This window comes from Halorientalis pallida, from assembly GCF_049605515.1.
Lineage (GTDB): Archaea > Halobacteriota > Halobacteria > Halobacteriales > Haloarculaceae > Halorientalis > Halorientalis pallida_A.
In genome coordinates this window covers 431,727-539,369 of the sequence record NZ_CP187158.1, presented here as the reverse complement: position 1 = coordinate 539,369, position 107,643 = coordinate 431,727, and the positions used below count along the sequence as shown (strand labels likewise).

At 67.8% G+C, this 107,643-nt stretch carries 117 protein-coding genes and 1 tRNA gene (2 of these 118 running past the window's edge); 56 read left to right on the top strand and 62 right to left on the bottom strand.

All coding sequences use genetic code 11. From position 1 onward, the window contains the following. Positions 1–1,313, bottom strand: the 5' portion of a protein-coding gene (locus ACOZ4N_RS04370) for a carboxylesterase/lipase family protein (RefSeq protein ID WP_424018719.1). It extends 346 nt beyond the left edge of the window; only the first 1,313 of its 1,659 coding nucleotides appear in the window; the start codon lies at positions 1,311–1,313; the stop codon falls past the left edge of the window. 146 nt (positions 1,314–1,459) lie between these two features. Between ACOZ4N_RS04370 and ACOZ4N_RS04365 the strand changes: the two genes are divergently transcribed. Beyond that, positions 1,460–2,305 carry a DUF6544 family protein gene (locus ACOZ4N_RS04365; RefSeq protein WP_424018718.1) on the top strand — a complete coding sequence of 282 codons (846 nt, stop codon included), beginning with the start codon at positions 1,460–1,462 and terminating at the stop codon, positions 2,303–2,305. On the opposite strand, the gene ACOZ4N_RS04360 is transcribed toward ACOZ4N_RS04365, so the two are convergent. Beyond that, positions 2,306–2,596 (bottom strand): PadR family transcriptional regulator, encoded by a 291-nt coding sequence (locus ACOZ4N_RS04360; protein ID WP_424018717.1) that lies wholly within the window; start codon positions 2,594–2,596, stop codon positions 2,306–2,308. It abuts the gene before it with no gap. Positions 2,597–2,820: 224 nt separating this feature from the next. On the opposite strand from ACOZ4N_RS04360, the gene ACOZ4N_RS04355 reads away from it, so the two are divergent. Beyond that, a complete protein-coding gene (locus tag ACOZ4N_RS04355) occupies positions 2,821–3,237 on the top strand; it encodes a hypothetical protein (protein WP_424018716.1) in 417 nt (138 codons plus the stop codon). Continuing rightward, positions 3,237–3,548 carry a hypothetical protein gene (locus ACOZ4N_RS04350; RefSeq protein WP_424018715.1) on the top strand — a complete coding sequence of 104 codons (312 nt, stop codon included), beginning with the start codon at positions 3,237–3,239 and terminating at the stop codon, positions 3,546–3,548. The genes ACOZ4N_RS04355 and ACOZ4N_RS04350 overlap by 1 nt, the downstream gene beginning before the upstream one ends. Here ACOZ4N_RS04350 and ACOZ4N_RS04345 read toward each other — a convergent pair whose 3' ends face one another. Continuing rightward, positions 3,549–4,496, bottom strand: a complete 948-nt coding sequence (locus tag ACOZ4N_RS04345) for a zinc-dependent metalloprotease (RefSeq protein WP_424018714.1) — start codon at positions 4,494–4,496, stop codon at positions 3,549–3,551. It abuts the gene before it with no gap. A 40-nt stretch (positions 4,497–4,536) separates the two neighbouring features. Beyond that, positions 4,537–4,791: a hypothetical protein gene (locus ACOZ4N_RS04340; protein ID WP_424018713.1), complete on the bottom strand. Its 255-nt coding sequence runs from the start codon at positions 4,789–4,791 to the stop codon at positions 4,537–4,539. Positions 4,792–4,918: 127 nt separating this feature from the next. On the opposite strand from ACOZ4N_RS04340, the gene ACOZ4N_RS04335 reads away from it, so the two are divergent. The 4 genes from ACOZ4N_RS04335 (at position 4,919) to purF (ending at position 7,906) form a co-directional block, all read left to right on the top strand. Further along, positions 4,919–5,983: a M20/M25/M40 family metallo-hydrolase gene (locus ACOZ4N_RS04335; RefSeq protein WP_424018712.1), complete on the top strand. Its 1,065-nt coding sequence runs from the start codon at positions 4,919–4,921 to the stop codon at positions 5,981–5,983. A gap of 97 nt (positions 5,984–6,080) precedes the next feature. Further along, the gene (locus ACOZ4N_RS04330) at positions 6,081–6,266 is read left to right on the top strand and encodes an LSM domain-containing protein (protein WP_077204959.1); all 186 of its coding nucleotides are present in this window, start codon (positions 6,081–6,083) and stop codon (positions 6,264–6,266) included. Next, positions 6,263–6,436, top strand: a complete 174-nt coding sequence (locus ACOZ4N_RS04325) for a 50S ribosomal protein L37e (protein WP_077204960.1) — start codon at positions 6,263–6,265, stop codon at positions 6,434–6,436. Before ACOZ4N_RS04330 ends, ACOZ4N_RS04325 begins: the two co-directional genes overlap by 4 nt. Before the next feature lie 24 nt (positions 6,437–6,460). Then, positions 6,461–7,906 (top strand): amidophosphoribosyltransferase, encoded by a 1,446-nt coding sequence (gene purF, locus ACOZ4N_RS04320; protein WP_424018711.1) that lies wholly within the window; start codon positions 6,461–6,463, stop codon positions 7,904–7,906. A 55-nt stretch (positions 7,907–7,961) separates the two neighbouring features. On the opposite strand, the gene ACOZ4N_RS04315 is transcribed toward purF, so the two are convergent. Both ACOZ4N_RS04315 and ACOZ4N_RS04310 read right to left on the bottom strand, forming a co-directional pair. Further along, the gene (locus ACOZ4N_RS04315) at positions 7,962–8,522 is read right to left on the bottom strand and encodes a DUF420 domain-containing protein (protein WP_424018710.1); all 561 of its coding nucleotides are present in this window, start codon (positions 8,520–8,522) and stop codon (positions 7,962–7,964) included. Between the two features lie 63 nt (positions 8,523–8,585). Beyond that, the gene (locus ACOZ4N_RS04310) at positions 8,586–9,728 is read right to left on the bottom strand and encodes a S1C family serine protease (RefSeq protein ID WP_424018709.1); all 1,143 of its coding nucleotides are present in this window, start codon (positions 9,726–9,728) and stop codon (positions 8,586–8,588) included. A gap of 491 nt (positions 9,729–10,219) precedes the next feature. Here ACOZ4N_RS04310 and ACOZ4N_RS04305 point away from each other — a divergent pair, with 491 nt between their 5' ends. Beyond that, entirely contained in the window at positions 10,220–10,855 is a 636-nt protein-coding gene (locus ACOZ4N_RS04305; protein WP_424018708.1) for a response regulator, read from the top strand. Between the two features lie 6 nt (positions 10,856–10,861). Here ACOZ4N_RS04305 and ACOZ4N_RS04300 read toward each other — a convergent pair whose 3' ends face one another. Together ACOZ4N_RS04300 and ACOZ4N_RS04295 are read right to left on the bottom strand one after the other, a co-directional pair. Then, the gene (locus ACOZ4N_RS04300; protein ID WP_424018707.1) at positions 10,862–11,101 is read right to left on the bottom strand and encodes a hypothetical protein; all 240 of its coding nucleotides are present in this window, start codon (positions 11,099–11,101) and stop codon (positions 10,862–10,864) included. Positions 11,102–11,451: 350 nt separating this feature from the next. After that, positions 11,452–11,536 (bottom strand) — tRNA-Leu (locus ACOZ4N_RS04295). 164 nt (positions 11,537–11,700) lie between these two features. Between ACOZ4N_RS04295 and ACOZ4N_RS04290 the strand changes: the two genes are divergently transcribed. From ACOZ4N_RS04290 to ACOZ4N_RS04280, 3 genes are all read left to right on the top strand, one after another. Continuing rightward, positions 11,701–12,201, top strand: coding sequence for a helix-turn-helix domain-containing protein (locus tag ACOZ4N_RS04290; protein WP_424018706.1), 501 nt, complete (start codon positions 11,701–11,703; stop codon positions 12,199–12,201). A 55-nt stretch (positions 12,202–12,256) separates the two neighbouring features. Beyond that, a complete protein-coding gene (locus ACOZ4N_RS04285) occupies positions 12,257–13,381 on the top strand; it encodes an acyl-CoA dehydrogenase family protein (protein ID WP_424018705.1) in 1,125 nt (374 codons plus the stop codon). A gap of 115 nt (positions 13,382–13,496) precedes the next feature. Further along, positions 13,497–14,027, top strand: a complete 531-nt coding sequence (locus ACOZ4N_RS04280) for an HAD family hydrolase (RefSeq protein ID WP_424019931.1) — start codon at positions 13,497–13,499, stop codon at positions 14,025–14,027. Here the strand turns inward: ACOZ4N_RS04280 and ACOZ4N_RS04275 are convergent. After that, positions 14,024–14,203, bottom strand: coding sequence for a DUF5822 domain-containing protein (locus ACOZ4N_RS04275; RefSeq protein ID WP_424019930.1), 180 nt, complete (start codon positions 14,201–14,203; stop codon positions 14,024–14,026). The two genes, ACOZ4N_RS04280 and ACOZ4N_RS04275, sit on opposite strands and share 4 nt — an antisense overlap. Positions 14,204–14,362: 159 nt before the next feature. Here ACOZ4N_RS04275 and panB (ACOZ4N_RS04270) point away from each other — a divergent pair, with 159 nt between their 5' ends. Then, positions 14,363–15,169: a 3-methyl-2-oxobutanoate hydroxymethyltransferase gene (gene panB, locus ACOZ4N_RS04270; protein WP_424018704.1), complete on the top strand. Its 807-nt coding sequence runs from the start codon at positions 14,363–14,365 to the stop codon at positions 15,167–15,169. 8 nt (positions 15,170–15,177) lie between these two features. Here panB (ACOZ4N_RS04270) and ACOZ4N_RS04265 read toward each other — a convergent pair whose 3' ends face one another. Further along, complete coding sequence (locus ACOZ4N_RS04265; RefSeq protein WP_424018703.1) at positions 15,178–15,942, bottom strand: alpha/beta fold hydrolase; 765 nt, start codon at positions 15,940–15,942, stop codon at positions 15,178–15,180. Positions 15,943–16,101: 159 nt separating this feature from the next. Here ACOZ4N_RS04265 and ACOZ4N_RS04260 point away from each other — a divergent pair, with 159 nt between their 5' ends. The 3 genes from ACOZ4N_RS04260 (at position 16,102) to ACOZ4N_RS04250 (ending at position 19,048) form a co-directional block, all read left to right on the top strand. Next, positions 16,102–16,341 carry a DUF7127 family protein gene (locus tag ACOZ4N_RS04260; protein ID WP_424018702.1) on the top strand — a complete coding sequence of 80 codons (240 nt, stop codon included), beginning with the start codon at positions 16,102–16,104 and terminating at the stop codon, positions 16,339–16,341. Next, complete coding sequence (locus tag ACOZ4N_RS04255; RefSeq protein WP_424018701.1) at positions 16,338–18,614, top strand: CDC48 family AAA ATPase; 2,277 nt, start codon at positions 16,338–16,340, stop codon at positions 18,612–18,614. Before ACOZ4N_RS04260 ends, ACOZ4N_RS04255 begins: the two co-directional genes overlap by 4 nt. A 185-nt stretch (positions 18,615–18,799) precedes the next feature. Next, complete coding sequence (locus ACOZ4N_RS04250) at positions 18,800–19,048, top strand: hypothetical protein (RefSeq protein WP_424018700.1); 249 nt, start codon at positions 18,800–18,802, stop codon at positions 19,046–19,048. A 105-nt stretch (positions 19,049–19,153) separates the two neighbouring features. On the opposite strand, the gene ACOZ4N_RS04245 is transcribed toward ACOZ4N_RS04250, so the two are convergent. The 4 genes from ACOZ4N_RS04245 to ACOZ4N_RS04230 form a co-directional block, all read right to left on the bottom strand. Further along, positions 19,154–20,683 (bottom strand): bacterio-opsin activator domain-containing protein, encoded by a 1,530-nt coding sequence (locus ACOZ4N_RS04245; protein WP_424018699.1) that lies wholly within the window; start codon positions 20,681–20,683, stop codon positions 19,154–19,156. Between the two features lie 40 nt (positions 20,684–20,723). Continuing rightward, positions 20,724–21,758, bottom strand: coding sequence for a sensor histidine kinase (locus ACOZ4N_RS04240; RefSeq protein ID WP_424018698.1), 1,035 nt, complete (start codon positions 21,756–21,758; stop codon positions 20,724–20,726). 166 nt (positions 21,759–21,924) lie between these two features. Beyond that, positions 21,925–22,581 carry an AIM24 family protein gene (locus tag ACOZ4N_RS04235; RefSeq protein ID WP_424018697.1) on the bottom strand — a complete coding sequence of 219 codons (657 nt, stop codon included), beginning with the start codon at positions 22,579–22,581 and terminating at the stop codon, positions 21,925–21,927. A gap of 78 nt (positions 22,582–22,659) precedes the next feature. Continuing rightward, complete coding sequence (locus ACOZ4N_RS04230; RefSeq protein ID WP_424018696.1) at positions 22,660–23,250, bottom strand: response regulator; 591 nt, start codon at positions 23,248–23,250, stop codon at positions 22,660–22,662. A 149-nt stretch (positions 23,251–23,399) separates the two neighbouring features. On the opposite strand from ACOZ4N_RS04230, the gene ACOZ4N_RS04225 reads away from it, so the two are divergent. The 7 genes from ACOZ4N_RS04225 to panB (ACOZ4N_RS04195) all read left to right on the top strand — a co-directional run bounded on the left by ACOZ4N_RS04225 (position 23,400) and on the right by panB (ACOZ4N_RS04195) (position 30,722). Continuing rightward, complete coding sequence (locus tag ACOZ4N_RS04225) at positions 23,400–23,828, top strand: ArsR/SmtB family transcription factor (RefSeq protein WP_424018695.1); 429 nt, start codon at positions 23,400–23,402, stop codon at positions 23,826–23,828. A 72-nt stretch (positions 23,829–23,900) separates the two neighbouring features. Continuing rightward, a complete protein-coding gene (locus tag ACOZ4N_RS04220) occupies positions 23,901–25,520 on the top strand; it encodes a PAS domain S-box protein (protein WP_424018694.1) in 1,620 nt (539 codons plus the stop codon). Further along, entirely contained in the window at positions 25,514–27,178 is a 1,665-nt protein-coding gene (locus ACOZ4N_RS04215) for an ATP-binding protein (RefSeq protein WP_424018693.1), read from the top strand. Before ACOZ4N_RS04220 ends, ACOZ4N_RS04215 begins: the two co-directional genes overlap by 7 nt. Positions 27,179–27,234: 56 nt before the next feature. Then, the gene (locus ACOZ4N_RS04210; RefSeq protein WP_424018692.1) at positions 27,235–28,614 is read left to right on the top strand and encodes a hypothetical protein; all 1,380 of its coding nucleotides are present in this window, start codon (positions 27,235–27,237) and stop codon (positions 28,612–28,614) included. A gap of 75 nt (positions 28,615–28,689) precedes the next feature. Further along, a complete protein-coding gene (locus ACOZ4N_RS04205) occupies positions 28,690–29,145 on the top strand; it encodes an RDD family protein (RefSeq protein ID WP_424018691.1) in 456 nt (151 codons plus the stop codon). A 98-nt stretch (positions 29,146–29,243) separates the two neighbouring features. Continuing rightward, the gene (locus ACOZ4N_RS04200; protein ID WP_424018690.1) at positions 29,244–29,825 is read left to right on the top strand and encodes a hypothetical protein; all 582 of its coding nucleotides are present in this window, start codon (positions 29,244–29,246) and stop codon (positions 29,823–29,825) included. Positions 29,826–29,891: 66 nt separating this feature from the next. Beyond that, the gene (gene panB, locus ACOZ4N_RS04195) at positions 29,892–30,722 is read left to right on the top strand and encodes a 3-methyl-2-oxobutanoate hydroxymethyltransferase (protein WP_424018689.1); all 831 of its coding nucleotides are present in this window, start codon (positions 29,892–29,894) and stop codon (positions 30,720–30,722) included. Positions 30,723–30,742: 20 nt separating this feature from the next. Here panB (ACOZ4N_RS04195) and ACOZ4N_RS04190 read toward each other — a convergent pair whose 3' ends face one another. From ACOZ4N_RS04190 to ACOZ4N_RS04180, 3 genes are all read right to left on the bottom strand, one after another. Continuing rightward, positions 30,743–31,438 (bottom strand): cupin domain-containing protein, encoded by a 696-nt coding sequence (locus ACOZ4N_RS04190; RefSeq protein ID WP_424018688.1) that lies wholly within the window; start codon positions 31,436–31,438, stop codon positions 30,743–30,745. A gap of 61 nt (positions 31,439–31,499) precedes the next feature. Then, on the bottom strand, positions 31,500–32,756 hold the full coding sequence (locus tag ACOZ4N_RS04185; RefSeq protein ID WP_424018687.1) for an ABC transporter permease: 1,257 nt from the start codon (positions 32,754–32,756) through the stop codon (positions 31,500–31,502). Continuing rightward, the gene (locus tag ACOZ4N_RS04180) at positions 32,756–33,478 is read right to left on the bottom strand and encodes an ABC transporter ATP-binding protein (RefSeq protein WP_424018686.1); all 723 of its coding nucleotides are present in this window, start codon (positions 33,476–33,478) and stop codon (positions 32,756–32,758) included. Before ACOZ4N_RS04180 ends, ACOZ4N_RS04185 begins: the two co-directional genes overlap by 1 nt. Positions 33,479–33,560: 82 nt before the next feature. Between ACOZ4N_RS04180 and ACOZ4N_RS04175 the strand changes: the two genes are divergently transcribed. Then, entirely contained in the window at positions 33,561–34,721 is a 1,161-nt protein-coding gene (locus tag ACOZ4N_RS04175) for a DUF4367 domain-containing protein (RefSeq protein ID WP_424018685.1), read from the top strand. A gap of 11 nt (positions 34,722–34,732) precedes the next feature. Here ACOZ4N_RS04175 and ACOZ4N_RS04170 read toward each other — a convergent pair whose 3' ends face one another. The 6 genes from ACOZ4N_RS04170 to ACOZ4N_RS04145 form a co-directional block, all read right to left on the bottom strand. Further along, positions 34,733–35,503: a hypothetical protein gene (locus ACOZ4N_RS04170; protein WP_424018684.1), complete on the bottom strand. Its 771-nt coding sequence runs from the start codon at positions 35,501–35,503 to the stop codon at positions 34,733–34,735. A gap of 55 nt (positions 35,504–35,558) precedes the next feature. Then, positions 35,559–37,187, bottom strand: a complete 1,629-nt coding sequence (locus tag ACOZ4N_RS04165) for a hypothetical protein (protein WP_424018683.1) — start codon at positions 37,185–37,187, stop codon at positions 35,559–35,561. A 1-nt stretch (position 37,188) separates the two neighbouring features. Further along, entirely contained in the window at positions 37,189–37,950 is a 762-nt protein-coding gene (locus ACOZ4N_RS04160; RefSeq protein ID WP_424018682.1) for an ABC transporter ATP-binding protein, read from the bottom strand. Positions 37,951–38,030: 80 nt separating this feature from the next. Further along, positions 38,031–39,059 (bottom strand): hypothetical protein, encoded by a 1,029-nt coding sequence (locus ACOZ4N_RS04155; protein WP_424018681.1) that lies wholly within the window; start codon positions 39,057–39,059, stop codon positions 38,031–38,033. Between the two features lies 1 nt (position 39,060). Continuing rightward, on the bottom strand, positions 39,061–40,239 hold the full coding sequence (gene priS / locus ACOZ4N_RS04150) for a DNA primase small subunit PriS (RefSeq protein ID WP_424018680.1): 1,179 nt from the start codon (positions 40,237–40,239) through the stop codon (positions 39,061–39,063). A 69-nt stretch (positions 40,240–40,308) separates the two neighbouring features. Further along, positions 40,309–40,797, bottom strand: coding sequence for a GNAT family N-acetyltransferase (locus ACOZ4N_RS04145; protein WP_424018679.1), 489 nt, complete (start codon positions 40,795–40,797; stop codon positions 40,309–40,311). A 107-nt stretch (positions 40,798–40,904) separates the two neighbouring features. On the opposite strand from ACOZ4N_RS04145, the gene ACOZ4N_RS04140 reads away from it, so the two are divergent. Genes ACOZ4N_RS04140 through ACOZ4N_RS04125 form a run of 4 tightly spaced genes read left to right on the top strand, consistent with a single transcriptional unit; the run spans position 40,905 to position 44,695 of the window. Beyond that, on the top strand, positions 40,905–41,618 hold the full coding sequence (locus ACOZ4N_RS04140; RefSeq protein WP_424018678.1) for a DUF502 domain-containing protein: 714 nt from the start codon (positions 40,905–40,907) through the stop codon (positions 41,616–41,618). Further along, positions 41,618–42,028, top strand: coding sequence for an archease (locus tag ACOZ4N_RS04135; protein WP_424018677.1), 411 nt, complete (start codon positions 41,618–41,620; stop codon positions 42,026–42,028). Before ACOZ4N_RS04140 ends, ACOZ4N_RS04135 begins: the two co-directional genes overlap by 1 nt. Before the next feature lie 42 nt (positions 42,029–42,070). Then, positions 42,071–43,183 carry a DoxX family protein gene (locus ACOZ4N_RS04130; protein WP_424018676.1) on the top strand — a complete coding sequence of 371 codons (1,113 nt, stop codon included), beginning with the start codon at positions 42,071–42,073 and terminating at the stop codon, positions 43,181–43,183. Positions 43,184–43,231: 48 nt separating this feature from the next. Then, positions 43,232–44,695 (top strand): RtcB family protein, encoded by a 1,464-nt coding sequence (locus tag ACOZ4N_RS04125; protein WP_424018675.1) that lies wholly within the window; start codon positions 43,232–43,234, stop codon positions 44,693–44,695. Here ACOZ4N_RS04125 and ACOZ4N_RS04120 read toward each other — a convergent pair whose 3' ends face one another. Together ACOZ4N_RS04120 and ACOZ4N_RS04115 are read right to left on the bottom strand one after the other, a co-directional pair. Further along, the gene (locus tag ACOZ4N_RS04120) at positions 44,696–46,126 is read right to left on the bottom strand and encodes a PAS domain S-box protein (RefSeq protein WP_424018674.1); all 1,431 of its coding nucleotides are present in this window, start codon (positions 46,124–46,126) and stop codon (positions 44,696–44,698) included. A gap of 174 nt (positions 46,127–46,300) precedes the next feature. Next, positions 46,301–47,077 (bottom strand): PGF-CTERM sorting domain-containing protein, encoded by a 777-nt coding sequence (locus ACOZ4N_RS04115; RefSeq protein WP_424018673.1) that lies wholly within the window; start codon positions 47,075–47,077, stop codon positions 46,301–46,303. Between the two features lie 205 nt (positions 47,078–47,282). On the opposite strand from ACOZ4N_RS04115, the gene ACOZ4N_RS04110 reads away from it, so the two are divergent. Beyond that, positions 47,283–47,447 carry a hypothetical protein gene (locus ACOZ4N_RS04110; RefSeq protein WP_424018672.1) on the top strand — a complete coding sequence of 55 codons (165 nt, stop codon included), beginning with the start codon at positions 47,283–47,285 and terminating at the stop codon, positions 47,445–47,447. A 1-nt stretch (position 47,448) separates the two neighbouring features. Here ACOZ4N_RS04110 and ACOZ4N_RS04105 read toward each other — a convergent pair whose 3' ends face one another. Next, positions 47,449–47,994 (bottom strand): DUF1684 domain-containing protein, encoded by a 546-nt coding sequence (locus tag ACOZ4N_RS04105; protein ID WP_424018671.1) that lies wholly within the window; start codon positions 47,992–47,994, stop codon positions 47,449–47,451. Between the two features lie 70 nt (positions 47,995–48,064). Next, positions 48,065–48,466: a hypothetical protein gene (locus ACOZ4N_RS04100; protein WP_424018670.1), complete on the bottom strand. Its 402-nt coding sequence runs from the start codon at positions 48,464–48,466 to the stop codon at positions 48,065–48,067. Between the two features lie 98 nt (positions 48,467–48,564). On the opposite strand from ACOZ4N_RS04100, the gene ACOZ4N_RS04095 reads away from it, so the two are divergent. From ACOZ4N_RS04095 to ACOZ4N_RS04085, 3 genes are all read left to right on the top strand, one after another. Continuing rightward, a complete protein-coding gene (locus ACOZ4N_RS04095; protein ID WP_424018669.1) occupies positions 48,565–48,807 on the top strand; it encodes a hypothetical protein in 243 nt (80 codons plus the stop codon). Positions 48,808–48,822: 15 nt separating this feature from the next. Next, positions 48,823–48,978, top strand: a complete 156-nt coding sequence (locus tag ACOZ4N_RS04090; protein WP_424018668.1) for a hypothetical protein — start codon at positions 48,823–48,825, stop codon at positions 48,976–48,978. An 84-nt stretch (positions 48,979–49,062) separates the two neighbouring features. Then, complete coding sequence (locus tag ACOZ4N_RS04085) at positions 49,063–49,914, top strand: translation initiation factor eIF-2B (protein ID WP_424018667.1); 852 nt, start codon at positions 49,063–49,065, stop codon at positions 49,912–49,914. On the opposite strand, the gene ACOZ4N_RS04080 is transcribed toward ACOZ4N_RS04085, so the two are convergent. After that, positions 49,911–50,258, bottom strand: a complete 348-nt coding sequence (locus tag ACOZ4N_RS04080) for a hypothetical protein (protein WP_424018666.1) — start codon at positions 50,256–50,258, stop codon at positions 49,911–49,913. The two genes, ACOZ4N_RS04085 and ACOZ4N_RS04080, sit on opposite strands and share 4 nt — an antisense overlap. A 147-nt stretch (positions 50,259–50,405) precedes the next feature. Between ACOZ4N_RS04080 and ACOZ4N_RS04075 the strand changes: the two genes are divergently transcribed. Next, complete coding sequence (locus ACOZ4N_RS04075) at positions 50,406–51,542, top strand: mechanosensitive ion channel family protein (RefSeq protein ID WP_424018665.1); 1,137 nt, start codon at positions 50,406–50,408, stop codon at positions 51,540–51,542. Here ACOZ4N_RS04075 and ACOZ4N_RS04070 read toward each other — a convergent pair. Together ACOZ4N_RS04070 and ACOZ4N_RS04065 are read right to left on the bottom strand one after the other, a co-directional pair. After that, the gene (locus ACOZ4N_RS04070) at positions 51,539–51,934 is read right to left on the bottom strand and encodes a universal stress protein (RefSeq protein ID WP_424018664.1); all 396 of its coding nucleotides are present in this window, start codon (positions 51,932–51,934) and stop codon (positions 51,539–51,541) included. The genes ACOZ4N_RS04075 and ACOZ4N_RS04070 overlap by 4 nt on opposite strands. An 88-nt stretch (positions 51,935–52,022) precedes the next feature. Beyond that, a complete protein-coding gene (locus ACOZ4N_RS04065) occupies positions 52,023–53,414 on the bottom strand; it encodes a bifunctional metallophosphatase/5'-nucleotidase (RefSeq protein WP_424018663.1) in 1,392 nt (463 codons plus the stop codon). Between the two features lie 89 nt (positions 53,415–53,503). Here ACOZ4N_RS04065 and ACOZ4N_RS04060 point away from each other — a divergent pair, with 89 nt between their 5' ends. Continuing rightward, positions 53,504–53,743, top strand: a complete 240-nt coding sequence (locus tag ACOZ4N_RS04060; RefSeq protein WP_424018662.1) for a DUF5816 domain-containing protein — start codon at positions 53,504–53,506, stop codon at positions 53,741–53,743. A 123-nt stretch (positions 53,744–53,866) separates the two neighbouring features. Beyond that, positions 53,867–54,184 carry a DUF7116 family protein gene (locus tag ACOZ4N_RS04055; RefSeq protein WP_424018661.1) on the top strand — a complete coding sequence of 106 codons (318 nt, stop codon included), beginning with the start codon at positions 53,867–53,869 and terminating at the stop codon, positions 54,182–54,184. Here the strand turns inward: ACOZ4N_RS04055 and ACOZ4N_RS04050 are convergent. Then, complete coding sequence (locus ACOZ4N_RS04050) at positions 54,174–55,358, bottom strand: pyridoxal-phosphate-dependent aminotransferase family protein (RefSeq protein ID WP_424018660.1); 1,185 nt, start codon at positions 55,356–55,358, stop codon at positions 54,174–54,176. The two genes, ACOZ4N_RS04055 and ACOZ4N_RS04050, sit on opposite strands and share 11 nt — an antisense overlap. Before the next feature lie 160 nt (positions 55,359–55,518). Here ACOZ4N_RS04050 and ACOZ4N_RS04045 point away from each other — a divergent pair, with 160 nt between their 5' ends. From ACOZ4N_RS04045 to ACOZ4N_RS04035, 3 genes are read left to right on the top strand one after another with little or no spacing between them, the layout of a single operon-like run. Further along, positions 55,519–56,499, top strand: coding sequence for a metal-dependent hydrolase (locus ACOZ4N_RS04045; protein WP_424018659.1), 981 nt, complete (start codon positions 55,519–55,521; stop codon positions 56,497–56,499). Between the two features lie 40 nt (positions 56,500–56,539). Next, positions 56,540–57,148 carry a hypothetical protein gene (locus tag ACOZ4N_RS04040; protein WP_424018658.1) on the top strand — a complete coding sequence of 203 codons (609 nt, stop codon included), beginning with the start codon at positions 56,540–56,542 and terminating at the stop codon, positions 57,146–57,148. After that, positions 57,145–57,816 carry a hypothetical protein gene (locus tag ACOZ4N_RS04035; RefSeq protein WP_424018657.1) on the top strand — a complete coding sequence of 224 codons (672 nt, stop codon included), beginning with the start codon at positions 57,145–57,147 and terminating at the stop codon, positions 57,814–57,816. Before ACOZ4N_RS04040 ends, ACOZ4N_RS04035 begins: the two co-directional genes overlap by 4 nt. A gap of 12 nt (positions 57,817–57,828) precedes the next feature. Here ACOZ4N_RS04035 and ACOZ4N_RS04030 read toward each other — a convergent pair whose 3' ends face one another. The 3 genes from ACOZ4N_RS04030 to ACOZ4N_RS04020 all read right to left on the bottom strand — a co-directional run bounded on the left by ACOZ4N_RS04030 (position 57,829) and on the right by ACOZ4N_RS04020 (position 61,387). Beyond that, on the bottom strand, positions 57,829–58,752 hold the full coding sequence (locus ACOZ4N_RS04030) for a TSUP family transporter (RefSeq protein WP_424018656.1): 924 nt from the start codon (positions 58,750–58,752) through the stop codon (positions 57,829–57,831). Between the two features lie 646 nt (positions 58,753–59,398). Further along, on the bottom strand, positions 59,399–60,763 hold the full coding sequence (locus tag ACOZ4N_RS04025) for an NAD(P)/FAD-dependent oxidoreductase (protein ID WP_424018655.1): 1,365 nt from the start codon (positions 60,761–60,763) through the stop codon (positions 59,399–59,401). A gap of 36 nt (positions 60,764–60,799) precedes the next feature. Beyond that, complete coding sequence (locus tag ACOZ4N_RS04020) at positions 60,800–61,387, bottom strand: hypothetical protein (protein WP_424018654.1); 588 nt, start codon at positions 61,385–61,387, stop codon at positions 60,800–60,802. Positions 61,388–61,597: 210 nt separating this feature from the next. On the opposite strand from ACOZ4N_RS04020, the gene ACOZ4N_RS04015 reads away from it, so the two are divergent. Beyond that, a complete protein-coding gene (locus ACOZ4N_RS04015; RefSeq protein WP_424018653.1) occupies positions 61,598–62,575 on the top strand; it encodes a D-2-hydroxyacid dehydrogenase in 978 nt (325 codons plus the stop codon). Positions 62,576–62,580: 5 nt separating this feature from the next. Here the strand turns inward: ACOZ4N_RS04015 and ACOZ4N_RS04010 are convergent, their stop codons facing one another. Continuing rightward, positions 62,581–62,955 (bottom strand): VOC family protein, encoded by a 375-nt coding sequence (locus ACOZ4N_RS04010; protein WP_424018652.1) that lies wholly within the window; start codon positions 62,953–62,955, stop codon positions 62,581–62,583. A gap of 102 nt (positions 62,956–63,057) precedes the next feature. Here ACOZ4N_RS04010 and ACOZ4N_RS04005 point away from each other — a divergent pair, with 102 nt between their 5' ends. Together ACOZ4N_RS04005 and ACOZ4N_RS04000 are read left to right on the top strand one after the other, a co-directional pair. Further along, positions 63,058–63,765 (top strand): helix-turn-helix domain-containing protein, encoded by a 708-nt coding sequence (locus ACOZ4N_RS04005; RefSeq protein ID WP_424018651.1) that lies wholly within the window; start codon positions 63,058–63,060, stop codon positions 63,763–63,765. Between the two features lie 60 nt (positions 63,766–63,825). Next, positions 63,826–64,776 (top strand): ribonucleoside-diphosphate reductase, encoded by a 951-nt coding sequence (locus ACOZ4N_RS04000; protein WP_424018650.1) that lies wholly within the window; start codon positions 63,826–63,828, stop codon positions 64,774–64,776. A gap of 188 nt (positions 64,777–64,964) precedes the next feature. Here ACOZ4N_RS04000 and asd read toward each other — a convergent pair whose 3' ends face one another. The 8 genes from asd to ACOZ4N_RS03960 all read right to left on the bottom strand — a co-directional run bounded on the left by asd (position 64,965) and on the right by ACOZ4N_RS03960 (position 70,960). Further along, a complete protein-coding gene (gene asd, locus ACOZ4N_RS03995) occupies positions 64,965–66,002 on the bottom strand; it encodes an aspartate-semialdehyde dehydrogenase (protein WP_424018649.1) in 1,038 nt (345 codons plus the stop codon). A gap of 121 nt (positions 66,003–66,123) precedes the next feature. Then, on the bottom strand, positions 66,124–66,315 hold the full coding sequence (locus tag ACOZ4N_RS03990) for a 30S ribosomal protein S17e (protein WP_424018648.1): 192 nt from the start codon (positions 66,313–66,315) through the stop codon (positions 66,124–66,126). Between the two features lie 74 nt (positions 66,316–66,389). Further along, positions 66,390–66,983, bottom strand: a complete 594-nt coding sequence (locus ACOZ4N_RS03985; RefSeq protein WP_424018647.1) for a DUF447 domain-containing protein — start codon at positions 66,981–66,983, stop codon at positions 66,390–66,392. Next, positions 66,976–67,461, bottom strand: a complete 486-nt coding sequence (locus ACOZ4N_RS03980) for a hypothetical protein (RefSeq protein ID WP_424018646.1) — start codon at positions 67,459–67,461, stop codon at positions 66,976–66,978. The genes ACOZ4N_RS03985 and ACOZ4N_RS03980 overlap by 8 nt, the downstream gene beginning before the upstream one ends. Next, positions 67,458–68,327, bottom strand: a complete 870-nt coding sequence (locus tag ACOZ4N_RS03975; protein WP_424018645.1) for a triphosphoribosyl-dephospho-CoA synthase — start codon at positions 68,325–68,327, stop codon at positions 67,458–67,460. Before ACOZ4N_RS03975 ends, ACOZ4N_RS03980 begins: the two co-directional genes overlap by 4 nt. Then, complete coding sequence (locus tag ACOZ4N_RS03970; protein ID WP_424018644.1) at positions 68,324–69,109, bottom strand: tRNA-dihydrouridine synthase; 786 nt, start codon at positions 69,107–69,109, stop codon at positions 68,324–68,326. The genes ACOZ4N_RS03975 and ACOZ4N_RS03970 overlap by 4 nt, the downstream gene beginning before the upstream one ends. Further along, entirely contained in the window at positions 69,106–70,098 is a 993-nt protein-coding gene (gene cofD, locus ACOZ4N_RS03965) for a 2-phospho-L-lactate transferase (protein ID WP_424018643.1), read from the bottom strand. Before cofD ends, ACOZ4N_RS03970 begins: the two co-directional genes overlap by 4 nt. Before the next feature lie 55 nt (positions 70,099–70,153). Beyond that, entirely contained in the window at positions 70,154–70,960 is an 807-nt protein-coding gene (locus tag ACOZ4N_RS03960; RefSeq protein WP_424018642.1) for a DUF7537 family lipoprotein, read from the bottom strand. Between the two features lie 91 nt (positions 70,961–71,051). On the opposite strand from ACOZ4N_RS03960, the gene ACOZ4N_RS03955 reads away from it, so the two are divergent. The 3 genes from ACOZ4N_RS03955 to ACOZ4N_RS03945 all read left to right on the top strand — a co-directional run bounded on the left by ACOZ4N_RS03955 (position 71,052) and on the right by ACOZ4N_RS03945 (position 73,854). Next, on the top strand, positions 71,052–72,284 hold the full coding sequence (locus ACOZ4N_RS03955; protein ID WP_424018641.1) for an HD domain-containing protein: 1,233 nt from the start codon (positions 71,052–71,054) through the stop codon (positions 72,282–72,284). Next, positions 72,281–73,318 (top strand): amidohydrolase family protein, encoded by a 1,038-nt coding sequence (locus ACOZ4N_RS03950; protein WP_424018640.1) that lies wholly within the window; start codon positions 72,281–72,283, stop codon positions 73,316–73,318. Before ACOZ4N_RS03955 ends, ACOZ4N_RS03950 begins: the two co-directional genes overlap by 4 nt. Before the next feature lie 68 nt (positions 73,319–73,386). Then, a complete protein-coding gene (locus ACOZ4N_RS03945) occupies positions 73,387–73,854 on the top strand; it encodes a universal stress protein (RefSeq protein ID WP_424018639.1) in 468 nt (155 codons plus the stop codon). Here the strand turns inward: ACOZ4N_RS03945 and ACOZ4N_RS03940 are convergent. After that, a complete protein-coding gene (locus ACOZ4N_RS03940; RefSeq protein WP_424018638.1) occupies positions 73,851–74,783 on the bottom strand; it encodes a biotin--[acetyl-CoA-carboxylase] ligase in 933 nt (310 codons plus the stop codon). The genes ACOZ4N_RS03945 and ACOZ4N_RS03940 overlap by 4 nt on opposite strands. Positions 74,784–74,824: 41 nt before the next feature. Beyond that, the gene (locus ACOZ4N_RS03935) at positions 74,825–76,153 is read right to left on the bottom strand and encodes a methyl-accepting chemotaxis protein (RefSeq protein WP_424018637.1); all 1,329 of its coding nucleotides are present in this window, start codon (positions 76,151–76,153) and stop codon (positions 74,825–74,827) included. A 198-nt stretch (positions 76,154–76,351) separates the two neighbouring features. On the opposite strand from ACOZ4N_RS03935, the gene ACOZ4N_RS03930 reads away from it, so the two are divergent. Both ACOZ4N_RS03930 and ACOZ4N_RS03925 read left to right on the top strand, forming a co-directional pair. Then, a complete protein-coding gene (locus ACOZ4N_RS03930; protein ID WP_424018636.1) occupies positions 76,352–76,798 on the top strand; it encodes a MaoC/PaaZ C-terminal domain-containing protein in 447 nt (148 codons plus the stop codon). A 73-nt stretch (positions 76,799–76,871) separates the two neighbouring features. Next, positions 76,872–77,654 carry a hypothetical protein gene (locus ACOZ4N_RS03925; RefSeq protein WP_424018635.1) on the top strand — a complete coding sequence of 261 codons (783 nt, stop codon included), beginning with the start codon at positions 76,872–76,874 and terminating at the stop codon, positions 77,652–77,654. Positions 77,655–77,658: 4 nt separating this feature from the next. Here the strand turns inward: ACOZ4N_RS03925 and ACOZ4N_RS03920 are convergent, their stop codons facing one another. Continuing rightward, positions 77,659–79,515 (bottom strand): acetyl-CoA carboxylase biotin carboxylase subunit, encoded by a 1,857-nt coding sequence (locus ACOZ4N_RS03920; protein WP_424018634.1) that lies wholly within the window; start codon positions 79,513–79,515, stop codon positions 77,659–77,661. Between the two features lie 128 nt (positions 79,516–79,643). On the opposite strand from ACOZ4N_RS03920, the gene ACOZ4N_RS03915 reads away from it, so the two are divergent. Beyond that, a complete protein-coding gene (locus ACOZ4N_RS03915) occupies positions 79,644–80,120 on the top strand; it encodes a cupin domain-containing protein (protein ID WP_424018633.1) in 477 nt (158 codons plus the stop codon). A 62-nt stretch (positions 80,121–80,182) separates the two neighbouring features. Next, on the top strand, positions 80,183–80,431 hold the full coding sequence (locus ACOZ4N_RS03910; protein WP_424018632.1) for a hypothetical protein: 249 nt from the start codon (positions 80,183–80,185) through the stop codon (positions 80,429–80,431). A gap of 1 nt (position 80,432) precedes the next feature. On the opposite strand, the gene ACOZ4N_RS03905 is transcribed toward ACOZ4N_RS03910, so the two are convergent. Beyond that, a complete protein-coding gene (locus ACOZ4N_RS03905; RefSeq protein WP_424018631.1) occupies positions 80,433–80,759 on the bottom strand; it encodes an acc operon protein in 327 nt (108 codons plus the stop codon). Then, a complete protein-coding gene (locus tag ACOZ4N_RS03900) occupies positions 80,740–82,290 on the bottom strand; it encodes an acyl-CoA carboxylase subunit beta (protein ID WP_424018630.1) in 1,551 nt (516 codons plus the stop codon). The genes ACOZ4N_RS03905 and ACOZ4N_RS03900 overlap by 20 nt, the downstream gene beginning before the upstream one ends. A gap of 123 nt (positions 82,291–82,413) precedes the next feature. Here ACOZ4N_RS03900 and ACOZ4N_RS03895 point away from each other — a divergent pair, with 123 nt between their 5' ends. Both ACOZ4N_RS03895 and ACOZ4N_RS03890 read left to right on the top strand, forming a co-directional pair. After that, positions 82,414–83,292: an isocitrate lyase/PEP mutase family protein gene (locus tag ACOZ4N_RS03895; RefSeq protein WP_424018629.1), complete on the top strand. Its 879-nt coding sequence runs from the start codon at positions 82,414–82,416 to the stop codon at positions 83,290–83,292. Between the two features lie 96 nt (positions 83,293–83,388). Then, a complete protein-coding gene (locus tag ACOZ4N_RS03890; RefSeq protein WP_424018628.1) occupies positions 83,389–83,817 on the top strand; it encodes a universal stress protein in 429 nt (142 codons plus the stop codon). Between the two features lie 27 nt (positions 83,818–83,844). Here ACOZ4N_RS03890 and ACOZ4N_RS03885 read toward each other — a convergent pair whose 3' ends face one another. The 7 genes from ACOZ4N_RS03885 to acs (ACOZ4N_RS03855) form a co-directional block, all read right to left on the bottom strand. Continuing rightward, complete coding sequence (locus ACOZ4N_RS03885) at positions 83,845–84,060, bottom strand: hypothetical protein (protein ID WP_424018627.1); 216 nt, start codon at positions 84,058–84,060, stop codon at positions 83,845–83,847. Between the two features lie 64 nt (positions 84,061–84,124). Further along, on the bottom strand, positions 84,125–84,610 hold the full coding sequence (locus ACOZ4N_RS03880; RefSeq protein WP_424018626.1) for a universal stress protein: 486 nt from the start codon (positions 84,608–84,610) through the stop codon (positions 84,125–84,127). A 4-nt stretch (positions 84,611–84,614) separates the two neighbouring features. After that, the gene (locus tag ACOZ4N_RS03875; protein ID WP_424018625.1) at positions 84,615–86,294 is read right to left on the bottom strand and encodes a VC_2705 family sodium/solute symporter; all 1,680 of its coding nucleotides are present in this window, start codon (positions 86,292–86,294) and stop codon (positions 84,615–84,617) included. Further along, positions 86,291–86,752, bottom strand: coding sequence for a DUF4212 domain-containing protein (locus ACOZ4N_RS03870; RefSeq protein ID WP_424018624.1), 462 nt, complete (start codon positions 86,750–86,752; stop codon positions 86,291–86,293). The genes ACOZ4N_RS03875 and ACOZ4N_RS03870 overlap by 4 nt, the downstream gene beginning before the upstream one ends. 110 nt (positions 86,753–86,862) lie before the next feature. Further along, the gene (acs, locus tag ACOZ4N_RS03865) at positions 86,863–88,842 is read right to left on the bottom strand and encodes an acetate--CoA ligase (RefSeq protein WP_424018623.1); all 1,980 of its coding nucleotides are present in this window, start codon (positions 88,840–88,842) and stop codon (positions 86,863–86,865) included. A 242-nt stretch (positions 88,843–89,084) separates the two neighbouring features. Beyond that, entirely contained in the window at positions 89,085–90,908 is a 1,824-nt protein-coding gene (locus ACOZ4N_RS03860) for a bacterio-opsin activator domain-containing protein (RefSeq protein WP_424018622.1), read from the bottom strand. A 124-nt stretch (positions 90,909–91,032) separates the two neighbouring features. Next, positions 91,033–92,997 (bottom strand): acetate--CoA ligase, encoded by a 1,965-nt coding sequence (acs, locus tag ACOZ4N_RS03855; RefSeq protein WP_424018621.1) that lies wholly within the window; start codon positions 92,995–92,997, stop codon positions 91,033–91,035. Between the two features lie 107 nt (positions 92,998–93,104). Between acs (ACOZ4N_RS03855) and ACOZ4N_RS03850 the strand changes: the two genes are divergently transcribed. Next, positions 93,105–93,725, top strand: coding sequence for a uracil-DNA glycosylase family protein (locus tag ACOZ4N_RS03850; protein ID WP_424018620.1), 621 nt, complete (start codon positions 93,105–93,107; stop codon positions 93,723–93,725). Here ACOZ4N_RS03850 and ACOZ4N_RS03845 read toward each other — a convergent pair whose 3' ends face one another. The 3 genes from ACOZ4N_RS03845 to ACOZ4N_RS03835 form a co-directional block, all read right to left on the bottom strand. Then, positions 93,726–95,123 carry a sodium-dependent transporter gene (locus ACOZ4N_RS03845; protein ID WP_424018619.1) on the bottom strand — a complete coding sequence of 466 codons (1,398 nt, stop codon included), beginning with the start codon at positions 95,121–95,123 and terminating at the stop codon, positions 93,726–93,728. Between the two features lie 43 nt (positions 95,124–95,166). After that, positions 95,167–96,507, bottom strand: a complete 1,341-nt coding sequence (locus ACOZ4N_RS03840; RefSeq protein WP_424018618.1) for a sodium-dependent transporter — start codon at positions 96,505–96,507, stop codon at positions 95,167–95,169. 125 nt (positions 96,508–96,632) lie between these two features. After that, positions 96,633–97,331 (bottom strand): DUF7509 family protein, encoded by a 699-nt coding sequence (locus ACOZ4N_RS03835; protein WP_424018617.1) that lies wholly within the window; start codon positions 97,329–97,331, stop codon positions 96,633–96,635. A gap of 128 nt (positions 97,332–97,459) precedes the next feature. Here ACOZ4N_RS03835 and ACOZ4N_RS03830 point away from each other — a divergent pair, with 128 nt between their 5' ends. Next, complete coding sequence (locus ACOZ4N_RS03830) at positions 97,460–97,840, top strand: helix-turn-helix domain-containing protein (protein ID WP_424018616.1); 381 nt, start codon at positions 97,460–97,462, stop codon at positions 97,838–97,840. Positions 97,841–97,964: 124 nt separating this feature from the next. Here ACOZ4N_RS03830 and ACOZ4N_RS03825 read toward each other — a convergent pair whose 3' ends face one another. Continuing rightward, entirely contained in the window at positions 97,965–98,672 is a 708-nt protein-coding gene (locus ACOZ4N_RS03825; RefSeq protein WP_424018615.1) for an SDR family oxidoreductase, read from the bottom strand. A gap of 126 nt (positions 98,673–98,798) precedes the next feature. Between ACOZ4N_RS03825 and ACOZ4N_RS03820 the strand changes: the two genes are divergently transcribed. Then, entirely contained in the window at positions 98,799–99,461 is a 663-nt protein-coding gene (locus tag ACOZ4N_RS03820) for a glycerophosphodiester phosphodiesterase (protein ID WP_424018614.1), read from the top strand. 175 nt (positions 99,462–99,636) lie between these two features. On the opposite strand, the gene ACOZ4N_RS03815 is transcribed toward ACOZ4N_RS03820, so the two are convergent. Together ACOZ4N_RS03815 and ACOZ4N_RS03810 are read right to left on the bottom strand one after the other, a co-directional pair. Next, on the bottom strand, positions 99,637–100,392 hold the full coding sequence (locus ACOZ4N_RS03815; RefSeq protein ID WP_424018613.1) for a hypothetical protein: 756 nt from the start codon (positions 100,390–100,392) through the stop codon (positions 99,637–99,639). Next, complete coding sequence (locus tag ACOZ4N_RS03810; protein ID WP_424018612.1) at positions 100,389–101,912, bottom strand: serine/threonine-protein kinase; 1,524 nt, start codon at positions 101,910–101,912, stop codon at positions 100,389–100,391. Before ACOZ4N_RS03810 ends, ACOZ4N_RS03815 begins: the two co-directional genes overlap by 4 nt. A gap of 180 nt (positions 101,913–102,092) precedes the next feature. On the opposite strand from ACOZ4N_RS03810, the gene ACOZ4N_RS03805 reads away from it, so the two are divergent. Together ACOZ4N_RS03805 and ACOZ4N_RS03800 are read left to right on the top strand one after the other, a co-directional pair. Beyond that, on the top strand, positions 102,093–104,396 hold the full coding sequence (locus ACOZ4N_RS03805; protein ID WP_424018611.1) for a methyl-accepting chemotaxis protein: 2,304 nt from the start codon (positions 102,093–102,095) through the stop codon (positions 104,394–104,396). 2 nt (positions 104,397–104,398) lie between these two features. Then, positions 104,399–105,118 (top strand): bacteriorhodopsin, encoded by a 720-nt coding sequence (locus tag ACOZ4N_RS03800; RefSeq protein WP_424018610.1) that lies wholly within the window; start codon positions 104,399–104,401, stop codon positions 105,116–105,118. Between the two features lie 15 nt (positions 105,119–105,133). Here ACOZ4N_RS03800 and ACOZ4N_RS03795 read toward each other — a convergent pair whose 3' ends face one another. Further along, positions 105,134–106,102 (bottom strand): transcription initiation factor IIB, encoded by a 969-nt coding sequence (locus ACOZ4N_RS03795; protein ID WP_129067084.1) that lies wholly within the window; start codon positions 106,100–106,102, stop codon positions 105,134–105,136. 177 nt (positions 106,103–106,279) lie between these two features. Between ACOZ4N_RS03795 and ACOZ4N_RS03790 the strand changes: the two genes are divergently transcribed. Together ACOZ4N_RS03790 and sucC are read left to right on the top strand one after the other, a co-directional pair. After that, entirely contained in the window at positions 106,280–106,933 is a 654-nt protein-coding gene (locus tag ACOZ4N_RS03790) for a hypothetical protein (protein WP_424018609.1), read from the top strand. Between the two features lie 333 nt (positions 106,934–107,266). Continuing rightward, on the top strand, positions 107,267–107,643 hold the start of the coding sequence (sucC, locus tag ACOZ4N_RS03785) for an ADP-forming succinate--CoA ligase subunit beta (RefSeq protein ID WP_424018608.1). Its footprint extends 766 nt past the window's final position; 377 of the gene's 1,143 nt are visible here — the first part of the coding sequence; it begins with the start codon at positions 107,267–107,269; its stop codon lies beyond the right edge, outside the window.

Below are 107,643 nucleotides of genomic sequence, written 5' to 3'. Positions count from 1 at the left end.
TCGAACAGGTAGCGGTAGGCCGTCCCACCCTGTCGGGTGATGGCGTCGGTGACCGCCACGTCCGAACAGAGGAAGAAGTCGTCCGTGTTCACGTCGATGTAGGCCGCCTCGATGGAATCGTACTCGCTCACTGGGTAGGCGTCGACGATCCGGTCGCCGAAGTCGCCGTACACGCGCCGGAGGCGGTCGCGGTAGGCCGACTCCGATTCGGGCACGGTGTCGCCGGCGAATTCGAGGAAGAACTGGTACTCCTCGGCGTTGCCCCCGAGCAGGACCGGCACGTCGTGGAACTCGCCGTCCTCGATCAGCGAGGCGGGATGGTCCCGGACGACCTCGCCGTCGACGCCGAAGATCAGCCCCGGCAGTTCCACCCCGGGGGTCCCCCCTTCGGTGGCCTCACTGGCGAGCGCGCCCGCGACGCCGTAGGCCTCGGCTAGGTCCGCCGGCTTCGCGTCCCGGAGACAGGCGAGTGTGTCACCGCTCGCGCAGTCGAGTTTCCGGGCGGCTTCGGTCCCGCGGTTCTCCAGTTCCGCGAGCCCGTAGAGCGGGTCGTTGATCGGGCCACTCTGGCTGATCGCCCGATGAAAGAGGCCCTCGGCGTCGGGGTCGGTCAACAGCGTCAGCACGGCGTGGCCGCCGGCGGATTCCCCGAAGATGGTCACGTTGTCCGGGTCGCCGCCAAAGGCCGCGACGTTGCGCTGGACCCACTCCAGACCCGCGCGGATGTCCAGGTAGCCGAAGTTCGTCGGAGTGTCGGGCGTCGCGGCACTGATCTCGGGGTGGGCGAAAAAGCCCAGCGCGTTCAGCCGGTAGTTCACCGCGACGACGACCACGTCGCCGGCCTCGGCGAGCGCCCCGCCGGGGAACCGGTTGCTCCCGAAGTTGTACCCGCCGCCGTGAATCCAGTACATCACGGGTTTCTCGCCGGGGTCGGCGTCCTCGGGTGCCCAGACGTTCAGGTTGAGACAGCCGTCCTCGCTCCCGACGAATTTGCCCACGTCGAGGCCGAGAAAACCCGTCGCCAGGATCGGTTGCGGTGCCCGGGGCCCGTAGTCGTGGGCGTCGCGTGTGCCGTCCCACGACGGCGCGGGCGTCTCCGGCGGTCGGAATCGCCGCTCACCCACCGGCTGGTGGGCGTACGGAATCCCCCGGAACGCGTTCACGTCGCCCTCCTCGTCGCCCTCGACGGTGCCGCTCTCTGTCTCCACCTCCGGGTCCGAGAACCACCACGTGGTGTTCGCGCTGCCGATTCCGCTCCCTGCTCCCAGCGCAGTCACTCCCCCGAGTGCCTGCAGATAACGTCGTCTGTCCATGGATCGTGCTGAACTGCGAACACGGTGTTTCGGGAGCGACGACGTATAATTTCTGCTTCAAATATGTCGAATATAATCTGCTGTCGTGTCGGCCCGGCGACGGTCCGCGGGGGCACGCTTTAGACCGCGGCTTCCGACGCTAGGCCATGCGACTGGGCCGCGTTCTGACAGGTGTCGTCTGTGCCGCTGGCGCGCTCGGGGGAATCGCGCTCGCTGGGAGACGGTTGCGCGACCGCGAGACGGAGCGACAGGTTGCGAGTCTTCGTAACCGGGCCGAGACGGATCGCGGGAAGACGGTCTCGGCCGACGACTGGGCCGATCTGCCCGGACCAGTGCGGAGCTACTTCTCGGACGTCCTCGAACCCGGTCAGCCGTACGTCGACGGGGTACGGATCGAGCAGGTCGGTCGGTTGCGCCCGGGCGGCGCCGACTCGCCGTGGAAACCGTTCACTGCAACTCATCACGTCACGGTCGACCCGCCAGGGTTCTACTGGGACGCGACCGTCCGCTATCTGCCGTTCGTCTCGGTCGGTGTCCGGGACCGCTTCGCCGGCGACGAGAGCGGTGCGAGTGTCTCGCTGTTCGGCGTGGTGCCCGTCGACTCGGCCGGATCGAGTCCCGAACTCCTGGAGGCCGAACTGATCCGCTATCTCGCCGAAGCGGTCTGGTATCCCACAGCACTCCTTCCTGGCGAGGGGGTCGAGTGGGCCGCTATCGACGACGAGACGGCGCGGGCGACCGTCGAACACGGCGGCGTGACCGCGTCGCTCACGTTCACGTTCGAGGACGACGAGGTGAGACGTGTCCACGCCGACGAGCGGTATCGGAGCGTCGACGGTGGGTTCGAGCCGACGCCCTGGACCGGCCACTGGCACGATTACGCGACACACGACGGCGTGTCCGTCCCGATGGCGGGTGCGGTGACGTGGCACCCTCCGGACGGGGAATTCCAGGCCTGGCAGGGCCGCGTGATCGACATCGAATACCGGTGATCAGGCGCGGATCGTACTCTCTCCGAGGTACTGGTCCTCCCACTCGCGGCGCGCTTCGAGTTCGCGGCGACCCCGTTTGGTGACGTTGTAGACGTTCGTCCGGCGGTCTTTCTTCCCTTTCTCGACGAGCCCCTTCTCGACGAGGGTGTCGAGGTTCGGGTAGAGTCGGCCGTGGTGAATCTCCCCCTCGTAGTACTCTTCGAGGGCGTCCTTGATCGCGAGCCCGTGCGGTTCGTCGTACCCGGCGATGACGTACAGCAGATCACGCTGGAATCCAGTCAGATCGTACACACATCGTTGTACCTACCTGATTAAATTAAATCTATCGTCTGGTGGAAAGGTAGAGTTCGCGGGCCGGGCGCGGCGTCGGCGTTTCGCGGCACGCCGAGTGGACTCTCTCACCGGGTGTCGTGTTCGAAGACTGGGCAGTCGAGTCGGTCGTCGTGTCGCTTCGACGGGGATGGCAGCCAGCCCGAATCCTGCAACTGAAGTCCGGGCACGTCTACCACACTGCCATGGACGCCGCCGACACGATCCGGTCGTACTACGACGCGCTCCGGACCGGTGAGCCGCTGGGCCCGTTCTTCGCCGACGAGCAATCGGGCGACGACGCATCTGTCAAGTTCGGCATCTCCGAGCGACTGGTCGGGACCGAGGAGATCCGGGCGGGCTTGCGCGAACAGACCGCGACGACGGTCGACTGGGCCGTCGAGAGCCACGACCTTCGGACGACCGAACGGGAACGCCACGCCTGGTTCAGCGACGCCGTGGACATGGGCTGGACCGACACCGAACGCGGGATTCGCTACGAATTCGAAACGCGCTGGAGCGGGACGCTCGAACGCCGCGCCGCCGAGGGGGCACCGACGGACGACGCGGCCGGAGACTGGCAGTTCGTGGGGATGCACGTCAGCACGACGGGTGAGATCTGATGGTCGGCCCGGTCTCGAACGACGAGCGCGAATCGTTCACCCGGCGGCTGAAGATCGGGTTCGTCGTCCTCGTCGGCGTGTCGGCGGGGCTGATCACGCTCCAGGGCGACCCCAGTCCCGTCGTTCTCGCCGGCGCGGTCGTGGCCGGACTCGTGGCGGGCGCGTTACTCACGCGGTTCGCCATCCCGAGCAGCGACGGCTTCCGCGATCAGGAGGTGCCGGAGAGACTGTCAGAGTCGGAGGGGCACCTCGAACGGCGCTTCGAGAGCGAGGAGCGCGACGAGCGTCCGAAAGAGAAGCGAAACCGGTAGTCAGCGGACGCGGTCGAGCCACGCGCCCGGGTCGTCGAGTTCGGTGTCCGTCGGCAGGTTCTCGGGTCGGTCCCAGACCGCCGAGGCACCCTCGACGCCGCGCTCGTCGGCGACCGTCTCGAAGAACTGCTTGCCGCGCTCGTACTGGCGGCGCTTCATGCCCAGCCCCAGCAGGCGGCGCACGAGCTGTGAGACCGGGCCACGGCCCTGCCGTCGCTCGTCGAGTTTCCGCCGGAGGTCGGCGTACTCCCCGTCGAAGGCCCGATCCATCACGAGTTCCGCGTAGCCCTCGACGGCGGTCATCGTGGTGTCGAGACTGCCCAGTGCCTCCCGGTCGAGACTGCCCTCGCCGAGGGCGTCGACGGCGCGTTCGAGGTCGGCCTCCAGCTGGTCGGCCAGCCACGGAGCGGCCCCGAACTCGGCGGCGTGGGAGACCTCGTGGAACGCGATCCAGCGGCGGAATCGCGGTTCGGACACGTCGAGCATCGCCGCCACCTTGCTGATGTTGGGGTGGACGAAGTACAGCGAGTGGGCGTCGTTCTCGGCGAGCAAGAGCGGGTCGTACTGTCCGAGGACGTTGTTGCCGAGGAAGGCGAGCGCGATGGACATGGTGCCGGTGTTGACCATGCGGGCCAGGCCCGGAATCAACCCGACCTGCTCGCCCAGCGGCGCCATCACGCGCTGGAAGGTGTCGATGTTGGCGTCGATCCAGTGGTGGCGATTCTGTATCTCGATGGAGTCGGGCACGTCGAAGTCGATGGCGGCGACTTCGCGGATGCGGCCGCGCGCCTCGCGTACGTCGTCGGCGTACCCCTCCTGTTGCTCGGTCGAGAGTGCGATAGAGCCAGGCTCGGTCGAGGCCTTGGCCGCCTCGGCGACCGCGGTCCAGTCGACCGGACCCGTTCCCGAGGCACCCGTGACCGCCTGGACGCTACGAAAGAGACCCATAGGGCCGAAAAGAGGTGACCGGTAAAAAGGTCTTCTCCCGCTAGCTCGGCAGTTCGATCTCCTCGTCGATCTCGATCTCCTCGCCGACCTCGCTCCGCGAGACCAACCATGCCAGCCCGACGATGGCACCCAGCGCCAGCAGAACGAACAGCTTCCCCGCCGCACCGCTCCCGGACTCGTCGGCCTCGTCCGCCCCGGCCCGCTCCTCGCCGTCGCCCGCCCCGCCGAAGAACGGGGCGGAGTTGGAAAACGTTGCGTCGTCGAGGTGGAGCTCGAACAGTGTGATGTCGGCCATACTGAGTGTTCCACGCGAGCGGGCTTACGGTTTGGGGAGGCGGCGAAGGTACCTCGGTGTCGACGTGATGGAGCCGGATCTGCGGATCGGTCGCCGGGTTCTTGGTCCGGCCGGTGCAGGGGATGGTATGGACGGACGACGACGCGAATTCCTCTCCGAGTTGCTGGAGACGGGCGCACCGACGGGCTTCGAGACCGCGGCACAGCGGGTCTGGATCGACCACCTCTCGGACGTGGCCGACGACGTGCGAACCGACGCGTACGGCAACGCCGTCGCGGTCCACGAGGGCGACCCCGACGCACCGACCATCGTGGTGACCGGGCACGGCGACGAGATCGGGTTCGTCGTTCGCCGGATCGACGACGACGGCTTCCTCCACCTCTCGCGGGTCGGCGGCACGGACAAGACCGTCTCCCGCGGCCAGCACGTCACGATCCGCACCGACGACGGCCCGGTCTCGGGCGTGATCGGCCAGACCGCGATCCACCTCCGCGACGGCGACGACGACGAGGTGGCCGAGATCACCGAGCAGTACGTGGACATCGGGGCCGAAGACGGCGACGAAGCGCGCGATCTCGTCGACGTGGGCGATCCGCTCACGGTGGCGTCGGGCGTCGAGGAACTGCAGGGCAACCGTCTCTCGGGACGGGCGATGGACAACCGCGTCGGGACCTGGAGCGCCGCGGAGGTCCTCCGGTACGCCGTCGAGAACGACGTGGCCGCCACGGTGCAGGCGGTCAGCACGGTCCAGGAGGAAGTCGGCGGCAACGGCGCACAGATGATCGGGTTCGACCTCGATCCGGACGCCGCCGTCGTCGTGGACGTGACCCACGCGACGGACACGCCCGGGCTGGCCGCCAAACGCGACGTTGACGTGGCACTGGGCGAGGGGCCGTCGATCCGGCGCGGACTCCCGGACCATCCGAAACTGGTCGACGCGCTCCGGACCGTGGCGGCCGACGAGGAGATCGACGTGCAACTGGAGGCGGCGAGCAACACCACCAAGACCGACGCGAATTCGATCTTCGTCCAGCGCGGCGGCATCCCTTCGGTCAACGTCGGCATTCCGACCCGGTACATGCACACGCCGGTCGAGGTGATCGACACTGGCGACCTGACCGGTGCCGTGGACGTGATCGCGGCGGCGGTGGAACGGGCCGAGGCGTTCGCGCCCTTCGCGGTCGAGCCCTAGGCCGGGCCCCCGAGACCGGCACCGAGTGGCGACCTATCGACGGAGTGGCCGTTGGAATAGCGGTACGTTTATACGTGCGTCTGCACCCGGTTTCGGTATGAGTGGACGACCGCTGGATGTCCTCGAAGCGGCACTCGGTTCGAGTGTGACGGTCCAACTGAAAGGGGGCGAGATGTACGAGGGAGAACTCACCGGCTACGACCAGCACATGAACCTGGTCATCGAGGAAGGTGAAGACACAACGATTATACGCGGCGATAACGTGGTCTCGATCAACCCATGACTGGTGCCGGAACCCCGAGCCAGGGGAAGAAAAACACCACGACACACACGAAGTGTCGCCGGTGTGGCGAAAAGTCGTATCACACCAAAAAGAAAGTCTGTTCGTCCTGTGGGTTCGGCAAATCCGCCAAGCGTCGTGACTACGCCTGGCAGGAGAAGTCGGGCGAGTAACGGACGGACACCTCACCACCCACCATGCACGAGAAGTGCGGCGTCGTCGGCGTATCGCTAGAAGACCGAGACGCCGCCCGCCCGCTCTACTACTCTCTGTACGCCCTCCAGCACCGCGGCCAGGAGTCGGCCGGCATCGTCACCCACGACGGGTTTCAACAGCACTCCCACGTCGAGATGGGGCTCGTCGGCGACGCCTTCCAGCAGGGTGACCTCGAAGATCTCAACGGCTCACAGGGGATCGGTCACGTTCGCTACCCGACCGCAGGGAGCGTCAACGCCTCCTGTGCCCAGCCCTTTTCCGTCTCGTTCAAGAGCGGCTCGCTCGGCCTGAGCCACAACGGCAACCTCGTCAACGCCGACGAGGTGGGCGACCAGCTGGCCGACCTCGGCCACGCGTTCACCTCCGACGGCGACACGGAGGTCATCGCCCACGATCTGGCGCGGAACCTGCTCGAAGAAGATCTCGTGCGTGCCGTCAAGCGGACGATGAGCCGCATCCACGGGTCGTACTCGCTGACGATCATGCACGACGACACCGTGCTGGGCGTGCGCGACCCCGAAGGCAACCGGCCGCTCTGTATCGGCGAACTCGAAGACGGCTACGTGCTGGCTTCGGAGTCGGCGGCCATCGACACGCTGGACGGCGAGTTGATCCGTGACGTGCGGCCGGGCGAACTCGTCGTCCTCCACGCCGACGGGACGGGCTACGACACGTATCAGCTCGTCCAGCCCGAGAACACGGCCCACTGCTTCTTCGAACACGTCTACTTCGCGCGGCCGGACTCGGTGATCGACGACGAACTCGTCTACGAGGTGCGCCGGGACCTCGGGCGCGCCCTCTGGGACGAGAGCGGCATCGACTCCGACGTGGTGATGCCCGTCCCGGACTCCGGGCGGGCGTTCGCCTCCGGCTACGCCGAGGCGGCCAACGAGGACGACGACGCCGACGGCGTCGAGTTCGCGGAGGGGCTGATGAAGAACCGCTACGTCGGCCGGACGTTCATCATGCCGACCCAGGACGAGCGCGAGCGGGCGGTGCGGCTGAAGCTCAACCCGATCAAGTCGACGGTCGAGGGCAAGACCGTGACGCTGATCGACGACTCCATCGTCCGGGGGACGACCTCGAACCAGCTCGTCCAGTTGCTCTACGACGCCGGCGCGGAGGAGGTCCACGTCCGGATCGGCGCGCCGCCCATCGTCGCCCCGTGTTACATGGGGATCGACATGGCCTCCCGCGAGGAGTTGATCGCGGCCGACCAGTCGGTCGCGGACATCCGCGACGAGATCGGGGCCGACTCGCTTGCCTATCTCTCAATCGACTCGGTCGCCGGCGCGCTCTCGAAGTCCAAGGCCGACCTCTGTCTCGGCTGTGTCACCGGGGAGTACCCCTACGACATCGACGGCGAGGCCAAAGACCGCGAGGTCGACCGGCCCGCCATCGGGACGGCCGCGAGCGCGGACGATTAGCTCGCGGCTGGACCGTCACGGAGCGCGAGCGTCGCCAGTCGACTCCCGCCGTCTTTCAGTACAAGACGTACAACAGCAGGTAGACGACGGTCCCGAGGGCGAAGGAGACGAGCCACAGCGTCACGGCGACGCGGCCGACGCGGGGATGGTCGGTCGCCGGAATCTCGCCCGTCGAGCGGGTCAGGGCCAGCAGGAGAACGTAGAACAGCAGGGGGATACAGACGATGGCGAGCAGGATGTGGATGCCGAGGATCGGGAAGTAGACGAACCCCTCGACGGTGGCCGGGCCCGGGAAGTCGGTGGGGCCTTCGAGGCTCACGCGGTAGAGGTAGAGCACGAGGAAGGTGGCAAAGAGCGCGAGACCGGCCAGCATCGCGTTACGGTGGCGGGCCACCTGCCCGCGACGGATGGCGCGCCAGCCGGCGAGGATCACGACGATGGCGAGGACGCTCACGACGGCGTTGATGTGCGGAATCGCTGCGAGGAACCACTCGGGCGCCACGGGGAGCGCGGCCCGGGGGATCACGCCGAGGACGGCACCGAACACCAGCGCGAGCGCCACGACGGTCAACAGGCCGGTCAACTCGGGGACGCGGTCTCGCGCGCGCAGTTCCATGACGAGAAGTACGGCCCGGACAGGAATGTGCGTTTCCGTTCGCCTGCGAGAGGCGACGCGGACTCAGGCGTACGGCGCGGGTCGCTCGCCGAGCGTGAGCTGGACCGTAGTGCGGCGGTCGTCGCGGATGACTTCGACGGGGATGGTGTCGCCCGGACTGGTCACCAGCGCGAGGTAGGTCGAGAGTTCCTCCTGGCTCCGGATCGGCTGGCCACCCATGCTGACGATCACGTCGCCGCCGGTCGGGACTCGAACGCCGTCGATGGTCGTGTTTCCGCTCGACCCCTGGAGGACGCCGCTAGATGGGCTGTCCGGGCGCACGTCGGCGATGTAGACGCCGTCGGCGTCGGAGAGACCTTCGGCCTCGGCGATCAGCGGCGTGACGCTTGTGAGGCTGACGCCCATGAACGAGTGCTGGTAGTCGCCGGTCTCGATCAGCGACGGGACGACACGGCTCGTCAGCGCGGCCGAGATGGCGAAGCCGATGTTGTCACCGCCGCCGGAGTTGATGACGCCCGCGACTTCCCCGTCGAGGGTCACCAGCGGGCCGCCGCTGTTGCCGGGGTTGACCGGCGCGTCCGTCTGGATCGCGTCCGGGATGCGGAAGTTGTTGCGCGCGGGCAGAGAGCGGTCCACGCCGCTGACTACGCCCGTGGTCATCGACCCGGTGTAGCCGAGCGGATTTCCAATCGCGATAACTGGCTGGCCGATGGCGACTTCGCCGCCGATGAGCGATAGCGGTGTCGCCGAGGCCGGGACGTCCGGGACCTCGAGGACGGCGAGGTCGCTGTAGGCGTCGGTGCCGACGACCTCGGCGGTGCGCCACTGGCCGTCGGTGAACTGGACGCGAATATCGTCGAAGATGGTCCCCGGTTCGAGGATTGCGCCTCTCGTGTCGGTCACGACGTGTTCGTTCGTGACGATGTACCGGCCGTCGTCGTAGACGAATCCCGACCCTTCGCCCACTCGGCCCCGGGAGTCCGCGTAGACGCGGATCAGGACGACCGAGTCGATAGTCTGTCTGTACACGTCGGTGTAGACCGACTGCGATTCCGGCGTCGAGTTGAGCAACTCCGTCGCCTTCGGGTTCGAGACGTTTCCCGAATCCGGCGTCCCCGACCGCGGGGTGTTACAGCCAGCAACACCGGCGGCGACGCCGGTCGCCGCGGCCAGCAACCGCCGCCGTGTCAACTGCTCACTACCCATACAGAGCCGTTAGGAGCGGGGTGGATAAAGACCAGCGATACAATCAGCGAACGCGACGGCCGTAACTCGACGGGAGTGAAAGAGTGAGGGAGGGGATGTGTGGGGTGGGTGGGGGGACAAGGGGTGGGGTGAAAGTAGGGTGGGTGTGGGGTGGGTGGGGTGGGTAGGTGGTGGGATCAGTACGCCACCACTGTGCCAGCACATGCAATTCCGGGAAGGTCGGTAATAAACGTACCTGTGCTATTATCTATTCTGATAATTGCCTGTGCCAGAATCGGCTCGGGGTCGGATCGTAACGGGTCAGGAGGCGACCGCGGTAACGGAAACATCAGGGAGGATTCAGTGAAATTTACCGCTTCACCGAGACGAGCCCTTCTTCGGACCGCGTATTTCCCCCAATCTATTTCTTGACTTGCGGTCATACCACGAACAAGAATGGTTCGCGAATCCGTGGTGTTGTCGGGTGCCTGCCAGTACGGCGTGATTAACAGATGAGTCAGGGATCTCCAGTCGTCCTCGTCGTGGACGACAACAGGGCTATCGCGAACACCTATACGGCATTTCTCTCGGACGAGTACGACGTCCGGACCGCCTACAACGGGAAGGAGGCGCTCGACGAACTCGACGAGACCGTCGACGTGGTGCTGCTGGACCGCCGGATGCCGGAGGTGTCCGGTGACGCCGTCCTCGAAGAGATCGAGTCCCGCCAGCTCGACTGTCGGGTCGTCATGCTGACCGCGGTCGACCCCGACTTCGACATCATCGACATGGGCTTCGACGAGTACCTCGTCAAGCCCATCGAGCGCGAGGAACTCAACGAAGTCGTCAGCGAGATGCTGGAGCGGGCGACCTACGACGACGACTTCCGGCGCTTCCTGGCCCTGGTCTCGAAGAAGGCAACACTCGAAAAGGAGAAGTCCAGCGCGGAACTGGAGGCCAGCGACGAGTACGCGAAGATCAAGCAACGCCTCAACGACCGGCGCGAACAGGTCGGCGTCGACATGTCCGATCTCGAGGAGAACTTCTCGGACGTGTCTGGCACGATCAAGGTGACCGAGATGGACGCCTCGGGCGACCGCGACGTGCCGGACATCCCGGGCATCGACGAGGACGAGGCCGAGGAGTAGCGGGTTTCAGCCCTCGAACTGTTCGTCGGAGACCTCGTACGTTATCGTCAGCGTCCCCGGCCTGTGATCTCTCGCTGCATCCCGTAGCGATTTGAACTGAGCCATCAGTTCACGGGCCTCGTCCGATCCCTCCCGGACGGTCTTCGACTCCTCTCTGATCGTGTCGTGGACCCGTTCGAGGACGGTCCGCACGGCGTAGGCGTCCCGTTTCGAGTCGATTTCGAACGTCGCTTCGTGTCTGTCCATACCTGTGGGTCGGGGCCCAGTGGGTTAACGTTCCGCATGATGGGGCCAGTGAGGGCGGTTCGCTCGTGGCGGCGTTCGCGGTCGGCGAGCCGATGCTCGCGGGTCACCTCGTTCCCCGCTCGCGTACCGAGGTCTCACTGTGGTCGACCTCGCACCGCTCACCGGCGGACCCCTACGGGACAGCACCCGCAACGCTGCGCCGTCGGCGTCCCTGGCGACGGAGACACTCAGCCGTCGCTCACCGATTTACTCAGAGAGGAATTATGCGTGGATGCAGTCCCAAGGGGAGTGCACCCGCACTCGTTTCGGCGGCATCGCCGCCGAGGTTGCGGGCATCGCCCGCAGGTGAGTGCGTGGGACCGGATTTGAACCGGCGGACCCCTACGGGACAGCGCCCTCAACGCTGCGCCGTTGGCCTGGCTTGGCTACCCACGCACTGCGTGTCTGTCTGCACTCCATCGGTATCCGTGGCCGGATAAAAGGGCTTTCGTTTGCCGACGGCGAGCCGGTCCGACGAACCGCCGGGACGGGCTGACGCCGGAAGTGGCAGTGGTGTCGGAAACGGACCTTTCAAATACGGGGCAGCTATTACCGCTCGTATGGCCAAATACTCGACCGGCGGCGCGGGCGGAAACGCCGGCGGGAGCTGCGAACTCTGCGGCACGGAGGACGCCGACCTCCGGACGGCGAACGTCGCCGGAGCCCAGCTCGAAGTCTGTGCGGACTGCGCACAGCACGGCGACGACGCGACCGGTAGTTCCGACGACGACAGCAGAAGCGACAGCGACCGCAAGCGCCGCGCGGCACAGAACGCCGCCCGCATCGACGACGCACGCAAGGGCGACCCGAGCCACTGGGAGGAGGAAGGCACGGACTACGAGGACGACCAGTTGCCCTACCTCGTCACCGACTACGGCAAGCGGCTCACTACCGCACGCCAGGACGCCGGCCTCCAGCTCGAAGAACTCGCCGACGAACTCGGCATCGACCAGTCCGACCTGCTGGCCGTCGAACAGGGCCGTGCCACCCAGGCCGGGGTCGGCGGCTCCGTCATCACCAAACTCGAAGACAGGCTCGACGTGGAACTCGCCGAATCCTGACCGACTGGACGCAGCGGCCCCGTTCGTTTTTGTTCCGCGCCCACCAGATAGCCCTATGCACCTCTCGCCCGAACAGGAAGCGATCCGCGACACGGTCCAGGCGTTCGCCGAGGACGAGATCCGCCCGGTCGCCGGCGAGGCCGACGAGACCGGCGAGTTCCCCGAAGACGTGTGGGACGGGCTGGCCGACCTCGACCTGACCGGACTGACGGTGCCCGAGGAGTACGGCGGGTACGACGCCGACCGCGTGACCTACGCCCTCGTCAACGAGGCCGTCGCCTACGGCGCGCTCGCGGTCGCCACCGCGCTCTCGGTCCACTGTCTCGCGACCTCCTGCATCCGCGAGTTCGGCGACGAGTCGCTCCACGAGGCGTGGCTCCCCGAGATGGTCGACGGACGGCCCGTCGGCGCGTTCGCCCTCTCGGAACCGCAGGCCGGCTCGAATCCCGCCGAGATGACGACCGAGGCGCGCCGCGACGGCGACGAGTACGTCATCGACGGCACCAAACAGTGGATCACGAACGGCGAGCGCTCGGGGGTCGTCGTGCTGTTCGCCAAGACCGACCGCCAGAGTCCAGGAAGTGTCACGCAGTTTCTCGTCCCGAAAGACACCGACGGGCTGGAAGTCGGGAAGCGGGAGGACAAGCTGGGACTGCGAGCGAGCGACACGACGACGCTGGAGTTCGACGGCGCGCGGATTCCAGCGGAGTACCGACTGACCGAGGAGGGGCGCGGACTGTCGGCCGCGCTGTCGATCCTGACCGGCGGGCGCATCGGCATCGCCGCCCAGTCGGTCGGGCTCGCACAGGCCGCACTCGACGCCGCGGTCGACTACGCTCAGGAACGCGAACAGTTCGGCCAGCCCATCGGCGACTTTCAGGCGATCCAGCACAAACTCGCGGAGATGCACACGACCGTTCGGGCCGGTCGGCTGTTGACGCTAGACGCCGCACGGCGTGCGGACGCGGGCGAGAGCGTCCGCGGCGCGGCGAGCATGGCGAAGTACTTCGCCAGCGAGGGGGCCGTCGACGTGACCAACGAAGCCGTCCAGATCCACGGCGGGTACGGCTACACCAAAGACTTCGACGTGGAGCGGTTCTATCGGGACGCCAAGGTGACGACGATCTACGAGGGGACCACCGAGATCCAGAAGCGCGTCATCGCCGAGGAGTTGCGTTGATCCCGCGTTCGGTTGCGGACCGCGACGGACCTGAGCAGGCCGAAAGCGGTCTTGCGTGACAGGGTGACCGATCACCGAAGGGGCTATTTTCGGGCCGGTCGTACCGCAGGCCGTGATTCAGGAGTACGACGCGCTGGTCTACGACCTCGACGGGACGCTGGTCCACCTCGACGTGGACTGGGAGGAAGTGCGCCGGGAGGTCGCCGCGGTCTTGCGTCCCCGTGGCGTCGACGTGGACGGCGCGGACCTGTGGTCGATGCTCGAACTGTCCGAGGAGGCGGGGTATCGCCGGCTCGTCGACGAGACCATCGCCGAGTTCGAGCGCGAGGGGGCGCGCGCCTCGCGGCGACTCCCGCCGGCACAGACGGTCCCCGCCGACCAGCCGGTGGGCGTCTGTTCACTGAACGCCGAGTCGGCCTGCCGGATCGCCCTGGAGACCTACGGCCTCGACGGACGCGTCGACGTGATCGTCGGCCGCGACTCCGTGGCGACCGAGAAGCCCCACCCCGAACCGCTGTTGACGACTATCGAGGGTCTCGGTGCGACGCCGGAGCGAACGCTGTTCGTCGGCGACTCGGCGCGCGACGAGGAGACGGCAGAGCGTGCGGGCACGGATTACGTGTACGTCCGCGAATTCGAGTTCTAGGTCTGTTCGCGGCGCGCGTAGAGGTAGACGGCGACGGCGGTACAGAACCAGACGACGGCCCCCACCCGGATGGCGAAGTTCGCGCGGGCCGCCCAGGTCTGCAGTTCGACGACGACCGCGAGCAGGGCGACCAGTGGCGCACCGACGACGATGGTCGTGACGAAGGTCACCTGCATCACCCAGCCGTAGTCGATCCCCTCGGGATCGGTCGTCTCGGCCGGTTCGCGGTCGATCGGTGCCACATCACCCGCTGGGGACGGTCCGAATATGCCTCTGTCGGTCCCGCGTTGCCAGTATCGGACACGTTTAGGGGCTCGGCCGACCGACTCGAAGGTATGCGAGCGAAGGATATCCGGGAGAAAGCGGGCGAGGAGCCGATCACGATGCTGACCGCTTACGACGCCCCGACGGCCGAACTGGTCGACGCGGCCGGCGTCGATATGATCCTCGTGGGCGACTCCATCGGGAACCTCCGACTGGGTTACGAGTCGACGCTTCCCGTCACCGTCGACGAGATCGAGAGCGCCACCGCCGCCGTCGCACGGGCGACCGAGGACGCCATGGTACTCGCGGACATGCCGTTCCTCTCCTTCGGCGCCGACGAAGACGAGGCCGTCGAGAACTGCGGCCGGATGCTGAAGGCGGCCGACGCCGACGGTGTGAAACTCGAATCCGGCCCCCACACCGTCGAGTTGACGCGTCGGCTCACACAGATCGGCGTGCCCGTGCAGGCCCACCTCGGGTTGACGCCCCAGCGCGAGAACGAGACCGGCCTGTTCCGGCAGGGGACCGACGAGGAGGCGGCCCGGCGGATCGTGGACCTGGCCGAACGCCACGAGGACGCGGGCGCGTTCTCGCTCGTCCTCGAACACGTCCCGGCCAACGTCGGCGCGGCCGTCACCGAGGCCATCGACATCCCGACCATCGGCATCGGTGCCGGCCCGGAGTGTGACGGGCAGGTCCTCACCGTCGACGAGGTGATCGGCCTGAGCGAGGGCGTGGCCCCATTCTCGAAGGCCTTCGGCGACGTGCGCGAGGAGATGCGCGACGCCATCTCGGGGTACAAAGACGCCGTCGAATCCGGCGAGTTCCCGGCCGAGGAACACAGCCACTACGAAGAAGACGTCGACGACCTGTACTGAGTCGCCGATTACAGGTCGGCCAGAAACTCGTCCAGCCCGTCGTTGAACGCCGCGGAATTTTCGAGCATCGCCATGTGACTGGTGCCGGGGACCTCGGCATACTCGGCGTCCGGGAGGTTGTCCGCGAGATACTCCGAGAACGTCGGCGGCGTCAGCGAGTCGTTGTCGCCGACGATACAGAGCGCGGGGACGGAGATCTCGTCCAGTCGGTCCCGCACGTCGAAGGTGTCGCAGGTCGAGAGGTCCCGTCGCAACATCTCGATGCCGACCTCGCGCATGAGGTCGTCGGTCGGACCCGCGGCGGGGTGGTCGGTGTCCTCGAACAGGACGTTCGCCGACCGCATGAACTGGAGGATCGGTTCCACGTCGTCGCCCAGCAGTGCGCCCACGTCCTCGCCGATGCCGAGTTTGGCACCGGTCCCGGCGAGGACGACGGCCTCGGGGTCGTACGCGCCGTCGAGAACCAGCGTCTGGACGACCGCACCGCCCAGCGAGTGGCCGGCGATCACGTCGGCGTCGACCTCGCGGGCGACCGCTGCCACGTCCGCGACGTACGCGCTCATCGTCTCCGGGCCGGCCTCGGTGTCCACGTCCTCGGACTCACCGTGGCCGCTGAGATCCACGGTGACGGCGGTGTAACCGTCTCTGCCGGTCTGGTCGCGCCACACGTCGTGGCGCTGGCCACTGCCGTGGACGAACAGGACGACCGGCCCGTCCGTCGACTCGTCGCTCCAGTACGCCGTCTCGCGACCGTCGTGTGTCACCGTCGCCATGGCGACCGCTTCTCCCGACAGGGATTTAAACCCCGCCGAGAGGGTGTGACCCACTCTCCGGGTTGAACCGCAACACAGCCGTTCGGATGCAACCCCGACGCCCTTTGCCGGTTTGGCGACGACAGGTTTATATACTATAGCGACTAACTTAGAGTTAGTATGAATGGTCAAGAGCAGTTCAGAGCCGAGGAAGGCCCCGTCGGTCGTCGCGAGTACGACGACGGTGCGGTCGTGTTCGTCGCCGACGTGGGCGTCGGGCGTGACGCGAGCGTGGACGTGGTCGGTGACACGGCCATCGTCGTCGCCGACGACGAGCAGTACGAGTTCGACATCGAGAGCGGCGAGAACGCGCAAGCGTTTATCAAAAACGGCGTCCTCACTGTCGAGGTGAACGCATGAGACTCACCGTCAAGCCCCTGAAACAGAAGGACGCGGGTCGCGGACTCGCCGCCATCGACCGCGCGGCCATGTCCGAGATGGGCGTCGAGAACGGCGACTACATCGTCATCGAGGGCAAGAACAGCGGCCGCGCGGTCGCCCGCGTCTGGCCCGGCTACCCCGAGGACGAGGGCAAGGGCGTCGTGCGGATCGACGGCCAGCTCCGCCAGGAGGCCAACGTCGGCATCGACGACTCCGTCGAGGTCGAGGACGCCGACGTCCAGCCCGCGACCTCCATCACGGTCGCGCTCCCCCAGAACCTCCGGGTCCGGGGTAACGTCGGTCCCCACATCCGGAACAAGCTCTCCGGACAGGCCGTCACGACCGGGCAGACGGTGCCGTTCTCGCTCGGTCTCGGTCCGCTCTCCTCGATGTCGGGCCAGAAGATCCCGCTGAAGATCGCAGAGACCGATCCCTCTGGAACGGTGGTCGTCACCGACTCCACGGACATCCAGGTGAGCGAGAAGCCCGCCGAGCAGATCGCCGGTGACCGTGGTGCCGGCGGTGCCGCCAGCCAGGAGACGCCCAACGTCACCTACGAGGACATCGGCGGCCTCGACGACGAACTCGAACAGGTCCGGGAGATGATCGAACTCCCGATGCGCCACCCCGAGCTGTTCCAGCAGTTGGGGATCGAGCCGCCGAAAGGCGTACTCCTCCACGGCCCGCCGGGCACCGGGAAGACCCTGATGGCGAAAGCCGTCGCCAACGAGATCGACGCGTACTTCACGAACATCTCTGGCCCCGAGATCATGTCCAAGTACTACGGGGAGTCGGAGGAGCAACTCCGTGAGGTGTTCGAGGAGGCCGAGGAGAACTCGCCGGCCATCGTCTTCATCGACGAGATCGACTCCATCGCGCCCAAGCGCGGCGAGACCTCCGGCGACGTGGAACGCCGGGTCGTCGCTCAGCTCCTCTCGCTGATGGACGGGCTCGAATCCCGCAACGAGGTCGTCGTGATCGGCGCGACCAACCGCGTCGACAGCATCGACCCCGCACTCCGGCGGGGCGGCCGCTTCGACCGCGAGATCGAGATCGGCGTCCCGGACAAGGACGGCCGCAAGGAGATCCTGCAGGTCCACACCCGCGGGATGCCCCTGGCCGACGGGATCGACCTCGACCAGTACGCCGAGAACACCCACGGGTTCGTCGGCGCGGACCTCGAATCGCTGACCAAGGAGTCGGCGATGAACGCGCTCCGGCGCATCCGCCCGGAACTCGACCTCGAATCGGACCAGATCGACGCCGAGGTCCTCGACCGGTTGCAGGTCACCGAGAACGACTTCAAGGACGCGCTGAAGGGCATCGAACCCTCCGCGCTCCGCGAAGTGTTCGTCGAGGTGCCCGACACCACCTGGGAGGACGTGGGTGGCCTGGGCGACACCAAAGAACGCCTCCGCGAGACGATCCAGTGGCCCCTCGAATACCCCGAGGTGTTCGAGACCATGGACATGCAGGCCGCCAAGGGCGTCCTCATGTACGGCCCGCCGGGCACGGGGAAGACCCTGCTCGCCAAGGCCGTCGCCAACGAGGCCCAGTCCAACTTCATCTCGGTCAAGGGCCCCGAACTGCTGAACAAGTTCGTGGGCGAGTCCGAGAAGGGCGTCCGCGAGATCTTCGAGAAGGCGCGGTCGAACGCACCGACCGTGATCTTCTTCGACGAGATCGACTCCATCGCGGGCGAACGCGGTCGCCACGCCAGCGATTCCGGCGTCGGTGAACGGGTCGTCTCCCAGCTCCTCACGGAACTCGACGGCATCGAGGCCCTGGAGGACGTGGTCGTCATCGCGACCTCCAACCGGCCGGACCTGATCGACTCGGCGCTGCTCCGTCCCGGACGGCTGGACCGTCACGTCCACGTCCCCGTCCCCGACGAGGACGGCCGCCGGAAGATCCTCGAAGTCCACACCCGGAACAAGCCCCTGGCCGACGACGTGGACCTGGACAAGCTTGCCCGCAAGACCGAGGGCTACGTCGGTGCCGACATCGAGGCACTGACCCGCGAGGCCTCCATGGCCGCCTCCCGGGAGTTCATCAACAGCGTCTCCCCGGAGGAGGTCGGCGAGAGCGTGGGCAACGTCCGCGTGACGATGGAGCACTTCGAGAACGCGCTCGACGAAGTCGGCCCCAGCGTCGACGACGAGACCCGCGAGCGCTACGACGAGATCGAAGAACGCTTCGACAAGAAGGAAGCCGGCGTCGAAGAAGACACGGTCAGCCGGACCTTCCAGTAGGACCTCACTTTTTCCGTCGGGAGTCGCCGCTGGCGACCCCCGAAGCAAAAACGTGGGGAAAAAGGCGCGACTCGCGCCGACTGCACGAGTCGCGTGAACCGGCGGCTTCGCCGCCGGATGCTGGAGCTCGGTATACCGGGCGTCTGCAGCGTTCTGTTTTTGTCGGTGCGCTGTCGAGTCACCGCATGGTCTCGACCGACTGGCTCGTCACGGCAGCACTCGGCACCGCTGCATCGGCCATCGGACTGTTTCTGCTCTGGCTAGCACGCACCGGCTCCCACGAGGACCTTCGGCCGCCGGTGGACTGGGGTGCCGATCTGGGACTCGTCTCCGTCGAGCAGACACGTACCAGACGGCTCATCTGGGCGGGATACGGTCTCGTCTCGCTGCTCGTTGGGATCGCGTTTTTCGTCGTCCTCGTCGTCGCGTTCTGAGGCCTGCAAAGGGGCAGGATCCGCGCACGGCGAGCGCATCGGTCAGTATCGCGCGTTCACACCATCCGCATCGGCCATCCGGCTTCGACAACCGGAGTCAGAAAATCAGTCGGTCGTCTCGAAGAACTCGTCGAGGAGCTTTCGCTGGCCGGCCCGGAGGTGGTGCAGGAGTGTTGGGCCGGTGATACCGAGCGCCTCGGCGACTTCCTCGGCGGTACTCCCGCGTGGCGATTCGAAGTAGTCGGCGAAGAATGCGGTCCGGAGGGCGTTCTCCTGGCGGTCGGTGAGTCGGTCACCGAGCGTGTCCCGGAACTCGCCGACGGTCGTCGCCTCGCGCCGGCGCTCGCGTTTCGCGACGACGGTCGCGTCGTGGGCTCGCGAGAACGCGTCGGCGATCCGTCGAACCTCCGCATCGGGCGGTAACTCGACGACGATCCGTCCCTCGCCCGCGTCGTAGGTCGCCGAGCGGAGCGTCGCGCCCTGTCCCACGAGTTGCCCGAGCGGCGTCGACTCGTCGAGTATCACCTCGAACGACCCGCCGTCGTCGCGGTCCGCGACGATCCGCGTCCCGAGGACCGCCTCGCCGTCGAGCGAGCGCTCGACCGCGCCGGGCGCGTCACCCTCGGCGTCGAGATAACAGACCAGACGGTCGCCGTCGGGGACCAGACCAGTCACCGACAGCGACGTCTCCGTCTCGGCGGCGGCCGCGACCAGCGGCGCGTCGCCGTCGGTCAGTGCGAACACGAGTTCGACGACGGCGTCGGACGACAGGAGTGAGCGGTTTCGAGCGGCGGTCACCGCGAACCCGGCCATCTCGCCGACGATGCCGAAGTTGCGTCGTTCGCGCTCGGAGAAGGCGTCGCGGTCGGACGCGTAGACGCCGACCACGCCGTGGACGCTCTCGCCGTCGGTCAGCGGGACCGCGAGCATCGACTGGACACCGTCGGCGAAGGCCGCCCGTCGGATCGGTTCGGGAACGGCGTCGGCCTCGCCGAGGGACTGGACGGTCTCGGGTTCGCCGCTCTCGATCGCCCGCCGTTCGGGCACGCGGCCGTCGCCGTCGAGTTCGTCCGCGATGCGGTCGAGCGTCCGGTTGTTCGCCCCAGCCGCCGCGCGCATCACGAGGTCGTCGCTGCCGACCGCACGCTCGCCGACCCAGGCGAACTCGTAGAGGGTCGTCTCACCCAGTTGCGCACAGATCGTCTCCGCGATCTCCGCGCGGGTCGAGGCCGCGACCAGCTCCCCCAGCACGTCCGCGATCAGTTCGCTGGTGACCGTCAGCCGGTCCACCTCCCCGCGTGCGTCCGCTAACTGTCGCTCGATCCGGCGTTCCTCGGTCCGGTCCCGCAAGTAGAGGTAGACCGCCTCGCCGTCGGGGACCAGCGACACGTCGAGCCAGCGGTCGAGGGCGGGGTAGTACGCGTCGAACGACCGCTCGCGCTCGGGTGGCTGCTCGAAGGCCCCCGGAACCCGTGCCTCGACGGACTCGGGAAACACCGCGTCGATGGGCTCGTCGGTCGCGTCGTCCCCGCCGAGGTCCAGCAGGTCGCGGGCGGCCGGGTTCAGGTCCCGGACGGTCCCGTCGGGCGCGACGTCGACCATCCCGATCGGTGCGTTCCGGGCTCGGTCGTTCATCTCGCTCGCCTCGTGGATTCCGGGCAGTGATACTTGAGACTCACGGCGTGTCCGGCTCGATCCCGGTCACCTCGAATCGGGCGCCGCCCGACGTGGATTCGCCGACCTCGATCGACCAGCCGTGCAGGGCAGCGATGCGGGCGACGATGGACAGTCCCAGCCCGGTACCGTGGTCGTCGGTGCTGTACCCCGGCTCGAAGACGCGCTCGCGGTCGGTCTCGGGAATACCGGGGCCGTCGTCTTCGACGTAGAAGCCGGTCCGACCGTCCGGCAGGGGACCGACCCTCACGGTGACGCGATCGGTCGATTCGGTGGCTTCGTCGGGACCCGGCGACCCGTGTTCGACCGAGTTCCGGAACAGGTTCTCGAAGAGGCGGCCAACGCGGTCGGCGTCGGCGGTCGTCGTCGGGAGCGAGCCGTCGACGGCGAGCGTGGCGTCGGCGGTCTCGACGGTCTCCCACGCGGCCTCGGCGACCGCGTCGAGGGCGACCGTCTCGTCGGGATCGACCACGTCCCGGCCGCGGGCCAGCGTCAGCACGTCCCGGATGATCCGTTCCATGCGATCGTGTGCGGCGGCGACCCGCTGGAAGTGGCCGTCGTCGCCCGTCTCGCGACCGGCCCGGAGCCGGGCCGTCGCCACGTCGAGCGGGTTCCGGAGGTCGTGGCTGACCACGCTCGCCACGTGGTCCACGTCGATGTCCACCGACCCGTCGTCCCCCTCCTCGGGGAGCGGGACGAACGCGAGAACGGCCTCGCTGTCGGGCTCCGGCGGAACGACCCGCACGAGGTATCGCTTCGCTCCGCCGTCCGCGGGGGTTCTCCCCTCGTTCCGGACGCGAACGGGACCGTCGCCTGACAGGACGGCATCGAAGCCGTCGGCCGACACCGGGGTGACGCCGAGGTCGGCCATCGCGGCGGCCACCGGTTCGCCGACCGTCGCCGGCCCGAAGACTGCCTCGAACGGGTCGTTCACCGCGCGGACGAGCGCCGTCCCGTCCTCGAAACCGATCCGGCAGGCGGGATCGGGCCACCGCTCGGTCCGGATCGGGGCCGCGTCGGCTCCGTCCCCGGTCATGCGTTCGCGTCCCCCGTCACGGACGACGACGCGACGGTCGATGTCTCGGTGAGCATTGGCGTTGTGCTGTGTACACGTGGGGTCGTTTTAGTCGGTGTCGCTAGGTATACAGAGTCGACGAGGAGCTGGGCGAACGCGGACTGGGAGGGGGCACCCCACGGCGCCGTCAGGCGTGTTCCTCGTAGGGCTGGACGACGACGAAGCCGCCGGTACCGGTGAAATCCATCTGGAAGCGCTCGCCGGACTCCTGGCCGATCATGTCCGAGAGGTTGGTGTTGACCGACACGTCCGGCGTGGTCCCGCTCCAGGCGACGGTCGCGCTCGGGTCGGTCGTGACCGGTGGCTCCATCACGACTGGGTCGCCGTGGGTCGTCAGCGCCACGTAGCCAGGACCCTCGAGGTAGACGTTCGTGAATCCACCCGCGAACGAGCCGGCGAGACTGTCGATGCTACTGATCTCGTAGTCGAGTTCTGGATCGAACGCCAGCACGTCCTCGCCGTTGACCGTGACCGACTCGTCGGCGTCGAGGTCGAGGATCTGGACTTTCTTCTCCCGATCGGCCAGGTAGACGTGGCCCTGGCCCTCGACGGTCATCACGGGCGTCCCCTCGCCGGTCGCGGCCTCCTTGAGGAAGCCGGTGATTCCGCCCTCGGCCGAAGCCTGGCCAGTGAAAGAGAGATCGCCGGTGTAGGCGATCATCGCGCCAGCCTTGGCCAGCAGCGATCCATCGACGGCTGCGTCGAGCGTGTAGCTGTTCTCGAGTTGGAACCGTTCGTCGGATTCGGTCGGTGCGTGTTCGGATTTGAACTGGTCGACATCCATGGTAGCACCTCGCCGCCGCGGGACTAATAAACAGGTGGCGGCGTTTCAGAGCGAGAAACGGACACGGGACGCGGTCGGTCACTCGCTCTCGCGGCCGATGGCCTCGAAGTCGTCGAGAGCGTCCGCCGCGTCGCCGAGCAGGCGTCTGGCGCGCCGCTCCAGCCGGTCGGCGTTCGCTTCGAGTTCACCGAACTCCTCGTGAGACGCGCGTTCCTCGGCCGAGAGTTCGGCCTCGACGACCCGGCGCTTGGACTCGACGCCGAAGTAGTCGCCGAGGACCTCGTAACCCAGCACCGTACACTGGTGGGTGACCGCCGCCCGTACGTCCTCGCGGTCGACCGGCTTGCAGAGGTAGTCGTCGAAGGGCATATCGAGGACGTCGAACCCCGGATCGATCGCGGTGACCATGATCACTCGCCCGTCGAAGTCGCCCTCGTCGAGGCATTCGAGGACCTCGTCGCCGGACAGCCCCGGCATATGGCGGTCGAGCAGAACCACGTCGAACGCGTGGTCCTCGACGGCTCGCAGTGCGTCCTCGCCGCCGTAGGCCGTCTCGACCTCACAGAGGCCCCGCAACCGGAGCGCGTACGCGTCCGCAACTTCCCGCTCGTCGTCGACGACCAGCGCCCGCGGGCGGTCCTCGTCGGCTTCGTCGGTCCCGTCACCCATCTCGGTCTCGGTATTGTTCGGTCACGGTCATAACGCCTGTCGTTCGCCACGCCAGCGACCGGGTCTGTATTACTAGAGGGGTCGGCGAGCGGCCGTCTGTATAGCTAGCATCGATCCATAGCACGATGGCGTGTTTCGGTCGATATACGATGACCGGAGACACGCGGCGGTACGGAACGACCGGTGGCGTAAGAACCGACCCGGAGACCGAGGACGCGGACACCGCAGGAGCGGGGGGCATGACGCCCGACGAACTGCTCGAACTGCTCGGCGACGAGTACACTCGGGCGGTGCTGGGGGCGATTCTCGACCGCCCGCGCAGCGGTAGGGCGGTCGCCGACGAAGCCGGCGTCTCCCGGGCGACGGCATTCCGTCGTCTCAACGAGCTGGCCGAACTGGGTCTCGTGGAGACCGAGTACCGTCTCGATCCCGACGACGGCCACCACCACAAGCGCTATCGCGCGGTGATCGATACTTTTTCCGTCACGTTCGGGGAAGAAGGATTCGAACTGGCCGTCGACACCGACGGGACACACGCCCGGGGGCGAGTACCCGCTCGCGCGCCGGCGAACGATTGACGACTGGAGGAGCGACACGTTGCCAGGGACCCGGGACCGCGTTCGACGGACGCGACAGGGGCAGCGAGGACGATGAGCGTCGCTCCTGCCGGTCGCCTCGCGGTCGTGATCCTGGCGGTCGTGGTCGCCGGCGCGCTCGCGGCTTCGCTGTGGCCCCGACGCGACGAGGCGACCGCGCGCTCGCTTCTGGGCGTCGCGCTGGCCCTGCTCCTCGGCAGTCTCGTTCACCTCCTCGTGGCTGGTCCGAACGGGGCAGCAGTCGTCCGCGGCCTGACCGGTCGGGAGTCGGCCGACCTGCTCTGGGTCGTCCTCGGTGCCGCGACCAGCGTCGTCGCTGGGGGCCTCTGGTCGCTGTTCGCGTTCAGGTACACTGGCCGCGACTCCCGGTCGATCCGGGTCGTCGCGACGGGTGTGGGACTGCTCTCACTGGGGAGCGTCACCGTCGCGGTCCGGGCCGCGACCGCCGGGCCCTCGGTCGCGCTCGTCGACGCGCTCACCGTCGGGTATCTCCTCGTGGGGTTCCTGGCGACGGTCGGGGTCTTCCTGTTGCTGTGGGCGTCGGTCGGCGCGAACGCCTTCCCCGTTCGGGAACCGCTGTTGCTGTCCAGCGGGGTCGTCGTCCTCCTGTCGGGCGTCCACGTCGCGCAGGTGTTCGGCCGTCCCGAGTTGTACCCCGCCTCGGTCGCAGTCGCCGCCGGCTCCTTTCTCCTGCCGGTACGGCGCTATCCGATCTTCGAGACGCTCCCGGCCGCGCGCGTCGCCGGCCGCGACCGCGTCGTGGACGAGTTGGCCGACGGCGTGGTCGTCGCGGACCGGACGGGGGCGGTCCAGGACCTGAACCCGTCCGCGGAACGCCTGTTCGGCGTCTCCGTCGAGGCGGCCACCGGCCGCTCGGTATCCACAGTCCTGAACCAGCGGCTCGATCCGGACGAGGTCGTTGCCTCACAGGAGCCGATCCGGGTCGATACCGGCGGCATCACCGTCGAGGTGACCGGGTCGCCGGTAACCGACCGACGTGACCGATCGTTCGGGACGGTCCTGCTCTGTACCGACGTCACTGACCGCCGGACCAGAGAGGAGAAGTTGACCTTGCTCTCCCGGTTCGTCGCGGACGTCGTGGACGACCGGATGGCCGACGTGGCCGCGGACGCCGCAGCGGTCACCGACGGAACCGAGACGGCCGACGAGACCGCAGTGGCCGACAGCGTCTGGACACGAACGACCGACCTCACGACCTTAGTCGCACACGCCCGGGAGATCGAACAGGCCATCGCCGACGGAAAGGGGACTGCCACCGGGACGGACCTCCGCCCCCGAATACACGAGGCCGTCGACGACGCGGCCGGTGACGGCGTCGACCTCGTGGTCGACCCTCCGGAGACACCGCTGTCGGCCGATCTCTCCGCCACCCTCTTCGAGGCCGTCGTGAAACTCGTCGTCGAGGACGCCACCGAGCGAGCCCCGGACCGCGTGACGGTCGACGCCACTGCGGCTCCGCCGACGGTCCGGGTCAGCGCCGAGCCGACGGCGTCGGCGGATCGGTCGACGGCCGGCCAGACCGACGACGTGACGATTCCCGTCGTCCGTCTCGCGGTCGAACAGATCGGTGGCACGGTATCGGTGACGCGGGCCGGAGACCGACGGCAAGTGAGGGTCGAGTTCCCGCCGTCGGAGGGGGGTGACCGATGGTAGCCGTCGGCTGGACGCTGGGCGCTGTCGCAGTCGCGAGTGGCTGCGTCGCGACGGTCGTCGAGACGAGCAGATACCGTGATCGGCCCGGAGCCGTCCCGTTCGCGCTGCTGGTCGCGCTACTGAGTGGGCTGGCAGTCGCAGTGTCGCTGTGGCAGACCGGGCTCGTGCCGGTCGGGTCGACGGTAGCCATCGAGGCACTCCTGCTCGGTGGCTACGCGTTCACGTCCGTACTCTGGATCGGGGTCGTCTTCGAGTACACCGGTCGGGGGCCAGCCTTGACCGCTCGACGCTGGGCAGGACTGCTCGCGCTCGGCTGTCTCGCCATCGGTAGCACGGCCGTCACGTGGCTCCACGAGATCGGGCGTGTTCCACTGGGAACGGTCGGGCGCGTCTCGTACTTGACCACGTTCTTCCTGCAGATCGCGGTGTTCTCGCTCGGTCTGCTCGGAGTCGTCCTGGTCGCCCGGTCGGCGACGGCGTACGACGACCTGTCGCTCCCGCGTGCGAGCGCCCTCACCGTCGCGGGCCTGGGTATCACGTTCCTGCCGCTGACGGTAGGCTTCGGTCGGTTGTTCACACCGGGGGCGACGCTGCGGACGGCGTTCCTGCAACTCTGTCTCGTGATCGGTCTCTTTGCCGCGATGGAACTCACGGCGGGCCTGTTCGAAACGGGGCCGACCGCAGGCCACCTCGCCCGAGAGACGGTGCTGGATACGGTGGGCTCGCCCGTGGCCGTGGTCGACCGCGCGAACCGGCTGCTCGACCTGAACGACGCCGCCGCCGAGGTGTTCGAGATCGACCGGACGCGACTACGGAACCGGTCGCTGGAGGCGGTCGCGGGCATCGACGAGGGGACCAACCTGTCGGCCCCGCTCACGATCCGAACTGCGGACGGCCGCCGGGAGTTCGTCGTGGACCGTAGCGCCATCGAGGACGGAACCGGGACCGTCCTCGGGTACGCCTACCGGTTCCGGGACGTGACCGACCGAAAGACACGCGAACAGCGGCTCCAGGTACTCAACCGGATCACGCGTCACAACCTCCGGAACGACCTCGACGCGATCCGCGGATTCGCCGAGACGATCCGAGACGAGGACCTCGGCGACGCCGAGACGGAGCGGTACTTCGACCGGATCGAAACGCTCGCGCAGGGCCTCGTCGACCTCTCGTCGGCCATCGAGCGCTCCGAACGGCTGATGACCGGTCCGACCCCGCGACGGGAGCGGTGCGACCTGTCGGCTGTGGCCGAGACGGTCGCAGACCGAACCGACGGCGAGCGGGTCGTCGTCGACCGTCCCGACGACCCCGTCGAGATACGCTCGGATCCGGGGGTCGTCCGGCTCGTCCTGAAAGAACTGGTCGAGAACTCGATGGAACACATCGACGGAGACGAGCCGGTGGTCGTCGCCGTCCGGCAAAGCGAGAACGGCGGGACGCTCGACGTGCGTGATTCCGGGCCCGGAATCCCGGATCACGAGCGCGCCGTCTTGCTCGAAGGCGAGGAAACCGAAGGTATGCACGGCACGGGCGTCGGCCTCTGGCTCGTCTCCTGGGGGGTGACCCGCCTCGGCGGCCGACTGTCCTTCGGAGACCGTGCGTCCGACGATAGCACTGTCGCCGTCCATCTTCCCGATCTCGGAGTCGAACAGGAAGAATGACACGTTTTAACAATCGCCAGACCGAATACGATACAGTTGCGCGCCCTCCCGACAACATGACTCACTCATCCGACGCCCCGTCAGTCGCATCGTCGTGTGATCGCCGGCGGTTCCTCGGCCTCGGTGCCGCGGCCGCGACGGCTGCCCTCGGCGGCTGTTTCGGCCTCGGCGGCGGTGACTATCCGAACTACACCGACTGGATCCCGCCGAGCGAGGGCGGACTCCTGGTCGGATATGTCGACTTTCGCGTCACGCGGGACTCCCCGCGGGCCGAGCGACTGCTCCCCCTCCTCCTCCCGTCGCGAGACGGCGGCGAAGCCGCCGAGTTCGTTCCGAACCTCTCGGGGCTGGACGAGATCGATGATCCCCTGCTCGGCTGGCCCCTCCAGGTCGGGGGCCGACTGATCGCCGGAGCCGCCATCGGGATCGCCGCCGGCGGCCTCGGCTACCTCGTCGATCCGGAGGAGCCGGCGGGGATCGTCGACGAACTGTTCGTGGCCGACGGGGTCGCAGTGGGCGTCGGCGAGATCGACGAGGACGAGGCCGACGAGAGCCTCCGAGAGGGGAACGACGACCTCATCGGCCGGATCGCGTTCGAGTCCAGCGGCGACTACCGTGGGTTCACGATCTACAGGCCCACGACCTCCGATTTCGACGGCGTCACGGGCCTCAGTGGGTCGGCGGTGGTGGTCGCGGACACGCGCGATGAACTTGAAGCGGCCGTCGACGCCCACCGCGGCGACGGCCGCCTCGCCGTCGACGAGGACGGGACCTTCGAGTGGCTGGTCGAGGAAGGTGGACGGGGCGACCTCGTGGCCGGCTGGGCCGGGTCGGCAGACCCGAGCGAATACATGTTCGGCGACACGGACGGTTTGATCGCGAACGACCTGCTGACCGACCGCGATCACGTGCTCGGGGCCGTGGACTTCGCGCCGGCCGAGAACGAAATCACCGCCGAACTGGCCGTGCAGGACGGTGGACTCGACGGATCGGGTAGAGAGCGTCTGAAGTCCGAACTGGGTACGTCGAGCGGCGACACATCGTTCACGGGGGGTGAGAGACGGCTCTCGGCGAACGGGACGTACACCCAGGACGTGTTCGACGTCGAATTCAGCCAGCCTGCGAAAACGTCCACGACTACGGGGAACGAAGTGCCGTCGGGCGATCCACCACCCGCAGTCGCAGAGGCCGTGCCCGAAGATGCGATCGAATTCAGCTACGAGGGCGGTCGCAAGGTCAAGGTCGGACTCACCGCCGACATGGCGGTGGACAAGGTGACGATGCGGGCGCTCGAGTCGGGGTGGGAAGGCTCGACGACGACACCCCAGGAAGGACTCTACTTCTACGTCTACATCGACCCCGAGGGGGACGAAGTCGCCGTCACCGCCACCGTCGACGGCACCACGGGGACGATAGCCCGGAAGCAGTTCCCCTGACCGACGGGGTCCCGGTGTTTCTCGCTCTGAAACGCTACCTTCGCGTTATTGGGCTCCCCGCTCGACAGGTCTGGTATGGAAGCACTCGACTCGGAGCCGTGCGGCGTCGGCATCCGCGGCGTCGCGATGGCTATCGACTCGGTCGTCTGGCTCGCCCTGTTCATGATCGCCGTCTCGGCTGTGGGTGCGGTCACCGGCCAGACGGTAACCACTGCAAGCGGCGTCGAGACGGACCTCAGCGGAACGCCCGCTGCCATCGGGCTGGGACTCTGGCTCGCGCTGGCCATCGGATACCACACACTCGCCGAGTGGCGGTACGGGAAGACTCTCGGCAAGTATCTCGTGAGTATCAGGGTCGTCGCCGCAGACGGTACCACGCCGTCGTTCGGTGGCGTCCTCGGTCGCAACGTCCTCCGACTCGTCGACTGGCTCCCACTGTTTTACCTCGTCGGGATCGTCGCGATGGCCCTCTCGGACGGTCAGCGACGACTCGGTGACCGGGTAGGCGACACCGCAGTCGTCCGGACCTGAGTGACGCTGAACCGTGCCGGCAGGCAGATGGGCCGGAAAACTCAAACACCTGCTTGACCCATCGCTGGTCGTTTCATCCGTGGTCGTATAGTGCGGATATGGACAGACGCTCCTTCCTCGGCCTCACGGCCAGTGCTGGCGTGGTCGCGACAGCGGGCTGTAGCGCACCGGGGAAAGCACAGACGCTCTCCGATCCAACGGTCGACGGGGAATCGAGCCAGCGGAAGCATCTCAGTTTCACCGCCGACGGCGAGGAGATCGCGACGTTCGGCGTGGACGGGCGTGTCTCGGCCGGAACCGTCGAACTCCCCATCGAGATCTGGCACCGGGACGGGACCACCGTCGAGTCGATCAGGCTCAGAGTCTGGATGCCGCCGCGGGACGCGCCCGCGACCGTGGCCGTCGAATCGCCGGTGCAGGGGGACAGTTCGCCGCCGCCCGAACTCACGCTCTCGACGCCGGATCGGAAACAGGGCCAGGTGATCGAGGTGGCGGATCTCGACGATCTGGCCGACGAGACGATCAGCACGCTGAACCTGCTCGTTCGGCCACATTCCGAGGCAGCAGGGACGCTCTCGATCGCCCCGACCATCGAACTCGGCGGCGGGGGCGTCCTGGCGAGCGACTACACGCTCGACGGCCGACTCGACCTCGAATTTCCGGAGTTCGGGAGCCAGTGAGCGTCCGCCGGCCCGGGAAGTGTCAGCCACCCAACTTTGAAATAGGTGACCGGTGAGGCCAGCAACGTGTCACGAACGTCGATTCCGGACTTGCACGAGACGTACCGCGACGGCGAGCCGCTGACGATGTTGACGGCCTACGATGCGCCGATCGCCAGACAGGTCGACCGTGGTGGCGTGGACATGATCCTCGTGGGAGACACCGCGGGCGACAACCATCTGGGGTACGACGACACCGTCCCGGTGACCATGGCGGAGGCGCTGTCGAACACCGCCGCAGTGGACCGAGCGGTCGAAGACGCCATGGTGATCGGCGACATGCCCTTCGGCAGTTACGGCCAGTCGATGGAGACCTCCGTCGACAACGCCGTGCGGTTCCTGAAGGAGGCCGGAGCCGACGCGGTGAAACTGGAGACGGCACCGCACGGCGACACGACCATCGAGATCATCGACCGGCTGACGGAACTCGGAATTCCGGTGCAGGGCCACATCGGGCTCACGCCACAGCGGATGAACCAGATCGGTGGAGCCTATATCCAGGGCCGGGACACGTCGAGTTCGGCGGCGACCGACGCACTCGTCGAGACGGCCGAGCGCCTGGTCGACGCCGGCGTCTTCGCCGTGGTGCTGGAGACGGTCACCGAGGGAACGGGGAAGGCCGTCACCGAGGCCATCGACGTGCCGACCATCGGTATCGGTGCCGGCCGGCACGTCGACGGCCAGGTCCTCGTGATCACGGACCTCCTCGGCCTGGGCGGTGAGTCCTTCTCGCTCTCGAAACGGTACGCGGACGTGGGATCGACGATCCGAACCGCCGTCGAGTCCTACGTCGAGGAGGTCGCGGACGGCGAGTTCCCCGCCGAGGAGAACGTCTACGATCCGCTCGATGAGAGCTGATCACGCCACGAGGGGATCACTCAGAGTGTGGGCTGTTCGACGTGGCGTTCCCAGAACGACTCGGACTGGTACTTCGGATAGGTCGCCCGGTAGCCCAGCGCGTTCGCGACGGGGCCGAGGACCGTCGCCACGGGGATCGTGACCGCCGGCGGTGGCGAGGTGAACACCGTGTCGTCGCTCGTCGCGGCGGTCATGGCCAGCCCCTGCAGGAGGCCGGGCTGTGCGTCCTCGTCTAACTTGCCTTCGTGGGCAAGCCCGTAGAGCGTCGTGATCACGTCCTGCGTCTGGCCGGCGGGGCGGGTCGTCGTGACGGTCACGCCGATCCCGTCACCGACGTTCCGGAAGGTGTGTGGCACCTCCTCGGGGACGGTGAGTTCGTCGCCCGCGGTCGCGTGGCGAACGTCGCCGTCGACCTCGAAGCGGAACTCGCCGCGGAGCACCTCGAACGATTCCTCGTAGCCGACGTGGTAGTGTTCCGGCGGGCCGTCGTTGCCGGCGGCGAAGATCCCGATGCCGGTCGCGGACTCGCCGTCGGTCGCAGCGGCGGGGACCAGTTCCGTCACCCACTCGCCGGTGATCGGATTCGAGATAAGCGGGCCGGTGCGGTCGGCGAGGCGGTCGGCGATGGGACCGTCGGGGTCGATGTCGATCCCGGTATCGGGGATCGGGTCACCGCTCTCGTCGATGGTTCGACCGACCGTGACTGTAGAGGGCATGGGCTCCATCTCACCCGTCGCCGGGGAAAGCGTGTCGGTACTCGAACCCGGGCCCGACCGGTCACTCGTAGCGGAGTGCGTCGATGGGGTCGACACGGGCCGCGCTCCAGGCCGGGTAGAGGCCGGAGACGACGCCGACCACGAGTCCGATCCCGATTGCCGCCCCGACCCAGATCAACGGAAGGGTCAGGGGGAGTTCCGCGTACGTGACGGCGATCCAGCCGCCCGCGACACCGATGGGGACGCCCAGCAGTGCGCCGCCCACGCCCAGAAGCAGGGCCTCGACGAGGAACAGCTGGAGTACGTCGCGGTTGGTCGCCCCGACGGCTTTCATGATCCCGATCTCCTTGGTCCGCTCACGCACCGAGACGAGCATGATGTTGGCGATGCCGATGGCACCGACGAGCAGGGAGATGACCGCGATGCCGGTGACGAACTGCGTGAGCCGGTCGACGACGTTCTCGATGCGCTCGACGATGTCCTCGTTGGTCCGGGCGCTGACCTCGTAGCTCCCGGGAGCCAGCTGGCTGGCGTCGGACTCGGTGTCGAGGTAGTTCTGGACGCGGGTCTGCACGGCCGCGGTGTCGCCGGGGTTCGCGGCGATGACGGTCACCTGCGGGTAGACGTTCTGGCGGGTGCCGGTGGTCGGACTCGTGACGACGGTGTCGTAGGCACAGGTGGGCAGGTAGAATCGGGGCTGAGAGCCGAAGCCGGCCAGCGGGTTCAGCCCGGCGTCGTCCCCGAGGACGCCCACGACCGTGACGTTCCGCGTCAGGTTCCCGCGCTGGGTGACCGTCACCCGATCACCGACCGAGAGATTGCCGGGAAAGAGCGCGGCGGCCGACGGTGTCACGACCATCTCGGCGGGACAGGTCTCGCCCGAGGCGGCGTCGGCGAACGCCTCGCCCTCGCGGAACGTGACGCTCTCGAACAGCGCGGGCGTGGTCGCGGTCACCTGGTCCCTCGCGACGGTCTCACCCCCGTGTGAGAGTGCGGAGGTGGCGATGGTACCGCGGGGGACGACTCGGTCCACCCCCTCGATCTCGCCGATTTGACCCACGTCGTACTCGGTGAACACGGGCTGGGAGAGGGCGGCCGGGGGGCCGCCGTCGTCGCTGGGCGTGGCGACGAGGAACACGCGATTTGCCGGCGAGTCGTCGAACTGGCCGACGACCTCCGCCTTGACGCTGGCTCCGAGCGTGACGAAGGTGATGACGGCCGCGATACCGATGACGATACCCAGTGCGGTCAGGGCCGCCCGGAGTTTGTGGCCCCGGATCGACCGCACCGCCAGCCGCAGGCTCTCGGCGGCGTCCATCAGGCCGCCCCCGCCGGGTCCACGGCGTCGATCCCCTCGACCTCGCCGTCGCGGAGCCGCACGATACGCTCTGCCCGGTCGGCGATGGCTCGTTGGTGAGTGACCAGCAGAATGGTGTTCCCGGCCGCGTGGAGGTCGTCGAGCAGGGCCATGATCCGCTCGCCGGTCTCCGTGTCCACGTTCCCGGTCGGTTCGTCCGCGAGGACGATGGCCGGGTCGGTCACCAGCGCGCGAGCGATGGCGACGCGCTGGCGCTGGCCCCCGCTCAGTTCCGACGGCCGGTGGTCCGTGCGGTCACCCAGGCCCACCCGGTCGAGGAGGTCGCGGGCTCGCTCCATGCGGTCGGCGCGGGCGACGCCCTGGAAGACCAGCGGGAGCGCGACGTTCTCCTCGGCGGTCAGCCGCGGCATGAGGTTGAACGTCTGGAAGACGAAGCCGACCGCCTGGCCGCGGACGCGGGCGCGCTGGCGGGCCGAGAGCGCCGTCACGTCCTCGCCGGCGACGCTGACGGTCCCGGCAGTCGGTGTGTCGAGACACCCGACCAGATTGAGGAGGGTACTCTTGCCCGACCCGCTGGGGCCCATGACGGCGGTGTAGGAGCCGCGGGCGAGGGTCAGCGACACGTCGTCGAGGGCGTAGACCGGTTCGCCGCGGGTGTACGTGCGGGACACGGCGTCGAGTTCGACGGCCGGCGGCTCGGCGCTGGCCACGTCGCCTGTCATCGGCCGAACCAGGGGCTCCAGACAATTGAACGCTACGCGCACCGGCCGAAGCGTTAAGCGGGTCTCTCCCCTAGGCGACTTCGTGACACCTCCCGCCAGTGACACGGACCGAGGGGTACTGTCCCTCCGGATGGCCGCCATCGTCGCGGTCCTGCTGGGGGCCGGCGTCGTCGTGGGGATGGCCGTCCAGCCCGACGGGACGACCGCGCCCAGCGGCGAGGCCGCCCTCGACCGCACCGCGGAACGGTACGCCGACGCCGACAGCTTCGTCGGCACCGTCGCCGTCGACGTGACCTTCGAGAACGAGACCGACCGGATCGAACGGTCGGCCCGCGCGCAGGTCCAGTACCTCGCGCCGGACGGCTATCGGGTGGACGTTCTCGCCCCCGACCGCGTGGCGAACACGACCGTCGCCACGAACGGCTCGGTGGTGTGGCTCGACGGCCCGACCGGCCCGCCCGTGGTCCGCTCGCCCAACGCCAGCCAGTCCGAGTGGCTCGAACGGGTGAACGTCACCGAAGCCGTCGAGAAACTCGACGCGAACACCTCGGTGACCAACCGCGGCACGGCGACCGTCGACGGGGAGGAGACCTACGTCCTCGACGTGGAATATACCGGCTCGACGGCGTTGCCCGACGACGAGCGCTACGCCAACCTCAGTGAGAAACTCGACGAGATCGAGGACACCAACCTGACGGTCTGGGTCGACACCGACGACTACCGGCTCCGGAAGGTCGAAGCCGTCGTGACCGGCCCCGACGGGACGGTGACGACGACGATGCGCTTCGAGTCGTTCCGGTTCGACGTGGCGATCCACGAGAGTTCGTTCCAGCCGCCGACCGACCGCCGGGTCGTCTCGGGCGCGTTCGACCGGACGAGCTACGACACCCTCGCCGACGCGGACGCGGCCGTGGACTTCCCCGTCACCGAGCCCGCAGTGCCGGATGGCTTCGAGCTGCAGAGCGCCGTCGTCGGCACGCAGGGCGACCGCGCGACCGTGACCGGCGTCTACGGCAACGGCACGGCCGAGTTCCTGGTCGTCCAGTCCGAGCAGAACCCGCTCTCGCGGTTCGACACGGACGGCGAGTCCCTGACGGTCGGCAACGAGACCGTCACGGTCGTCTCGCGGGGCGACACGACGGTGCTGTTCTGGGAGGCCGACGGCCGGACCTACGGCGTCGCCGGCTCGCTCGGACAGGACCGACTCGCCGAGATCGCCGAGCCGCTGGTCGCGGGGGACTAGTTTTCACCCTCTCACTCGTCGATTTCCGAGACGTGCCGTAGCTGGAACCGCCCTCGGAGCCCGACGAGCAGTCCGAGACCGACGACCGGCGCGACAAAGCGCAGGACAATTCCGAAGAAGCCAGCGAGAACGGATCGGTCGCTCACGCCCGCCTCGTACACTCGGTAGTAGCCGCCGTCGATCCGGACGGGAGTTTCGGGGACTTCGACCGGACCGGTGTGGTTCGCCGAGCCGGTCCGAGCGGCCCGGCGGACCGTCGGCGGCACGTCCTCCGCTTCGACCGAGACATCACCCAGTGTCTCGTGTGGATCGACCGGTTTCAGCGCGAGGTAGATCCTGGCCAGTCCACCAGTCGTGTCGTTGCCCGCGGCGTTCGGATCGCCCGTGGTGTACGTCGCCTCGTAGATCTGTCCCTCGACTCTGACGTACCGGTAGTGGTCGTCGCCGGGAACCGACGTGTAGTTCGTCGAGTCCGGACGCGACTGCCACTCGGTCGGGATCGAGTGGTTCGCGGCGAGATGCGACTCGAACGCACAGACGCGGGTGTCGAAGTCACCGGAACAGCCGATTTCGTCGCTGATCGCAACGTCCAGAGGCGGATCCTCCAGTTCGGGTGCGTACTCGACGGTACCCCCGTCGACAGTCACTTCGATGCGCTCGTACTCGTGGATCTGCTCGTCGAAGTCGAGCGGGAGGCTCCAGAGCGGGGCCGTCAGCAGCGCGAGCGCGAACAGGCAAGTGAGCGTGTCCCGCTGAGCGGCCGTGGGACGGAGGGCGGACATCCGTACTCGTCGGATCTACCGGATCGGGCAAAGTACTTCTGCTTCGCTGACACGATCACTCGTAGGTGTACCCGTCCAGTCGGGCGACGGCGTAACGGTAACAGCCCGCCGCGGCGAGCGCGAGCAGGGTGGCCCACGCGAGGAAGCCAACAGCCTGGACCAGTCGGGCCGACCCGCCGGCGACCGGCGGTGCGTCGATCACGACGGGCACGAAGACGGCGGCGATGCCGGCGGCGGCGACGACGGTCGTGAGGAAGGAGTGCCCGAGCAAGGCGGCCGTCGTCGGCGTCGGGGCTTCGACGCCCCCGAACGCGCGGACGGCCTCGAACCGCGGCGCGAACGCGCCCAGTCCCAGCGCCAGCAGACTGCTGAAGCCGGCGAGGACGACCGTGTACGCGAGGACGTACGCGAGGTTCACCGGGCCGAGAACGCTGTACCAGCCGGCGAGTGCGACCCCCAGCAGGGTGACGGGGAGCCACAGCAGGGCACCGGCGAGGATGCGCGCGCGGACCAGCGTCCGGCCGGGCGAAGGTGTCGTGAGGACGGCCGGAAGCATCGACCCCTCGGCACCCAGCGGGTTCAGGCCGAAGGTCCCGCCGGCCAGGAAGGCACCGAGAACGGCGACGAACACGGGCAGGATCGGCGACCGCGGGTTGGAGACGGCCAGTTGCGCGATTGGGAACGCCATGAACAGGAAGTAGGTCAGGTGGACGAACTGTGCGGGCGCACGGACGCCACGAACCCACTGCCACCAGACGAGGCGGGTGACCCGTCGGCCGGCGAGGGCGGCGGGCATGGACGCGCGGGAGAGTCGCGCCCGGACGCTGGTCCCGTCGGTCGTGACCGGATCGGCGTACCAGACGGCCGGCGCGAGCTGCCAGGTGGCAGCCAACAGCAGCGGGATCGCCCCCAGGACGATCCCGACGGCGACCAGCGACGGGGTGCCGACGGTGACGGCCACCGGCGACGCGACGAGCAACAGGTCGGCGTACGGGCCGACCGGGACGGCACCCAGCGGCGCGAGCGCCTCCAGCAGTTCGACGGGATTCGACGGTGCGAACACGTTCACGCCGACGATGATCCCACCGGCGACGAGGAGGCTCGCCCACGCGCCCGACGGATTGGACCAGCCGAGGCGTCGATACCCGAGTCGCACGAGATAGCCGAGCGTGAACCCGCCGGTCAGCCCGAGCGCGAGCAACGGGAGGACACCGACGGCGGCGACCGGGATCATGAGAGGCGTTCCGGCACCCAGCGCGAAGGCCGCCACGGCGGCGACGATGGGACTCCCGAACACGGCGACGACGCGAACGTACTCCGCCAGGACGAGGCCGGTGACGACCGCCCGGGGTCGCACGAGCGTCAACAGCAGGTCGGCGTGGTCGGCGTCGCCGGCCCGTTCAAGCGCGCGGAGGCCGAACACGACCGCGAGCGACCCGATCCAGGCGACGACCTGGGGGCGGAGCAGTTCGACGACCGGCAGGTCCGCCCCGCTCCGGTACCGGAGCCCGAGCGCGTACCCGCCCGACAGCAGGGAGAACAATACTGGCGAGAACAACACGAGCAGGAGCGCGATGCCCATGAGTTGCCGGCGGCTGGCGAGGACGGCCCGGACGCTCCGGCGCACCTCGACCGTCGCGATCCGGACGCCGTGTCGCAGGTCGGTCGCCAGCTGGCCCGCCATCTCAGTCCTCCAGCACGGCCTCGCCCGGGTGGCCCAGTTCGGCCGTCAGGTCGAGGAACGCGTCCTCCAGTCCCCGCTCGGTTCCCGTCTCGGCGCGGTGTTCCAGTTCCGCCGGCGATCCCTCGGCGACGAGTCGCCCCTCGTTGAGGACGCCCACCCTGTCGGCCAGTTCCTCGACGACCGGGAGGACGTGCGTCGAGAGAAAGACCGTCCGCCCCTGCTCGGCCAGTTCCGCGAGGAGATCCCTGACCGTGCGGGCCGCCCGCGGATCGAGCCCGCTGGTCGGTTCGTCCAGAAAGAGCACGTCGGGGTCGCCCAGCACCGTCCCGGCGAGCGCCGTCTTCTGGCGCATCCCCTTCGAGTACGTCCGGATCGGGTCGTCGGCGTCGCCGAGCAGTCCGAACCGCTCCAGCAGCGGATCGATCCGGTCGCGTTCGGCGGTCCCGAGGTCGCGCAGATCGGCGAGATACGAGAGCTGTTCCCGGGCGGTCAACTCGTCGTAGACCGGCGGTTGCTCGGGCAGGTAGCCCACGTGGTCGACGACGGCGTCCCGGTCGGCGACGTGATCGCCGTCGATCCAGGCGTCGCCGCTCGTTGGTTCGGTCAGCGTCGTCAGAATCCGCATGGTGGTGGTCTTCCCCGCGCCGTTCGGGCCGAGAAAGCCGTAGACGGTGCCCTTCGGGATCGAGAGGTCCAGCCCCGACAGGGCCGTCACGTCACCGTAGGTCTTCGTCAACGCCTCCGTCTCGATGGCGGCGGGCATTGCACGTCACTGACAGCCTCCAGCAGTATCAATCGCCCGGAGACCACGCCACGCCGATACGGCCCGGCGGTCGGCCCCGCTCAGCGGTCCAGCGGTTCCGCGGCGTCGCGCTCCACGAGGGGTTCGGCGTTGGCGGCCGGGAGCGTCACCACGTCCTCGCTGGCCAGGTCGTAGGCGCGTTCGTCGACCCCGAGAATCTCGCCCACGTCGCGTGTGATCCGGACGGTCCGGCGGTCCACGCCCGAATCTTCGACGCCCGAATCCTCGACGCTCGATGCCGCTGTGGCCCCGCCGTCCGAGCGTGGGTCGGGCGTCGGTTCGGCGGCTTCGCTCCGCGTCGGGTCGGCCGCGCCGTCCGCATCGGGCTGTCCCGCTCCGGTCGACGGCTCCGGTGTGTCCGTTCCGGCCGGCTCGGTCTCGACTCGATCCGGACCCCCCGTGTCGTCCGCCGCTGGCGGTTCCTGTGGCGGTACCGGCCGATCCGAGTCCGTCGAGTCCGCCGACGCGTCGGGGTCCGGCGCGCCGGCCGTCGGGGCGTCCTCGCCGCTCCCCATCAGATCCGCGGCGTCGACGCCCGTCGACTGCCCCGTCTCTCCGGAGGGGTCTGCCGGGTCCGGGGTACCCGTCGGAGACGGATCGGGTGCGGGTGACCCGCCGTCGTCGGGCGTCGCGTCGGGTGTCCCGTTCGGCGTCGCGTCCGGCGTGCCGACGGCCCCGGGATCTTCGCCGTCGAGGATGGCGAACACGCGGTCGCGGTTGTTCTCGATGGACGCGACCATGCTCTCGAACAGTTCGCGTTCCTCGGCGGTCAGGCCCTCGTCTTCGGTGGGCATGTCCGCCGCGGCGAAGGAGGCCATCTTGACGAGTTTGCCCACGCGGCGCTCGTAGATGGCTTCCACCGTTTGCTCGGCCGTGTTTATGTTGTTCGTGATCCGGTTGACCTCCGGATCGTCGAAGGGGTCGTCGGCCCGCTCGGCGGCCGCGTCGCGCTCCTCGCGCAGGTCCTGAATCAACTCGCCCGCGTCCGCGTAGAAGGAGTCGCGCAGCTGCTGGAGGCTGTCGCTCTGGCGCTCGCGGTCCCTGACCGACTGGAGTTCGTCGAGGTTCATGTCATTCCGGCCCCTTCTCGGCGCGCCCCCGGGCCATGAGGAACACGCCGACGTGCTCTGGTACGGATTGCTCTCCCTCCGAGAGTGTAAAACTATCGCCGAGAAGCTCGACCAGCCCGCCCTCCGTCACTTCGACCGTGATGTCGTGGCCCACGAAGGTGTCGGGCACCGCGTCGACCAGCGGGTCGAACTCCGCGACCGCGTCGCGGTCGATCCGTTTGACTTCCAGTCCGCTCCCGCCGTGGAGCGTCCCCGGCAGGCGGATCAGCCGGTTCGTGTCCGTCGTCACCGGCTCGTCGATGGGCGCGTCGTCTTCTTCGACCACCGACGCGGCGATCCGCTCGGCGAAGCTCTTGACGACGGGATGGGCCGAGAGGTTGCCCCGCTCGATCTCGACGAACCGATCCTGCGCGATATTCCAGGCCGCGCGAGCCTTCTTCTCGCCCACCCCGTCGTACTCCTGGAGGCGCTCGACGGCCGTGTCTTCGTCCATCTCGCGGATCTCCTCGAACTCGGCGAGCAGGCGCTCGTGAATCCGGCGACCCCAGCCGCCGTCGGTCGGCAGGTACTCGTTGTGGGCCGGGCTCTTGCGGCCCACCTCGCCGCCGACCGCCTCCTCGTCGATCAGAGCGTCGAACTCCATGCCGATCCCGCGAACGTAGTCGACGACCTCCCGCCGGGCTTCCCGTTCGAGTTCCTGGATGCCCGGATCGCGGACGTGGACGTGGTAGCCCCGCCCGCCGGAGAAGGCGATGGTCGTGTCCTCGAAGCCGAAGTCGTCCTCCAGGAAGTCCAGCAGCCGAAGGAGGGCGTCCTTACACTTCGCCAGCATCTCGGCATAGGAGTCCTCGCCGAGCGTCACCGACGGGAGGTGGTCGGCGTCCAGGTCGAAGACGAGATCGGAGGAGCGCCAGTTCTTCTCGCTCATCGACCCCGCGCTGGGATCGTCGTAGCGGCCCGCAGAGAAGTAGACGTGACGCGGGCGCTCGCGTTCGAGGAACCCCTCGATGTCGCCCAGGTCCAGCAGCGACTTGTGCCGGACCATCGTCGTCCCCGGCCCCGAGGTCCAGGGGATGTAGCCCCACTCGCGCTCGTTGGCGTCGGGCGGCGGCGTGATCTCGGCCCGGCGGTAGTAGTCGCCGAACCGGCCCCGGAGATACGCCTGCGTTCGCTCCTCCATGCTATCACTTCCGTTGCGGGGAGCAGTGCAAAAGGGTTTGCAAACCCAACGCCTCCTGCCCGGGACCCATCAGGAAAGCAGTTTCTGCAGGCGCTCGGTGATCCCGCCGCCGGTGCCGAGTTTGAGGTAGTAGGCGTCGCCGCCGTCCTCGTAGTAGTTGTCGATGCGGCGCTTGACCTCGAAACCCAGGTGTCGGTAGAATCCGATGGCGGATTCGTTGGTGGTCCGGGCGTGACAGGTGACCGAGGAGTGGTCGTCGGCGACGCGGGCGATCAGGCGTTCGCCGAACCCTTCACCCCGGTAGCCGTCGGCGACGGCCAGAAACAGGATGTACCCGTCGCGGCGGACGGCGGCGAAGCCGACCAGCCGTTCGGTGTCGACGGGACCGCTCTCCAGAAAGAGATAGACCGTCGACCGCCGGTAGGCGTCCCTGAAGAACCCCCGACGCTGGCGGAGGACGCCCTCCTCCTGGCGGATGGACTCTTTCAGCGCCCAGGCGTCGTCTACGTAGGCGTCGTCTCCGGCGTCCACGACCCGGCTCTCGACTGTGGCGCTCACTACCCCCGTGTAGCGTGTAGACCACTATAATTCCACCGGCAAGGACGTGCGACGGGGGCCGACCGCAGGCCACAACCGTTTTTCGGCACAGCGTCGTCCTGGCTTGTATGCGGCTGTCTCCAGAGGTCGACGGGATCGAGCGGGTGTCGCCGCGCCAGCGTCTCAGGAGCGCCTTCCTCACGGGGTTCGCCGTGACGATTCCGCTGATCGTGACGCTGCTGGTACTCGGGTTCGCGGTCAACTTCCTCAGCAACACCGTCAACCCGTTCGTCGGCGTCGTCGACGCGGCGTTCGGAACCGACCAACTCCCCGAGTTCGTCGTCGAGGGGTTCCTGCTGGCGGTCGCGCTGGTTTCGATCCTCGTCGTCGGACTCGTGGCCGAACTGAGTCCCGCCAACGGCTCCATCGACCGGACAGTTACCCAGGTCGTCTCCCGCATCCCCGGCGTCGGCTCACTGTACCGCAGCGTCGACGAGATGAGCGAACTGCTCCTGAACAGCGACACCGAGAGCTTCCAGGAGGTGAAACTCGTGGAGTTTCCCGACCGGGACTCCTACGCGGTCGCGTTCGTCACCGCGGACACACCCGAGGTCATCGAAACGGCGACCGAGAGCGATTCGATGACGACGCTGTATCTCCCGATGGCTCCGAACCCCGTGATGGGCGGACACGTCATCCACGTCCCGGACGAGCGGGTCTTCGACGTGGACATGAGCGTCGAAGAAGGCCTGCAGTCCATCGTGACCAGCGGGGTCGCCGTCGAAGGATCCGAGGACACGGCACCGCCTGGGACCGCTGGCGCTCCGACGGGGGGCGAGTGATGGGGTTCGACCTCCGAGAACACACCGCCGACGTTGCCGTCGAAGCGACCGGCGAAACACTCGACGCCGTCTTCGGGTTCGTCGCCGACGGTCTCACGGCCGCGATGTGTGACGAGATTCCCGACGACGGCGAGCGGTTCGACCTCACCGTCCGCGCCGAGAATCGGGAGGCACTCCTGTTCGACTATCTGGACGAGTTGATCTACGAGCGCGACGTACGCGGCGTCCTCCCGGTCGATCACGAGGCGTCCGTGAGAGACGACGGCGATGAGTGGACCTGCGAGGCGTCGGCCCGCGGCGTCCCGCTGTCGGCGGTCGACGCCCGCGACGTGAAGGCCGTCACCTACTCCGAGATGACCCTCGAAGAATCGGCCGACGGCTGGCGCGCATACGTGGTCTTCGACGTCTAACCCGATGGCGAGGTTTACCACGGCCGGTCCCCTAGTACGGGTGTGACCTCCGGAACACGCTCGTCGCTCCTGTCCGGTGCGCTCACGGTCTGTGGCGCGCTCTGTGTGGCAATCGTCGCCAGCGGGACCGCGCGAGCACACGTCAAGTACGTCGCCGAGGGTGACGGGACCCCGACCGACCCCGTCGAGTTCGCGGTACAGGTCCTCTCGGAACCGGTCAACGCCGTCCTGTTCGGCGGGACGGCGCTGGTCGGCGCGGTGGGCTTGCTGGGCTACGTCTGGGTGCGGCCGACGATCCCCGATCTGGACGTACTCCGTGAGACCCTCGCCGAGTACGGCGACCTGGTCCCGTGGATGCTCCGGCTCAGCATGGGTCTGCCGATGGTCGGTGCCGGCTTCGCGGGCTACTACTTCAGCCCGGCCGTCGACGGCCAGCCCCGCCTCCTCCTGCTCGGACTGGGCTTTCTGTTGCTGTTCGGACTGGCGACGCGGGCGGTGGCGGCCGTCGCACTCGTGGCGTACCTCGTCGGCCTGGCGCGCTGGCCCGAACTCCTGCTGGCCATGGAGTACGTCCCCGGACTGCTGGCCATCGTCCTCCTCGGCGGCGGGCGACCCAGCGCCGACCACATGCTCGGGGCCGTCGCGAGCGCGCCGGGGACCTACTACGGCCGCGTCGATCCCGTCCACCGGATCGCCGAGCGGTTCCGGACCCTGATCGACCCGTACACGCGCTACGCGCCGACCGTCATCCGGATCGGCCTCGGCGTCGTGTTCGTCTACCTCGGGCTGGTCGAGAAACTCCTCCAGCCGGGCCGGACCCTCGGCGTCGTGGCGAAGTACGACCTGACGGCCGTGATCCCGGTCGATCCCGGCGCGTGGGTTCTCGGGGCTGGCCTCGCGGAGATCGCGCTCGGCGTCCTCCTGATCGCCGGACTCCTGACCCGCGGCGTCGCCGCGGCCGCGTTCGTCGTCTTCACGCTCACCCTCTTTGGCATCCCGGACGATCCCATCCTCGCCCACGTCACGATGTTCGGGCTGGCTTCCGCGGTGTTCACGATGGGCAGCGGCCCGCTCGCGCTCGACCGCGTCCTGGCCGACGCCGATTCGGAAGCCGGCCGCCCCTCGCTGGGCGAGCGTGAGGTCGCGGACGACTGACGCCGGACAGTCGAAATATATTCCGCCGTCGGCGTCGCATCGTCTCGTATGACCACCTTCGACGCCGACGGCATCACGCTCGAAAAGGTACGGGACTACGTCTGGGAGATCCCACAGGAGGGCGGCATGAACGCCCCCGCTCGCGTGCTGGCCAGCGAGGCCCTGCTGGAGGAGATCCAGCAGGACAAGACCCTCCAGCAACTCAAGAACTCGGCGCACCTCCCCGGCGTCCGCAAACACGCCATCTGCATGCCCGACGGCCACCAGGGGTACGGCTTCCCCGTGGGCGGCGTCGCCGGCATCGACGCCGAGGACGGCTGTATCTCGCCCGGCGCGATCGGCTACGACATCAATTGCGGGGTCCGGATGATGCGGACGAATCTGACCTACGACGACCTCCAGGGCCGCGAGGAAGAACTCGTCGAGAACCTGTTCAGTAACGTTCCGTCGGGGCTGGGCGGGGGCGGCGTCGTGCAGGTCGACGGCGACGGGATCGAGGCCATCCTCGAACGCGGGATGGACTGGGCGCTGGAGGAGGGCTGGGCCGTCGAGGACGACCTGGCCCACTGCGAGGACGAGGGCTACAGGCCGGAGGCCAACGCCGAGAAAGTCTCGAAGAAGGCCAAGGACCGCGGGGCCAACCAGGTCGGAAGCCTCGGGAGCGGCAACCACTTCCTCGAGGTCCAGCGAGTGACCGACGTGTTCCGCGAGGACGTGGGCGCGGCGTTCGGCCTCGAAGAAGACCAGATCGTCGTCCTCATCCACTGTGGCTCGCGCGGCCTGGGTCACCAGGTCTGTACGGACTACCTGCGCGACATCGAGCAGGCGCACCAGGGAATGCTGAACCAGTTGCCCGACAAGGAACTCGCGGCCGCGCCGGCTGGCTCCCAACTCGCGGAGGACTACTACGAGGCGATGTGTGCGGCGATCAACTTCGCGTGGGTCAACCGCCAGCTGATCATGCACCGCACGCGACAGGTGTTCGAGCGCGTGTTCGACCGTGACTGGCAGGAGATGGAGATGGACCTGCTGTACGACGTGGCCCACAACATCGGGAAGAAGGAGGTCCACACCGTGGAGGGCGGCGAGGAACGCGAACTGTTCGTCCACCGGAAGGGTGCGACGCGGGCGTTCCCCGCGGGCCGACCCGAGGTCCCGGCGGCTTACCAGGACGTTGGCCAGCCCATCATCATCCCCGGGAGCATGGGCGCGGGCAGTTACGTCCTCCGGGGCGGCGAGCAGTCGCTGGCGGAGACGTTCGGGTCGACGGCCCACGGCGCGGGCCGGCTGATGAGCCGGACGCAGGCGAAAAACGAGTTCTGGGGCGAGGACGTGCGCGACGACCTCCGCGAGCAGAACGAGATCTACGTCAAGGCCCAGTCGGGCGCGACCATCGCCGAGGAGGCACCGGGCGTCTACAAGGACGTGGACGAGGTCGTCCGGGTCTCGGACGCCCTGGGAATCGGCGACAAGGTGGCCCGAACCTACCCGGTTTGTAACATCAAGGGGTAGTCACCGACAGCGGCGGACTTCGGAGGATCGGACGAGTTCGACGCCGGTCACCTCGAACCGGGTGCCACCGGACGCTGCAGCGTCCGTGACGCGGACCGACCAGCCGTGGGCCTCGGCGATGCTCTCGACGATGGCCAGACCGAGGCCGGTTCCCTCGGTGGCGGTCGTGTAGCCGATCTCGAACACGCGTTCCTGGTCCCCGGGCGGGATGCCGGGGCCGTCGTCTTCGACGTAGAACCCGTCGGGTAGTGAGCCGACGCGGACCGTCACGCTCGGGTCGCCGTGTTCCACCGAATTGCGAACGAGGTTCTCGAACAGCCGTCGGAGCCGACTGGGATCGGCGACGACGGTCGCGTCCGTCTCGACGGCCAGTGAGAATCGCTCGGCGTCGACGGACTCGCGACAGCGGGCCAGCAGGGGCGCGAGCGCCACCGGTTCGGTCTCCTCGACGAACTGCCCGTCACGGGCGAGTCCGAGCAGGTCGTCGATCATCGCCTCCATCCGGTCGAGGGTGTCCTGTGCCACCTCGAAGTGATCCTCGTCGCCGGTCTCGGCGGCCAGTTCGAGGCGACCGGAGAGGACGTTCAGCGGGTTGCGCAGGTCGTGGGAGACGACGCTGGCGAACTGTTCGAGGCGTTCGTTCTGCTGTTTGAGTTTGCGCTCGCGTTCTTTCCGGCCGGTCACGTCCCGGACGTTGACGACGAATCCCTCGATCCGCGGGTTGTGGAACTGGTTGTTTCCGACGGCTTCGAGCCAGCGCCAGCCACCGTCCGCGTGTCTGAACTTGAACACCGCGGTACGGGTCTGCTCGGGGTTCGTGACCGCCTCGACGAACTCGCTCCAGACGGCGTCGGCGTGGTCGTCGTCCATCAGGTCGAAGGCGTTCCGTCCCTCCAGATCGTCGGGGTCGTAGCCCATGTGTCGCTTCCAGGCCCGACTGACGTACTGGAACTCGCCGGTCGCGTCGACGACGGCGATCAGGTCGGTCGACTGCTCCAGGAAGGCCCGGTACCGCTCGCGCTCGCGTTCCAGGAGCTCCCGGGTCCGGTAGGAGTCGACGGCCGTCTCGATGCGGTTGGCGAGGATCTTGAACTGTTCTCGGGACCCCGATTTCGGCAGGTAGTCCGTCACACCCCGTGAGAGCGCTCTGCTGGCCAGTGACTCAGAGCCCGACCCGGTCAGGAGGATGAAGGGCAACTGCTCGTCCCGGTCGCGGACGGTCTCCAGGAAGTCCAGGCCGTCCATGTCGGGCATCTCGTAGTCGCTGACGATACAGTCGAACGACTCGTCGTCGAACCTGTCGAGTGCGTCGCTCGCGCGCGTCGCCGTCACGACGGTAAACTGGTCACCCTCCCGCTGGAGAGCGTCCGAGAGCGTCTCACAGAAGTCCGGATCGTCGTCGACGGCGAGGACACGGAGGGACATTGCCATCGAATCGGGTTTGTGTGTGTACCGATTATTAATCCATGGTAACAATTCACTTCCGACCTAGCCGTAAATTATCGATTGTGAAAACAGAGTTGGGTGAGCGGCAAGAAAGGCGCTATCAGGGCGTCGTTCGAGATATCGATCCGGAAGCGGAATTATACGGTTCGAATGTGAGTGCTACGTCCGATGGCGTGCGGTGAGCAGTGCAACGGCGAGGACGGCGATCAGTCCGGCGACGGGTCCGAACCCGGGACCGCTGGCGCTCGAATCGCCGTCGTCGCCGTCGTCGCCGTCGTCTGCTTCGTCGCTCGTGCCCTCGTCATCGTCCTCGGTGGCGTCGGACGCACCGGTCTGGGCGCCGAGCCGGGACTCCACCGACAGGACGTTTGGCGCGTCCTCGTGCAGTCGCCAGACGGCGACGTTACCGTCGGTTTCGTAGGCGTTGGTGGACGTGATCTCGCCGGGCATCTCGATCCGATAGACGGTCTCCGCGATGGTGTCGCTCGTCGCCGGGTCCGTCACGTCCCCGATGCGCAGGGCCACCCGACCGTCTTCGACGGACAGTTCCGTGCGCTCGCTCCGGTCCACGTCGACGTTCGTGAACTCCATGTAGAGCTGATAGCGCCCGTCGACGGGGCGGACCTCGGTGTCCCCGAACCCGCCGTAGGTCGGGTTCTCGCTGGCCAGGGAGGACGCGACCAGTGCCGCAGCCGACTCGAACCCCGCCTGTCGGGCCTGTTCGCGTAACTCTTGGTAGCTCCGCTCGTCGATCTCGATCGTCGTGGTGACCGCGGTTAGCTCGCCGTCGGCGGTCACCGTCCCGGTGGTCTCAGCCGACCAGCCACGCTCCTGTGCGGCCACTGGCGACGGGACGACCGTCAGGCACACCAGGAGGAGCATCGCGACCGCGAGCGGACGTTTCGACGAACCGTCGCTGAGCCGACTGACGCGCATAGGATCACGTTCGGTCGACAACTGGTAAGTATCCCGCGTGTTTCGGCGCAATCCAGTCGGGAGACCGACGGAAGTGGGCCAAGAGTTCCACCATTGCAAAACCTCGCCCGGCGGTCGCATCCGTCACTGACCGCTCAGGACGAGTGAATAAACTGCAGGAAACGGTGCAGTTATGTGTTGTCTGAGAGTAATTTCCGCTGGCACGATGGTCTCAGGATCGCGGGAACTCGAACGTATCAAAGAATCACTGGGTGAGGCCCTCTCGGAGGCGGACGAGGAGTGCGCCAAGTACCACATCAGGGAGGCCGCACAGCGGGTGGAGATATTCAAGTACCACTTCGAGAACGAGGAACTGACCGTCGAGGAGTAGCTCAGGGAGCCCGTTCGCCGGCCTCGACGGTCGTCTCCAGCCAGTTTTCCTCCGGTGGGAGCGGGCAGTCGAAGGTCTCGCTGAACGCGCAGAACGGGGAGTACGCGAGGTTGAAATCGAGCGTGATCTCGTCGCCGTCGGTCAGTTCGCGGTCGGGCTCCAGTTCCATGTACCGGCCGTTCTCGTAGGTCGTCTGTCCCGTCGTCTTGTCGCGGATCGGGACGAAGATGCCCTTATCGTCGGTCTCCTGTCGGTAGCCGTGGAGTTCGTGGGACGCACCGTCGAGTTCGAACTCGAAGGTGACGATCCGCAGGTACCGGACTGTCCGGCCTTCGGTCGTGTCCATCTCGACCGGCTCCGGTTCGTCGTGGACGGTGACCGTGGCCGTGACGCGGTAGTCCGGATCGGGCGGATAGTAGTCGAGACCGTCGAACTCGTCGCGCTCGGCGGGTGGGATCGGTGACTGGCGGTGGTCGGCGAAAAAGCGGTCTTTCTCCTCGCGGTTGGCCCGGAGGCGCTCGGCCCAGTCGTCGGTGTCGTCGGTCATACCCACGGTACTGGCCCGGACGGTTTCAGTCCGGCGGCTCGGGGTAACCAGCCCGTGCTCTCGGCCCGGGTCATGGACGGAAGTCGAACCGCGGCGGGTCGATGTCGGGCGTCCGGTGTTCGACGCGCTCGCCCCCTTCGGACTTCCGGAAGCTGAGGTAGAACGTTCGGCCGCAGCCGTCCTTTTCCGGATCGGGGTCGTTCGCACCACCGTCAGACCCGCGGTCCGACGAGCCCCCGCTGGCTGTACTCGCGGGGACCCCTTCGCCGACCGCCGCGCCCTCGCCACGGTCACCGAGACAGACGAACTCGATGCCGTCGGCGGCCTCCCGGTCGTCCACGTCGGCGGTCGTACTCGCGTACTCCCAGCCGTCGAGGGGTTCCCGGGTCACACAGTCGTCGTCGAGATACCCCTCGCGCTCGACACCGGTCACCGCCCCGCAGTACGGGCAGTGATACGTCACGTCGACCATACGCCCCGTACGTGCCGGAAGAATATAGGCCACACCCTGTCCGCGAGACGGGTTAGCTATCCGAAACCAATTTGAGCGCGTCCGTCGATGGGCCGAACGTGTCCGCAGGGGCGCTCGCCGGTCGGTACTTCGGCTGGGAGGTGACACGGATCGAACTCGCGATAGCGGCGCTACTCCCCGTCCTCGGATCCGTCCTGGGAGCTGTCCTGACCCCGACCAGCCTGCTTCTGGCCGTGACCTGGATTCCGATGATCGGTGTCGGGCTGGTGCTGTGGGGTGGGTTCGGTGCGGTTCGCGGGACGGACCCGGCCGAGTGGCTCCGGACGGTCGGGGTCGGGTAAGTCTTCCTCGGCACGATGAACGCGGTCGCCACGGGGTTCCTGATCCTCGCGTTCTGGTCGGGCTTCGAGACCCGGATCGCCGTCGCGCTCGTGGCGAGCGCGGTCTTGGCAACCGCGTTTCTCGGCCGTGGCGGCTGGTTCCTCACGGTGACAGAGCGCGGGGCGCTGTAACCGAGTCGAGATCGGGGCCGGTCGTCGGCCCGAAGACGTGCCCGATGGCAAAGGTACTTGCCCCGAGGAGCCGACGGCTTTGATATGATAGACGAGACGGTCGAGGAGATCGAGCAGATGCAAACCCACTCCTCGTCGGTCGTGGCGGTGAAGGCCGCCACCGCCCTCCGGGAGTTGACCGAGGGTGAGTACCCGACGGTCGAGGAGTTCGTCGTGACCCTGGAGCGTAACGCGAGCGCGCTCAAGCGAGCCAACCCCTCCCACGCCTCGCTCCAGAACGCACAGCGAGACATCGTGGCGGCAGTCAAAGACGCGGACGCCGACTCCGTCGCCGAGGCACAGGACGTTCTCGCGGACGCGATCGACCGCGTGGTCGACCGCATCGAGAACGCCAAAAGCGAGGCGGCGAAAAACGGCGCGGAGGTCTTCGAGGACGGCATGACCGTCCTCACGCACGACTACTCCTCGACCGTGCTGGAAGCGGTCGAACTCGCCGCCCAGGAGGGCAAGCATCTGGAGGTATACGTCACCGAGGCCCGGCCGCGGTACCTGGGTCGGAAGACGGCACGCGTCCTCGCGGGCGTCGACCGCGTGGAGCCCCACCTCATCGTCGACGGCGCGGCCGGCCACTTCCTCGACGAGTGTGACCGCGTGGTCACCGGGATGTCCTGCATCGTCGACGACACGCTGTACAACCGGGTCGGCACGTATCCCATCGCGGCGGCGGCCGGCGACGTGGGCGTCCCCATGACCGTCGTCGGGTCCGGTGCGAAGATCATCGAGGCCGGGTTCGCCTTCGAGAACGAGATTCGCTCGCCGAGCGAGGTGATGCGGGAGCCCGCGGAGGGGTTCACCGTCGAGAACCCGGCCTACGACGCGACGCCGACGCGCCTGCTCGATACGGTCGTCACCGACGAGGGCGTCCGGGAGTTCTAGGCGTCGGCACGGCGTGACCACTCCATCCAGTGGCGCATCGAGTGTTGCCAGAGGCGCGCGACGGTCTCGACCGTCCGGCTCAACGGGCCAGTCACCATGGCGTCGGCACGCGGGGCGTCGCTGGCGGCGCTGTCGGTCGGGAGCGGGCGGTCCGTGATCGTCGTCGAGCACTCCGGACAACGCAGATGTCGCGTGCGTGTCAGATAATCGTCGGTGGCGATCCAGTCGCCGCCGACGAGGCTCTCGTGGCCACAGTTCGGGCAGAACAACACGGCCTTCCTGCGACCGGGCGTCCGGCCGCTGTCTGCCGGTACCTGCGACCCACGAAGGTCGGGAGAGCTCATCACCGACGTTACGCGCCCGACGGCTAAAGTCCTGTTGGCATACTGGATAATCGTGACATACAGCGGGCACGTTGTCGACTGTTGACCCGGGTTTTCGAGGTCCAACGACAACCCTGTATTTAAGTCAGCGGGACGGGATGGGGAGATATGAGCGGGCCACAGGACCTCGGACTGGCAGGCGGGGACGCCGTGGCCCAGGTGTCCACACAGGTGCCGACGGAGACGCCGGGCGGGGCGGCGGCCGCCGAGGGGACGCGGGCGGCCGCGAACGCGACGAGCCAGTCGGTCGAGAACCTCCTGCCCACCTCGTGGCTCCCGTTTCCGGTGCCGCCCTGGGCGCTGGATATCCTCGCGACCCTGCTGATTCTGGGACTGGCCTGGGCCGCCTCACGGCTCGTCGTGGTGGTGTTCGGCCGCCGCATCTCCCGGCGGTTCCGGCGACCCAGCATCACCCGGATGGTCCTGCGGGCGATTCGCGTCGGGATCTTCGTCTTCGCGATTCTGGCGATCCTGCCGATCTACGGCGTGAGTCTGGGCGACATCACCCTGTCGGTGGCCGTATTCTCGGCCGCGATCGGTGTCGTGTTGGCCCCGATCGTCGGCAGTATCATCAGCGGGTTCTTCCTGTTGGCCGATCAGCCGTACGAGATCGGCGACATGATCGAGATCGTCGACACCCAGCAACGAGGGTTCGTCGACGACATCACGCTCCGGTACACCAAGATCATGACGCTGGACAACACCTTCGTGGTGGTCCCCAACGGCGAGATCCGGTCCCGTGACGTGGTCAACTACTCCGCGGAGGACCCCCGGACTCGGCAGACGCTCGACATCGTCGTCACCTACGAGGGTGACCTGCCCGAAGCGCGGGACCTGATCGAGCGGGCGGCCAAAGAGGTCGACCGCGTGATCGAGGGCGGGCCGGATATCCGGGTCGGTAGCGCCCGGTACCCGGCCGCGCCGACGTGTTACATCGAGACGTTCGGCGATCACGGCGTTCACCTGCGACTGCGCTACTGGCTCTCTGAACCGTACAAACTGCTCGCGACCAAATCGAAGGTCCAGACGAACGTGTGGCGACGCCTCGAAGACGCGGACGTAGAGATCGCCTACCCCCACCAGCACGTGGTCTTCGACGAGACCAGCGGCCAGATGGACGTGTCGGTCAGCCCGCCACGGCGGCGAACCGGACCGGACGCGCACCGTCCGGACCCCGGTCCCGACGCACTGAACGGGGAGAACACGGACCGCGACGAGCCCGGCGGGTCCGGACCGACCGGTTAGACCGTCACGATCTTCGCGTCGAGTTCGGTCTGCAGGAACCGCTCGATGTCGGGATCGTCGGTGATGCGACGGATCATCTGCCGCCACCGGCTGGCCTGTTTTCGCCCGATGACGACGATATCAGCCCGGGAGTCGGCCACTTCTTCGAGAATCGTCTCCTCGACCAGCATCCCCGTCCGAACGACGTAGCGCACGTCCGGCAGGTCGCCGAAGGCGTTCTCGACGGCGTTTTTCAGCTCGCTCCGGGAGATACGCCGGGAGTTGTGGTAGAGATTGACGTGGAGAACTGTCAGACTGGCGGCTTCCTCCCGTGCGATCTCGATTGCCCGACCGAGCGTGGCTCTGGAGTGCTCGGTGAGCGGATAGCGCACCGGCACGACGACCTGCGTCATCGTCCGTGACGACGCCCGCCCGTAGTGTCAACCTTTCCCTCTCAGGTGCAAGGAGACCCGCCCTGCCGGTCGTTCCCGAGCGAGACACTCACTCACTGGCGTGTCGAATCCGGCCCTCGACGGCCGGGTCGATGCCGCGCTCGCGAGCGTACGCGGCCAGGACCTCGTACTGTGTCGACAGGCGCTCGACGCGGTGATGCTCGTCCAGCACCGGGAACTCGTGGTCGGTGTGAAAGAGGTAGTCGGTCGTCGCGACGGTGTAGGTATCGTCGGCCGAAAGCGGCATCCCGTCCAGGTGGACGGACTCCACGCCGCTGCCGTTCCGTCTGATGATGAGGCCGCTGCTGACGTGGGCGTGCCAGCGGTCGGCCACCGCCTGCACGTGTTCGCCGTCGGCCTCCCGACAGAGCTGACGGAGTTCCTGGCCCGACAGCTCCGCGACGGTCACCGGTTCGTCGAACGGGACCACACTCACGAGGTCCGCGACGGTCACGTCGCCGGCGAGTGGCGGTCCCTCGCGGATACCGCCGGAGTTCTGCAGGCCCACGTCCGCGTCGGCGGCCCACCGGTAGGCGTCGGCGATGAAGTTGCCGATGCGGCACTCGCCGGTGTGTTTCACTGCCCGGTCGCGCGTGATCGGCTCGTCGACGTGGCCGACCACCTCGTCCAGCCCGGCCGCCGCGCGGCGTGCGTCCATGGCGTCCGCGACGGACTCGTCCAGCGGCGCGTCGGCCGGGTCGTGGACGGTCACGGCGTCGCTCGACGGCGCGCTGTCGAGGTCGATCTCAAGCAGGCCGCGCGCGTTCGCGCCGGGGCGGGTCAGCAGTGTGTCGGCGACGCGCTCGACCCGGCGGGAGTGGACGTGGCCGCCCAAGATCACGTCCACGTCGGTCTCGCGAGCGAGTTCGTCGTCGCCGCTCCCGAGGTGTGAGAGGACCACGACGGCGTCGACCCCCTGCTCGCGGAGCCGGGCGGTCTCCCGGCGGACCGCGGCGACCGGGTCGGTGAAGGCCAGTCCGGTCGCGCCGGGACACATCGATCCGGTCTTCGGCTCTGTGACGCCGGTCAGCCCGACCGACGCGCCGTCGACGGCGACGACAGTCGAGGGGATCACGCCGGCCTCGCGACCGAAGCGGTCGCAAGCGTTTTCCTCGCCCTCGGACCCGTCGGCCCACGCCACGTTCGCGCTCACCCAGGTCTGTGGCGACTCGCGGACGATCTCGGCGATCGCGTCGGGGCCGTAGTCGAAGTCGTGGTTGCCGAAGGTGTCGGCGTCGGGTGCCACGGCGGCGAAGAAATCCAGCGCCTGGCGGCCCTCCGAAACCATCGAGAGGACGCCCGGCGCAGTGTTGTCACCGGTCCCCAGAACCAGCGTGTCGTCGTCGCGAAGCGACCGGACGAGCCCGGCGAGGCGGCCGATGCGGTCGGGGTCGTCGTAGGCGTTCTCCACGTCCGAATAGTGGAGGAGGCGGGGCGGCATTCGGCCTCGAATACGCTATCGGCGGTCAAATCCCCTTCGGCCCGCGCCGAGGAGGCAGGGATTTAGGGCCGGAGCGCGCAACTTGAGCCATGGAAGCCCGGACGACCGAGGACGGAGAACAGCTGTACGTCGCCCGTAACGAAGCCGAGCGCGGGTCGAAAGGCCCCTTCTTCGTCGTCTACACCGACCGTGACCGCGAGGCCCGCTGGGGTTACTTCTGTGCGAACTGTGAGACGTTCGACAACGCGATGGACTCGATGGGACGCATCCAGTGCAACGTCTGCAGTAACATCCGCAAAGCCGACGAGTGGGACGCCGCCCACGAGTGACCCGGCCTGAGAACCGACGCTCGCGTCGCCGAACCGCCACATAGCTCCATCTCGACCGCGATATCTGTTGCGGGCCTGTCAAGTGAATACACTTAAGCAAGCGCGAGTAGTACCGCAAGGTGGATGGCGACTGTTACCACGCCACTAGCCGAGAAGGCAGAGGCCATTTTCACCGACCTGGGATACGTCGTCGAACGCGATGGACGGGAGTTACGCGCACAGCGAAAGTGGCGGATCGTAAACGTCACACCGGTCGACGAGCCGGCGACGCCGCGGGAATCCGGCGATTTCCACTGTCTCGTCACCTGGCAGGAGAAGGCGGCGGAAGTCCGCGACCGATTGCAACGCCGTGACCCCGACTACGAGTGGGCGGTCATCGGGATCGAGGAGAACGGCGACTACGAGGTCTGTCACGCCCCGGACGCCAACGTCAGCGCTTGAGCGCCCGGCGGGCGGCACTCGCGCCCGCATCCGCGTCCACGTCCGCGTCGAGTACTTCGAGCGTGTTGCCGAGGGCACTCACCAGCGCCAGCACGTTCTCCTCGCGGGCGCTGTGACCCATACAGCCGATGCGGAGGATGTCTCCCGAGAGGTCGCCCAGGCCGCCGGCGATCTCGATGCCGTACTCCTCCAGCAGCGCGTCGATGACTGTCCCGTCGTCCACGCCCGCGGGCAGTCGCACGGCGTTCAGACTCGGGAGCCACCAGTCGTCTTCGGGATTGAGTTCCAGCCCCATCGCCTCCACGCCGGCCTTGAGCGCCCCGGCCATACGGCGGTGACGCGCCCAGCGGGTCTCGATCCCCTCCTCGGCGACCAGTCTGAGGGCTTCCCGGAGCGCGTAGACGTTCGTGATCGGCGCGGTGTGGTGATACGCTCGTTCGTCGCCCCAGTACTCCTGGAGCAAGGAGAGGTCGAGATACCACGACCGCACCGGCGTCTCGCGAGCCAGCACCTTGTCCATGGCCCGGTCGTTGAGCGTGAGCGGGCTGGCACCCGGCGGCGAGGAGAGACACTTCTGGTTCGCGGAGTAGGCGGCGTCGATCCCCCACTCGTCGACACGCAACTCGACGCCACCGAGGGACGTGACGGTGTCGGCGATCACGAGCGCGTCGTGTTCGTGGGCGATGTCGGTCAGTTCGGGGACGTTCGGCTGGAGGGTGCCGGTACTCGTCTCCGCGTGGACGAACCCGAAGATGTCGGGCTGGTGGCGGTCGAAGGCTTCCTCGACGGCGGCCGGGTCGAGCGGTTCGCCCCACGGTGCCTCGACGAAGACCGCCTCCCCGCCGGCGCGCTCGACCATCGCGGCCATCCGCTCGCCGAAGTAGCCGTTGCCCGGAACGAGGACCGTGTCGCCGGGTTCGGTGAGGTTGGCGACGGCGGCCTCCATCGACGCGGACCCGGTCCCGCTCACCGGGATGGTCCACTGGTTGTCCGTCCGGAAGACGTACCGCAACAGGTCCTGAACGTCGTCCATGATGTCGACGAACGCGGGGTCGAGATGGCCCACGAGCGGCGTACTCATCGACCGCAACACGCGGGGGTGTACGTCACTGGGCCCGGGGCCCATCAACAGCCTGTCCGGCGGCGACAGTTCCCCAACCCTCGGTCTGTCCATACCTGTTCGTTGTGAGAGACACCACCAAAAGTAGTGTGAGAGAACAGTTGTCATGGGGCAGCGCCGAACGCGGAGTAGGCACTGCCGAACGACCGGTAGAGAGTGCCGAGTGAGAGTGTGCCACGTGTCACTTAAATACGCTCGTCACGAAAGTCGGTCGATGTTTCTGGGTCACGGACTGTTCGCGTTCGCCCTCGTCGCCCTCGGCGGCCACGCCGTCGGGTGGTCGCGCGAGCGTGCGCTGTGGCTCGGCGTCCTCGCTGGCGCGTTCGCGACCGTGCCGGACGTGGACATGGTGTACGCTCCCATCGGCCTCCTCGGCGGGGCAAACGGCCTCCTCGACGCCTCCGAGGCGTTCTGGAACGCCAGCGCCGTCGTCCACCGCACGGTGACTCACTCGCTGGTCCTCGGTGGGGTCGCGGCGCTCGCGTACGGCCTGTTGGCGGTTCGGTACCGCTCGATGGCCACCGCTCGCACTCGGCTGGCCGCCGTGACTGTCGGGGGCGCACTGCTCGTCGGACTGGTCCTCACCGCGGCCGTCGTCAGCGGTGGACTCGCGGCCGTCATCGTCGCCGTGTTCTGTCTGGCCGGTCTCGCGGTCGCACTCGGTGCCGCCAGACGCGGCGTCGACGCCCGGCTCGTCGGGACGACGGCCCTGATCGGACTCGCGACCCACCCCTTCGGCGACCTGTTCACCGGCGAACCCCCGGCGATGCTCTACCCGTTCGACGTGACCGTCTTCGCCGAGCGGGTGACGCTCCACCCCGACCCGACTATGCACCTGCTGGGCGCGTTCACGGTCGAGTTGGCGACGATCTGGCTGGCCGCCTACGCGCTCTTTACCCTCACCGACCGGCGTTTTCGCGACCACCTCAGCCCCCGGGCCGGTCTCGGGGCTGGCTACGCGGCGGCGGCGCTGGCGATACCGGCTCCCACCCTCTCGACGTCCTACCCGTTCGTGTTCTCGATCCTGCCGTTGGCGTCGGTCGGCGTCGTCGGGGCCCCGGGTGGACGGATGGGGCGGTCCCCGTTGGGGCGGTTCCGACCCACTCTCTCGGACTGGCCGACCGCGCTGGCGACCGGGCTGGCAGCCGTGACGCTGGCCGCCGCGGGTTACACGCTCGCGTATCTCCTGGTTTGAGCCGATAACGTTTCACACCAGGACGCCGTATTCCGGTGGTATGGACGAGGTGGGACTGAGCCGACTCCTCCGGAGCCGTCGGGGGAACGCGGTTCTGGCGTGGGTGTTCGTCGGTCTGGTGCTGGTCACGAGCCTGGCGAGTGTGGTGACCGGGAACCTGCTCTGGACGGCCTTTAGCGCTGCCGTCGCACTCATCGCGCTGCTGCCGGCCCTGCAGTTACGTTCGGTCTGGGTGATGCCGCCGTGGGAGGTCGTCGTGCTGGCGACCGCGCCGGTTCTGGGCCACCTGTTCGCGGTCGAGTTGCTGACTGGGCAGGCCCAAAACACCGCTCGCTACGTCTCGGTCGCGGCGCTTTCCCTGCTGGTAGCCGTCGACCTCGACGGATTCACGCCCGTCGAGATGAACGAGGGATTCGGCGCGCTGTTCGTCGTCGTCACGACGCTCGCGACGGCCGGCGTCTGGGCTGTCGCCCGCTGGACCGCCGACGGTCTCTTTGGCACGGGCTTTCTCGCCTCCGAGCACGCGCTGATGCTCGAATTCGTCGGCTCGGCGACCGCCGGTACCATCGCCGGCCTGGTGTACGTGTTCTACGTGCGGCGGCAGGTCCGGCCGCGCGACCGCGTTCCCGAGGGGGTCGATCTCTCGTGAGACTCCGCGACGTTGTCGGCATCTCGACCCGGACCCAGGCCCGCCTCTCGTGGGCGATGGAGGTTCTGCTGGTCGGTATCCTCCTGGTCGGCCTCTACCGCGGTGGTCCGGGTGTCGTCGTCAACACGGTTATCGCGCTGGTAGTCACCCAGCTCCCGCCCGTGCTGGAGCGGGACTTCGGGCTTCCGATGGACCCGGCGCTGACGCTGTGGATCACGACGGCCGTCTTCCTGCACGCGCTGGGGACGCTCGGCCTGCCCTGGTCGGACCTCTCCTTTTACCAGTCGATCTGGTGGTGGGACCACCTCACGCACGGCCTGTCGGCCTCGGTCGTGGCCGCCGTCGGCTACGCCACCGCGCGCTCGTTCGACGAACACGCCGACGGCGTCGTCCTCCCGCCGAAGTTCATGTTCGTGTTCATCCTGCTGTTCGTCCTGGCCTTCGGCGTCCTCTGGGAAGTGCTGGAGTTCCTGCTCACCGAGATCACGGCCGTGTTCGGGATCGGCACCTTCCTCACCCAGTACGGGCTGGAAGACACGATGCTGGATCTGGTGTTCGACTCGGTGGGTGCGGTACTCGTCGCGACCTGGGGCACCGCCCACCTCAACGACATGTTCGGGGCGCTGGACGAGCGTATCGAGGAGTGGCTGGCGACGCGCAACGAGTGAGGCGCCGCCGGGTCAGAAAAACAGCGCCGGAATCGTGTTCCGGAAGATGTTGAGCGAGATCACGAACAGCAGCGCGACGACGAACCAGTTGAACTTCGCCTCGTCGATCTCCAGTCGCCGGAGGTAGGTCCCGATCAGCAGGCCGACGACGGTGACGACGGCGATGACCGACCCGAGCCAGAGCCGATAGGTCGTCATCAGCTCCGTGAAAAGCGTCATCTGGACGATCCGGACGGAGAAGATCGTCGCCAGCACCATCGAGAGCCCGCCGATGTACCGCTCCACGTCGCGCTCGAAGGTGTGGAAGTACGCCGGCAGGAGCGGCCCGAGGTTGGCCACCGCCAGCAGGAACCCTTCGAGGAATCCGGCCGACCCGAGCGCCACCGGGTGATGGGCCTCCTGGACCGTCACGAAGTTCTGGACGACCTGGAAGACGACGTAGCCGAAGATTACCAGCCCGATCAGGAACGGGACGATGGGGCCGGCGCTGAACTCCGCGAGAAAGACCACGCCGACGACCGATCCGACCACTGCGAGGGACAGCAACGCCCACTCCTCACGGACGAACGCCAGACCCGTGTCCGTCTCGCCGATCTGGAACATGTTGAGCATCCACGGGGGGATCGCGAGGACCACGACCGCCAGCGTCGGGTCGATGACCGTCGCGAAGATCGGCGTCGTGATCAGTGCGTACCCGAAACCGATCATGCCCTTGACCGCGCCCGCGACGACCGCCACGAGGACGAAGGCGGCGAGCAGACCACCGGAAACGTCCGACTGGAGGCCTTTGGTGACGCTGTCCATACCCGGGAAGAAGACGACCGACCCGGCGACGACCATCGCCGTCGCAAAGACCATCATCACCTCCCGGTACCGGAACGCCCGCAGGTTCGCGAGGAACTGTGCCACGTCGAGTTGCGTGTTGCTCGTACCCATGGATAAACTGACGAGCGGTCTCGACTCGTCGGTCGTCGTCCGTACTCGCTCCGACCTTATCCATCCCCACTTGCCTGTAAGAACGGGGTCCAGTCGAGGATAGATGGCACACCGTGAACCGCTGGCAGCAGCCCCTGAAATCCCGTTCGCCGGACGAACCTCTCGACTCGACAGCGACATAGGATGGAGCAACATTCTCCGGAAGGCGCGAGCGTCGCCGGTCAGCCACCGTGATCCGACGGCCGAGTGGGGCACCGGTCGTTTCGACGGGGCACCTCCAAGCCGTCGCTCAGACGGTCAGGAAATGTACACCCGGAACACTAACGACCGACATCATCCGGGGCGGTGTGCCCTGTCAGTCGGGAAACCCTCGTGCCGGGTGGGTGGCCTATGGCCACCAGCATACGCGAGCGGCGTCAGCCGCGAGCGCTGGGAGGCTCGTCAGAGCCTCCGAATTGCGAGACGGCGTTAGCCGTCGAGCGGGTGGCCCGCAGGGCCACCGAATACCGAGGCGACTCGTGGCCGCCAGTCGACTGTCGCGTGCCCGGGTTCTCCGCGCGGTCATCGCGCCCTGACGGGTGTGCTCGGGCGGGGACTAGAGGCACGCAGGCGAAGATAGACGACCGCCCGGTAAGAGACTGTCGCGCTAGAACAGGTAGTCGTCCTGGCGCAACTGGACGTAGCGGCCGGAGCCGAGGCTGAGCTTCCGGAGTTTGTACTCCGCGACCAGTCGGATGCCGCTCAGACCGGACCCGAGGGCCTGTGTCGGCGAGTACTCGCCGCGATTGAGCATGTTGTCCACCAGTCGGAAGGTGTCGTCCCAGTCGTCGGGCTCCCAGCCCCGCACCATGTCCGCCAGCGCGACGTTGCGCCGGACCTCCTCGCCGATTGCGCGTTTCCACTCCCGGTTGTAGCGGTCGAGGCGGCCCTGGCCGGCGAGTTGGCCGGCGATCTTCCCGGTCCGGACGGCCACGTGGTCGCCACCCTCGTGGAACGCGGAGGTCGCGCCCATCGCGCCGCCGACGACGGCGACGCCGGCCTCGGTCGGGGACTCGATGGGGCGAGTCGAGGAGATCGGGTAGGCCTCGGTGCCCTTTCGCTTCCCCCGGTCTTCGACGAGCGGGAAGTCCTCCTCGATGTCGTACTCGGGGTACTCCCGCTCCAGCAGGCGACGGACGTACACCCGGCCCGGCGGGATCTGCTCGTCGTCGGAGTCGAGCAGCGCGTAGTCCTGCGGGTTCTGTACGTCCGCGAGGTCCATCCCGATGGGCATCGTCAGCCCGATGCGGGCGACGTTGTCGTCGTTCGGGAAGATCCACGGATAGGCCGTGTGACCGGGCATGACGCCCCACCAGAACTTCAGCAGGCCTTCGTCGAACAGTTCCTCTGGCACCTTCCGGTGTTCCTGGTAGGCGATGTGGTTGGCGATGTTCGAGTCGAGGTAGTCACGGACGCTGTGGTCGTGGGGGAGGAACTGGTCGACGGCGTCGGTCGTGACGGTCCGCTGGGGACCGTCCGCGAGGATCAGGTAGCGCGCCTCGACGTTCTCGCCCTCGGACAGTTCGATCTCGTGGGTGTGCCCGCCGGTCATGTCGGTGGTCACGTCCGAGACCGACGTGCCGATACGGTAGGTCGCGCCGGCCGACTCGGCCCGCTCGCGGAGCCAGTCGTCGAACCGGGCGCGGTGGAAGGCGAACCCGAACTCGGGATAGGTCGCGTCGATGCCCGTGTCACGGATCGTCACCGACTCGTTGGGGCCGATGAAGGAAGCGCCGTCGAGGTCGCTGAGGATGATGTCGTCGGGGATCTCCTCGGGTCGGAAGTCCATGATGTCGACCCAGTAGTCGAGCATTCCCGCGGCGTCCGTCGAGTCGGGTCCCAACCCTTCGCGATCCGCTCGCGGAACCCCCTTCTCGACGACGACCGTCTCGGCACCCTGCACCGCGGCCTCGTACGCAGCCGACGACCCGGCCGGGCCGCCGCCGACGATCGCCACGTCCACCTGTTGCATACCCGGTAGCCTGCGCTGAAGGGAGTTAAATGCCGTTCATTCGACGGCGCGACCGACCGTCAACTCGCCGGCCCCGTCGCCTGCCACGCGGCGGTCGAACAGCGCCGACCAGTCGAATTCGGCCCGCTGGACGAGATCGTCGAGCCGCCGGCTGAGTTCCTGAAACCGCTCGCGAGCCACGCGATACTCCTCCACCGCGTTTCGGGAGGGCGCGTCGAGTTCCCGCTCCAGCCGGGCTTTCCGTTCGGCCAACGTCGCCGATTCCGCGAGCAAGCGTTCACAGGCGGTCTCGACCAACAGGCGCTCGGTCGTACCTGCGAGCCGTTCGGGGTCTGGATCGAGCATCGTCAGATCGGGGTCCAGTCCCGGGGCGCCGCCGTCGAGCAGGACGACCCGGCACCCGTCGGTCGCGTCCCGGAACGTGCCCGCACCGAGACCGTCGCGTTCGAGTAGTGCCTCGTCCGCGAGAACGACGTCGACGGCGGTGCCGACCTTCTCGTAGACGTCGAGCCTGCCCGCGGCAGTCCAGACGTTGTACTCCTCGCCGAGCCACTCCTGATAGGTTCGCCGCCGCGACTCGTCTCCCATGGCGACGAGCACGACGCGGTTTCCCCACGTGTCCATATCTCCGATGCCACAGGGCAATACAATCAAGTAGGGCGACCGTTCGATCCGTTTCGTTCAGTTTATCCGGTTCGAATACTACCGGACTCGAGCTGGTTCGGGTTCTCGACGGCGTCGGACGGTCCTGCGAGCTGGTTTCCGGCGACCGCGAAACGCGTCACGGGCCCGCTCGCCCCCAGACTTTTATCTGCCGGTACCGCCACCCCGACCATGACGCGACCGGACGACCCGAGCCGGGACCTGCTGATCCTCGGCGAGAAGTTCAACGGCCTGTCCCCGGCCGACCTCGCGACCGCGCTCCGCGGCCGCCTCCCGGACTGGACGGTCAGAGAGGCGACGACACCGAATCCACCCCGGGAACAGGTGGCGAACGCGAGGGTGCTGGTCGGGCCGACCGTCGATCCCGATCTGCTCGCCGACGCGCCGGAGCTGGAACTGTTCGCCTGTACCTACGCCGGGTACGATCACCTGCCGCTCGCCGACCTCGCCACCCACGACGTGGCGGTGACGACCGCCGGCGGTGTCCACGTGCCGAACGTCGCCGAACAGGCCGTCGGGTTCGTCCTGACGTTCGCGCGAGGGCTCCACGACGCCTGGCGGCGACAGGAGCGCCGGGAGTGGCGCGTCGCCGATCCCGGTGAACTCGCCGGCAGTACCGTCACTATCGTCGGGCTGGGTGCTATCGGGACCGGGATCGCGGAGCGACTGGCCCCGTTCGGCGTCGAGACCGTCGGCGTCCGTCACTCACCCGAGAAGGGCGGTCCCTGTGACGAGGTCGTCGGCTACGACGACCTGCACGACGCGCTCGCCCGGTCGGAGTACGTCGTCCTCGCCTGCCCCCTGACCGACGAGACGGAGGACCTGATCGACGAGGCCGCGTTGCACGCGCTCCCGACCGACGCGGTGCTGGTCAACGTCGCTCGCGGCGGCGTCGTCGACACCGACGCGCTGGTCGCCATGCTCCGCAGTGGCGGTATCCGCGGTGCGGCGCTGGACGTGACCGATCCCGAACCGCTCCCCGAAGACCACCCGCTCTGGAACTTCGGGAACGTCCAGATCACGCCCCACAGCGCCGGGCGCACGCCGGCCTATCACGACCGGCTGGCCGACATCGTGGCCGGGAACGCCCGGCGAGTGATCGACGGCCGTCTCGACGAACTGGAAAATCGCGTCGCGGTATCGGAGTGACCCGATCAGTCGTCCAGCGGTTCGATCAGTTCCACGACGTGGCCGTCGGGGTCCTCGACGAAGGCGGTCCGGGCACCCGCCGCGGGCTGATCGCTCGGTTCCTGGACGACACCGTGGTGGTCGATCTCGTCGAAGGCGGCGTCCACGTCGTCGACCGCGACGGCGAAGTGGTCCCAGCCGTCGCCGAATTCGAACTCGTCTTCCCCCTCGGTGTCGGACAGCTGGAGTTCGACGCCGTTGCCGTCGGCGACGTAGACGTTCCGCGTCGTGCCGTCCTCGCTCGTGAACTCCCAGGAGCGCTCGAAATCGAGGTTCTCGACGTACCAGTCGGCCAGTTCGTCCGCGTCCGAGACGTTCATGCAGGTGTGCAGGATGTCCATCGCGTGCGAGCCTTCCCGTGATGGCGGCTTAAAAGGGGTGACTCCGACCGGGGGCGACTGTCAATGCCAACCATTATCACGTAGGATTTCGCCTAATAGAACATGAGGTACGGGACGTTCGTGCTGACGCCGGACCGGGGGTGGTTCCATCCGAAGGAAGCTGCGTTCCGCGACCACGACGTGACGATGGTCGCGATCCGAAATATCACGCTGCTGGCTGACGGAACAGTCGTACTGCTCAACGAGTTGAACGGGCCGACGAGCAACATTCTGGACGCGCTCGCCGAGACCGAAGACGACATGATCGACTACCAGCTGACCGACACGGACGACGGGAAGCTGCTCCGCTGTCACTTCCACCCGACAGAACTGGTGGACTCGCTGTTGACGCTGCTGGAGGAGTTCGCCGTCCTGCCGGAGTATCCGCTGGAGTTCGTCGAGCCCGCACAGTCGAGTCTCAAGCTCACGCTGATCGCCGAGGAGGCGGCGCTCCGGGAGATGATCGACGTGATCCCCGAGGGCGTCTCCGTCGACCTGCTCCGGATCGGAACCTACGACCCCGAGAGCAAGACCCTCTTTTCGGGCCTCACCGAACGCAAGCGGGAGGTCGTCCGGAAAGCCGTCGAGAAGGGGTACTACGAGATTCCGCGCGAGGTGACCTGCGAGGAGATCGCCGCCGAACTCGACTGCTCGGCGGGGACCGTCGCGGAACACCTCCAAGCCATCGAGAGCCAGTTCGTGACGGAAATCGTCCCCGCGGGCTACGACACGACCGCGCGGGAGTCGATGCGGCCGCTCGGGAGCTCTTAAAGCACCTGCTGGTTGGGGCGAAGGACACTTGACCGGGTCCGAGGTATGGGTTGAGAGACCATGACACAGGTAGAGGATACGAGCCGCGACATGCGGCTCGACCCGGACTCGTTCGCCCAGGGCTACTTCAAGAACGCAGTCTACCGGCACTGGGACCCCTACGGGGACATCCCACAGGAGGACATCGAGGCCGACCGCCGGAAGTTCATCGAGGACGAGCCGACCGAGGAGGAGTTCGAGGGCCTCCGGACGACGCTGGCGCTGTTCGGCGCGGGCGAGGAGGCCGTCACGGAGGACCTGATGCCGCTCGGGATGGTTCTGGAGGACATCAACAAGCAGATGTTCGTCTCCAGCCAGATCTACGAGGAGGCCAAACACACCCAGTTTTTCGACCGCTACTGGCGCGAGGTGGTCAATCCCGTCGAGGAGGAACTGGGCTTCGACGTGACCAGGCCGACCGACCAGCGATTCTTCAACGACGACTACGTGGAGCTGTTCGACCGCAACGAGGCGGCCATGGAACGGTTGCTGGAGGAAGACACACCGGAGAACCGGGCGAAGGCGTACTGTCACTACCACCTCGTCGTCGAATCGGTGCTTGCCCAGACCGGCTACTACGGCATCCAGTCGGCCTTTTCCGACCAGGGCTCCGACGAGGTGGCGGTCCGGGAGTTTCCCCACATGGCGGGGCTGGTCGAGGGGATCACGCGCATCCGGAGCGACGAGGGCCGTCACGTCGGCTTCGGGATGCAGGAGGTCCGGACGCTGATCCACGAGGAGGGCGTCGACGCCGAAGTCGTCCAGAACACGCTCCAGGATCTGATGCCGCTGGTCGCGGGCATCGTCCGGCACTCCTCGCAGGGTGAGGCGACGAATCCGATTCCCGTCATCGAGTACTCGCGGAACAAGCTGACGCGCCGGGTCGAGATCCTCACGGAACAGGACGCGGAGATTCCGCCGGTCGACGAACTCGTGAAGATCGAAGGGGACGGCGAGGCGGCGGCGGACTGAGCGCGGGGCCGGGCTGTTTGCGGTTGCGGTGTCGGAGCGGTTTGCGGTGGCAGTTGCGGAGCGGTTTGCGGTGCGGGAGGAATCAGCACAGCATCCGCGAGCGCGCCGACGGCGCGCGAGCGGCCCTTTTCCCCAAGTTTTTGATCGAGGGGGTGCGCGCTCAGCGCACCCCCTCGATTAAAAAGTGGTCAGATGTAGCCTTCTTCCAGCAGCAGTTCGCCGTTGAGGACGCTGGCACCGGCCGCGCCGCGGATGGTGTTGTGGGCGAGGCAGTTGAACTGGATACCGTCGGCGGTCTCCTGAATGCCGCCGACGGCGATGCCCATGCCGTTGCTCTGGTTGCGGTCGAGGCGGGGCTGGGGTCGGTCGGGCTCCTCGAAGACCTCGATGAGCTGGTCGGGCGAGGACGGCAGGTCGATGCTGGGGTACTCGCGCAGGGCCTCGGCGGCGTCCTCGACGGTCACGTCCTCGGCGGTGTCGGCCCAGACGTTCTCGAGGTGGCCGTCCAGCGTCGGGATGCGGTTACAGGAGGCGGCGACCTCGGCGTCGTTCCAGTGGACTTCCGCACCGTCGAACTCGCCGAGCAGTTTCCGGCTCTCGGTCTCCATCTTCGTCTCCTCGCCGCCGATGTGCGGGATGGCGTTGTCGATGATCTCCATGGAGGTGACGCCGGAGTAGCCCGCGCCGGAGACGGCCTGCAGGGTGGAGACGCGCACGTCGGTCAGGCCGAAGGCATCGTCGAGCGCGGCCAGCGGCGGGACCATCGTGATCGTCGAGCAGTTGGGGTTCTTGACGAGGGCACCGTCCCAGCCGCGTTCGTCGCGCTGGACCTCGATGAGGCCGAGGTGGTCGGCGTTGACCTCGGGGATGGTGAGCGGCACGTCCTCGTCGGTCCGGAAGTTCGAGGAGTTCGAGGACATGACGTAGCCCTGTTCGACGAATTCGGGTTCGACCTGTTCGCCGACGCTGGAGGGGAGCGAGGAGAAAAGCAGGTCCACGTCGTCGGGGACCTCGTCGGGGTCGGTCGCCACGACGGTCATGTCGGCCACGTCTTCCGGGATGGGGCTGTCGACGCGCCACTTGGCGGCTTCGCGGTAGGACTTGCCCGCGCTCGCGCTGGAGGCGGTCAGGGCCGCCAGCTCGAAGTCGGGGTGCGGGTCGATCTGCTGGATGAGTCGCTGTCCGACGGCACCGGTCGCGCCGAGAACGCCTACGCGTACTGTCATTGGTACCCACAGCTACGGCCGGGCCTCCTCAAAACGGTTTGGAAAGCCGTCGCCGACGGCCGGCTGTCGGGACCGACGGCGTCGAGACTGGCGGGCGGGCAAATCGAAGGAGAAATCGAGATTACGCGGGGACTTCGGCGCCTTCCTTGCGGGTGATGTAGCCCGCGATGCGGTTGCGGACGCCCTTGGACTCGATGTTGGTGAGTTCCGTGACCAGTTCCTTGTTGTGCTCGAAGTCGTGTCCGAAGGCCTCGGGGTATCGCTCCATCAGGATGGTCCCCGTCTTCTTGACGTAGGCCGGTTTGATTGCCATGTTGGTCGTACGTGCTGGCCCAACTCTGAAAAAGGGTTCGAAAGGCGACCCGTGCGAGTCCGTCCCCGGCCCCTTCACCCGTCCCACGAGCAGTTGGCCCGAACCACGTCCATCGCCGCCCGCTCGCGCTCGCCGCCACAGCGTTCGACGACATCCGCGAAGTAGTCGAGCCGGGATTGTAGCTCCGCGCGGTCGTAGGCCGGCACGTCCAGCCGGGAGGCCGCCACGGTCGCCTCGATCACGGCGTAGTAGCCCCGGTTCGTCGTCGGGACGGTCTCGCGCTCGACGGCGGTCTCCTCGGGGTCGAGCGCCCACTCGACCCACTCCGTGTCGCCGTCCGTGCCCGCGTCGATCCGGTCGACGGTGACGCGCGCCCAGGCGTCGGCGCTCGACAGTACGGGGTCGGACTCCTCGCGGACGGTCATCGCGGCCTCGGCGAAATCGAGGGGATCGGTCGTGAACTGAACGTACCCCTCGCCGCGCTCCCGGAAGTTCCGCCAGGTGCGGGTGCGGCCCCAGGTGCGTGCGGTGACGGGAGCCGCGTCCCCGGGGTCGCTCTCGGGCGCGTGCAGGCCGAGCGCGGCGACGTTCCAGCGGTCGTTCGGCCCCAGCGTCGCGACGACGGACTCGGTGACGCCCCGAAGGGCGACGGGCCAGGACTCAGACATCGATATCCGCCTCCGGATCGCGCCCGTACCACCGGCGGAGCGCGCCGCCGAGGGCTCCGAACAGCGTCGCCGGCACGGCGTACGTGACGGCGATGCCCATGAGCCCGAGCAGGAGGAAAGTCGGAGGCGCGTCGGCCTGCAAGAAGAGCGCCCCCTGGGCCAGCGTCGTCCCGACGAAGACGGCCCGGAAGCCGGTGTCGGCGCTCCTGCGAAGGGACCCGCCGTCGATCCAGCCCGCGACCACCGCCCCGGGATACAGTCCGAGTGCGCCCGGACGCAACACGGTCGAGAGCGTCGCCGACCGTTCGATCCCCGTCAGCAGTGCGATGGCCGCGTACCCGAGGACCGCCACCGTCACGCCCGCGCCGATGGCCAGCGCCCCCCTCTCGGCGCGGATCGGGAGGCGGCCGCCCTCGGAGTCGGTGGACTCGCCCGGCGTTCCCGGTGGGTCGGGCCACTCCTCGTCGTCGTCGCTCATATCTCCAGCCCCCGTTCGAGCGCGACGAACAGCGCGGCGGCGGTCAGATCGGCGGTCGTCCCGGGGTTGATCCCCTCGGCGACGAACTCGTTGGCCAGCGTCCACGGGTCCGCGTCGCCGGCCAGCGCGGCGGCCGCACGCTCGGTCGCCCGTTCGGCCGTCTCGCGGTCGTGCTGGGTCGCGACGAACGTGTCGGGTTCCGCGGCCAGCAGTTCCAGAAAGACCCGCGCCGTCCGATCCGGGACGGCCCCTTCCAGTTCGAGCAGACGCTCGGCCGCGTCGAACGAACGGTCGAACTCGCCGGTCCACTCGCGGGCGATGCCATCGATCTCGGCGGAGTCGGTCATCACGTCGTACAGGGTCACGCCCCGATCCTCGATGGCAGGGACGGCCTCGGCACCGCGGCGCACGTCCAGCGCGTCCATCCCTTCGGGCGGGTCGTCCACGGCCACGTCGACGTGCTCGAAGGCCCGGTAGAAGTCCGCGGCGTCCGCGACCGTCGTCGCTTCGGCCAGGTCACCGGCGTGGCGCCCCGACAGGTCGTCCTCCGCGGCGGCACGCACCAGGGGCACGAGGACCAGCAGGGCACCGAACTGCGTGTTGCCGGCCCGTTGCTGGCTCATCCCCGCGACCGCGCGCTCGAAGGCCCGACCCAGGCGCTCGCCGTCGGCGGCCAGATCGAGGCCGCGCCGCGCGCCGACGCCCCCGGCCACGAAGTGCTCGAACCGCAGGTCGTCGTAGTCGTGCGCGCGGTCGACGTTGCCGGGTTTGGGCGTCCCCGTCACCTCCAGCAGGAGGGCGAGCTGTGCATTCTGGGCGACGGTGCGCTCCGGCGGTGGTTCGACGCCCGAATCGGCGGGACTCACGACTCGACCCCCTCGGCGAACCACGCCGTCGTGGCGTCGCGGACGCGTTCGAGGACCGCCGGCTCGTCGCTCGGGCGGCCCACGCTCACCGCGTCCGCGCCGTACGCCAGGTACTCCCGGACGCTCGCCTCGTCCCGGACCTCGTTGTTGGCCACGACGAACAGATCGGTCGCCGCGGCCACGTCGCCGACGACGGCCTCCGAATCCATGGCGTCGACGTGGACGGCGTCTGCACCCGCGGTTTCGAGACGGTCGGCCAGCGCCGGGAGGGCGACCCCTGGAACCTCGGTCCGGACCTTGACGCTCACTGTCGCGCCAGTCTCGGCCGCGGTCTCGACCTGCTCACACAGTCGGTCGGGGTTCCGGAGCAGAGACTGCCCCGCGCCGGCCGCGCACATCTCGTCCTGTCGGCAGTGGGCGTTGATCTCCACGAAGGCGTCCCGGTCCCGGCAGACGGCGGCGACTTCGCGGAGCGGATCGAGTTCGGTGGTGCGGACGTTGAACCCAGCGCGGATGGGCACGCCGTCCAGTGCGGCCAGTTGCTCGTCGACGAACGCGACGGGATCGGCGGGGAGAAACTCCGTTCGGTCCCGGGCGACGAGTTCGCGGGCGGCCGCCCGCGTCGACTCGTCCAGCGCGATGCCCCCGAGGACGGCCGCGCCGGCGTACTCGCTCGCCGCGCGCGCCCAGTCGGCGTCGGACTCGCCGCTGAGGCTGGCAAGCACGACCCGCGGGCGGAAGTCCAGCGGGGCGGGCGGGTCGGACGCGGCGTCGCGGCTCACGACACCACCTCCAGCGCCTCCCGGCAGGCCTCGGCGACGCGCCGGGCGTCGACCTCGGTGTCCAGTCGCGTGTCGGTCCGGACGACCGGCCGGTCGAGGTCGGTCCCGTCCTCGTCGTCGAGGACGAACGCGTCCGCGAAGTCGTAGGCCTCGGCGACCCCGGCCGTCGACGGCTCGTACCCTTCGGCGGCCATCAGCTTCCCGGCTGGCCCGGAGAAGACGTGATCCTCGACGAAGGGAGAGACCGCGACGACGGGCGTCTCCCGGAGTGCGTCCGCGATGCCGTCGACGGCGAGCATCGGGCCGATACTCGTGATCGGGTTCGACGGACCGACGACGACCGGTTCGCTCAGCCCTGTGAGCACGGCGTCGGTCGCGGTCGCGTCCGCGCCGCCGCGGAACTCGACGGACTCGACGGTCGGCTCGCCCTCCCGGCCGACCCAGAACTCCTGGAAGTGCATCGGCCCGTCGGGGGTGTGGACGATACTCGCCACCGGGTCGTCGCTCATCGGCAGTATCTCCCAGGGCGTGTCGAAGGCGTCCGCGAGCGTGCGCGTGACGGCGGTGAGTGATCGGCCCTCGTCCAGCAGACTCGTCCGCGTCAGATGGACGGCGCGGTCGCGGTCGCCGATCAACATGAACTCCGCGACGCCGGAGAAGCGCCGCCAGCGGGCGATCTCTCGGCCCGCCGTCTGGCGCTCGTCGGGGAGGTAGCGCGGTCCGTCGTCCAGGCCGGCGGCCGCGGCGAGGCGGTGGAGTTCGTCGTCCGTCACCGTCGAGTCGTCGGCGATGCCCCACCAGGTATCCAGGTCGAGTTCGTCGCCGCCGAGAAAGAGGACGGTGTCCACGTCGGGACAGACCAGGTGCCCGCCCAGTTCCACGTCGTCGCCGGTGTTACAGACGACGGTGGTCTCGGCCGGCGGGAAGACGGCGTCCGCGCCCCGGAGGAGTTTCGGCGTCCCCGTGCCTCCGGAGAGAAACGTGACCATACCGGTGGTCGGGAAGCGGCGCGGTAAATCCTTTCGCCAGGGGCAACCGGGCCCGTTACTCGCCGGTGACCCGTTTGGCCTCGTCGAGCCACGACGGCTCCGGTACCGGGGTCGACCCGACCCCGGCGTACTCGACGGCGACGACGTACCGGAGGCGGCCGTTCTGACGGGGACCGCTCGTCACGTCGTAGCGGAACGACCGCAGCGAGCCGTCGTCGGCGACGCGGAGTTCTGCCGAGACCGCCGACAGCGAGGCGGGATCGAGGAAGGTCAGGCCGTGTTCGTCGGGGTCGAGCCGGTCGGTCCCGTTGGCGGCGTAGACGTGGACCGTCTCGCCGTTTCTCGTCTCGGTACCCTCGTAGCTGAAGTTCAGTCCCCGGATGTACCGGTTTATATCGGGGTAGAGGTAGGCATCAGTGCTCCCGCCAGCCCCTGACTGGCGGTCGTAGGCGATCTGTCCCTCGGTCCGTTCCCGGAGATAGGCGGTGCCGTTCTCGTCGACGTACGCCGCGGTGGGTGGCGTCGTCGTCCCGTTCTCCAGGAGCCGGTAGACACCGCTCGACCGGTCGACCTGGACCGAGGCGTTCGTGTACTGGAGCAGGGCGCCCGACGCCGCCGCGCGGACGACGGCGTCCTGTCGGAAGCTGAACGAGCCTGCGTCCGTCAGCACGCCGCGGTGGCGCTCCCGGACGGCCGTCCCGTTCAGCGGGAGGTCGTACGGACCGTCGACGGTCGTGTTCGATTGGTTCGCGGGTGACTGGGTCGGCGTGCCCGTCCCGCCGGGCATCCCACAGCCCGCGAGGGCGACCACGGCGAACAGCGAGACCAAGGCGATGGCGTACCGGTTCACGTCCGCCCCCACGCCGCCACCCGTCTTGAAAGGGGCGACTTCGCCCCGGGGACCGGACCGGCGGCGTGTGAAGTAAAGTGGCGGCGGTGCCAACCCCGGCACAATGGATATCAAGGACAGCGTCCACGACCACATCGAGGTGCGCGGGGTCGCGAAGGACCTGCTCGACACGCCGCCGGTCCAGCGGCTCCGGCACGTCCGCCAGCTCGGAACCGTCACGCTCGTCTACCCCTCCGCCAACCACACCCGCTTCGAACACAGCCTCGGCGTCTACCACCTCGCCGACGAGGCGCTGGCTCACCTCAACGTCGAGGGTCAGCAGGCCGAGCGCGTCCGTGCCGCGGCCCTCCTCCACGACGTGGGGCACGCCCCCTTCAGCCACAACGTCGAGTCGGTCGTCCACCGTCACACCGGGAAGTGGCACGACGACGTGCACGAACTGCTGGAATCCGGTGCGGTCGCGGAGGTACTCGCCGATCACGGGCTGAACCCCGACGCCGTGGCCGACCTCGTTGCTGGCGACGGCAAGCTCGGCCAGCTCGTCTCGGGCGAACTCGACGTGGACCGGATGGACTACCTCGTCCGCGACGCCCACCACACCGGCGTCCCCTACGGCACCATCGACCACGAGCGGCTGGTCCGGGAACTCTCGTTCGTCGACGGGGAACTCGTCCTCGCGGAGGGCAACGTCCAGACCGCCGAGAGCCTGCTGGTCGCCCGGGCGCTGATGACCCCCACCGTCTACAGCCACCACACCGCCCGGATCTCCAAGTCGATGCTCCGGCGGGGTGCCGAGCGCCTGCTGACCGAAACCGACACCACCGCCGAAGCGATGCGACGGATGGACGACCACGACCTGCTCGTGGGCCTGCGCCAGTGCGACGCGACCGCCGAGACCGCCCGCCGGCTGACCGAGCGCGACCTCCTGAAACGCGCCGTCTGGGCGGAGATGGGCGACGTGCCCGAGGAACTGCTGGAACAGGATCACGACGGAATCGTGCAGGCCGAGCGCGAGATCGCGGCCGAGGCGGAGGTCGACCCGGCCGACGTGATCCTCGACGTACCGGGCCGGCCCGAGATCAAGGAGTCGACCAGCCGGGTGATCGTCAACGGGGAGGTCCGGCCGCTGGGCGACCAGTCGACGCTCGTGGGCGCGCTCCGTGCGGTCCAGCGCGACCAGTGGCGACTCGGCGTCTACGCGCCCGAGGGCGTGACCGAGCGGGTCGGCCACGCCGCCAGCCGCGTCCTCGGCCTCGACATCGACGGGTCGCTGATCAGCGACGCGCGCCCCGGCGTCCACACCACGCTGGACGACTTCCAGGAGGCGGGCGAATGAGCGACCGGCGCGTGATCGAAGGCCGCATCCTTCGCGGGAGGGACTTCGAGGCCATCGACGGCCGGGTCGTGATCGAGGACGGGCAGATCGTCGCCGTGGAGGAGGACCCCGTCGACACCGACGATATCGTGGTCCCGGCGTTCGTCAACGCCCACACGCACATCGGCGACTCCATCGCCAAGGAGGCTGGCGAGGGGCTGAGCCTCGACGAACTCGTCGCGCCACCCGACGGCCTGAAACACCGACTGCTCCGTGAAGCCGGCCACGAGGAGACCGTCGCGGCGATGGAGCGCTCCCTCTCGTTCATGCAGTCGGGCGGGACGGCCGCCTGCATCGAGTTCCGCGAGGGCGGCGTCGAAGGCGTCCGCGCGATGGCCGAGGCCGCCGAGGGCCTGGAGATCGAGTCGGTGACGCTTGGCCGCGAGGAGATCGAAGCCATGGAGGCCGCCGACGGGTTCGGAGCCAGTGGCGCGCGCGACGGCGAATTCGGTCGCGAGCGGACCGCCACGCGCGAGGCGGGGAAACTGTTCGGCATCCACGCCGGCGAGCGCGACCCCGACGACATCAACGGCGCGCTCGACCTCGATCCGGACTTCCTGGTCCACATGGTCCACACCGAGCCGATCCACCTGGATCGCGTCGCGGACAGGCACGTGCCCATCGTCGTCTGCCCGCGCTCGAACCTGGTGACCGGCGTCGGCACGCCCGACATCGCCGAACTGGCAGACCACACGACGGTCGCGCTCGGGACGGACAACGTGATGCTCAACAGCCCCTCGATGTTCCGGGAGATGGAGTTCGCGGCGAAACTCTCCGGCGTGTCGGCCCGCTACGTCCTCAAGATGGCCACCCACCACGGAGCCGACATTGCGGGGCTGAACTGCGGCGTCATCGCGGAAGACCGCGACGCGCGACTGTTCGTCCTCGACGGCGACTCGGACAACCTCGGCGGCTACCGGAACCCCGTCCGCGCCGTCGTCCGCCGCGCCGGCGTCGACGACGTTCGCGAGGTCGTCCTCGACGCCGCGGACTGACGGGGAACCCCCGTCAGTTCCCAGTTACTGTTAAGCCGGCCGCTGACGAAGTTTGGTACTAGATAACAATGTACAACCGCATCCTCCTGCCGACGGACGGATCGGCCGAGATGGAGCCGGTCGTCGATCACGCGGCGGCGCTGGCCGAGAGAGACGACGCGCTGATCCACGCGCTGTACGTCGTCGACGCGGCGAGTTTCTCCAGTCTCCCCATGGAGACCAGCTGGGAGGGAATCTCGGAGTTGCTGTACGAGGAGGGGACGGCCGCACTGAACGAGGTCGAGCGGATCGTCGACGACCGCGCCCCGGTCGAACGGATCGTCGTCGAGGGCAAACCGAGCAGCAGTATCGTCGAACACGCCGCCGAGGACGACTGCGACCTGATCGTGATGGGGACACACGGGCGGGGTGGCATCGACCGCCTGCTCCTGGGGAGCGTCGCCGAACGCGTGGTCAGGCGTTCGTCGGTCCCTGTGATGACGGTCCGCGTCGAGGAACCGGCCGTCGGCGACCGCGAACCGGAGGTGAAGGCCTAGACCGGCCGGAGGTGTTCGCAGTCGCCGGCGCTGACGCGAACGGTCCCGTCGTCGGTCTCGATCACGAGCGTCCCGGGAAACTCGATGTCCACTGCCTCGCCGACGACTTCGCCGCCGGGGGTGTCGACCCTGACCCGTCGTCCGAGCGTGTCCGCGAGGTCCCGCCAGGCCGGCACCACCGCGTCGGGATCGGAACGTAACTCGTGGAACTCCTCCAGCACGCGCTGGGTGAACACCCGCCTGTTCACGTCGCCGGTCTCCTCGCGGAGGCTGGTGGCCCCCTCGACGAGGTCGGCGGCGTCCACGTTGGCGTTGATCCCGATGCCGACGACGACCCAGGAGACCCGATCCGCCTCGCCCTCCATCTCCGTGAGGATGCCGGTGAGTTTGCGGTCCGTGTTGCCATGGGTGACTAATACGTCGTTGGGCCACTTGATCGCGGCCTCGACGCCGGCCTCGCGGGCCGCGCGGGTCGTCGCCACCGCGGCGGCGAGCGTGAAGGCGGGCGCGTCGGCCGGCGGCACCGTCGGGCGCAGGAGGATCGAGAGCCAGATGCCGCCCGAGGGGGCCGCCCACTCGCGGTCGAGACGGCCGCGGCCCCCTGTTTGCTCGTCGGCCAGCACGACCACGTCTTCGCGGCCCTCGGCGGCGAGTTCCCGGGCGCGGTCGTTGGTACTCGGAATCGTGTCGTGGTACTCGACTTCGAAAGGCGCGTCCAGTCCGAACTCGACCGCTTCGCCCCCGAACTCGGGCGTGGAGACGAGTTCGTAGCCGTCGGCGGCGCTCTCGACGGCAAAGCCCGCCTCCCGGAGCGCCTCGATGTGTTTCCAGACCGCGGCGCGAGACACGTCGAGTCGGTCGGCGATGGCCGGCCCCGGTACCGGTCCGTCGGCGATGGCGTCGAGAACGGCGTGGCGCGTGTCCTGCATGCGGTCGCGTTCGTCCGCCGGCTATAAAGTCGGCTCGCCGCTCACTCGGTGACGGCTCGCATCTGCTCGTCGACGCGTTCGACCGATTCGTTCAGCGACTCGATGGTGTCGCTCTGTTCGCGATTGGCAGCCGCGATATCCTCGACGGCGTCGGCCACCTCGTCGGCCCGGGTGGCCACGTCGTCGACCATGCTGGCGATCTCCTCGGCGCTCGCAGCCTGGTCGTCCGTCGCGTTCGCGATCTCGGTGATCCCCTGGTCGGTGTCCGCGATGGAGTCGTGGATCGCCTCCAGGTTCTCGATGACCTCCTCGATGTCCTCGGCCGTGGACTGGATCTCCGCGTTGGCGTCCGCGACGTTGTCGGCGGTGTCGGTCGCCATCTCCTGGACCTCCCCGATGAGCGCCTCGATCTCCGCGGCTCGCTCCTGGGACTCGTTGGCGAGGTCTTTGATCTCGTCGGCGACGACGGCGAACCCGCTGCTCCCCTCGCCGCCGGCGCGTGCGGCCTCGATGTTGGCGTTCAGCGCCAGGATGTTCGTCTGCTCGGCGATGTCGTTGATGACGTCGACGATCTCGTCGATCTCGTCGACGCGGTCGCTGAGCGCCTGTGCGTTGTCGGCCACCTCGTCGGCGGACCCGGCGAGTGTGTCGACCCGGTCGACGGTGGCGCGGGCCGTCTCGACGGACTCCTCGGCCCGCTCGCGGGCCTCCGCGCTCCTGTCGGTCACCTCGTCGGCGCTGGACGCGATCTCCTCGACGGTCGCGCTGAAGTCCGAGACTTCGCTCTGGACCTCCGAGAGGTTCTCGGCCTGCCCGTCGGTGAGGTCGCTGATGTCTTCGGACTTCTCGGCGACCTCACGGGACGAGTCCCGGAGTTCCGTGACCGACTCCCCGACGGCGGTCGAAATCTCGTCGTGGAGGTCCTCGACCGCCTGGCGCTGTTCGACGAGCTCGGTCACCTCGTTGAGGAACTCGACCGCGCCGACGACTTCCCCGTCCGGCGTGGTGATCGGGACCGCCTGCACGCGCGAGGCGCTCATCTCCCCGTCCGCGCCCTCCGCCGAGCGTACCTGGTCTTCCTTGACGGCCTCTCCGGTCCGGACGACTTCCTCGGCCAGGGTCTCGCTCTCGCCTTCCGTCCCGAACACGTCGTAGGCGTTCCGCCCGAGCGCGTCCTCCGGCGGAATACCCATCAGGTCGACCAGCGAGTCGTTCCAGTGAGTGATCGTCCCGGAACCGTCCACCACGAACACCGGGTCGGCGAGGTCCGCGATCATCGACTCGAAGGCGTGCCGCCAGAACTCGTCGTCCGCGTCCCGATCCGGGCCCTGTTCCGGTTCCAGCCGCGAGGAATCTGCGCCAGTTGCCATACCGTTCGATTCGTGACCGAAGGACCAGATAAGCGCAATCCCACGGCTATCGATCCTGATAACCGATACGGCCGGTCCATACCGCCGAGACGCCCGTCTCGACGCCCCGGCCGCACCGACGGCGGCCCTCGTCCCGTCCCGGGCCGCAAGTTCGCCGCTACGCGCGGATTTTTATTCCACTCGTCCGACGGCGAATATATGCGATACTTCGAGGACATCGAGGTCGGCGAATCGAAGACGCTGGGAACCGAGACGTTGAGCCAGGACGAGATCATCGACTTCGCCAGCGAGTGGGACCCGCAGGACTACCACACCGATCCCGAGGCCGCGAAGGAGTCGGTCCACGGCGGCATCATCGCCAGCGGCTCCCACACCGTCGCCGTCGCCATCCGGGAGTGGGTGGAGGAGGACCTCGACGACGTGAAGAACATGGGCGCACGCGAGATTCGGAGTCTCACGTGGGAACGGGCCATCCGCCCCGGCGAAGAACTCGAATTCGAAGTCGAAGTGCTGGACAAGGAACCCGACGAGTACAACCCGACCCACGGGTTCGTCGAGTACGAACTCTCGATCAACGTCGACGACGAGACCGTCGTCTCGATGATCAGCGAGCAGGTGATCGGGACCCGAGAGGTGTGGGGGTAACGCCTCCGATTCCACGCCGGACTGACGACCGATAGACAGAAATCCGTCGCGTAACTCCCCTCCCGCACCGAACATGGGCACCTGTGCATTCTGTGGCGAGGACGACGAGCGCCTCCGTGAGTGCCCGGACTGCAAGCGGGCCCTCTGTGACGCCTGCCACGACCCGGACGACCACGACTGCTGGTACGCCCCGGACACGGACCGTCGATCCGGCGGCGCAACCGACGGATCGCTGGAGGGGATCGCGGCCACCGCGACGCGGCGGGCACGACTGTTCAACGTTGCCTACGTCGCGTCGCTCGCCGTGGCCGGTCTGGGCGCGTTCGTCGTGTTGTCGAGCTTCGAACCGCTCCTGTTGCGACTGGGTGGCGCACTGTTCGTCCTCGGAGTCTTCATGATGGTAACCGGTGCCGATCTGTTCGCGTACCGGACCCGGAAGCGATTGCGGACGAGCAAGCCGCCGGAGGCGGCCAGGCCCGAACTGGCCAGTCCCGCCTCGCCGCTGTTGGCGCTCCCGACGGCACGGGCGGACGCGGTGGAGCGGACCGAGGACGAACTCTCGCTCGTCTACGGTGACGGCGAGGACGCGGAGACCGTGACCTTCCGGATCGACACGTCAGACGACGGTGCGGTCGTGTACGAGGCAGCGGAGGAGGGATCGATAACCGAGCGAATCTCGGTCGAGATACTACCGGTCGCGGACGGGACCGAAGTCGAGATAGAGAGCCGGAAACTGACGGCCACGTCGCTCGCGATGCTCGGGTATCTGTTGGTTCTCGGCTCCGTCGAGAACGAGGCGCTGGCGGTACTGGGCTACGAGGTCGTCGGCGAGTCCATGTCGATCAGCCTGCACTGAGCGGTCAGTCGATCACGACCAGCAGGTCGCCCATGTCGACGCTCTCGCCCTCGGCGATGGCGACCTGTTCGACGGTGCCGCCCGCGGGCGCGACGATGTCGTTTTCCATCTTCATCGCTTCCAGCACACAGATCACGTCGCCGGAGGCCACCTCGTCGCCCTCGGCGACGTTGACCTCCAGGATAGTGCCCTGCATCTCGGCGGTGACCTGCTGGCCCTCCGCGGCCGCGGCCTGACCGCCGCCACCACCGCCGCCTCCGCCGCCGCCCGACCCGCCGGAGGGACGCTGTGGCTGGTTCCCGCCACCGCCGCCGTTGCCGGCACTGGTCGGGATGGGCGGCGCACCGCGCTCCTCGAGGTTGACGCTGAACCGCTTGCCGTTGACCTCGACCGTGAACTCGCGTTCGACGACCTCCTCGTCGTCGTCGGTGCTGCCGCCGTCGTCGGTGCCCCATTTCTCCTGAGCCTCGTCGATGCGCTCGGGATCGAGTTCCTCGTCGAGGTACTTCGTGTGGTGTTTGCCGTCGACGAACGCGTCGTCGGTGAGCATCAGCCGGTGGAACGGGATGATCGTGGGGATACCCTCGATGTCGTACTCGCCGAGGGCCCGCTGTGAGCGGGTGATACACTCCTCGCGGTCCGACCCGTAGACGATCAGCTTCGCGATCATCGAGTCGTAGTCGGTCACGAGGTCGTCGCCCTGCCGGAGCGCGTCGTCCATCCGGACACCGATGCCGCCCGGCGGATCGTACACGTCGAGTTCGCCGCCGGTCGCGGGAGCGAAGTCCTCCGCGGCGTTCTCCGCGTTGATGCGGAACTCCATCGCGTGGCCCTCGATCTCCACGTCGTCCTGTGCGAAGCCGATCTCCTCGCCGGCCGCGACCCGGAGCTGCCACTTCACGATGTCGATGCCCGTGATCTCCTCGGTGACGGTGTGCTCGACCTGGATGCGCGTGTTCACTTCCAGGAAGTAGAAGTTCGCGTCCGCGCCCAGCACGTCGTCGGGGTCCCGGTCGGGGTCCTCCTCGACGAGGAACTCGACGGTGCCGGCGTTGTAGTAGTCGGCGGCGTCGACGCCCCGGCGGGCGGCCTCGCCGATCTTCTCCCGCAGTTCGTCGTCGAGGGCGGGACTCGGACCCTCCTCGATGACCTTCTGGTGGCGGCGCTGGAGCGAACAGTCGCGTTCGCCCAGGTGTCGGACGTTGCCGTGGTGGTCGGCGATGATCTGCACCTCGATGTGACGCGGATCTTCGAGATAGCGCTCCAGAAAGACCGAATCGTTGTCGAAGTAGGCCTCACCCTCGCGTTTGGCGCTCTCCAGTTGCTCCTCGATCTCGCTCTCCTCGCGGACGATCTTCATCCCGCGGCCGCCACCGCCACCCTCGGCCTTGATCGCGATGGGGTAGCCGTGTTCCTCGGCGAACTCCCGGACCGCCTCGGGTTCCTCGATGGGGTCGGTGCCGGGCACGATGGGCACGTCGGCGTCGCTCATGACGTTGCGGGCCTTGGTCTTCTCGCCGAGGCGCTCCATGGCGTCGCCGGCGGGGCCGACCCAGGTGACGCCCTCGGTGGCTTCGACCTTGCGGGCGAACTCGGCGTTCTCCGCGAGGAAGCCGTAGCCGGGGTGGATCGCGTCGGCGTCGGCCTTCTGTGCGGCCTCGATGATCGCGTCGTGGTCGAGGTAGGAGTCGGCCGCACGGGCCGGGCCGACGTTGTACGCCTCGTCGGCGTACCGGACGTGTCCGGAGTGCTTGTCCGCTTCACTGTAGACGGCGACCGTGTCTATACCCAGTTCCTCACAGGCGCGCATCACCCGGACGGCGATCTCTCCCCGGTTCGCGACGAGCACCGTATCGAACATGTCGCCCTGTACCGCGAGTTGGGCCTTAAAGGTATGCGACCGCGGCAGTTCCGCCGCTATCCTCGCGTCGTGGTACCCCTCGGAGTTTGCGCACATTTAACACGGTGACTGTCCACCGCTCCCCTACGATGAAACACGTGACAGTCGACGACCTCGACACCTTCCCGCACCCGCTGGACGCGACCGACGGCGCGCGTGCGCTGGCCGATGCACTGGGCACGACCGACGTGGCGATGAACCACTACACGCTGGCCCCCGGCGAGGCCCCCGACGGCGGCTACCACACCCACCTCGATCAGGAGGAGATCTTCTACGTGCTCGAGGGCACCGTGACCTTCGACACCGAGGAGGGGTCACAGGAAGTCGAAGCGGGCGAGGTCGTCCGCTTCGCCCCCGGCGACTACCACCACGGCGAGAACAAGAGCGACGAGCAGGCCGTGGTGCTGGCCATCGGCGCGCCAGGCAAGCGCCACGACTGGGACCAGCTCCGCGTCCCCGTCCCGTGCCCGAACTGCGACGACGTGGACGCGATGGGCGTCGACATCGCCGCCGGTGACCAGGGCGGCCTGCGGTGTCCCGAGTGCGACGAGACGATGAGCGTCTAGTGTGTACGATCGGCGTTTGACATACCGGCCGTCTTTTCCACCGTGGACCGAAAGGAGCCGTCGTGTCCGATTCACCACCCATCCCGCCGGCACAGTCGGTATCGACCTACGTCGAAGAAGGCGCTCGCATCGCCGCAATCTTGCTGGTCTGGGGGATCATCTCTCTCTTTTTCGCGTTCGGGCTGACCGAAATCGGCGTGTTCGGCCGCGTCTTCCGGGTGCTGGGCGGCGTGTTCGCGCTCGCCGGCCTCCTCAACGCCGTCGCGTACGTCCTGTTCCGCACGGTCGATTACTGGCACGCCCGGGCCTGACTCACATTCGGTCCGTACGACCCGCGGCCGCCCACGGGTCCTTCGGGGCGTCCGTCGGCACACGGACCGAGCGCCGCCGTTTGCGCGCCACCTTGCTCGCGAACTCCCACTTGCCGTCGGCCCAGTTGGGGCCGTCGTCGCCGTCGGCCGCGGCCGCAGCGGCGAGTTCCTGATCACGCATGTGCGCGCCGATGGCGGCGGCGACGGCCGCGGCTTCGTCGGCGTCGGCGTCGTCTGCGAGCGCCGCGTCGACGGCCGCGAGTAGCGCTTCCGCTCCGGCCTCGGCCGGTGGATTCTCGTCGGCCATCTCAGAGCGGGATGTTGCCATGTTTGCGGTCGGGCGTGTCCTTGCGTTTCCCCCGGATCATCTCCAGATCGGTGATGAGTCGGGCGCGCGTGTCCTTCGGTTCCAGTACGTCGTCGACGAACCCGCGCTCGGCGGCCGTGTACGGGTTGGCGAACGCGTCGCGGTACTCGTCGATGAGTTCCTGCCGGCGGGCCTCGACGTCCTCCGCACTCTCCAGTTCGTCGTCGTACAGGACGTTCACCGCACCTTTGGGCCCCATCACGGCGATTTCGGCTGTGGGCCAGGCGTAGTTCATGTCCGCCTCGATGTGCTTCGAGGCCATCACGTCGTAGGCCCCACCGTAGGCCTTCCGGGTGATCACCGTCAGCAGCGGCACCGTCGCCTCGGAGTAGGCGTAGAGCAGTTTCGCGCCGTGTTTGATGATCCCGTCGTGTTCCTGGTCGGTGCCGGGCATGAACCCAGGCACGTCCACGAACGTGAGTATGGGGATGTTGAAGGCGTCACAGAACCGGACGAAGCGTGCGCCCTTGACCGAGGCGTCGATGTCCAGCGTCCCCGCGTTGACGTGGGGGTTGTTCCCGACGATGCCGACCGAGTGGCCGTCCATCCGTGCGAAGCCGATGGTGAGGTTGCGCGCGAACTGCTCGGCGACCTCGAAGAACGACCCGTCGTCGACGATGCGGTCGACCACGTTTCGCATGTCGTAGGGCTTCTGGGGCTGTTCCGGGACGATGTCCATCAGGTCGTCCGGTTCCCGTTCGGGGTCGTCCCAGGGCTCGACGCGAGGCGGGTCCTCGACGTTGTTCTGCGGGAGGAAAGAGAGCAGATAGGCGATGTCGTCGAGCGCTTCTTCTTCCGCCTGGGCGGTGAAGTGAGAGACACCGGATTCCGTGGCGTGGGTCTGTGCGCCGCCGAGTTCCTCGAAGCCCACTTCCTCGCCCGTGACGGTCTCGATCACGTCCGGGCCGGTGATGAACATGTGGCTGGTGTCCTGGACCATCATGATGAAGTCCGTGATAGCCGGGGAGTAGACCGCGCCGCCGGCACACGGACCCATGATCGCGGAGATCTGGGGGACGACGCCGGAGGCGAGCTGGTTGCGATGGAAGATGTCGGCGTACCCGGCCAGCGAGTCGATACCCTCCTGGATGCGGGCCCCAGCGGAGTCGTTGAGGCCGATGATGGGGCAGCCCGTCTCGATGGCCTTGTCCATGATCTTGCAGACCTTCTGGGCGAACGCCTCGCCCAGCGAGCCGCCCATCACGGTGAAGTCGTGGGCGAAGACGAAGATCTTCCGGCCGTCGACCTCGCCGTAGCCGGTGACGACGCCGTCGCCGGGCATCTCCCGCTCGTCCATGTCGAAGTTCGTCGAGCGGTGTTCCCGGAGGGTGTCGACCTCGTTGAACGTGCCGTCATCGAGGAAGTACTCGATGCGCTCGCGGGCGGTCATCTTCCCGCGGTCGTGCTGGGCCTCGATGCGGTCTTCGCCACCGCCGAGTTCGGCCTCGCGCTTGCGCTCGCGGAGTTCCTCGACGCGGTCCTCTATCGTCATCGCGTATCACGTCCCCGTACGTCCATACTGCGTGTGAACACGAAGGGGTGCGAAAAATGTTTTCCGACCTCGGCACGGTTCGGGACCGCCAACGATTAGGCGACGACACACCCCCGTTCGAGTATGACAGCACGACCCCCGGCCGCGCGGTTCCGGGACCTGATAGACGGCGACGGGATCGTCGCCCTGCCGGGCGTTCACGACGCGCTCTCGGCACGGCTGGCAGAACGGGCCGGCTTCGAGGCCGTCTTCACCTCCGGGTTCGGCATCGCCGCCTCGACGCTCGGGCTCCCCGACCTCGGGCTGCTGTCGATGTCCGAGAACGTCGACCGGATCGACCGGATCGCCGGCAGCGTCGACGTGCCGCTGGTGGCGGACGCCGACACTGGCTACGGGTCGGCGGTGAACGTCCGGCGGACGGTCGGGGAGTGTCTCGACGCAGGCGTCGCGGGAGTCATCCTCGAAGACCAGGAGTGGCCCAAGCGCTGTGGCCACATGGACGAGAAACGGGTCGTCCCGACAGCCGAGGGCGTCAAGCGGATTCGAGCCGCCGCCGACGTGCGCGCGGAACGCGACGAGGACCTCGTGATCGTCGGTCGCACGGACGCTCGCGCGGTCCACGGACTGGACGACGCCATCGAGCGCGGCCGTGCCTACGCCGAGGCCGGCGCGGACGTGGTGTTCGTCGAGGCCCCCGAATCGCGGGCCGAACTGGAGCGCATCGCCGAGGAGATCGACGCGCCGACATTCGCCAACGTGGTCGACGGCGGGAAGACGCCGGAGCTCTCGGCGGCCGACCTCGACGAGATCGGGTTCGACATCGCCGTCTATCCGCTGTCGGCGCTGTTCGCGGCTACCGAAGCGATGCAGGACGCCTACGAGACCCTGGCCGAGACCGGGACGACCGACTCCGTCGACGGTGTCTCCTTCGAGGACTTCGAGGACGTCGTCGACGCCGACGGCTACAGGGAGCTCGAACGCCAGTACGCGTCGGAGGAGTGACACTGGCGGACAGATCGACCCGGAGACCGAACACGTTCCCAGTGTTCTGGAACGGTGTTCTTGGATTAAGTCACTCGGCCGCGTATTTTTCCGTGTATGTACGAGACCGTACTCCTGCCGACGGACGGAAGCGAGGTCGCCGCCGGGGCGGTCGAGCACGCTATCGACGCCGCGACGCGCCACGACGCGACGGTGCACGTCCTCTACGTGGTCGACGAGAGCGTCGCCAACGCCGCGCCCGGGCTGGCGATGAGCGAGATCAACGAACAACTCGAAGACGAGGGCGAGCGAGCCATCGCAGAGCTGGCGGAGGAGATCGGTGCGGCCGGACTCGACACGGAGACGGCGATCCGGGTCGGCGCACCCGACGAGGAGATCCTCCGATACGTCGACGCGGTCGACGCCGATCTGGTGACGATGGGCACCACGGGCAAACGGATCGTCGAGCGCGAGCGCGTCGGGAGCGTCACGGACGCGCTCGTCAGGAAAGCGAACGTTCCCGTGCTTGCGGTGCCGCGGGCCTAGGACGACGCCAGCGGGCGTCGAACCGCCCTACTGCTGGGCGCGTGCCATCTTCAGCGACCAGAAGAAGCCGAAGTAGGCCACGATCCCGGCGAGCATGAACATGTAGTAGGCCCACTGCGGGCCGTCGACGAAGTTGAAGAACACTTCGACGATGGTCACCCACACGAGCGCGAACACGAGGTCGGTCACCATGCCGGAGCGGTGCTCCTGGACGTGGTCGCTGATCCGGTCGACGATGCTCACCGCCGGTCACCTCGCGTCGGTCGCGTGTCGTGTGGACTCATGCTCGTGAATTGGGTCGGAACTGCTATTCTTCTTCCGCCGCTTCGGTTTCCGCCTCGCCGTGGGCGTCCACGACGAGGACGGGCAGTCGGGTCCGGCGCAGGACTTTCTCGGTGACGCTGCCGAGGATGACTCTGGAGAGTCCGGATCGGCCGTGCGACCCCATGACGACGAGGTCGATGTCGTTGTCCTCGACGAACTTCCGGATGGCCCGGGCGGGTTCGCCGACGCTGATGTGTTCCTCGACGGTCAGCCCGTGTTCTTCGGCGGCCTCGGCGACGTAGCCAGTGGCTTCGTCGGCTTCGGCCTTGACCTCGGGCATGTCGTCGAGGTGGCCCTGGCGGATGCGGTCGACCTGTTCACTGCCAAGCGAGTAGCTGGTGGCGTCTACGTCCACGACGTACAGGACGTGGACCGTGGCGTCGTACTTCGCGGCGATGTCGACCGCCTGGTCGACCGCCCGCCGTGACGTTTCGCTGCCGTCGGTCGGGACGAGGATGTTGTCGTACATGGCTCTAGTCGTCCGCGGGGGTCTGGCCCCCGTCGGTACTCACGACGTCTTCCGCGGTCTGTTGCTGGCCCATCGGTTCCGGGCTGTGACACTGCCGGACCATCTTCTTGGTCTTCGCCGGCGGCTCCTCGGTCGCCAGCGAGACGACGATGGTGACGACGAAGACGACCGGCGTCCCGACCAGCGCCGCGCCGATCGGCGGGACGAACTGCGCGTAGACCGGCACGATGGCGTTCGTCGATCCACCGGCGGCCTCGGCGAGGAAGCCGATGTACTTCGGCAGGACGCTGTTGATGATCGAGGTGATCCAGATGAACAGCCCGATGCTCATGCCGGCCAGTGCGCCCTGACGGTTGGTGTTCTCCCACCACAGACCGAGGAAGAACATCGGGAACAGGACGATACCGGCCAGCGAGAACGCGTAGGCGACCAGTTCGCCGATGAGCGCCGGTGGGTTGAACGCGGTGACGGTCACCAGCGCACCGATACCCACGATGGTCGCCCGCCCGATGAGAACCTGCTGGCGCTGGCTCGCGTCGGGGTTGACGAGTTCGGTGTAGATGTCGTGTGCGACGGCCGAGGAGGCCGTGATGAACAGCCCGGCGGTCGTCGCGATGGCCGCGGCCATCGCACCGGCCGCGACGAAGCCGACGAGCCACTGCGGCAGGGCGGCGAACTGGGCCGCCAGCACGACGATCACGTCACCTTCCGCACCGGACATCGCGCTGGAGCCGCTGTAGACGGCCTCCGGGGTGATGCTGTTGACCGCGGCGAACAGGTCGACGCCGAGCGCCGCCATCGCGGGGGCCGACCAGTAGAGGAGCATGATGAAGAACAGGCCCCAGACGGTCGACCAGCGGGCGGTCCGCTCGCTCTCGACGGTGTAGAACCGCACCAGCACGTGCGGGAGGCCGCACGTCCCGAAGATCAGCGAGAACGCGGTCGCGATCCAGAGGTAGTAACTGCTTCCGCCCTCGGTGAACGGCTCGGAGAACTGCCGAGCGAGTTCGTCGATCATGGCCCCGTACTGGATCTGTGGCAGGACCATGCCTCGCGAGGTCCAGCCGACGGCGAAGACGCCGACGAGGAACGCGAGGATGAGGATGACGTACTGGACGGCCATGTTCTTGGTCGCGCCCATCATTCCGGAGATGGCCAGGTACCCGACCGTGATCGCCATCATCACGACGATCATCGGGATGATGTCGAGGCCGAAGACGTACTGGCCGACCAGCCCCATGCCGCGGGCCTGGCCGACGGAGTAGACGTACGCGATCAGCAGCGTCGTGAACGCCGCCAGCGCGCGTGCCGTCGGGGAGTTGAACCGGTCCCCGACGAAGTCGGGTGCGGTGTACTTCCCGAACCGGCGCATCTGCGCGGCCAGGAAGATCAGCAGGACGAAGTAGCCGGTCGTCCAGCCGATGATGAAGGCGAGGCCGTAGAAGCCCGCGAGGGCGACCAGCCCCGCGAGGCCGAGATACGACGCGGCCGACATCCAGTTCGAGCCGATGGCCATCCCGTTCTCGATGTTCCCGATGCCACGGCCGGCGACCCACATGCCCTCGGTGTCGGCGACCTTGAACAGGTAGCCGATGACGAGGAACGAGGCCATCATCAGGAAGACGATGGCCGCGCCGAGGGGCTTGAACGAGATGTTGAGCGCCTCCGCCTGGAGTGGTATCATTCGTCGACACCTCCGTCGGTGGCCGCGGCGTCGGGCGCGCTGGTGCCCGTCGCCGTCTCGGTGTCGATGCCGTACTTCTCGTCGAGTTTGTCACGCCGCCAGGAGTAGACCAGCGCCAGGATCAGCGAGGCCGTCGGCGTGAAGAAGGCGACCATGAAGTAGTGGGCCGGGAACCCGAGGATCGTCAGCGATGTCATCGTCTCCGTGGCCACGAACGTCAGCGTGACTGGCCCCCAGGTGGTGAGGATCCAGACGATGAAGGTTCCCCAGACCAGCTTCAGGTGGTCCCGCATGAACGGGGTGCTGGGCTTGAGCAGGTTTACCTCCCTGTCGAGGTAGTCGGTCTCTCGATGATCCTCCGCGGCCTGGGTCACCGTGCCGCCGTCCGTTTCGGCGACCGGCGGTTCGTCCCCGGTCGCCGCACCGTCCGTCGAATCGTGCGTGGTTTTGTCTGTCATATTTCGGTCGTGTGATGGTGTCGTCAGTGGTCCGTGTCTGTGCGAAGTCAGGTGGGGTGAATCGTGGTGTCGTAGTGTCGCGTCCGTGGGGGTGGTTGGGGTCTGCGTCCTCAGTCCTCACCGACTTTGCCGGCGATATCGTCGACGACCTCCGGGTTGCGCAGCGTGCTGGTGTTCCCCAGTTCGTCGCCGTTGGCGATGTCTTCGAGCAGGCGACGCATGATCTTCCCCGACCGGGTCTTCGGCAGTTCCGGCGAGAAGATGACTTCCTCGGGGCGAGCGATGGGGCCGATGGCGTCCTCGACGCCCTCGACGATCCGCTCGCGGAGGTCGTCGTCACCCTCGTAGCCGTCCTCGGTGATGACGTAGGCGTAGACCGCCTCGCCTTTGATGTCGTGGTCGCCGCCGACGACCGCGGCTTCGGCGACGCCCTCGACGCCGACGATGGCACTCTCCAGTTCCATCGTCCCGAGCCGGTGCCCGGAGACGTTGATCACGTCGTCGACGCGGCCAAGCACCGTGATGTAGCCGTCGTCGTCGATCTTCGCGCCGTCCTCGGGGAAGTAGACCCACTCGTCGGCGTCCTCGTCGGAGTACTCCTGCCAGTACTCGCCGATGAACCGGTCGTCGTTGCGGTACAGCGTCCGCAACATGCCGGGCCACGGCTTGTCGACGGTGAGGTACCCGGCCTCGCCGGGCTCGACTTCGTCGCCGTTCATGTCGACGACGTTCGCGCTGATCCCGGGCAGTGGCGGCCCGGCCGAACCGGGTTTCATCTCGCCGACGCCCGGCAGCGTCGTGATCATCATGCCGCCGGTCTCGGTCTGCCACCAGGTGTCGACCACCGGGCAGGACTCGTCGCCGATGTGTTTGTAGTACCACTTCCACGCGCGGGGGTTGATCGGTTCCCCGACGGTGCCGAGCAGCCGCAGGCTCGACAGGTCGTGGCGCTCGGGGTACTCCTTGCCCCACTTCATGAACGCCCGGATGGCGGTGGGTGCGGTGTAGAGCTGGGTCACGTCGTAGTCGTCGACGATCTCCCAGAGCCGGTCTTTCTCGGGGTAGTCCGGCGTCCCCTCGTACATCACCGTCGAGGTCCCCAGCGCGAGGGGGCCGTAGACGATGTAGCTGTGACCCGTGATCCAGCCGATGTCGGCCGAACACCAGTAGGTGTCCTCGGGCTTGATGTCCAGCACCGCGTGGGATGTCCACGAGACGTAGGACAGGTACCCGCCAGTGGTGTGTTTCACACCCTTGGGCTTGCCCGTGGTTCCCGACGTGTACATCAGGAACAGCATGTCCTCGGCGTCGCGGGTGACGGGGTCGACCTCCGCGCCCGCGTGGTCTCCGATCAGGTCGTCGTAGTCGTGCTGGCCGTCGTCGAGGTCGTGGTCGAGTTCGTCGCCCAGCCGGTCGACGACGACCGTCTCGACGCCGTGGTCGACGCCGCCGAGTCCTTCGTCGGCCTTGTCCTTGTGGTCGAGCGGATCGCCCCGGCGGTAGTAGCCGTCGCAGGTGACGAGATACTCCGAGTCGGCGGAGTTCATCCGGGTGGCGAGCGCGTCCGCCGAGAAGCCGGCGAACACGACCGAGTGGGGCGCGCCGATCCGGGCACACGCCAGCATCGCCACCGGCAGTTCCGGGATCATCGGCATGTACATCGTCACCACGTCGTCCTCCTCGACGCCGAGGTCACGGAGCGCGGCCGCGAACTCCTGAACCTCGTCCAGCAGTTCCTGATACGTGTAGGTGCGCGTCTCGTCGGTCGGTTCCCCGACCCACTCGATGGCGACCTCGTCGCCGCGACCGTCCTCGACGTGGCGGTCGAGACAGTTGTACGACGCGTTGAGCTTCCCGTCTACGAACCACTCGTAGAACGGGGCGTCGCCGTCGTCGAGTACCTGCTCGTACGATACCTCCCAGTCCAGCAGATCTGCGGCCCGCTCCCAGCAGTCGGGCCAGTTCTCCGCGAACTCCTCGTAGATGGCTTCGTCGGTGACGTTCGCCTGTTCGACGAACGACTCGGGCGGCTCGAAACTCTCTCCCTCCGGTAACCGGGCTTCGAGTTCACCCTCGGATTCCTCGGACATGGTCCATCATCATCATTCACGACATCACCCTAAAGAAACGGCTCTAATTATGCTAACCCGTGACGGACGGTCGACGGCCGAACTGTCGGTCGCAGAGACGGACGACCGAGATTCGCGTTCACAGAGCGTGATGAACTACCACACAGTTTTCGTGTTTCAGACGTTTCAGGTGCTACAACTGGTGTTTTCGGCACCAGCAACCAATCACTAAACAGTTAGCGACGGGTTCCCATCCGGATCGATCAGTCCTCGGCCCAGGGCGATTCGGGGTCGCCCGGTCGCTGGTCGTCGGTGAAGAAGGCGGTCAGGAGTTTCTGCTGGGCGCGCCGGAGGTGGTTGTGGAGTGTAGGGGAGGTGATCCCGATGGCGTCGGCCAGTTCCTCGGCGGTACTGCCGCGGGGCCACTCGAAGTATCCGGCGTGGAAGGCGGCCTGGAGGACTGCCGACTGTTTCTCCGTGAGGGAATCACGCAACGACGCGCGGAAGGCGGTCGGCGTCTCGGCCGGCCGGTCGCGCTCGCGTTTGGTCACCAGCTCCGTTTCGGGAAAGGCGTCGGTCACCGTGCTGACCAGTCGCCGTACGTCGGTCTCGGCCGAGACCTGCCCGACGACGCGTTCGGTCCCGCTCGTCGCTTCCATCTCGCCGACCGTCGCGCCGTGTTCGACCAGCGCCGTCGCCACGTCGGACCCGGACACGACCAGTTCCAGCAGCGACTCGTCCCCGTAGTCACGCACCAGTCGTGCGTCGTCGACGGCGGCGCGGTCGGTCGCCCACGAGAGGACCTGTTCGGCGCCAGCGCCCGAGAGCGTCACGAAGTAGACAAGCGAGCCCGCCTCGCCGGGTACGACGCCATCCAGCGTCACGGTGCAGTCGTGTTCGCCCGACAGCCCGGCGAAAAACGAGTCCGGATCGTCGCTCTCGAAGGTGAGTTCGACGACGGTATCGGCCAGCAGAAGTCGCCGCTGTTCGACGACGGTGATCGCCTGTCCGAGTCGCCGTCCCAGGTACGACAGCAACGCCCGCTCGCGGTCGGTCACTGGTGCCGTCGTCCCGACACCGAGGACGGTATCGACCGACTCGCCGTTGCCGACCGGAACGACCGTCGCCGCCCGATACCCGGCCGCGTCGGCGTGGTCGCGCCAGGCGGCGAAGGCCGAGTCCGACCGCACGTCCTCGGTCGTCCGCACGTCGTCCGTCGCCAGAACCTCCCCGACAGCCCCATCGTCGGGCGAGACGCCGTCGAGTTCGGCCCCGTCAGCCCCGGCCGCCGCGGTGACACTGATCGACTCCCCGCGCTGGTGCCCGATCCACGCGACCGCGTAGGGGTCGCCGTCCACGAGGTGGTCACACGCCTGGCGCTCGATGCCGTCCCGCGTCGACGCGGTCGACAGCGCGTCCGCGGCGGCCCGGATCCGCTCGAAGGCGGCGTCGAACCGGGAGCCGACGGCCGTCCCGTCGCCGACGGCCGTCCCGTCGACACCCTCGACCAGCGAGGTCCGCTCGAACGCCGCCGCCACGTCGCCCCGGTCCAGGTCCGGCAGGAACCGTTCGAGGCGCTCGATACTCCCCCACCCGCCGACCGTCGCGACGACGTGGGGGTCGACGCCCTCCTCGGCGAGCAGTCGGCGGGCGAAAAACTGGCGCAGCGTCCGCGAGGAGACGGATCGGAACCGCTCGTCGCCGGTCCGGTCGGCCGCGCGCTCGCCAGTTTCGGCGACGAGCATCTGCACCCGCCGAGGCGACACCGGCACCAGTCGCTGGTCGTCGTCGATATCGTTCGCGCGGACGAACTGTCGGAGGTCGTGTTCCACGTCCGGCGGGAGGTACGCCCGCCGGTCCGTCCCGCCGTCACCGTCGGGCACCGCGAGGAAGTAGTGATCGGTGCCCTCGCGGTCGTACGTTCCCACGTCTCCGGGCCGTACGCGAGTGATTTCGGCAGGCCGCAGACCGACCTCCCCGGCCAGCCTGACGACCAGCTCTGCCCGGAAGGTCTCCGTGGCTCGGCGGAGCCGACGGTAGGCCGACGGCGTCACCGTCGTTCCAGCGTCGGTCTCGGCGGCACACATGTTTCGTCGATATTCGAAAACGCGAAACATCAATCTTGCGCTGGAAGTGCTATCGGTCGGAACGAATCGAAAACTTCCGAATCGAAACCGTATTCGTTTCGGCTATATCTGGATTTCCGAAACGTCAGTCCTCGTCGTCCAGCGCGGATTCGAGTTCGCCGACGACCTCGGGATTGCGGAGCGCGCTGGTGTCGCCCAGATCCTCGTCGTGGGCGACCGATTCGAGCAGGCGGCGCATCACCTTCCCCGAGCGGGTCTTGGGCAGGTCGGGCGTGAACACCACCACGTCGGGGACGGCGATGGGGCTGATGGCCGACTCCACGGCCTCGTGGACCTGGTCGCGGAGCGTGGCTTCGCTCGCCCCTTCCGCCGGACTGACGTAGGCGTAGACGGCTTCGCCCTTCAGGTCGTGGGGGCCGGCGACGACCGCGGCCTCGGCGACGCCGGTCACGTCGGCGACGGCGCTCTCGATCTCCATCGTCGCGAAGCGATGGCCCGAGACGTTGAGTACGTCGTCGACCCGGCCCAGCAGGGTCACGTACCCGTCCTCGTCGACGGTCGCGCCGTCCTCGGTGAAGTAGGCCCAGTCGTAGCCGTCGAGGTTCGGTCGGGTCGGCTCGCGGGCCGCGAACCAGTCCTCGTCGTGGACCATCGACAGCGGCATGCCCGGCCAGGGGTCGGTGACGACGAGGTAGCCCGACTCCCCTGGCTCGACCGGGTCGCCCTCGCCGTCGACCACGTCCGCGCCGATCCCCGGGAGCGGGCGGCCCGCCGCGCCGGGTCTCATCCGGTCGACCCCTGGCAGTGTGGAGACCATCACGCCGCCGGTCTCGGTCTGCCACCAGGTGTCGACCACCGGACACTCGCCGTTCCCGATGTGGTCGCGGTACCAGTTCCACGCGCGGGGGTTGATCGGTTCGCCGACGGTCCCCAGGAGTCGGAGACTCGACAGGTCGTGCCGGTCGGGGTGTTTCTCGCCCCACTTCATGAACGCGCGAATCGCGGTCGGGGCGGTGTAGAACACGTCGACAGCGTTGCGCTCGATCAGTTCCCACACCCGGTCTTTCTCGGGATGGTCGGGCGTGCCCTCGTAGAGCATCGTCGTCGTTCCCAGCGCGAGCGGGCCGTAGACGGTGTAGCTGTGCCCCGTGATCCACCCGATGTCGGCCGAACACCAGTAGGTATCCTCGGGCTTGATGTCCAGCACCGCGTGGGCGGTCCAGGCGACGTGGGCGAGGTAGCCGCCGGTCGTGTGGCGCACGCCGGTCGGTTCGCCGGTCGTGCCGGAGGTGTAGATCAGGAACAACTGGTCGGTGGCGTCCCGGGCCACGGGCTCGACGGTCTCGCCGCGGTGGGTGGCCACCAGCTGTTCGTAGTCGTGTTCGCCATCGGCCAGCGGCGTCCCGTCGCCCAGGCGGTCGACGACGACCGTCGTCACGTCCTGGTCAAGCCCGATGGCGGCGTTGTCGGCCTTGCTTTTCTGGTGGACCGGGGCACCCCGGCGGTAGTACCCGTCACAGGTGACGAGGTATTCCGAGTCGGCGTCGTCCATCCGTTCGGCCAGCGCGTCCGCCGAGAAGCCGGCGAACACGACCGAGTGGGGCGCGCCGATCCGGGCACACGCCAGCATCGCCACCGGCAGTTCCGGGATCATCGGCAGATACAGCGTCACCACGTCGTCCTCCTCGACGCCGACATCGCGCAGGGCGGCCGCGAACTCGTTGACCTCGCGGTAGAGTTCCAGATAGGAGTAGGTCCGGGACTCGCCGAGTCGTCCCTCCCAGGTCAGCGCGACCTGGTTCTTCCGCCCGTTCTCGACGTGGCGGTCCAGGCAGTTGTAGGAGGCGTTGAGCCGCCCGCCGTCGAACCAGCGGAAGGGCGGGCCCGCGCCGCCGAGTACCTCGTCGTAGGGCTCTGCCCAGGAGAGCAACTCCGCGGCCCGGTCCCAGCAGTCGGGCCAGTTCTCCGCGAACGCCTCGTAGACGCCCGGATCGGAGACGTTTGCCTGCTCGACGAACGACGGCGGGGGGTCGACGGCCTCCCCGACCGCCGCACGTCCCGACTGCTCTGCCGAATCCTCGGAGGGCATCTGTCGGTCGAAACTACGGTCTAGCGCGAATAAACGTTGGCACTCGTGGCCGCCAGTGAGCCGCCGCCAGGCGATTCCTTATCTCCCTGGCGGTCCAGAGAACCCGTGTGGAGAACGTCACGGACCGCCTGTCGAACCCGTTCGGGATGACCTACCCCTGCGAGCGGCCGGTCCCCGGGTACGGCGACGCCAACGCGCACTTCCACGTCGTCGGCGACCACCCCGGCGTCCACGGGGGCGCGGCGTCGGGAATCCCCTTCACCGACTGCCAGGCCGCCGACCGCCTCCAGCGCGCACTCGCGGCCGCCGGCCTGCTCACGTCGACGGGCACGCCCCCCGAAGTCGCGCGCACGTTCTGCTCGTATCTGTACCCCTGCGCGGGCGGCGAGCCGGCCGTGGCCGACTACGCTCGCCTCGAACCGCAGTTCGACGCGGAACTCCGGGCCATCACCGCCCACGTCCTCCTCCCGGTCGGCGAGCGCGCTATCGCCCACGTTCTGGAGACCTACACCGCTCGGCCCGCGCCCGAGGATGGCGACGTACTCCACGCGACGGAGCTACGCGGCGGCGGGTTCCTCGTCGTCCCGGTGGCCGAGCCGGCCGCCTGGACCGGCGAGGAGGCCGAGCGGCTGGTGGCGCGGCTCCGCGAGATTCGGCGAACCGATTACCGCCGCGAGGCCGACCTCGGCCGGTTTATCGCCGGGGACGAGCCCTACTTCGTGCGGTGATCAGAACACGGACTCGGGCCGCCGGAGGACGGCGATAGCGACACCCACGACGAGAATGGCCCCGACGAGGAGCCCGACGGCCGGTACCGACACGCCCAGCGTCGTCGTCACGCTCGACAGGCCGGTGAACGCGAGGAACACTGGGAGCACGACGGCGATGGCGTACAGCCACGGTCGACCCAGCGCGCGTGCCAGTCGCCCGGCACCGGACTCGTACTCCGCCAGTGCGACCCGGCCGAGGACCCAGCCGTCGAACAGGAGAAATCCGAGCAGGCCGACGGTCAGCGCCAGGTTCGCGACGGTGTCGGCCAGCAGGGTGAACAGGCTCGGCGAGAGCGCGGCGACGCTCCCGGTGATCAGGAACAGGCTTCCCACGCCGGCGGTCGCCCACGGGCGCGGCACGTCCCACTCGTCGACGAGGTACGCGACGGGGACTTCGAACAGCGAGATGGCCGAGGACAGCGCCGCCAGCGTGACGACGCCGAAGAACGTCACCCCGATCACCCGGCTGTAGGGCAGGTCCGCGAAGGCACCGGCGAGGCTGATGAACAGCGCGCCGGGGCCGCCCTGTCCCGGCGGGACGCCGAGCGAGAACAGAACGGGGAAGATCACCAGGCCGGCCAGCAACCCGACGAGCGTGTTGAGGCCGGCGATGATCGTCCCGTCGGCTGCCAGCGACCGATCCTCGTCGAGATAGGAGGCGTATGTCAGCATGACGCCAGCGCCGACCGAGAGGGTAAACAGCGCCTGGCCGGCGGCGGCCGCGGCCACGTCGACGAAGTTCGCCCGGAGGTAGCCCCAGTCCACCGAGAGGTAGAAACTGTATCCGCCGGCCACGTTCGGGAGCGAACTCGCCCAGGCGGCGAGGCCGACCAGCAGGACGAGGATGCCGGGGACCATGATCGTCGTCGCCAGTTCGATGCCGCGGTCGACGCCGGCGTAGACGACCGCCGCCGTCAGCAGCAGGAAGAGGACGTGGAACGCGACCGCGCCGAGCCCGTAGTCGATGGCCGCGAAGAACTGCTGGGGCGCATCGAAGTACGCGCCCGTCGCACTGCCCAGCAGGTACCGGAGGACCCAGCCGCCGACCACCGAATAGAACGAGAGGACGACGACCGACGCCAGTAGCGCGATCCCGCCCATGGGCCGCCAGTTTCGTCCGCCGAGTTTCGCGAACGCGCCGATGGGGTCGCTCCGGGCCCGCCGGCCGATCACGAACTCGCCGAGCAGGCCGGGGACACCGACCAGCACGACGAAAAGGAGATACAACAGCAGGAAAGCCGCGCCGCCGTTCTCGGCGGTCAGCCAGGGGAATCGCCAGACGTTCCCGATACCGACGGCGCTCCCCACGGCGGCGAGGATGAAGCCGATGCGCGTCCGCCACGATGCTCTCGTCATCAGTCGGGCCTGTAACCGGACGGCGAAAAACGTGTCGAGACGGTCAGAACGGTGCGAAGAAGGCCGGGTTCTCGCCGAGGAACAGCGTCTGGATTCCCAGCGCCAGCGTCACGAACACCAGCGTCGGGACCGTGAGCCGGAGCGCCCACATCCAGATAGGGCCGAATGTGCCGAGTTCACCCGCTCCCTGCCGGAGTTCAGCCACGGCGTCGCCCGCGAGCACCCAGCCGACGAACAGCACCAGCATCAGGACCGAGAGCGGCAAGAGCAGACTGTACGCGATGTTGTCGAACCACGTGAGCAGGGCCACGTCCCAGGCCGAGGGGAGGCCCAGCGCGAACAGCGCGACGCCGATCCCGACGGCCAGCTGTGGCCGCGGCACGTCGAAGTTGTCGTTGGCCCAGGCGACGGTGACCTCCATCAGGCTGATCGCCGAGGACAGCGCCGCCAGAGCGACGACGCCGAAGAAGACGACGCCGATCAGGTTGCCCAGCGGGAGCGAGCCGAATCCGGAGGCAACGGCGATGAACAGCGCCGACGCGCCACCGCCCAGCGCGGGATCGATGTTGTTGGCGAACAGGATCGGGAAGACGACCAGTCCCGCGAGGATACCGATGAGCGTGTTGAACACGACGACGGTGCCGCCGTCGACGAGCAGGTTGTCGTCGTCACCGATGTACGACGAGTAGGTGATCATGATCGCCATCCCCAGCGAGAGGGTGAAGAAGGCCTGGCCGACCGCGAAGGGAATGGCCGTTCCGGCGTTCTCGACCATGGTATCGAGGCTCGGCGTCAGGAAGTACGCGTAGCCTGCGCCAGCGCCGTCGAGGGTGAACGCCCAGACGGCCAGGAACACGAGCAGGACCGCGATGCTGGGCACCATCACCTTCGTTGCCTTCTCGATGCCGTCCTCGATACCCAGGGCGACGATACCGACGACGATTGCGAGGAAGACGAACTGTGCGGCGATGGCTTCGGGCCCGGCCGAGACGGCACCGAAGTACTCGGCCGGTGCGCCGAAGTACGCACCCTGTGCGCTGCCGACGATATAGCGGAGGACCCACCCGCCGACGACGTTGTAGTACGAGAGGATCCAGAACCCGGTGACGACCGCGAACGCACCGAGAATCCGCCACTGTCGGTGCCCGAGTTCGGAGAACGCGTCGACCGCGTTGCGATGTGTTCGCCGCCCCATCACGAACTCCGCCAGCATCGCCGGGAACCCGATCAACAGCACGGCGATGAGGTAGAACGCGACGAAGGCCGCGCCACCGTTGCCCGCCGTCTTGAACGGGAACTGCCAGAGGTTCCCCAGTCCGACCGCGCTCCCGATCGCCGCTACCAGAAAGCCAACCCGTGTCGCCCAGGTCTCTCGTTTTGCCATTGGTTTCGCTCCGCAGGGGGCTATTCAATCATCCCTCAAATATCCATTGACGAATGTGGTAGGTGGTGGACGGAGCGCCCGCTTGCGGTGCGTTCTGTACGTGTCTGAAAACAATCACGTGGGCGTCACGCGAGTTCGAACACGTCGCCCTCGACGAACCCGATCAGTTTCTCGAGGAGTTGCTCGCGGTCGGCGAAGTGGGAGATCGGCACGTCGTAAGCCTCGTCCATCTCGTCGATGGACGCCGACGCGAACCGCGGTTCGAGATACGTTCGCCCGTCGCGCTCCGCTCGTTTGGCCTCGGCGAAGATCCGACATAGTTCTGGCGGCCGCGACGGATCGTCGCCACGGAGGCCGAAGGACTCCGGGATCGCGCCGGCCTCCGCTCCGACCCCCGTCGTCAGACTGGCTTTCGTGAAGACGAACGCACTGGCGTCGCTCGCGGCCGCGAAGGCGACCGACTGGTCGATCACCGGCATGGCCGGCCCGTCGGCCCCCTCCTCCTCGACCTCCCGCACCGTGGGGATCGCCACGTCGGTCGCGAGAAACGCCGTCACACCCGCCACGTCGGAGAGTTCCGCACAGAGGCCCCGGAGCGTGGCCTCGATGTCGTCGGGGTTCACGTCGTCACGCCCGTGGTCGTGCGGTGCCAGCGGGTCCGGCGGCAGGTCCGAGAACGTCCGATCCTCGTAGAGATAGCCCGGATCGAGCAACCGGTACGGTCCCATCACGAACACGAGTTTCGTCCCGTCGGCCGCCCCCGGGACGGACTCACGGATGATCGACTCCACCGACCGCCCGTCGTGTTCGGTGAGTCCGGTCACGTTCTCACCCGGAAGGGCCACGGAAATGAAGCCCGGTGGTCCCGGTCGCCGGCTACCGACCCAATCGTTTAAACTCATTGTCTTAATTCAGGTTAAGGCTTAACTCGGTCGGCCGGCAAGTGACGGATATGAGCGAACGGACCAGGGAGACACAGGCGGACGGCCAGCGGTCGCTGGCCCGCGAGCGCGTGGAGACGGAACTGCTCGGGGACGTGCTGGACTTCGACCGCGAACTCGGTCGGCTGGAGGCGGTCGCCAGCGAGGTCCGGTTCCCCATCCTCTACCTGCTGGCCGCGGAGGACGGGCTCAGCTCCGGCGAACTGGCCGATCTGACCGGGCGGAAACAGCGTGACCTCTACCACCACCTCGACACGCTCGAAGAAACCGCTCTCGTGCGGAAACGGACCCGGGACGGCTCCCGGTTCTACGAACTCTCGGCGCTGGGAGACCGACTGATCGAACCGCTGTTCGAGACGCTGCGGGAGCGGGCGGACGAACGGACCTCGTAGACCCGCCGGGCCGTCTTCACGCCTCACTCGGCCTCACTTCCACCCTCCGCAGGAGCGCCGCGTCAGGAAGTCAGGCCTCACTCGGCCTCACTTCCACCCTCTGCAGGAGCGCCGCGTCAGGAAGTCAGGCCTCCCCGTACACCGGGACCGCCGCACCGTTCGTGACGCTCGTGGCCTCCGAACACAGCGCCAGCACGGTCTGAGCGATGTCGGCCGGGTCGACCCACGCGTCGTGGTCGGCGTCGGGCATCATCTCCCGGTTCATCGGCGTGTCGATGACGCTTGGCATCACCGCGTTGGCCCGGACAGTTCCACGGTTCTCCTCGGCGATCGTCTCGGTCAGGAGGCGCACGCCGGCCTTGCTGGCGCGGTAGATGCCGTCGCCCTCGCCGCCTTCGAGCGACGAGCGCGAGGAGACCGAGACGATGGCTCCCTCGCTGTCCTGGAGGTGCGGGAGCGCGTGTTTCGAGGCCAGGAACATCGTCTTCAGGTTCACGTCGAACAGGAAGTCGAAGTCCTCGGCGTCGGTCTCCTCGATTGGCGTGCCGCCGCGCCACGTGCCCGCGACGTTACAGAGGTAGTCGAGGCCGCCGTTCTCCTCGGTCACGGTCTCGATGGTCTCGGCGACCTCGGCCTCGGCGCTGAAGTCGGCCTGGTGGTGACAGACCGGGTCGGGGTCGGCAAGGAAGTCCTCGCTGTCAGGGCCGACGATGTCGGCACCGCAGACGTCCGCCCCGGCCTCGTGGAAGGCCTCGATCACGGCACTGCCCAGCGCACCCCCCGCGCCCGTCACCAGCGCGGTCTCGCCACTGAAGTCGAACTCGACTGGCATGCCACGACGTACCGTTCCGAGCGGCAAAAAACCACGAGTGGCCGACGGGCCTGCCGGTACAGGCCGCGACGGGGAGATTCCTGAAAGAAGGAAAACTCTTTCTCCGTGCCGCTCCCAACGGGGGGCGTGCGCTGTATTGCCCACAGGGGATTCGCCGAGACCTATCCGGAGAACACGATCACGGCTGTCCGGTCGGCGGCCGAACACACGGACGTGGTCGAGATCGACGTGCGCCGGTGTGGCTCCGGCGAACTCGTCGTGATCCACGACGAGACCGTCGAGCGCGTGACCGGCGGGACCGGGCGGGTCGACGAGTTGTCCGCCGACGAACTGGCGGCGCTGGACGTCCTCGATTCCGGCGAGGGCGTCCCGACGCTCGCGTCGCTCCTCGACGCGACACCCCGGGGCGTGGAACTCGTCTTCGACCTCAAAGAGTCCGGCATCGCGGTCGACGCGCTGGACGCGGCGGACGACGCCGGAATCGACGTTCTCGTTTCCGCGTTCTCCGCCGATATCCTGGCGGAAGCCGGCGACGCGGGCGCGGACAGACTGGCCTTTCTGGCCGCCGAGGGCGACGAACAGGGGATGCTCAACGTGGCTCGCGACCTGGACTGTGAGGCGATCCATCCCCACTGGCAACTCTGTGTCGACGAGTTCGTCGAGCGCGCCCACGAGGCGGGGCTCGACGTCAATGCCTGGACGGTCCCCTCGCGCCACGACGCCGACGCCCTCGCACACGTCGGGGTCGACGGCGTCATCGTCGACCGACCCGCGGTCTGCGGTGACTGAGTCGCGACTGCCGGACAGAGAGCGACGACGGACGACACCGGACAGCGGCCGCTACCGGGGTCGAAAGGAAGGAAGGGGTGGGGGATGGTGGGGGTGGCACAGAAATCTGTGCCAGTGATTCCGTTTCAGTTGCTCACGCATATAAATCTACTGGCGGTCGCGGCCGAACGAACTCTCAGAGGCCCGCCACGTTCTGCCGGAGTTTGATCGTCGCGGTCATCAGCGTCGTCGCGGTCATGATGACGAACACGACCTGGATGTGCCGGACGACGCCGACGGTGAGTCCGACCAGCAGCGTGAGGTCGACGACCAGCACGAGCAGGGCGAACGCGACGACGGGGAGCAGGTGACGCAGGAGCGAGTCCAGAAGGGTGCCCCGGACGGCAGACCGGGTCAGCTGTCGCCGCCCGTAAATCAAGCCGTAGCCGGCGACGGCCAGTGCCGCGACGCCCTCGATCGCAGTCAACACGTCCGTTGGCCCGAACAGTCCGGACCAGAACAGGCTCGTGGTCACCAGGACCCCGAAGACGACTTCGACGGACCGGCGTGTGGCGGGCGGGGCGTCTGCGGTCCGGCCGGCGTTGGCGAGGGCCTCGTTGGTGTTGATCTCCCGCATCGTCAGCGCGAGCGTGAGCAGGAACGTGAGCATCACGCCGTCGCGGTACGGCGTGGTCACGACCGCCGCGGGGGTGGTGACGGCCGTCGCGGCTTCGACCACCCCGAGCGCGCCGTACAGCGCGGCGGTCAGCCCGACCAGCAACAGGTAGTTCCACAGCGTCGACTGGGCCTCGATCTCGGTGCGTTCGCCGTTGAGGTACGCGTAGAGTCCGAACCGGACGCCGAGCACGAGCATCAGCGAGAACGCGATGAAGAAGACGAACGCGAGACCGGCGTCCCTGGCGAACACCGAGGTCTGGAGCGCGAGGGTCACTCCGCCGCCCTCCGTTCGAGTTCGCGGGCGACCTGGGTCGCCGTCTCGTAGCGCGTGAGCTTCTGTTTGGCCATCGCCGTCCGCAGTACGTCGTCCAGCCAGGCCGGAATCTCGGGGTTGATCTCGGAGGGGAGCGGCGGCGTCGATTCGAGGACTCCGGTCCTGACTTCGCCGTACGTGCCCTGGAACGGCGGCCGGCCGGTGACCAGGTAGTAGACGACGGCCCCGAGCTGGTAGATGTCGGTGGCGTGGTCCACGTCGCCGTAGCCGCGGTCGAAGTACTCGGGGGCGGCAAAGCGGGGATCGAGTAGCGAGGCGGGATCGACGTACATCCGCATCGCGGTCAACAGCCCGACGTTCGACACGAGCGGGCGCTGGCGGTCCGCGATGGTCGTGCCCGTGTAGACCACGTTGTACGGGTCGATGCCGGCGTGAACGACCCCGCGCTGGTGGATCGCGGCGACCGCCTCGGCGACCTTGCGCCCGTTCCAGACCGCCTCGTCGATGGAGAGGTCGAGCCGGTCGTACAGCGACTCGCCGGTGAACGCCGTCGCCATCCACAGCGAGGGGTCGGTCCCCCAGTCGTAGAGGGTGGCCACCCCGTCGTGATCGGAGACGGCCGCCCAGTTTTCGAGTTGGCCGGCCACGCTGGCCTCGAACCCGTCCGCGTCCTCGGGCGGCTCGAAGACGCCCAGGGCGACGCCTTCCTCGGACCCGTCGACCGTCACCCGCGACCGGTAGACGGTCGCGAATCGGCCCTCGACCCCGCGCGAGACGACCTGTACGTCGTCGAACCGACTGTTCGCGGCGATCCGGTCGACGCCGATAGCGTCGGCGACCGCCGCGAGTTCGGCCTCCTGTTCCCGGCGCTGGGCGGCCGGTGAGGGGGACCTGCCCTCTGCAGTCCCGTCGTCCTGCTCGTCGTCTGTCCCGTCGCCGCCCGCCTCGTCGGCGGCGGGCCCGCCCGAGTCGTCGTCCAGCCGATCACGGGCGTCGTCGCCACGGGCGTCCTCCGGCGGGCCACCGACGGCCTCCCCCTCCTCGCGGTAGACGCGCTGGGGACCGGGCGATCCAGCCTCGGCAGGTGTCTGTGTGCGGCCCACGTCGCGGTTGCGTTCGGACTGCCCGACGTAGTCGCTGCGGGCGAACCCCTGAGAGAGTTCCAGATAGCGACGCCGGCGGTCGCGTTCGTCGGCTTCCTCGGCCAGGTTTTCGAGGACGGCGTCGACGCGCTCGGGGTACCGTCCGCCGAGATAGCCGAGCGCGTGACGGGTTTCCAGCTGGAGGGCGTCGGCGGCCACACGGTCAGCGAGCCGTCTGGCGACGGCCTCGACGAGGTCCGGATTCGCGGTCGCCACGAGCGTCAGCGCCCACGCGGCCGAGAGTCGCGACTCCCGGTCGTCCTCGTCCAGCGCGGCCAGTAGCGTCGGGATCCGGGATCGACCCCCAGCGGGATCGTCGAGTACCGCCCGAACGGCGGCGCGGATCTCCGACGACGCGTCCTCCTCCGGCTCTGCCATTGAATTCGTGACCTGTCGTGGCTTTGGTACCATGCGCCATGACTGTTTTGCCGATTTCCGACGACGAGGGCGGTCTCGACTCGGTCGTGGGGCCCGAATCGCCGGCGAGCGGCCAGAGAAGTTATCAGGTATGAGAACCGCGGAGGAAGGCTTACTAGCCGGACAGTATTTGTATCGATAATGACAGCGGATCGGGATTCACTCCTCCCGGCGTTCGTCAGCAAGCGATACACGAGACGGCTCGGGTTCGCACTGGCGCTCGCCATCCTCGTCGTCGTCGTGTCGGGTGGCATCATCAACGCCCAGGCACAGGCGACGCTACAGGAGGACGTCCAAGACCAGCTCGTGACCAGCGCCGAGACGCGCGCACAGCAACTCGACACGTGGATGAGCGCGGTGAAAGGCGACGTGCGGACGACCGCCGAACTGTCGGTGTTCCAGTCCGGCGAACAGGCGGCGATCAACGACGCGCTCGAATCACGGGTCGCGAACGACCGGGTCCCGCAAGACGTGGTCGCGGTCCACTACCTGAACACGTCGAGCATGACCTTCGAGGCGAGTTCGAGCGAGCAGTTCGTGGGCGTCAGCCCCGCCGAACAGGGCGCGCCGTTCGCGAACGACCCACCGACCTTCGACGGCCCCTCGGACGTGTACGTCTCCAGGCCGTTCCGCGTCCCCATCGCCGATCATCCGATCCTGGCGGTCATCACCCCGGTTCCGGGGACCGAGGACAAGGCGCTCGTCTACATGACGGATCTGGCGAGTCGAACGGAGGCGCTCTCGTCGGCGCGAGGCAACTCCACGACCGTCGTCGTCAACGAGCAGGGCCGGTACGTCGCCCACCCGAACACCTCGATGATCATGACCGAACACGAGGGCGGGAGCGGCGAGATGCAGTTCATGGAGCGGGAGATGCACGGCGAGACCATCGTGATGGGCATGGCCGGGATGTCCGCCCAGGAGTGGACCGTGATGGTCCACAGTCCGGCCGAACAGGCCTACGCGCTCGGGGATCAGATCAGCTCCGACCTGATCGGGCTGATCCTGCTCGCCGTCATCAACCTCGGACTCGTGGGCGTGACCATCGGGAGCGGGACGGCCATCTCGCTGCGGCGGCTGGCCGGCCGTGCCGAGACGATGGCGGACGGGAACCTGGACGTGGACCTGCAGACCGTCCGTGACGACGAGATCGGGACGCTCTACGACTCGTTCGACCGGATGCGCGAGTCGCTGCGCTCGAAGATCCGCGAGACCGAGGAAGCCAAACAGGAGGCCCAGACGGCCAAACAGGAGGCCGAAGAAGCTCGCGTCGAAGCCGAACGCGAGCGCGAGGAAGCACAGGCGCTGAACGACCAGCTCCAGCGGAAAGCCGAGGAGTACGGGACCGTTCTCGGCGCCGTCGCGGACGGTGACCTCACCGCCCGGGCCGACACCGACGCCGAGAACGAGGCGATGGCGGAGATCGGCGCGGCGATCAACGAGGCGATCACCGACCTCGAAGCGACCGTCGCCAACACCCAGGCGTTCGCGGAGAACGTCCTCCAGTCCAGCCGGGAGGTCGACGAGAGCGCGACGACGGTCGAGGAGGCCAGCCAGCAGGTCCGGGAGTCGATCCGCGAGATCTACGACGGCGCGAGCGAGCAGTCCGACTCGCTCCAGGACGCCGCCGGCGAGATGGAGAACCTCTCGGCGACGGCCGAGGAGGTCGCCTCCTCGGCCCAGGAGGTCGCGGACACCTCCCAGAAGGCCGCCGAGGTCGGCGAGACCGGGCGGGAGGCCGCGCAGGAAGCCATCCAGGGCATGAGCGCCATCGAGGAGGAGACCGACCGCACCGTCGAGGAGATGAACGCGCTCGACGAGGAACTCTCCGAGATCGGCGACATCGTGAGCGTCATCACCAACATCGTCGAGCAGACGAACATGCTCGCGCTGAACGCCTCCATCGAGGCCGCGCGGGCGGGCGAGGCCGGCGAAGGGTTCGCCGTCGTCGCCGACGAGGTCAAACAGCTGGCCGAGGAGACCAAGGAGGCCGCCAACGACATCGAACAGCGGATCGACCGCGTCCAGAACCAGGCCGGCGACACCGTCGAGACGATGGAACGGACCCAGGACCGGATCACCGACGGCGTGGCGACGGTCGAAGACGCCGTGGACGCCCTGGAGACCATCGTGGAGTACACGGAGGAACTCGACACGGGCATCCAGGAGATCGACGACGCCACGGCCGAGCAGGCACGGACCGCCCAGGAGGTGATGGGCACCATCGACCACCTGACGGCGATCAGCCAGCAGACCTCCTCGGAGGCCAACACGGTGGCCGAGGCGGCCGACGAACAGACCGACTCCATCGACGAGGTGGCGAACAACGCGGAGGCGCTCCAGGCACGCGCCCAGGAGCTGTCGAACCTCCTCGACCGGTTCGAGGCGGAAGCACTCAACGCGGCCGCGGGGCCGTCGAACACCACCGCGACTACTGACGACTGACCATGACGGACATCACAACCTGGTTCACGCTCGGGACGCTCGGAATGATCGGCGGGACGCTCGCGATGGGCTACGCGATGTGGCGTGCGCCCGGCGAGCGCGCTCGCGAGGACTGGCTGCTGATCGGCGTCGGGGTGACGGCCGCAGTCGCCTACGCACTCCTGAGCGCCGAGATCGGGACGCTCCAGGCGATGGACGGGCACACGATCTACGCGGTTCGGTATCTCGACTGGCTGTTAACCACGCCGATGCACGTGGCCTACCTGGCCCTGCTCGTCGGCGTCACGGGCCGGTACCTCTGGGAGGCCGCCGGCGTGCAGGCCCTGACCATCGTGCTGGGACTGGCCGGTGCGTACGCCGTAGGGCCGCTGAAGTGGATCCTGTTCGCGGCCGGTGGCCTCGCGTTCGTCCGCGTCCTCTACCTGCTGTACGGGCCGATCACCGACGTGGCCCGCGCAGGGGACGAGGACGTGGCCGGCGTTCACCGGACGCTGTTGAACTTCATCGCGGTCCTGTGGCTGATCTACCCGATCATCTGGGTCCTCGCACAGAGCGGGATCGGGATCCTCGATCTGGAGACGCAGGCCCTGGTCGTCACCTACATCGACGTGGTGGCGAAGATCGGGTTCGGTCTGATCGCGCTCAACGGCCGCGCGGTCGCGTCGCTGATCGGTGGCGACGAGAGCGACGCCGTCGCTGGAGAGCCGTCGACGACGGATTGAGGAGAGCGGAGCGTCCTAGCGGACGCCGATGGCTTCGATCTGTTCCTGATAGCGGTTCCGGATGGTGACCTCGGTGACCTGGGCCACGTCCGCGACCTCGCGCTGGGTCTTCTTCTCGTTACAGAGCAGGGAGGCGGCGTAGATGGCCGCGGCGGCGTAGCCGGTCGGGGACTTGCCCGAGAGCAGGCCCTTCTCGGCGGTCTCGTCGATGATCTCGTTGGCCTTGGACTGGACTTCCTCGCTCAGGTTCAGGTCCGAGGCGAAGCGCGGGACGTACTGTTTGGGGTCGACCGGTTCCATCTTCAGGGACAGTTCCTGTGCGACGTAGCGATAGGTCCGGCCGATCTCCTTCTGGTCGACCCGGGACACGTCCGAGACCTCCTCCAGCGAGCGCGGGATGCCCTCCTGACGGCAGGCGGCGTACAGACAGGACGTGGCGACGCCCTCGATGGAGCGGCCACGGATGAGGTCCTCGTTCAGTGCCCGACGGTAGATGACCGAGGCGACCTCGCGGACCGACCGGGGCACGCCGAGCGCGGAGGCCATGCGGTCGATCTCAGAGAGCGCGAACTGGAGGTTGCGCTCGCCGGCGTCTTTGGTCCGGATGCGTTCCTGCCACTTCCGCAGGCGGTGCATCTGGCTCCGTTTCTCGGAGGACAGCGACTGGCCGTAGGCGTCTTTGTCCTTCCAGTCGATCTGTGTTGTCAGCCCCTTGTCGTGCATCGTCTGTGTCGTCGGCGCGCCCACGCGGGACTTGCTCTGTCGCTCGCTGTGGTTGAACGCGCGCCACTCGGGGCCGCGGTCGATGTTCTCCTCTTCGATCACCAGCCCGCAGTCCTCACAGACGATTTCACCCCCGTCAGCGCTCGATACCAGGTTTGCTGACTCGCACTCGGGACAACTCTGCATCTCCTCGTCGTCCCCAGTCTCTTTCTCGGTCGCTCGGTCCTGCTCGCGCTCCCGCTGGCGACTCGGACGAACCATCGTTCTTATATAGAACAAGCAGGAGCATATAAAAACCCTTCGGTATGTCAGCCGGTAGGACGGAACCCGGAGCGGGCCGGTGGCTCTCCGAGCGACGATATCGGAGGTATGGGGCCACTGGCGGGTGATTTACCTCACGAAAAGCTTACCTTCGGGGACAGAAATGTGTCCGGACGAATGGACGACCATCGGGTGCTCGGGGTGGGGCTTCTGGTCATCGCGGTGCTGTTACTGGCGAACCCGCTGTACATCTATCCGAATCCGGACGAGGTCAACGAGGTGCGGGTGCTGGACTCGTACAACGGGACGGCCGCGGCCAACTACACGTACGAGAACCTGTCGAGCCGAGCGCAGTCGCTCGTCGACCGGGCACAGCGCACCGAGTCCGGGCGGATCACCTTCCGCGGGAACGAGAATCGCCCACCGGAGTTCACGTTCGTCCAGACCGATCAGGCGGTACGAGTCGAAGGTGAAGTCTACCGAATCGAGCGCGGCGACGACCGGTTCTACGTCTGGACGCTCAGCCGTCCGGACTTCAACACCGAGTCGAATCGCTCGCTTGGACTGCTCGGGCTCGGATTCGTCCTCGCGGCCATGGGCGCGCTCTACGTCTGGCGGCCCCAGCCGACCGACATCGGGGGCGCGATGGCGGGAGCGGGGACGCTGTTGCTCCTGTTCAACCTCGATTACCGGTACACCGAACTGCTCGGTAGATTCAGCGTCCTCGGTGGCTGGGTCGTCATCCTGCTGACGCTCCTGTCCGCCATCGTCAGTCTCGGCTACCTGTTCTACCGGACGATGCGCGAGCGACGGCTGGCCGGTGAACTCTGATCTCGGGCCCGCCGAGAATCGCCGACCGGTGGCATCGCTCGGACGCTCGCGAAAAGGCCGTTCGGTCGGGGAGAGACGACCGAACGAGGGAAAGTGGGTGGGAAACGGGGGGTGGGGAAGGTGGGGTGTGGCACTGTTACGTGCCAACACGAGAGTCGACGAGTTTATTCGTATTTAATTTTTGGTTCAAATTATCAGGTTTGAATTTGGACATAACTCCGGATAATACGGCGAGCGTTCGACGGATCGGCAAGTGAGACATGTCGGATCGTGGGAAAACCGGGCATAGACCGGGTGGATTTAAGCGGGTCGCGGGCGGGGTTGACGGTGGTAATGAAGCTCCACGAGTACCAGGCAAAACGGGTCTTCGCGGAGGCGGGCATCCCCACCCCCGACGCGGAACTCGCCGAGACCGTCGACGCGGCGGTCGACGCGGCCGAAGCCATCGGCTACCCGGTCGCGATCAAGGCACAGGTACAGGTCGGCGGACGCGGCAAGGCCGGCGGCATCAAACTCGTCGACGACGCCGACGAGGCGCGCGAGGCCGCCGACGAGATCCTCGGCATGGACCTCAAAGGCTACCACGTCGACCGCGTGCTGGTCGAGGAGGCCGTCGACTTTACCAACGAGTTGTACGTCGGCGTGACGATGGACCGCGGCGAGGGCAAGCCCGTCGCCATGGTCTCGACACGCGGCGGCGTCAACATCGA

What these genes read in the sequence shown, in the direction of transcription:
- ACOZ4N_RS04365 (WP_424018718.1), top strand. Translation starts at nt 1,460, where the DNA reads ATGCGACTGGGCCGCGTTCTGACAGGTGTCGTCTGTGCCGCTGGCGCG.
- ACOZ4N_RS04355 (WP_424018716.1), top strand. Translation starts at nt 2,821, where the DNA reads ATGGACGCCGCCGACACGATCCGGTCGTACTACGACGCGCTCCGGACC.
- ACOZ4N_RS04350 (WP_424018715.1), top strand. Translation starts at nt 3,237, where the DNA reads ATGGTCGGCCCGGTCTCGAACGACGAGCGCGAATCGTTCACCCGGCGG.
- ACOZ4N_RS04345 (WP_424018714.1), bottom strand. Translation starts at nt 4,496, where the DNA reads ATGGGTCTCTTTCGTAGCGTCCAGGCGGTCACGGGTGCCTCGGGAACG.
- ACOZ4N_RS04340 (WP_424018713.1), bottom strand. Translation starts at nt 4,791, where the DNA reads ATGGCCGACATCACACTGTTCGAGCTCCACCTCGACGACGCAACGTTT.
- ACOZ4N_RS04335 (WP_424018712.1), top strand. Translation starts at nt 4,919, where the DNA reads ATGGACGGACGACGACGCGAATTCCTCTCCGAGTTGCTGGAGACGGGC.
- ACOZ4N_RS04330 (WP_077204959.1), top strand. Translation starts at nt 6,081, where the DNA reads ATGAGTGGACGACCGCTGGATGTCCTCGAAGCGGCACTCGGTTCGAGT.
- ACOZ4N_RS04325 (WP_077204960.1), top strand. Translation starts at nt 6,263, where the DNA reads ATGACTGGTGCCGGAACCCCGAGCCAGGGGAAGAAAAACACCACGACA.
- purF (WP_424018711.1), top strand. Translation starts at nt 6,461, where the DNA reads ATGCACGAGAAGTGCGGCGTCGTCGGCGTATCGCTAGAAGACCGAGAC.
- ACOZ4N_RS04315 (WP_424018710.1), bottom strand. Translation starts at nt 8,522, where the DNA reads ATGGAACTGCGCGCGCGAGACCGCGTCCCCGAGTTGACCGGCCTGTTG.
- ACOZ4N_RS04310 (WP_424018709.1), bottom strand. Translation starts at nt 9,728, where the DNA reads ATGGGTAGTGAGCAGTTGACACGGCGGCGGTTGCTGGCCGCGGCGACC.
- ACOZ4N_RS04305 (WP_424018708.1), top strand. Translation starts at nt 10,220, where the DNA reads ATGAGTCAGGGATCTCCAGTCGTCCTCGTCGTGGACGACAACAGGGCT.
- ACOZ4N_RS04300 (WP_424018707.1), bottom strand. Translation starts at nt 11,101, where the DNA reads ATGGACAGACACGAAGCGACGTTCGAAATCGACTCGAAACGGGACGCC.
- ACOZ4N_RS04290 (WP_424018706.1), top strand. Translation starts at nt 11,701, where the DNA reads ATGGCCAAATACTCGACCGGCGGCGCGGGCGGAAACGCCGGCGGGAGC.
- ACOZ4N_RS04285 (WP_424018705.1), top strand. Translation starts at nt 12,257, where the DNA reads ATGCACCTCTCGCCCGAACAGGAAGCGATCCGCGACACGGTCCAGGCG.
- ACOZ4N_RS04275 (WP_424019930.1), bottom strand. Translation starts at nt 14,203, where the DNA reads ATGCAGGTGACCTTCGTCACGACCATCGTCGTCGGTGCGCCACTGGTC.
- panB (WP_424018704.1), top strand. Translation starts at nt 14,363, where the DNA reads ATGCGAGCGAAGGATATCCGGGAGAAAGCGGGCGAGGAGCCGATCACG.
- ACOZ4N_RS04265 (WP_424018703.1), bottom strand. Translation starts at nt 15,942, where the DNA reads ATGGCGACGGTGACACACGACGGTCGCGAGACGGCGTACTGGAGCGAC.
- ACOZ4N_RS04260 (WP_424018702.1), top strand. Translation starts at nt 16,102, where the DNA reads ATGAATGGTCAAGAGCAGTTCAGAGCCGAGGAAGGCCCCGTCGGTCGT.
- ACOZ4N_RS04255 (WP_424018701.1), top strand. Translation starts at nt 16,338, where the DNA reads ATGAGACTCACCGTCAAGCCCCTGAAACAGAAGGACGCGGGTCGCGGA.
- ACOZ4N_RS04250 (WP_424018700.1), top strand. Translation starts at nt 18,800, where the DNA reads ATGGTCTCGACCGACTGGCTCGTCACGGCAGCACTCGGCACCGCTGCA.
- ACOZ4N_RS04245 (WP_424018699.1), bottom strand. Translation starts at nt 20,683, where the DNA reads ATGAACGACCGAGCCCGGAACGCACCGATCGGGATGGTCGACGTCGCG.
- ACOZ4N_RS04240 (WP_424018698.1), bottom strand. Translation starts at nt 21,758, where the DNA reads ATGACCGGGGACGGAGCCGACGCGGCCCCGATCCGGACCGAGCGGTGG.
- ACOZ4N_RS04235 (WP_424018697.1), bottom strand. Translation starts at nt 22,581, where the DNA reads ATGGATGTCGACCAGTTCAAATCCGAACACGCACCGACCGAATCCGAC.
- ACOZ4N_RS04230 (WP_424018696.1), bottom strand. Translation starts at nt 23,250, where the DNA reads ATGGGTGACGGGACCGACGAAGCCGACGAGGACCGCCCGCGGGCGCTG.
- ACOZ4N_RS04225 (WP_424018695.1), top strand. Translation starts at nt 23,400, where the DNA reads ATGACCGGAGACACGCGGCGGTACGGAACGACCGGTGGCGTAAGAACC.
- ACOZ4N_RS04220 (WP_424018694.1), top strand. Translation starts at nt 23,901, where the DNA reads ATGAGCGTCGCTCCTGCCGGTCGCCTCGCGGTCGTGATCCTGGCGGTC.
- ACOZ4N_RS04215 (WP_424018693.1), top strand. Translation starts at nt 25,514, where the DNA reads ATGGTAGCCGTCGGCTGGACGCTGGGCGCTGTCGCAGTCGCGAGTGGC.
- ACOZ4N_RS04210 (WP_424018692.1), top strand. Translation starts at nt 27,235, where the DNA reads ATGACTCACTCATCCGACGCCCCGTCAGTCGCATCGTCGTGTGATCGC.
- ACOZ4N_RS04205 (WP_424018691.1), top strand. Translation starts at nt 28,690, where the DNA reads ATGGAAGCACTCGACTCGGAGCCGTGCGGCGTCGGCATCCGCGGCGTC.
- ACOZ4N_RS04200 (WP_424018690.1), top strand. Translation starts at nt 29,244, where the DNA reads ATGGACAGACGCTCCTTCCTCGGCCTCACGGCCAGTGCTGGCGTGGTC.
- ACOZ4N_RS04190 (WP_424018688.1), bottom strand. Translation starts at nt 31,438, where the DNA reads ATGCCCTCTACAGTCACGGTCGGTCGAACCATCGACGAGAGCGGTGAC.
- ACOZ4N_RS04185 (WP_424018687.1), bottom strand. Translation starts at nt 32,756, where the DNA reads ATGGACGCCGCCGAGAGCCTGCGGCTGGCGGTGCGGTCGATCCGGGGC.
- ACOZ4N_RS04180 (WP_424018686.1), bottom strand. Translation starts at nt 33,478, where the DNA reads ATGACAGGCGACGTGGCCAGCGCCGAGCCGCCGGCCGTCGAACTCGAC.
- ACOZ4N_RS04170 (WP_424018684.1), bottom strand. Translation starts at nt 35,503, where the DNA reads ATGTCCGCCCTCCGTCCCACGGCCGCTCAGCGGGACACGCTCACTTGC.
- ACOZ4N_RS04165 (WP_424018683.1), bottom strand. Translation starts at nt 37,187, where the DNA reads ATGGCGGGCCAGCTGGCGACCGACCTGCGACACGGCGTCCGGATCGCG.
- ACOZ4N_RS04160 (WP_424018682.1), bottom strand. Translation starts at nt 37,950, where the DNA reads ATGCCCGCCGCCATCGAGACGGAGGCGTTGACGAAGACCTACGGTGAC.
- ACOZ4N_RS04155 (WP_424018681.1), bottom strand. Translation starts at nt 39,059, where the DNA reads ATGAACCTCGACGAACTCCAGTCGGTCAGGGACCGCGAGCGCCAGAGC.
- priS (WP_424018680.1), bottom strand. Translation starts at nt 40,239, where the DNA reads ATGGAGGAGCGAACGCAGGCGTATCTCCGGGGCCGGTTCGGCGACTAC.
- ACOZ4N_RS04140 (WP_424018678.1), top strand. Translation starts at nt 40,905, where the DNA reads ATGCGGCTGTCTCCAGAGGTCGACGGGATCGAGCGGGTGTCGCCGCGC.
- ACOZ4N_RS04135 (WP_424018677.1), top strand. Translation starts at nt 41,618, where the DNA reads ATGGGGTTCGACCTCCGAGAACACACCGCCGACGTTGCCGTCGAAGCG.
- ACOZ4N_RS04125 (WP_424018675.1), top strand. Translation starts at nt 43,232, where the DNA reads ATGACCACCTTCGACGCCGACGGCATCACGCTCGAAAAGGTACGGGAC.
- ACOZ4N_RS04120 (WP_424018674.1), bottom strand. Translation starts at nt 46,126, where the DNA reads ATGGCAATGTCCCTCCGTGTCCTCGCCGTCGACGACGATCCGGACTTC.
- ACOZ4N_RS04115 (WP_424018673.1), bottom strand. Translation starts at nt 47,077, where the DNA reads ATGCGCGTCAGTCGGCTCAGCGACGGTTCGTCGAAACGTCCGCTCGCG.
- ACOZ4N_RS04110 (WP_424018672.1), top strand. Translation starts at nt 47,283, where the DNA reads ATGGTCTCAGGATCGCGGGAACTCGAACGTATCAAAGAATCACTGGGT.
- ACOZ4N_RS04105 (WP_424018671.1), bottom strand. Translation starts at nt 47,994, where the DNA reads ATGACCGACGACACCGACGACTGGGCCGAGCGCCTCCGGGCCAACCGC.
- ACOZ4N_RS04100 (WP_424018670.1), bottom strand. Translation starts at nt 48,466, where the DNA reads ATGGTCGACGTGACGTATCACTGCCCGTACTGCGGGGCGGTGACCGGT.
- ACOZ4N_RS04090 (WP_424018668.1), top strand. Translation starts at nt 48,823, where the DNA reads ATGAACGCGGTCGCCACGGGGTTCCTGATCCTCGCGTTCTGGTCGGGC.
- ACOZ4N_RS04085 (WP_424018667.1), top strand. Translation starts at nt 49,063, where the DNA reads ATGATAGACGAGACGGTCGAGGAGATCGAGCAGATGCAAACCCACTCC.
- ACOZ4N_RS04080 (WP_424018666.1), bottom strand. Translation starts at nt 50,258, where the DNA reads ATGAGCTCTCCCGACCTTCGTGGGTCGCAGGTACCGGCAGACAGCGGC.
- ACOZ4N_RS04075 (WP_424018665.1), top strand. Translation starts at nt 50,406, where the DNA reads ATGAGCGGGCCACAGGACCTCGGACTGGCAGGCGGGGACGCCGTGGCC.
- ACOZ4N_RS04070 (WP_424018664.1), bottom strand. Translation starts at nt 51,934, where the DNA reads ATGACGCAGGTCGTCGTGCCGGTGCGCTATCCGCTCACCGAGCACTCC.
- ACOZ4N_RS04065 (WP_424018663.1), bottom strand. Translation starts at nt 53,414, where the DNA reads ATGCCGCCCCGCCTCCTCCACTATTCGGACGTGGAGAACGCCTACGAC.
- ACOZ4N_RS04060 (WP_424018662.1), top strand. Translation starts at nt 53,504, where the DNA reads ATGGAAGCCCGGACGACCGAGGACGGAGAACAGCTGTACGTCGCCCGT.
- ACOZ4N_RS04055 (WP_424018661.1), top strand. Translation starts at nt 53,867, where the DNA reads ATGGCGACTGTTACCACGCCACTAGCCGAGAAGGCAGAGGCCATTTTC.
- ACOZ4N_RS04050 (WP_424018660.1), bottom strand. Translation starts at nt 55,358, where the DNA reads ATGGACAGACCGAGGGTTGGGGAACTGTCGCCGCCGGACAGGCTGTTG.
- ACOZ4N_RS04045 (WP_424018659.1), top strand. Translation starts at nt 55,519, where the DNA reads ATGTTTCTGGGTCACGGACTGTTCGCGTTCGCCCTCGTCGCCCTCGGC.
- ACOZ4N_RS04040 (WP_424018658.1), top strand. Translation starts at nt 56,540, where the DNA reads ATGGACGAGGTGGGACTGAGCCGACTCCTCCGGAGCCGTCGGGGGAAC.
- ACOZ4N_RS04030 (WP_424018656.1), bottom strand. Translation starts at nt 58,752, where the DNA reads ATGGGTACGAGCAACACGCAACTCGACGTGGCACAGTTCCTCGCGAAC.
- ACOZ4N_RS04025 (WP_424018655.1), bottom strand. Translation starts at nt 60,763, where the DNA reads ATGCAACAGGTGGACGTGGCGATCGTCGGCGGCGGCCCGGCCGGGTCG.
- ACOZ4N_RS04020 (WP_424018654.1), bottom strand. Translation starts at nt 61,387, where the DNA reads ATGGACACGTGGGGAAACCGCGTCGTGCTCGTCGCCATGGGAGACGAG.
- ACOZ4N_RS04015 (WP_424018653.1), top strand. Translation starts at nt 61,598, where the DNA reads ATGACGCGACCGGACGACCCGAGCCGGGACCTGCTGATCCTCGGCGAG.
- ACOZ4N_RS04010 (WP_424018652.1), bottom strand. Translation starts at nt 62,955, where the DNA reads ATGGACATCCTGCACACCTGCATGAACGTCTCGGACGCGGACGAACTG.
- ACOZ4N_RS04005 (WP_424018651.1), top strand. Translation starts at nt 63,058, where the DNA reads ATGAGGTACGGGACGTTCGTGCTGACGCCGGACCGGGGGTGGTTCCAT.
- ACOZ4N_RS04000 (WP_424018650.1), top strand. Translation starts at nt 63,826, where the DNA reads ATGACACAGGTAGAGGATACGAGCCGCGACATGCGGCTCGACCCGGAC.
- asd (WP_424018649.1), bottom strand. Translation starts at nt 66,002, where the DNA reads ATGACAGTACGCGTAGGCGTTCTCGGCGCGACCGGTGCCGTCGGACAG.
- ACOZ4N_RS03990 (WP_424018648.1), bottom strand. Translation starts at nt 66,315, where the DNA reads ATGGCAATCAAACCGGCCTACGTCAAGAAGACGGGGACCATCCTGATG.
- ACOZ4N_RS03985 (WP_424018647.1), bottom strand. Translation starts at nt 66,983, where the DNA reads ATGTCTGAGTCCTGGCCCGTCGCCCTTCGGGGCGTCACCGAGTCCGTC.
- ACOZ4N_RS03980 (WP_424018646.1), bottom strand. Translation starts at nt 67,461, where the DNA reads ATGAGCGACGACGACGAGGAGTGGCCCGACCCACCGGGAACGCCGGGC.
- cofD (WP_424018643.1), bottom strand. Translation starts at nt 70,098, where the DNA reads ATGGTCACGTTTCTCTCCGGAGGCACGGGGACGCCGAAACTCCTCCGG.
- ACOZ4N_RS03955 (WP_424018641.1), top strand. Translation starts at nt 71,052, where the DNA reads ATGGATATCAAGGACAGCGTCCACGACCACATCGAGGTGCGCGGGGTC.
- ACOZ4N_RS03950 (WP_424018640.1), top strand. Translation starts at nt 72,281, where the DNA reads ATGAGCGACCGGCGCGTGATCGAAGGCCGCATCCTTCGCGGGAGGGAC.
- ACOZ4N_RS03945 (WP_424018639.1), top strand. Translation starts at nt 73,387, where the DNA reads ATGTACAACCGCATCCTCCTGCCGACGGACGGATCGGCCGAGATGGAG.
- ACOZ4N_RS03940 (WP_424018638.1), bottom strand. Translation starts at nt 74,783, where the DNA reads ATGCAGGACACGCGCCACGCCGTTCTCGACGCCATCGCCGACGGACCG.
- ACOZ4N_RS03935 (WP_424018637.1), bottom strand. Translation starts at nt 76,153, where the DNA reads ATGGCAACTGGCGCAGATTCCTCGCGGCTGGAACCGGAACAGGGCCCG.
- ACOZ4N_RS03930 (WP_424018636.1), top strand. Translation starts at nt 76,352, where the DNA reads ATGCGATACTTCGAGGACATCGAGGTCGGCGAATCGAAGACGCTGGGA.
- ACOZ4N_RS03925 (WP_424018635.1), top strand. Translation starts at nt 76,872, where the DNA reads ATGGGCACCTGTGCATTCTGTGGCGAGGACGACGAGCGCCTCCGTGAG.
- ACOZ4N_RS03920 (WP_424018634.1), bottom strand. Translation starts at nt 79,515, where the DNA reads ATGTTCGATACGGTGCTCGTCGCGAACCGGGGAGAGATCGCCGTCCGG.
- ACOZ4N_RS03915 (WP_424018633.1), top strand. Translation starts at nt 79,644, where the DNA reads ATGAAACACGTGACAGTCGACGACCTCGACACCTTCCCGCACCCGCTG.
- ACOZ4N_RS03905 (WP_424018631.1), bottom strand. Translation starts at nt 80,759, where the DNA reads ATGGCAACATCCCGCTCTGAGATGGCCGACGAGAATCCACCGGCCGAG.
- ACOZ4N_RS03900 (WP_424018630.1), bottom strand. Translation starts at nt 82,290, where the DNA reads ATGACGATAGAGGACCGCGTCGAGGAACTCCGCGAGCGCAAGCGCGAG.
- ACOZ4N_RS03895 (WP_424018629.1), top strand. Translation starts at nt 82,414, where the DNA reads ATGACAGCACGACCCCCGGCCGCGCGGTTCCGGGACCTGATAGACGGC.
- ACOZ4N_RS03890 (WP_424018628.1), top strand. Translation starts at nt 83,389, where the DNA reads ATGTACGAGACCGTACTCCTGCCGACGGACGGAAGCGAGGTCGCCGCC.
- ACOZ4N_RS03880 (WP_424018626.1), bottom strand. Translation starts at nt 84,610, where the DNA reads ATGTACGACAACATCCTCGTCCCGACCGACGGCAGCGAAACGTCACGG.
- ACOZ4N_RS03875 (WP_424018625.1), bottom strand. Translation starts at nt 86,294, where the DNA reads ATGATACCACTCCAGGCGGAGGCGCTCAACATCTCGTTCAAGCCCCTC.
- ACOZ4N_RS03870 (WP_424018624.1), bottom strand. Translation starts at nt 86,752, where the DNA reads ATGACAGACAAAACCACGCACGATTCGACGGACGGTGCGGCGACCGGG.
- acs (WP_424018623.1), bottom strand. Translation starts at nt 88,842, where the DNA reads ATGTCCGAGGAATCCGAGGGTGAACTCGAAGCCCGGTTACCGGAGGGA.
- ACOZ4N_RS03860 (WP_424018622.1), bottom strand. Translation starts at nt 90,908, where the DNA reads ATGTGTGCCGCCGAGACCGACGCTGGAACGACGGTGACGCCGTCGGCC.
- acs (WP_424018621.1), bottom strand. Translation starts at nt 92,997, where the DNA reads ATGCCCTCCGAGGATTCGGCAGAGCAGTCGGGACGTGCGGCGGTCGGG.
- ACOZ4N_RS03845 (WP_424018619.1), bottom strand. Translation starts at nt 95,123, where the DNA reads ATGACGAGAGCATCGTGGCGGACGCGCATCGGCTTCATCCTCGCCGCC.
- ACOZ4N_RS03840 (WP_424018618.1), bottom strand. Translation starts at nt 96,507, where the DNA reads ATGGCAAAACGAGAGACCTGGGCGACACGGGTTGGCTTTCTGGTAGCG.
- ACOZ4N_RS03830 (WP_424018616.1), top strand. Translation starts at nt 97,460, where the DNA reads ATGAGCGAACGGACCAGGGAGACACAGGCGGACGGCCAGCGGTCGCTG.
- ACOZ4N_RS03825 (WP_424018615.1), bottom strand. Translation starts at nt 98,672, where the DNA reads ATGCCAGTCGAGTTCGACTTCAGTGGCGAGACCGCGCTGGTGACGGGC.
- ACOZ4N_RS03810 (WP_424018612.1), bottom strand. Translation starts at nt 101,912, where the DNA reads ATGGCAGAGCCGGAGGAGGACGCGTCGTCGGAGATCCGCGCCGCCGTT.
- ACOZ4N_RS03805 (WP_424018611.1), top strand. Translation starts at nt 102,093, where the DNA reads ATGACAGCGGATCGGGATTCACTCCTCCCGGCGTTCGTCAGCAAGCGA.
- ACOZ4N_RS03800 (WP_424018610.1), top strand. Translation starts at nt 104,399, where the DNA reads ATGACGGACATCACAACCTGGTTCACGCTCGGGACGCTCGGAATGATC.
- ACOZ4N_RS03795 (WP_129067084.1), bottom strand. Translation starts at nt 106,102, where the DNA reads ATGGTTCGTCCGAGTCGCCAGCGGGAGCGCGAGCAGGACCGAGCGACC.
- ACOZ4N_RS03790 (WP_424018609.1), top strand. Translation starts at nt 106,280, where the DNA reads ATGGACGACCATCGGGTGCTCGGGGTGGGGCTTCTGGTCATCGCGGTG.